This window comes from Bacillus sp. 05T22 (assembly GCF_056396765.1).
In genome coordinates, this window is the sequence record NZ_JBFTMC010000012.1 from 1 (window position 1) to 114,832 (window position 114,832).

General features: G+C 36.9%; 114 protein-coding genes, 10 pseudogenes, 1 riboswitch and 1 other annotated feature. Of the genes and pseudogenes, 77 read left to right on the plus strand and 47 right to left on the minus strand.

The genetic code is table 11. The features are described from left to right. Positions 1–114, plus strand: a 114-nt coding sequence (locus tag AC1DIT_RS06170; RefSeq protein ID WP_476998113.1) for an IS3 family transposase, incomplete at its 5' end; no start/stop codon positions are given. Positions 115–176: 62 nt separating this feature from the next. On the opposite strand, the gene AC1DIT_RS06175 is transcribed toward AC1DIT_RS06170, so the two are convergent. Continuing rightward, positions 177–1,208 (minus strand): YdcF family protein, encoded by a 1,032-nt coding sequence (locus AC1DIT_RS06175; protein ID WP_016133321.1) that lies wholly within the window; start codon positions 1,206–1,208, stop codon positions 177–179. 947 nt (positions 1,209–2,155) lie between these two features. On the opposite strand from AC1DIT_RS06175, the gene AC1DIT_RS06180 reads away from it, so the two are divergent. Then, complete coding sequence (locus tag AC1DIT_RS06180) at positions 2,156–2,389, plus strand: spore germination protein (RefSeq protein WP_088094368.1); 234 nt, start codon at positions 2,156–2,158, stop codon at positions 2,387–2,389. Positions 2,390–2,435: 46 nt separating this feature from the next. Here AC1DIT_RS06180 and cydB read toward each other — a convergent pair whose 3' ends face one another. Then, positions 2,436–3,464 carry a cytochrome d ubiquinol oxidase subunit II gene (gene cydB / locus AC1DIT_RS06185; RefSeq protein WP_016116789.1) on the minus strand — a complete coding sequence of 343 codons (1,029 nt, stop codon included), beginning with the start codon at positions 3,462–3,464 and terminating at the stop codon, positions 2,436–2,438. Next, on the minus strand, positions 3,454–4,800 hold the full coding sequence (locus tag AC1DIT_RS06190; RefSeq protein ID WP_016116788.1) for a cytochrome ubiquinol oxidase subunit I: 1,347 nt from the start codon (positions 4,798–4,800) through the stop codon (positions 3,454–3,456). Before AC1DIT_RS06190 ends, cydB begins: the two co-directional genes overlap by 11 nt. A 224-nt stretch (positions 4,801–5,024) precedes the next feature. Here AC1DIT_RS06190 and AC1DIT_RS06195 point away from each other — a divergent pair, with 224 nt between their 5' ends. After that, entirely contained in the window at positions 5,025–5,588 is a 564-nt protein-coding gene (locus AC1DIT_RS06195) for a beta-class carbonic anhydrase (protein WP_016116787.1), read from the plus strand. Here AC1DIT_RS06195 and yidD read toward each other — a convergent pair. After that, positions 5,585–5,821 carry a membrane protein insertion efficiency factor YidD gene (gene yidD, locus AC1DIT_RS06200; RefSeq protein WP_016116786.1) on the minus strand — a complete coding sequence of 79 codons (237 nt, stop codon included), beginning with the start codon at positions 5,819–5,821 and terminating at the stop codon, positions 5,585–5,587. The genes AC1DIT_RS06195 and yidD overlap by 4 nt on opposite strands. A gap of 128 nt (positions 5,822–5,949) precedes the next feature. Between yidD and luxS the strand changes: the two genes are divergently transcribed. From luxS to AC1DIT_RS06235, 7 genes and pseudogenes are all read left to right on the plus strand, one after another. Continuing rightward, positions 5,950–6,423 carry an S-ribosylhomocysteine lyase LuxS gene (luxS, locus tag AC1DIT_RS06205; protein WP_016116785.1) on the plus strand — a complete coding sequence of 158 codons (474 nt, stop codon included), beginning with the start codon at positions 5,950–5,952 and terminating at the stop codon, positions 6,421–6,423. Between the two features lie 590 nt (positions 6,424–7,013). After that, positions 7,014–8,195 (plus strand): galactokinase, encoded by a 1,182-nt coding sequence (locus AC1DIT_RS06210; RefSeq protein WP_016133320.1) that lies wholly within the window; start codon positions 7,014–7,016, stop codon positions 8,193–8,195. Between the two features lie 151 nt (positions 8,196–8,346). After that, positions 8,347–9,852 carry a UDP-glucose--hexose-1-phosphate uridylyltransferase gene (gene galT / locus AC1DIT_RS06215; RefSeq protein ID WP_016116783.1) on the plus strand — a complete coding sequence of 502 codons (1,506 nt, stop codon included), beginning with the start codon at positions 8,347–8,349 and terminating at the stop codon, positions 9,850–9,852. Further along, positions 9,849–10,895: an aldose epimerase family protein gene (locus AC1DIT_RS06220; RefSeq protein ID WP_016116782.1), complete on the plus strand. Its 1,047-nt coding sequence runs from the start codon at positions 9,849–9,851 to the stop codon at positions 10,893–10,895. Before galT ends, AC1DIT_RS06220 begins: the two co-directional genes overlap by 4 nt. A 24-nt stretch (positions 10,896–10,919) precedes the next feature. Further along, positions 10,920–11,909 carry a LacI family DNA-binding transcriptional regulator gene (locus tag AC1DIT_RS06225; protein ID WP_016116781.1) on the plus strand — a complete coding sequence of 330 codons (990 nt, stop codon included), beginning with the start codon at positions 10,920–10,922 and terminating at the stop codon, positions 11,907–11,909. A 75-nt stretch (positions 11,910–11,984) separates the two neighbouring features. After that, positions 11,985–12,068, plus strand: a pseudogene (locus AC1DIT_RS06230) (QacE family quaternary ammonium compound efflux SMR transporter); the annotation flags it as partial. Between the two features lie 125 nt (positions 12,069–12,193). Further along, a complete protein-coding gene (locus AC1DIT_RS06235) occupies positions 12,194–12,616 on the plus strand; it encodes a DUF5412 domain-containing protein (protein WP_016116780.1) in 423 nt (140 codons plus the stop codon). A gap of 91 nt (positions 12,617–12,707) precedes the next feature. On the opposite strand, the gene AC1DIT_RS06240 is transcribed toward AC1DIT_RS06235, so the two are convergent. From AC1DIT_RS06240 to ytzI, 4 genes are read right to left on the minus strand one after another with little or no spacing between them, the layout of a single operon-like run. Further along, complete coding sequence (locus AC1DIT_RS06240) at positions 12,708–12,935, minus strand: DUF3953 domain-containing protein (RefSeq protein WP_016116779.1); 228 nt, start codon at positions 12,933–12,935, stop codon at positions 12,708–12,710. 25 nt (positions 12,936–12,960) lie between these two features. Continuing rightward, positions 12,961–13,191, minus strand: a complete 231-nt coding sequence (locus AC1DIT_RS06245) for a DUF3953 domain-containing protein (protein ID WP_016116778.1) — start codon at positions 13,189–13,191, stop codon at positions 12,961–12,963. 27 nt (positions 13,192–13,218) lie between these two features. Next, positions 13,219–13,449, minus strand: coding sequence for a DUF3953 domain-containing protein (locus AC1DIT_RS06250; RefSeq protein WP_016116777.1), 231 nt, complete (start codon positions 13,447–13,449; stop codon positions 13,219–13,221). A gap of 1 nt (position 13,450) precedes the next feature. Beyond that, a complete protein-coding gene (gene ytzI, locus AC1DIT_RS06255; RefSeq protein WP_016116776.1) occupies positions 13,451–13,600 on the minus strand; it encodes a YtzI protein in 150 nt (49 codons plus the stop codon). Between the two features lie 108 nt (positions 13,601–13,708). On the opposite strand from ytzI, the gene AC1DIT_RS06260 reads away from it, so the two are divergent. From AC1DIT_RS06260 to AC1DIT_RS06270, 3 genes are all read left to right on the plus strand, one after another. After that, the gene (locus AC1DIT_RS06260; RefSeq protein WP_016133319.1) at positions 13,709–14,026 is read left to right on the plus strand and encodes an HAD family hydrolase; all 318 of its coding nucleotides are present in this window, start codon (positions 13,709–13,711) and stop codon (positions 14,024–14,026) included. An 85-nt stretch (positions 14,027–14,111) separates the two neighbouring features. After that, positions 14,112–14,591, plus strand: a complete 480-nt coding sequence (mutTA, locus tag AC1DIT_RS06265; RefSeq protein ID WP_003202680.1) for an antimutator 8-oxo-(dGTP/GTP)ase — start codon at positions 14,112–14,114, stop codon at positions 14,589–14,591. A 746-nt stretch (positions 14,592–15,337) separates the two neighbouring features. Next, positions 15,338–17,368, plus strand: a complete 2,031-nt coding sequence (locus AC1DIT_RS06270; protein ID WP_476998106.1) for an N-acetylmuramoyl-L-alanine amidase — start codon at positions 15,338–15,340, stop codon at positions 17,366–17,368. Positions 17,369–17,823: 455 nt separating this feature from the next. On the opposite strand, the gene AC1DIT_RS06275 is transcribed toward AC1DIT_RS06270, so the two are convergent. From AC1DIT_RS06275 to AC1DIT_RS06290, 4 genes are all read right to left on the minus strand, one after another. Beyond that, on the minus strand, positions 17,824–19,170 hold the full coding sequence (locus tag AC1DIT_RS06275) for a SpaA isopeptide-forming pilin-related protein (protein ID WP_476998114.1): 1,347 nt from the start codon (positions 19,168–19,170) through the stop codon (positions 17,824–17,826). 634 nt (positions 19,171–19,804) lie between these two features. After that, entirely contained in the window at positions 19,805–20,611 is an 807-nt protein-coding gene (locus AC1DIT_RS06280; protein ID WP_016116768.1) for an ABC transporter permease, read from the minus strand. Further along, a complete protein-coding gene (locus AC1DIT_RS06285; protein WP_006096294.1) occupies positions 20,604–21,368 on the minus strand; it encodes an ABC transporter ATP-binding protein in 765 nt (254 codons plus the stop codon). The genes AC1DIT_RS06280 and AC1DIT_RS06285 overlap by 8 nt, the downstream gene beginning before the upstream one ends. Before the next feature lie 11 nt (positions 21,369–21,379). Next, entirely contained in the window at positions 21,380–22,384 is a 1,005-nt protein-coding gene (locus tag AC1DIT_RS06290) for an ABC transporter substrate-binding protein (RefSeq protein ID WP_016116767.1), read from the minus strand. Between the two features lie 120 nt (positions 22,385–22,504). On the opposite strand from AC1DIT_RS06290, the gene AC1DIT_RS06295 reads away from it, so the two are divergent. The 6 genes and pseudogenes from AC1DIT_RS06295 (at position 22,505) to AC1DIT_RS06320 (ending at position 28,467) form a co-directional block, all read left to right on the plus strand. Then, complete coding sequence (locus AC1DIT_RS06295; protein ID WP_006096292.1) at positions 22,505–22,801, plus strand: DUF3986 family protein; 297 nt, start codon at positions 22,505–22,507, stop codon at positions 22,799–22,801. A 52-nt stretch (positions 22,802–22,853) separates the two neighbouring features. Then, positions 22,854–23,045, plus strand: a pseudogene (locus AC1DIT_RS06300) (metallophosphoesterase); the annotation flags it as partial. A gap of 19 nt (positions 23,046–23,064) precedes the next feature. Then, positions 23,065–23,250, plus strand: a pseudogene (locus AC1DIT_RS06305) (YwbE family protein); the annotation flags it as partial. Between the two features lie 266 nt (positions 23,251–23,516). Next, a complete protein-coding gene (locus AC1DIT_RS06310; protein ID WP_016116766.1) occupies positions 23,517–25,334 on the plus strand; it encodes an acyltransferase family protein in 1,818 nt (605 codons plus the stop codon). 376 nt (positions 25,335–25,710) lie between these two features. Beyond that, on the plus strand, positions 25,711–26,910 hold the full coding sequence (locus tag AC1DIT_RS06315) for an ATP-binding protein (RefSeq protein ID WP_016116765.1): 1,200 nt from the start codon (positions 25,711–25,713) through the stop codon (positions 26,908–26,910). A 336-nt stretch (positions 26,911–27,246) separates the two neighbouring features. Continuing rightward, positions 27,247–28,467, plus strand: a complete 1,221-nt coding sequence (locus tag AC1DIT_RS06320) for an ATP-binding protein (protein WP_016133316.1) — start codon at positions 27,247–27,249, stop codon at positions 28,465–28,467. Between the two features lie 122 nt (positions 28,468–28,589). On the opposite strand, the gene AC1DIT_RS06325 is transcribed toward AC1DIT_RS06320, so the two are convergent. Then, a complete protein-coding gene (locus tag AC1DIT_RS06325; RefSeq protein WP_016116763.1) occupies positions 28,590–28,922 on the minus strand; it encodes a hypothetical protein in 333 nt (110 codons plus the stop codon). Beyond that, positions 28,923–29,483 (minus strand): annotated as a pseudogene (locus AC1DIT_RS06330) (Nif3-like dinuclear metal center hexameric protein); the annotation flags it as partial. Positions 29,484–29,618: 135 nt separating this feature from the next. On the opposite strand from AC1DIT_RS06330, the gene AC1DIT_RS06335 reads away from it, so the two are divergent. Both AC1DIT_RS06335 and AC1DIT_RS06340 read left to right on the plus strand, forming a co-directional pair. After that, on the plus strand, positions 29,619–29,942 hold the full coding sequence (locus AC1DIT_RS06335; protein WP_016116761.1) for an iron-sulfur cluster biosynthesis family protein: 324 nt from the start codon (positions 29,619–29,621) through the stop codon (positions 29,940–29,942). Between the two features lie 114 nt (positions 29,943–30,056). Then, a complete protein-coding gene (locus AC1DIT_RS06340; protein WP_016116760.1) occupies positions 30,057–30,962 on the plus strand; it encodes a DMT family transporter in 906 nt (301 codons plus the stop codon). A 28-nt stretch (positions 30,963–30,990) separates the two neighbouring features. Here AC1DIT_RS06340 and AC1DIT_RS06345 read toward each other — a convergent pair whose 3' ends face one another. Next, a complete protein-coding gene (locus tag AC1DIT_RS06345; RefSeq protein ID WP_016116759.1) occupies positions 30,991–31,212 on the minus strand; it encodes a hypothetical protein in 222 nt (73 codons plus the stop codon). Between the two features lie 455 nt (positions 31,213–31,667). Between AC1DIT_RS06345 and AC1DIT_RS06350 the strand changes: the two genes are divergently transcribed. Further along, positions 31,668–32,039 (plus strand): ATP synthase subunit I, encoded by a 372-nt coding sequence (locus AC1DIT_RS06350; protein WP_016116757.1) that lies wholly within the window; start codon positions 31,668–31,670, stop codon positions 32,037–32,039. A gap of 347 nt (positions 32,040–32,386) precedes the next feature. Here AC1DIT_RS06350 and pckA read toward each other — a convergent pair whose 3' ends face one another. Next, positions 32,387–33,973, minus strand: coding sequence for a phosphoenolpyruvate carboxykinase (ATP) (gene pckA, locus AC1DIT_RS06355; protein WP_016116756.1), 1,587 nt, complete (start codon positions 33,971–33,973; stop codon positions 32,387–32,389). A gap of 229 nt (positions 33,974–34,202) precedes the next feature. Then, a riboswitch (SAM riboswitch) is annotated at positions 34,203–34,325 on the plus strand. Between the two features lie 164 nt (positions 34,326–34,489). On the opposite strand from pckA, the gene metK reads away from it, so the two are divergent. After that, positions 34,490–35,689: a methionine adenosyltransferase gene (gene metK, locus AC1DIT_RS06360; RefSeq protein WP_016116755.1), complete on the plus strand. Its 1,200-nt coding sequence runs from the start codon at positions 34,490–34,492 to the stop codon at positions 35,687–35,689. A gap of 326 nt (positions 35,690–36,015) precedes the next feature. Here metK and AC1DIT_RS06365 read toward each other — a convergent pair. After that, positions 36,016–36,357 (minus strand): annotated as a pseudogene (locus AC1DIT_RS06365) (GNAT family N-acetyltransferase); the annotation flags it as partial. Between the two features lie 211 nt (positions 36,358–36,568). Further along, complete coding sequence (locus tag AC1DIT_RS06370; protein ID WP_016116753.1) at positions 36,569–36,748, minus strand: hypothetical protein; 180 nt, start codon at positions 36,746–36,748, stop codon at positions 36,569–36,571. A gap of 411 nt (positions 36,749–37,159) precedes the next feature. On the opposite strand from AC1DIT_RS06370, the gene AC1DIT_RS06375 reads away from it, so the two are divergent. Both AC1DIT_RS06375 and AC1DIT_RS06380 read left to right on the plus strand, forming a co-directional pair. After that, the gene (locus tag AC1DIT_RS06375) at positions 37,160–37,669 is read left to right on the plus strand and encodes a MogA/MoaB family molybdenum cofactor biosynthesis protein (protein ID WP_016116752.1); all 510 of its coding nucleotides are present in this window, start codon (positions 37,160–37,162) and stop codon (positions 37,667–37,669) included. Further along, positions 37,666–38,274 carry a molybdenum cofactor guanylyltransferase gene (locus AC1DIT_RS06380; RefSeq protein ID WP_016116751.1) on the plus strand — a complete coding sequence of 203 codons (609 nt, stop codon included), beginning with the start codon at positions 37,666–37,668 and terminating at the stop codon, positions 38,272–38,274. Before AC1DIT_RS06375 ends, AC1DIT_RS06380 begins: the two co-directional genes overlap by 4 nt. An 81-nt stretch (positions 38,275–38,355) precedes the next feature. Here AC1DIT_RS06380 and AC1DIT_RS06385 read toward each other — a convergent pair. From AC1DIT_RS06385 to AC1DIT_RS06395, 3 genes and pseudogenes are all read right to left on the minus strand, one after another. Next, a pseudogene (locus tag AC1DIT_RS06385) lies at positions 38,356–38,982 on the minus strand (glycosyltransferase); the annotation flags it as partial. Between the two features lie 59 nt (positions 38,983–39,041). Beyond that, positions 39,042–39,584: a phosphatase PAP2 family protein gene (locus tag AC1DIT_RS06390; RefSeq protein WP_016116749.1), complete on the minus strand. Its 543-nt coding sequence runs from the start codon at positions 39,582–39,584 to the stop codon at positions 39,042–39,044. Positions 39,585–39,729: 145 nt separating this feature from the next. Continuing rightward, a complete protein-coding gene (locus AC1DIT_RS06395) occupies positions 39,730–40,242 on the minus strand; it encodes a gamma carbonic anhydrase (protein ID WP_016116748.1) in 513 nt (170 codons plus the stop codon). Between the two features lie 74 nt (positions 40,243–40,316). Between AC1DIT_RS06395 and AC1DIT_RS06400 the strand changes: the two genes are divergently transcribed. The 4 genes from AC1DIT_RS06400 (at position 40,317) to AC1DIT_RS06415 (ending at position 42,987) form a co-directional block, all read left to right on the plus strand. Then, on the plus strand, positions 40,317–41,120 hold the full coding sequence (locus AC1DIT_RS06400) for an alpha/beta hydrolase (RefSeq protein WP_016116747.1): 804 nt from the start codon (positions 40,317–40,319) through the stop codon (positions 41,118–41,120). Positions 41,121–41,156: 36 nt separating this feature from the next. Further along, complete coding sequence (locus tag AC1DIT_RS06405; RefSeq protein ID WP_016116746.1) at positions 41,157–42,218, plus strand: tetraprenyl-beta-curcumene synthase family protein; 1,062 nt, start codon at positions 41,157–41,159, stop codon at positions 42,216–42,218. Positions 42,219–42,422: 204 nt separating this feature from the next. Further along, positions 42,423–42,737, plus strand: coding sequence for a PH domain-containing protein (locus AC1DIT_RS06410; protein WP_033671570.1), 315 nt, complete (start codon positions 42,423–42,425; stop codon positions 42,735–42,737). Between the two features lie 13 nt (positions 42,738–42,750). Next, positions 42,751–42,987 carry a hypothetical protein gene (locus AC1DIT_RS06415; RefSeq protein WP_016116744.1) on the plus strand — a complete coding sequence of 79 codons (237 nt, stop codon included), beginning with the start codon at positions 42,751–42,753 and terminating at the stop codon, positions 42,985–42,987. 19 nt (positions 42,988–43,006) lie between these two features. Here AC1DIT_RS06415 and AC1DIT_RS06420 read toward each other — a convergent pair whose 3' ends face one another. From AC1DIT_RS06420 to mnmL, 6 genes and pseudogenes are all read right to left on the minus strand, one after another. Beyond that, on the minus strand, positions 43,007–44,317 hold the full coding sequence (locus tag AC1DIT_RS06420) for a PepSY-associated TM helix domain-containing protein (RefSeq protein WP_016116743.1): 1,311 nt from the start codon (positions 44,315–44,317) through the stop codon (positions 43,007–43,009). 175 nt (positions 44,318–44,492) lie between these two features. Beyond that, positions 44,493–45,035 carry a tetratricopeptide repeat protein gene (locus AC1DIT_RS06425; RefSeq protein WP_016133315.1) on the minus strand — a complete coding sequence of 181 codons (543 nt, stop codon included), beginning with the start codon at positions 45,033–45,035 and terminating at the stop codon, positions 44,493–44,495. Between the two features lie 9 nt (positions 45,036–45,044). Next, entirely contained in the window at positions 45,045–45,728 is a 684-nt protein-coding gene (locus AC1DIT_RS06430; protein WP_016116741.1) for an aspartate/glutamate racemase family protein, read from the minus strand. 75 nt (positions 45,729–45,803) lie between these two features. Further along, positions 45,804–46,130: pseudogene (locus tag AC1DIT_RS06435) on the minus strand (hypothetical protein); the annotation flags it as partial. 191 nt (positions 46,131–46,321) lie between these two features. After that, complete coding sequence (gene mnmM, locus AC1DIT_RS06440; protein WP_016116739.1) at positions 46,322–46,894, minus strand: tRNA 5-(aminomethyl)-2-thiouridylate-methyltransferase MnmM; 573 nt, start codon at positions 46,892–46,894, stop codon at positions 46,322–46,324. Next, on the minus strand, positions 46,891–47,850 hold the full coding sequence (mnmL, locus tag AC1DIT_RS06445) for a tRNA modification radical SAM protein MnmL/YtqA (protein WP_016116738.1): 960 nt from the start codon (positions 47,848–47,850) through the stop codon (positions 46,891–46,893). The genes mnmM and mnmL overlap by 4 nt, the downstream gene beginning before the upstream one ends. Positions 47,851–47,960: 110 nt before the next feature. Between mnmL and AC1DIT_RS06450 the strand changes: the two genes are divergently transcribed. The 6 genes and pseudogenes from AC1DIT_RS06450 to AC1DIT_RS06475 form a co-directional block, all read left to right on the plus strand. Further along, the gene (locus AC1DIT_RS06450; protein WP_003208776.1) at positions 47,961–48,224 is read left to right on the plus strand and encodes a YtzC family protein; all 264 of its coding nucleotides are present in this window, start codon (positions 47,961–47,963) and stop codon (positions 48,222–48,224) included. Positions 48,225–48,239: 15 nt separating this feature from the next. Beyond that, positions 48,240–48,389, plus strand: coding sequence for a hypothetical protein (locus tag AC1DIT_RS06455; RefSeq protein WP_003208774.1), 150 nt, complete (start codon positions 48,240–48,242; stop codon positions 48,387–48,389). Between the two features lie 134 nt (positions 48,390–48,523). After that, positions 48,524–49,285, plus strand: a complete 762-nt coding sequence (locus AC1DIT_RS06460; protein WP_016116737.1) for an ABC transporter ATP-binding protein — start codon at positions 48,524–48,526, stop codon at positions 49,283–49,285. Between the two features lie 16 nt (positions 49,286–49,301). After that, positions 49,302–51,155 (plus strand): FtsX-like permease family protein, encoded by a 1,854-nt coding sequence (locus AC1DIT_RS06465; protein ID WP_016116736.1) that lies wholly within the window; start codon positions 49,302–49,304, stop codon positions 51,153–51,155. 300 nt (positions 51,156–51,455) lie between these two features. Further along, entirely contained in the window at positions 51,456–51,644 is a 189-nt protein-coding gene (locus AC1DIT_RS06470; RefSeq protein ID WP_016116735.1) for a hypothetical protein, read from the plus strand. 35 nt (positions 51,645–51,679) lie between these two features. After that, a pseudogene (locus AC1DIT_RS06475) lies at positions 51,680–52,180 on the plus strand (cation:proton antiporter); the annotation flags it as partial. A 340-nt stretch (positions 52,181–52,520) separates the two neighbouring features. Here the strand turns inward: AC1DIT_RS06475 and AC1DIT_RS06480 are convergent. Further along, a pseudogene (locus tag AC1DIT_RS06480) lies at positions 52,521–52,625 on the minus strand (DUF6584 family protein); the annotation flags it as partial. A gap of 389 nt (positions 52,626–53,014) precedes the next feature. Here AC1DIT_RS06480 and AC1DIT_RS06485 point away from each other — a divergent pair. The 7 genes from AC1DIT_RS06485 (at position 53,015) to AC1DIT_RS06515 (ending at position 61,978) form a co-directional block, all read left to right on the plus strand. Beyond that, positions 53,015–53,542, plus strand: coding sequence for an RNA polymerase sigma factor SigX (locus tag AC1DIT_RS06485; RefSeq protein WP_033671567.1), 528 nt, complete (start codon positions 53,015–53,017; stop codon positions 53,540–53,542). Between the two features lie 3 nt (positions 53,543–53,545). Next, positions 53,546–54,721, plus strand: a complete 1,176-nt coding sequence (locus tag AC1DIT_RS06490; protein WP_016116732.1) for an anti-sigma factor family protein — start codon at positions 53,546–53,548, stop codon at positions 54,719–54,721. Between the two features lie 65 nt (positions 54,722–54,786). Then, positions 54,787–55,752 carry an ABC transporter ATP-binding protein gene (locus AC1DIT_RS06495; RefSeq protein ID WP_016116731.1) on the plus strand — a complete coding sequence of 322 codons (966 nt, stop codon included), beginning with the start codon at positions 54,787–54,789 and terminating at the stop codon, positions 55,750–55,752. Continuing rightward, positions 55,724–56,596: an ABC transporter permease gene (locus AC1DIT_RS06500; RefSeq protein ID WP_016116730.1), complete on the plus strand. Its 873-nt coding sequence runs from the start codon at positions 55,724–55,726 to the stop codon at positions 56,594–56,596. The genes AC1DIT_RS06495 and AC1DIT_RS06500 overlap by 29 nt, the downstream gene beginning before the upstream one ends. A 393-nt stretch (positions 56,597–56,989) precedes the next feature. Then, positions 56,990–58,183 carry an MDR family MFS transporter gene (locus AC1DIT_RS06505; protein WP_016116729.1) on the plus strand — a complete coding sequence of 398 codons (1,194 nt, stop codon included), beginning with the start codon at positions 56,990–56,992 and terminating at the stop codon, positions 58,181–58,183. Between the two features lie 52 nt (positions 58,184–58,235). Next, positions 58,236–58,523: a binding site (T-box leader), on the plus strand. Positions 58,524–58,589: 66 nt separating this feature from the next. Next, on the plus strand, positions 58,590–60,998 hold the full coding sequence (gene leuS / locus AC1DIT_RS06510; protein WP_016116728.1) for a leucine--tRNA ligase: 2,409 nt from the start codon (positions 58,590–58,592) through the stop codon (positions 60,996–60,998). A 146-nt stretch (positions 60,999–61,144) separates the two neighbouring features. Beyond that, complete coding sequence (locus tag AC1DIT_RS06515) at positions 61,145–61,978, plus strand: hypothetical protein (RefSeq protein WP_476998107.1); 834 nt, start codon at positions 61,145–61,147, stop codon at positions 61,976–61,978. Between the two features lie 484 nt (positions 61,979–62,462). Here AC1DIT_RS06515 and AC1DIT_RS06520 read toward each other — a convergent pair whose 3' ends face one another. The 5 genes and pseudogenes from AC1DIT_RS06520 to AC1DIT_RS06540 all read right to left on the minus strand — a co-directional run bounded on the left by AC1DIT_RS06520 (position 62,463) and on the right by AC1DIT_RS06540 (position 67,220). Next, complete coding sequence (locus AC1DIT_RS06520) at positions 62,463–62,891, minus strand: pyrophosphohydrolase domain-containing protein (RefSeq protein ID WP_003201351.1); 429 nt, start codon at positions 62,889–62,891, stop codon at positions 62,463–62,465. Positions 62,892–62,987: 96 nt separating this feature from the next. After that, positions 62,988–63,173: a hypothetical protein gene (locus AC1DIT_RS06525; protein ID WP_003201353.1), complete on the minus strand. Its 186-nt coding sequence runs from the start codon at positions 63,171–63,173 to the stop codon at positions 62,988–62,990. Positions 63,174–63,298: 125 nt separating this feature from the next. Further along, positions 63,299–64,378 carry a Ger(x)C family spore germination protein gene (locus AC1DIT_RS06530; RefSeq protein ID WP_016116724.1) on the minus strand — a complete coding sequence of 360 codons (1,080 nt, stop codon included), beginning with the start codon at positions 64,376–64,378 and terminating at the stop codon, positions 63,299–63,301. After that, on the minus strand, positions 64,354–65,448 hold the full coding sequence (locus tag AC1DIT_RS06535) for a spore germination protein (RefSeq protein WP_016133312.1): 1,095 nt from the start codon (positions 65,446–65,448) through the stop codon (positions 64,354–64,356). The genes AC1DIT_RS06530 and AC1DIT_RS06535 overlap by 25 nt, the downstream gene beginning before the upstream one ends. A gap of 16 nt (positions 65,449–65,464) precedes the next feature. Next, positions 65,465–67,220: pseudogene (locus AC1DIT_RS06540) on the minus strand (spore germination protein). Positions 67,221–67,422: 202 nt separating this feature from the next. On the opposite strand from AC1DIT_RS06540, the gene AC1DIT_RS06545 reads away from it, so the two are divergent. From AC1DIT_RS06545 to AC1DIT_RS06565, 5 genes are all read left to right on the plus strand, one after another. Further along, positions 67,423–68,535: a homoserine O-acetyltransferase family protein gene (locus AC1DIT_RS06545; RefSeq protein WP_016133310.1), complete on the plus strand. Its 1,113-nt coding sequence runs from the start codon at positions 67,423–67,425 to the stop codon at positions 68,533–68,535. Between the two features lie 671 nt (positions 68,536–69,206). Continuing rightward, complete coding sequence (locus AC1DIT_RS06550; RefSeq protein WP_003201171.1) at positions 69,207–69,512, plus strand: rhodanese-like domain-containing protein; 306 nt, start codon at positions 69,207–69,209, stop codon at positions 69,510–69,512. 135 nt (positions 69,513–69,647) lie between these two features. After that, positions 69,648–69,875, plus strand: coding sequence for a spore germination protein (locus AC1DIT_RS06555; RefSeq protein ID WP_003201173.1), 228 nt, complete (start codon positions 69,648–69,650; stop codon positions 69,873–69,875). An 18-nt stretch (positions 69,876–69,893) separates the two neighbouring features. Then, a complete protein-coding gene (locus AC1DIT_RS06560; protein ID WP_016116719.1) occupies positions 69,894–70,214 on the plus strand; it encodes a hypothetical protein in 321 nt (106 codons plus the stop codon). A gap of 404 nt (positions 70,215–70,618) precedes the next feature. Next, positions 70,619–71,155 carry a YHYH domain-containing protein gene (locus tag AC1DIT_RS06565; protein WP_476998108.1) on the plus strand — a complete coding sequence of 179 codons (537 nt, stop codon included), beginning with the start codon at positions 70,619–70,621 and terminating at the stop codon, positions 71,153–71,155. Between the two features lie 73 nt (positions 71,156–71,228). Here AC1DIT_RS06565 and narI read toward each other — a convergent pair whose 3' ends face one another. The 6 genes from narI to AC1DIT_RS06595 form a co-directional block, all read right to left on the minus strand. Then, a complete protein-coding gene (gene narI / locus AC1DIT_RS06570; protein WP_006096259.1) occupies positions 71,229–71,930 on the minus strand; it encodes a respiratory nitrate reductase subunit gamma in 702 nt (233 codons plus the stop codon). A 17-nt stretch (positions 71,931–71,947) separates the two neighbouring features. Further along, a complete protein-coding gene (gene narJ / locus AC1DIT_RS06575; protein WP_016133309.1) occupies positions 71,948–72,478 on the minus strand; it encodes a nitrate reductase molybdenum cofactor assembly chaperone in 531 nt (176 codons plus the stop codon). A gap of 18 nt (positions 72,479–72,496) precedes the next feature. Continuing rightward, positions 72,497–73,972, minus strand: a complete 1,476-nt coding sequence (narH, locus tag AC1DIT_RS06580; RefSeq protein ID WP_016116715.1) for a nitrate reductase subunit beta — start codon at positions 73,970–73,972, stop codon at positions 72,497–72,499. After that, a complete protein-coding gene (locus tag AC1DIT_RS06585) occupies positions 73,962–77,645 on the minus strand; it encodes a nitrate reductase subunit alpha (protein WP_016116714.1) in 3,684 nt (1,227 codons plus the stop codon). Before AC1DIT_RS06585 ends, narH begins: the two co-directional genes overlap by 11 nt. Positions 77,646–77,862: 217 nt before the next feature. Next, positions 77,863–78,555, minus strand: a complete 693-nt coding sequence (locus AC1DIT_RS06590) for a Crp/Fnr family transcriptional regulator (protein ID WP_016116713.1) — start codon at positions 78,553–78,555, stop codon at positions 77,863–77,865. Between the two features lie 319 nt (positions 78,556–78,874). Further along, positions 78,875–79,546, minus strand: a complete 672-nt coding sequence (locus AC1DIT_RS06595; protein ID WP_016116712.1) for an NAD(P)H-dependent oxidoreductase — start codon at positions 79,544–79,546, stop codon at positions 78,875–78,877. A 140-nt stretch (positions 79,547–79,686) separates the two neighbouring features. On the opposite strand from AC1DIT_RS06595, the gene AC1DIT_RS06600 reads away from it, so the two are divergent. The 3 genes from AC1DIT_RS06600 to AC1DIT_RS06610 all read left to right on the plus strand — a co-directional run bounded on the left by AC1DIT_RS06600 (position 79,687) and on the right by AC1DIT_RS06610 (position 82,348). After that, a complete protein-coding gene (locus tag AC1DIT_RS06600) occupies positions 79,687–80,013 on the plus strand; it encodes a winged helix-turn-helix transcriptional regulator (protein ID WP_016116711.1) in 327 nt (108 codons plus the stop codon). A gap of 291 nt (positions 80,014–80,304) precedes the next feature. Continuing rightward, on the plus strand, positions 80,305–81,318 hold the full coding sequence (gene moaA / locus AC1DIT_RS06605; RefSeq protein WP_016116710.1) for a GTP 3',8-cyclase MoaA: 1,014 nt from the start codon (positions 80,305–80,307) through the stop codon (positions 81,316–81,318). Positions 81,319–81,334: 16 nt separating this feature from the next. After that, on the plus strand, positions 81,335–82,348 hold the full coding sequence (locus AC1DIT_RS06610) for a molybdopterin-synthase adenylyltransferase MoeB (RefSeq protein WP_016116709.1): 1,014 nt from the start codon (positions 81,335–81,337) through the stop codon (positions 82,346–82,348). Between the two features lie 35 nt (positions 82,349–82,383). On the opposite strand, the gene moaC is transcribed toward AC1DIT_RS06610, so the two are convergent. Next, positions 82,384–82,875 carry a cyclic pyranopterin monophosphate synthase MoaC gene (gene moaC / locus AC1DIT_RS06615; RefSeq protein ID WP_016116708.1) on the minus strand — a complete coding sequence of 164 codons (492 nt, stop codon included), beginning with the start codon at positions 82,873–82,875 and terminating at the stop codon, positions 82,384–82,386. A gap of 95 nt (positions 82,876–82,970) precedes the next feature. Between moaC and AC1DIT_RS06620 the strand changes: the two genes are divergently transcribed. The 5 genes from AC1DIT_RS06620 to AC1DIT_RS06640 all read left to right on the plus strand — a co-directional run bounded on the left by AC1DIT_RS06620 (position 82,971) and on the right by AC1DIT_RS06640 (position 86,672). Further along, the gene (locus AC1DIT_RS06620; protein ID WP_016116707.1) at positions 82,971–84,260 is read left to right on the plus strand and encodes a molybdopterin molybdotransferase MoeA; all 1,290 of its coding nucleotides are present in this window, start codon (positions 82,971–82,973) and stop codon (positions 84,258–84,260) included. Then, positions 84,224–84,745, plus strand: a complete 522-nt coding sequence (gene mobB, locus AC1DIT_RS06625) for a molybdopterin-guanine dinucleotide biosynthesis protein B (RefSeq protein ID WP_016116706.1) — start codon at positions 84,224–84,226, stop codon at positions 84,743–84,745. The genes AC1DIT_RS06620 and mobB overlap by 37 nt, the downstream gene beginning before the upstream one ends. Continuing rightward, positions 84,742–85,173: a molybdenum cofactor biosynthesis protein MoaE gene (locus AC1DIT_RS06630; RefSeq protein WP_476998109.1), complete on the plus strand. Its 432-nt coding sequence runs from the start codon at positions 84,742–84,744 to the stop codon at positions 85,171–85,173. The genes mobB and AC1DIT_RS06630 overlap by 4 nt, the downstream gene beginning before the upstream one ends. 4 nt (positions 85,174–85,177) lie before the next feature. Then, positions 85,178–85,411 (plus strand): molybdopterin converting factor subunit 1, encoded by a 234-nt coding sequence (gene moaD, locus AC1DIT_RS06635; protein WP_016116704.1) that lies wholly within the window; start codon positions 85,178–85,180, stop codon positions 85,409–85,411. A 91-nt stretch (positions 85,412–85,502) separates the two neighbouring features. After that, positions 85,503–86,672, plus strand: a complete 1,170-nt coding sequence (locus AC1DIT_RS06640; RefSeq protein WP_016116703.1) for a nitrate/nitrite transporter — start codon at positions 85,503–85,505, stop codon at positions 86,670–86,672. Positions 86,673–86,933: 261 nt separating this feature from the next. Here AC1DIT_RS06640 and AC1DIT_RS06645 read toward each other — a convergent pair whose 3' ends face one another. Then, positions 86,934–87,428 (minus strand): CarD family transcriptional regulator, encoded by a 495-nt coding sequence (locus tag AC1DIT_RS06645; protein ID WP_077295330.1) that lies wholly within the window; start codon positions 87,426–87,428, stop codon positions 86,934–86,936. Positions 87,429–87,714: 286 nt separating this feature from the next. Between AC1DIT_RS06645 and AC1DIT_RS06650 the strand changes: the two genes are divergently transcribed. Continuing rightward, on the plus strand, positions 87,715–87,951 hold the full coding sequence (locus AC1DIT_RS06650) for a DUF2553 family protein (RefSeq protein WP_033671564.1): 237 nt from the start codon (positions 87,715–87,717) through the stop codon (positions 87,949–87,951). Between the two features lies 1 nt (position 87,952). Beyond that, positions 87,953–88,135, plus strand: a complete 183-nt coding sequence (locus AC1DIT_RS06655) for a sporulation protein Cse60 (protein WP_003201211.1) — start codon at positions 87,953–87,955, stop codon at positions 88,133–88,135. Positions 88,136–88,169: 34 nt separating this feature from the next. Here the strand turns inward: AC1DIT_RS06655 and AC1DIT_RS06660 are convergent, their stop codons facing one another. Further along, positions 88,170–88,388: a DUF3973 domain-containing protein gene (locus tag AC1DIT_RS06660; protein ID WP_016116700.1), complete on the minus strand. Its 219-nt coding sequence runs from the start codon at positions 88,386–88,388 to the stop codon at positions 88,170–88,172. A 360-nt stretch (positions 88,389–88,748) separates the two neighbouring features. Between AC1DIT_RS06660 and AC1DIT_RS06665 the strand changes: the two genes are divergently transcribed. Further along, positions 88,749–89,177: an SRPBCC family protein gene (locus tag AC1DIT_RS06665; RefSeq protein WP_016116699.1), complete on the plus strand. Its 429-nt coding sequence runs from the start codon at positions 88,749–88,751 to the stop codon at positions 89,175–89,177. After that, complete coding sequence (locus tag AC1DIT_RS06670) at positions 89,178–89,501, plus strand: ArsR/SmtB family transcription factor (protein ID WP_016116698.1); 324 nt, start codon at positions 89,178–89,180, stop codon at positions 89,499–89,501. A 133-nt stretch (positions 89,502–89,634) separates the two neighbouring features. Here the strand turns inward: AC1DIT_RS06670 and AC1DIT_RS06675 are convergent, their stop codons facing one another. Beyond that, positions 89,635–91,068 (minus strand): MDR family MFS transporter, encoded by a 1,434-nt coding sequence (locus AC1DIT_RS06675; RefSeq protein WP_016116697.1) that lies wholly within the window; start codon positions 91,066–91,068, stop codon positions 89,635–89,637. Between the two features lie 107 nt (positions 91,069–91,175). Continuing rightward, positions 91,176–92,447, minus strand: a complete 1,272-nt coding sequence (locus tag AC1DIT_RS06680) for a BaiN/RdsA family NAD(P)/FAD-dependent oxidoreductase (protein ID WP_016116696.1) — start codon at positions 92,445–92,447, stop codon at positions 91,176–91,178. 150 nt (positions 92,448–92,597) lie between these two features. On the opposite strand from AC1DIT_RS06680, the gene AC1DIT_RS06685 reads away from it, so the two are divergent. Together AC1DIT_RS06685 and AC1DIT_RS06690 are read left to right on the plus strand one after the other, a co-directional pair. After that, the gene (locus AC1DIT_RS06685; RefSeq protein WP_016116695.1) at positions 92,598–94,250 is read left to right on the plus strand and encodes a putative polysaccharide biosynthesis protein; all 1,653 of its coding nucleotides are present in this window, start codon (positions 92,598–92,600) and stop codon (positions 94,248–94,250) included. A 42-nt stretch (positions 94,251–94,292) separates the two neighbouring features. Next, positions 94,293–95,027, plus strand: a complete 735-nt coding sequence (locus AC1DIT_RS06690) for a pseudouridine synthase (protein WP_016116694.1) — start codon at positions 94,293–94,295, stop codon at positions 95,025–95,027. An 83-nt stretch (positions 95,028–95,110) separates the two neighbouring features. Here the strand turns inward: AC1DIT_RS06690 and AC1DIT_RS06695 are convergent, their stop codons facing one another. Then, entirely contained in the window at positions 95,111–95,332 is a 222-nt protein-coding gene (locus AC1DIT_RS06695) for a DeoR family transcriptional regulator (protein ID WP_000805512.1), read from the minus strand. Positions 95,333–95,689: 357 nt separating this feature from the next. Between AC1DIT_RS06695 and pepV the strand changes: the two genes are divergently transcribed. The 4 genes from pepV (at position 95,690) to AC1DIT_RS06715 (ending at position 101,619) form a co-directional block, all read left to right on the plus strand. After that, positions 95,690–97,096, plus strand: a complete 1,407-nt coding sequence (gene pepV / locus AC1DIT_RS06700) for a dipeptidase PepV (protein ID WP_016116693.1) — start codon at positions 95,690–95,692, stop codon at positions 97,094–97,096. Between the two features lie 113 nt (positions 97,097–97,209). After that, positions 97,210–97,764 carry an RNA 2',3'-cyclic phosphodiesterase gene (gene thpR / locus AC1DIT_RS06705; RefSeq protein WP_016116692.1) on the plus strand — a complete coding sequence of 185 codons (555 nt, stop codon included), beginning with the start codon at positions 97,210–97,212 and terminating at the stop codon, positions 97,762–97,764. A 429-nt stretch (positions 97,765–98,193) separates the two neighbouring features. Then, positions 98,194–100,335: a type I pullulanase gene (pulA, locus tag AC1DIT_RS06710; RefSeq protein WP_016116691.1), complete on the plus strand. Its 2,142-nt coding sequence runs from the start codon at positions 98,194–98,196 to the stop codon at positions 100,333–100,335. A 486-nt stretch (positions 100,336–100,821) separates the two neighbouring features. Further along, entirely contained in the window at positions 100,822–101,619 is a 798-nt protein-coding gene (locus tag AC1DIT_RS06715) for a phosphotransferase family protein (RefSeq protein ID WP_016116690.1), read from the plus strand. Positions 101,620–101,627: 8 nt separating this feature from the next. Here the strand turns inward: AC1DIT_RS06715 and AC1DIT_RS06720 are convergent, their stop codons facing one another. Further along, positions 101,628–101,906: a YtzH-like family protein gene (locus tag AC1DIT_RS06720; RefSeq protein WP_016116689.1), complete on the minus strand. Its 279-nt coding sequence runs from the start codon at positions 101,904–101,906 to the stop codon at positions 101,628–101,630. Positions 101,907–102,180: 274 nt separating this feature from the next. On the opposite strand from AC1DIT_RS06720, the gene trmB reads away from it, so the two are divergent. The 7 genes from trmB (at position 102,181) to AC1DIT_RS06755 (ending at position 110,075) form a co-directional block, all read left to right on the plus strand. Continuing rightward, positions 102,181–102,834, plus strand: a complete 654-nt coding sequence (gene trmB / locus AC1DIT_RS06725) for a tRNA (guanosine(46)-N7)-methyltransferase TrmB (protein ID WP_016133307.1) — start codon at positions 102,181–102,183, stop codon at positions 102,832–102,834. Between the two features lie 195 nt (positions 102,835–103,029). Then, entirely contained in the window at positions 103,030–103,893 is an 864-nt protein-coding gene (locus AC1DIT_RS06730) for a YtnP family quorum-quenching lactonase (RefSeq protein WP_016116688.1), read from the plus strand. 203 nt (positions 103,894–104,096) lie between these two features. After that, entirely contained in the window at positions 104,097–105,659 is a 1,563-nt protein-coding gene (locus tag AC1DIT_RS06735; protein WP_016133306.1) for a fatty acid--CoA ligase, read from the plus strand. Further along, on the plus strand, positions 105,659–106,804 hold the full coding sequence (locus AC1DIT_RS06740; protein WP_476998110.1) for an acyl-CoA dehydrogenase family protein: 1,146 nt from the start codon (positions 105,659–105,661) through the stop codon (positions 106,802–106,804). Before AC1DIT_RS06735 ends, AC1DIT_RS06740 begins: the two co-directional genes overlap by 1 nt. Beyond that, complete coding sequence (locus AC1DIT_RS06745) at positions 106,804–107,919, plus strand: CaiB/BaiF CoA transferase family protein (protein ID WP_016132124.1); 1,116 nt, start codon at positions 106,804–106,806, stop codon at positions 107,917–107,919. Before AC1DIT_RS06740 ends, AC1DIT_RS06745 begins: the two co-directional genes overlap by 1 nt. 135 nt (positions 107,920–108,054) lie before the next feature. Further along, the gene (locus AC1DIT_RS06750; RefSeq protein ID WP_016116684.1) at positions 108,055–108,927 is read left to right on the plus strand and encodes a 3-hydroxyacyl-CoA dehydrogenase family protein; all 873 of its coding nucleotides are present in this window, start codon (positions 108,055–108,057) and stop codon (positions 108,925–108,927) included. Next, a complete protein-coding gene (locus tag AC1DIT_RS06755) occupies positions 108,924–110,075 on the plus strand; it encodes a thiolase family protein (RefSeq protein ID WP_016116683.1) in 1,152 nt (383 codons plus the stop codon). Before AC1DIT_RS06750 ends, AC1DIT_RS06755 begins: the two co-directional genes overlap by 4 nt. 192 nt (positions 110,076–110,267) lie before the next feature. On the opposite strand, the gene AC1DIT_RS06760 is transcribed toward AC1DIT_RS06755, so the two are convergent. Then, on the minus strand, positions 110,268–110,579 hold the full coding sequence (locus AC1DIT_RS06760; protein ID WP_016116682.1) for a PepSY domain-containing protein: 312 nt from the start codon (positions 110,577–110,579) through the stop codon (positions 110,268–110,270). Between the two features lie 142 nt (positions 110,580–110,721). Here AC1DIT_RS06760 and AC1DIT_RS06765 point away from each other — a divergent pair, with 142 nt between their 5' ends. The 5 genes from AC1DIT_RS06765 (at position 110,722) to ytpR (ending at position 114,586) form a co-directional block, all read left to right on the plus strand. After that, positions 110,722–111,795, plus strand: a complete 1,074-nt coding sequence (locus tag AC1DIT_RS06765) for a M42 family metallopeptidase (RefSeq protein WP_016116681.1) — start codon at positions 110,722–110,724, stop codon at positions 111,793–111,795. Between the two features lie 380 nt (positions 111,796–112,175). After that, positions 112,176–112,685 (plus strand): DUF84 family protein, encoded by a 510-nt coding sequence (locus AC1DIT_RS06770; protein WP_003201255.1) that lies wholly within the window; start codon positions 112,176–112,178, stop codon positions 112,683–112,685. An 82-nt stretch (positions 112,686–112,767) separates the two neighbouring features. Then, positions 112,768–113,082, plus strand: a complete 315-nt coding sequence (locus tag AC1DIT_RS06775) for a thioredoxin family protein (protein WP_003201257.1) — start codon at positions 112,768–112,770, stop codon at positions 113,080–113,082. Between the two features lie 80 nt (positions 113,083–113,162). Next, complete coding sequence (locus tag AC1DIT_RS06780; RefSeq protein ID WP_016116680.1) at positions 113,163–113,975, plus strand: DUF1444 domain-containing protein; 813 nt, start codon at positions 113,163–113,165, stop codon at positions 113,973–113,975. Further along, on the plus strand, positions 113,972–114,586 hold the full coding sequence (gene ytpR / locus AC1DIT_RS06785) for a YtpR family tRNA-binding protein (RefSeq protein WP_016116679.1): 615 nt from the start codon (positions 113,972–113,974) through the stop codon (positions 114,584–114,586). The genes AC1DIT_RS06780 and ytpR overlap by 4 nt, the downstream gene beginning before the upstream one ends. Positions 114,587–114,832: the final 246 nt, after the last annotated feature.

The window sequence follows — 114,832 nt, forward strand, 5'->3', positions numbered from 1 at the left end:
TTTAAGCAAGAACTAGCAAAATATATAGAGTACTATAATCATAAAAGAATTAAGGCAAAACTAAAAGGCATGAGCCCGGTACAATACCGGACCCATGCCCAAAAGGTTGCCTAATGAAATAATCTGTCTAACTTTATGGGGTCACTTCATTCGTAAGGATGGCTTTTCTTTGTAAATTAATTAATTAAAAAGCTTAGGGCAGATAATAAGACAGCGAACCCTAAAATAACACCTACAACCTTAATATGACGCTTACGCCCCATAACAACAATCGCAATATATTCTCGAATCATCGCATTTGGCCAATAGTAGAAAGCAGTTTTTGAACCAATTCCTTGGCTATTGAGTCCTGCTTGTCTTGCATATAAGCCAGCACGGAATAGGTGGAAGTTGTTCGTTGTAAAGATGCTTTTATATTTATCTGGCTTTAATGAATCCATAATTTGTTTTGAAAAGAGCATGTTTTGATACGTATTTACGGAATGCTTTTCTTGTATTGTATGCTCGATAGGAATACCTTTTTCAACAGCGTACTTTTGCATTGCTTCTGCTTCAGGAAGATTTTCATCGGGTCCTTGTCCACCTGAAAAAATAATTGTGGGCGGAGAAGCGACAGCTGCTTGTTTCCAGTAAAAATCAATTGCCTTATTAATTCTGCTTGCTAAAAGCGGTGGTACTTTATCATTAATTAATCCGCTACCAAGAACGATAATGAAATCTTGATTACGTCTTGGTCTGTTGAATTGATAAAGGAAATAGGCGGTTAAGAAATTTGATAAGTGTATAAAGAAATAGAAAATAATAAGAGATATTGCACCGAAAATAGGCTGGAAATGCGGAGAGAAAAAGCTAGCCGGATTAATGATAGGTATTATTAAAAATAGTAAAATAAATATACCTAAAATTAAAGTTAAGCAATTAGAAAAGCGTCGTCCTTCTTTTCTCATTAGTGTTTTTGCATTGAGAAACAACCCGACAATTAAGGCGATTATACCAAAGGGAAGCATAAAGAGAAGTACTAATAATGGTATCGCAACAAATGGTTGGATATTCGGGTTATTTGCTTTGACAAGTAAATAAAGGCAAAAAACTAGAAGTGAGCAGAAAAACATATTAAATAAAAATCCGTTTATTATTCTTCTAGGATCTTTTATATAAAAGAATAGAAAAATAATGAGTAGAGTAAGCGTAATAAATCCAAAAAACATGACTTTTGTATACACCTCAGTTTTTATATGATTGTTATAAAGTTCCACTTATATATTACATTATCTAAAAGAATATAGTTAGAAAAATAAATGTTTAGAAATTTCTCAATAAACAATATAGATAAATATGATAAAATATATTCAAAGCGATATATTAAGTAAAGTGGTTTAAATTAGGGAAAGGCACTCTTTGGAGTGTCTTTTTTCTTTTTATCCTGCTATTCGCGGGCAGTAAGACCCCCACCCAAAAGTTCAGCGAAAGTAAAGGAGTTAGGTAGGGGATAAACTGTACGTACAAGTCTGATGGTAAGGGCAAATAATCAGTGAGGGATGAAGAAAACATCCACTGATGGAAGTTTCACTTTATGCTGTAGATCATATGTAATTATGCATATTGGTTTTATTTCAGGTGAAAAAAGGAAAGGAATCAATTACACTGTGATTTGTGGGTACATTCTATAAAGCAGAATTTTTCATATAATGGTTCATCTCGATTCTTTTGCATCTAACAATCTTGTAACAATCATGGATTCTGTTTTATAGGGTATGTTTACGTATGATGGGAATAGGGTTTCAACATATAAAGGCAATATAAACAAGTAGGGGCGCCTCTTTGGGAGGCGTTTTTTTTTTGTGGAAAGGCACTTTTTTACTATCATTATAGGGAAAAATATCTATACTAAACATTAGCAATCTTTCGTATAAATATTATCAATTTACGACACACTCGATTCATGTAAAATGAATTGTGAAAGGGTTTTCTTTTTCAAAACATTACCCCTAATAAATGTTTGAAGAAGTTAAATATCTCTTCATACTAGTCATTCATGCTTACAAAAAAACACTCATTACGGGTGTTTTTTTGTTTTGAATTGAAGGAGAGCTTTTTCTTTTTTTTTTAAACATGCTATTTTTTTAGGCTCTTTTCATAAACTGAAAATAACACAATGAAGGTGAGTGATACGATGCCTGCTGTTATTGATGGTGTAGTTATTGAAAACTGTAATGGTTCAATTAATTTAGGGGATAAATATAATGTACATCCAATCGAACAAACGAAAGCATATAACGGTTCTGGATCGTCTAATGTAGGATTTAGTGTGAGAGCTTTTAATGGAATTAGTGCTACAGATGTGTATGATAAAGATGTGAATGATCAAGGGATACAATTTACGCTATAAGCTTTAAATGAAAAAAGACGCTCCTAAGCGAGCGCCTTTTTTCATTCTAGTGATATCCTTTTGCAGAGTCTTTATGAATTTTTTCTTTGAAAATCGTGTAGCTCCATAATTGATATCCGATAACGATTGGTACCATTACCATTGCGACGAAGAACATGATTTTTAAGTTTAGTTCACTGCCTGCTGCTTGGTATAACGTTGTACTATATGCATCGTTAATGCGTGATGGCAACATTCTTGGGAACATGCCTGCAAAGCCAGTTGTCATAAACATGGCAATTGTTAAGCATACAAATGTGAATGCAAAACCAATTTTATGTTTGTAAACCATAATGATCGCTAAGACACTCATTAACATTGCTAGTAGCGGAAGAATGAACAGTACAGGATATTCCGTAAAGTTTTGGAATAAGTTTGTACGGTTTGCAGTTGCTACATAGAAGATGGCTAAAATGATCGCAGCTGCCATTGAAAATGGTTTTGCAATTTTATAAGCGCGATCTGATACTTCACCAGATGTTTTAATCATGACCCAAAGTGCACCGGATACAACAAAGATTGCAGTGAAGAAGAGACCGCCTAAAATACCGTAATGGTTTAATAAGCTGAATAATGTTCCTTCATAGCCGTCTTTTCCAATTTGCAGACCGTAATAAAGGTTTGCAAATGTAACACCGAATAAGAAGGCAATCAGGAAACTACCAATTGCAAACGCCCACTTACAAGTACTTTGCCAAATTGGTGAATCATCCTTATGCATAAATTCAAGCCCAGCTGCACGAGCGAAAAGAGCAAGTAATACTAAAAATAAAGGTGTATATAAGTAGCTAAACATATTTGCATATGTGATTGGGAAGGCAGCGAATGTTGCACCGCCTGCTGTAATTAACCATACTTCGTTACCGCCCCAGAACGGTCCAATTGCTTCTTGCATTTGATTTCGTTCTTGCCGGTCTTTGGTAACGAACGGGAAAATCATTCCGTTACCAAGTGCATAACCGTCGAGAATAAAGTAAACCGTCCAAATCACGCCCCATAAACCAAACCAAATGACTGCAAGCATATCATGAGACATGAGCTGCACCTCCTTTAGTAGGTTCTTCTAATGCTGCTGGTCCTTTCTTAGCAAATTTCAGCATGAGATATACATCGGCAATTAAAAGTAATGTATAGAACAATACTAAACTAAGTAATGAGAACCAAATTTGCGGTACAGAAATTGGTGAAACTGATTCTGCTGTTCGCATCAGTTTGTATACTGTCCATGGCTGACGTCCCGCTTCAGCAACGATCCACCCAGCGTTAATCGCAACATATGGAAGTAAGACAGACCACATTGTAATTTTTAAGAAACGTTTTGAGTTTTCTAGTTTTCCTTTGCGGCTTAAATAGAAACCAAACCATGTAAGTGCCATAAAGAATGTGCCAAGTGCAACCATTAAACGGAAGCTGTAGTAAACTAGATTTACGTTTGGACGTTCGTCCTTTGGAATATCTTTTAAACCGACGATTTTTCCATCAAATGAATTTGTATAGAAGAAGCTGCCGAGTTTTGGAATTGTTAATGCTTCGAAGTTCTTCTCATTTTTCACATCGGGAATTTGGATGATTGAAAAGCCTTGACCTTTACCAGTTTCCCAAACAGCTTCCATTGCTGCACCTTTTGCAGGTTGCATTTTCGCTGCGAAAGCACCGGATTCGTGACCGATGAAAGGTGTTGCAGTTGCGGCGAATATTCCTAATACTAACCCAAACTTAAATGATTTCTTAAAGAACTCCACGTCGTTTTTACGTAATAAATGATACGCACTAATTGCCATAACGAAGAAAGAACCCACGATATAACAACCAACAACTGTGTGGAAGAACATATGCCATGCATATGGGTTTGTAACAAGTGCCCAGAAGTTATCTAATTCAGCACGGCCATTACGCACCACGTAGCCAACAGGGTTTTGCATAAAGCCGTTCGCTGTAATAATCCAAAGTGCGGAAATATTTGTTCCAAGCGCAACCATCCACATACAAAAAGCACGGAACTTTGGTGAAATTTTATCTTTACCGAATAACCAAATTCCCATGAAGGTAGATTCTAAGAAGAAAGCAACAAGTGCTTCGATTGCAAGTGGTGATCCGAAGATGTCCCCCATATATTTCGAGTACTCAGACCAGTTTGTTCCGAATTGGAACTCCATCGTAATACCGGTTATGATTCCCATTACGAAGTTGATCGTAAATAGCTTACCCCAGAAATTCGCCATTTTTCGATACGTTGGATTTAATGTACGTGCATATTGTGTTTCCATACACGCTACTAAAATAACAAGTCCGATTGTCAAAGGTACAAACAAAAAGTGATAAAAAATAGTAATTGCAAATTGAAAACGACTCAGTAACAGAACGTCGGACATAATAAAGATTCACTCCTTTTTAACATTATCTACATTTAGTTTATAGTGGAAACGTGAGTAAAGTATGGGAGAGTTGTTACAGAGCTGTGTGTATATTATGAAAGAATTATGTCGGTTGTCTGAAAAATTATATATTTGCAATAAAGTAATATCCTTTTGGGATTTTTTAGATTTTGGTACACTTAATAAATAGTTTATATAAAGGAAAAGGGGGTCTTTTTACTATGAAGTCATTAGAAGAGATTTTGCAGTATAATGAAAAATTCGTTGAAGAGAAAAAATATAAAGAGTATGAGGCAGGAAAATTCCCGAATAAAAAAATGGTAATCATTTCTTGTATGGATACACGTCTTGTTGAATTATTGCCAAAAGCAATGAATATGCGTAATGGTGATGTGAAAATTATTAAAGTAGCGGGCGCTGTTATTTCACATCCATTTGGAAGTATTGTGCGTAGTGTATTAGTTGCTGTGTATGAACTTGGGGCAGATGAAGTATGCGTTGTTGGTCATCATGACTGCGGTATGGCAAAAATTCAGGCGAGCAGTACAATTGAAAAAATGAGAGAGCGTGGGGTAACGGAAGAAAAATTAGATACACTTCGCTATTCTGGAATTGATTTACAAAGATTTTTACAGGGGTTCTCTAGCGCCAAAGAAAGTGTAGAGCACAGCGTTTCAGTACTTCGTAACCATCCGTTACTTCCAGCAGAAGTACCTGTTCATGGTCTTGTGATTCATCCTGACACAGGAAAATTAGATTTAGTTGTAAATGGCTACGAAGTTTAAGAATTTACTTTGTCATCCTTTTTATCTGGGACAGGATCAAATCCTCCTGGATGAAAAGGATGACATTTTAATAGGCGCTTTAGTGTGAGCCAAAAGCCTTTGAAAGCACCATGTTTTTGAAATGCCTCTAATCCATAATGAGAACATGTTGGATAAAAGCGACATGTAGGTGGTGTCATCGGGGAAATAAACTTTTGATAAAAGCGTATGATGCCAATAAAAATCTGTTTCATAACGGTCTCCTTTTCAGCATATTCTTTTAGTATTATAGCACGGCTATACATAATACTTTACTAATCTAGATATCCGTTATATCATATTGGATATAACGGAATTAAAATTAAAGTGGGAGAGATGTTTTATGCCATCAGTAGAGAGCTTTGAATTAGATCATACGATTGTAAAGGCACCTTATGTAAGACATTGTGGTGTTCATAAAGTAGGTAGTGACGGTATTGTTAATAAATTCGATATTCGTTTTTGCCAACCAAATAAACAAGCGATGAAACCAGATGTCATTCATACGTTAGAACATTTATTAGCATTTAATTTACGTAAATATATTGATCGTTATCCGCATTTTGATATTATCGATATTTCACCAATGGGTTGTCAAACAGGATATTATCTTGTAGTAAGTGGTACACCAACAGTGCGTGAAGTAATTGACTTATTAGAACTCACATTAAAAGATGCGGTTCAAATTACAGAAATTCCAGCTGCAAACGAAACGCAGTGCGGTCAAGCGAAACTTCATGATTTAGAAGGAGCAAAACGCTTAATGAATTTCTGGTTAAGCCAAGATAAAGATGAGCTTGAGAAAGTATTTGGTTAATAGATGAAAAAGCTGCCTGTGAAAAGGCAGCTTTTTTAGTTTTTGTATATGGCATATGTTGTCGAAGCGCCGATATATGAGAAGGAAAAAGTTATTTTTTAAAGAACATCGGAGGCGAGCTCACAAATAAAAACTTAGCAGGTTTCTCCGTATGATTAAACCAATTATGAGAGCTTGAATCATCATATTTAACTTTTATTGTCAAATCAAATTAAGAAAATATACTTTGTTTTTACTTTAATCGAATAAAAATAAGCCTCTTTATTTACTCCAGCATCATTAATAAAATTAGCTAATGGATTAGCAGTTAAATGATCGTTTTTCTGAAAAACAGAGGGCATGGTTTTTAGTTAGATGTTCTTTCGTGGTCTCCTATGTATATTTTTCAGTCTAGTTTAAAATATAAAGTAAAAACGTGTAGTGTTTTTTACTAAAATATATAGCGATATGCTAATGTTTTTCACTAAAAATTTTTTGACTTTTTTGAATTTTTTTAGTAAAAAGATAATAGGTCTTTGTTTTTTAGTAGAATGAATTCGGAGTTAGGATGGAAAACCTTTTTAGTTCGTATTACATAAGGGGGCTTTTAGATGATATATAACCAGTTAATGGAGAGTTTTAAGAAAATATTTCATCAAGAGGAGTATCGTACTTTCTTTGCGCCTGGTCGGATTAATTTGATTGGAGAACATACTGATTATAACGGAGGAAATGTGTTTCCATGTGCCATTACTTTCGGTACTTATGCGTTAGCAAGTAAACGAGATGATACGTTAATATGTGCCTATTCATTGAACTTCCCCGAAAAGGGTGTTATTTCATTTTCTTTACATGAATTAGATTATAAGCAAGAACATGATTGGGCGAATTATCCAAAAGGTATGATTCGTTATCTCATAGAAGCTGGATATAGCATTGATTCAGGAATTAACATTATGTTTTATGGAAATATTCCCAATGGTGCGGGATTGTCATCATCTGCCTCTATTGAGCTTGTAACAGGGGTAACGATGGAAGGATTATCTCAATTCGAATTAAATCGTATAGAACTAGTTAAAATTGGTAAAAAGGTGGAGAATTATTTTATCGGTGTAAATAGTGGCATTATGGATCAATTTGCTATTGGGATGGGAAAAGCAAGATATGGGATGTTATTGAATTGTCAAACACTGAATTTCACGTATGCGCCACTGCAGTTGGATAACTACAAGATCATTATTATGAATACGAACAAGCGTCGAGAACTTACGGCTTCTAAATATAATGAGAGAAGAAAGGAATGTGAGCAGGCACTTGCAAATTTGCAAGTGATAATTGATATAAATTCCTTAGGAGAAATAACTGAAAAAATGTTTGAACAATATAAGCATGTAATTAAAGAAGATAGCTTAAGAAGAAGGGCTAAACATGTTGTGTATGAAAACTGCCGAACATTGCAATCTGTAAAAGAATTAAAAGAAAATAATATAAAAGAATTTGGAAGACTGATGAATGAATCTCACTGTTCTTTACGTGATGATTATGAAGTGACAGGACGAGAACTAGATGCATTGGTTGAATCAGCTTGGGAACAAGAAGGGGTTATAGGAGCACGTATGACAGGTGCAGGGTTTGGTGGTTGTGCGATTGCAATCGTTGGGGAAAAATATACCGATCAATTTATTTGCAACGTTGGACAAAAGTATAAAGAAATTATCGGTTACGAAGCGACATTTTATGTTGCTGATATTGGAGATGGGGCACGAGAGTTGCAGAGAGAAGAAATGCAATGAATGGCAGGTTTCGTGCTTGTATAGCAACTCGTAGAGCAAAGTTCAATGTAGTAGTTACAGCTAATGTGTAACTATTTTATTTTTTTTATAGTTTAGGATGGGTATGAAAATAATCCAAATGGATATAACGATTCAGCGGAGGGAAAGTATCATGAATGTTTATCAAGTCATTGAGCAACTTATAAAACGGGCATGTTCACTTCGGTTTATCGAAAGAGAAGATGGAATTTATATAAGAAATCAAATTCTTCACCTTCTTCATTTAGAGCGTTTTGAAAAGCAAGAAAGTAAAGCGGAAGAAAAAGAAATAACAGATTTACTAGAAGATTTAGTTCAATATGCGAGTGAACAAGGAATTATCGATGATTATTCTTATAATAGAAACATATTAGCGAGTCAAATTATGAACTGCTTCATGTCAAAACCATCGACTATTAATCAATGTTTCTATCAATATTATGAGTGCCATCCAGAACATGCGACAGATTATTTTTATGAATTAAGTCGAATAAGCAACTATATTCAAACGAAGCATGTTCAGAAAAATATTAGTTATAAAGCCAATACAGAGTATGGAGAATTGGACGTTACGATTAATGTATCTAAGCCAGAAAAAGATCCAAAAGAAATTGTAAAAGAAAATGTAATACAGAATACGGATTATCCGAAATGCTTGCTTTGCATTGAAAATGAAGGATATGTGGGTAGAATTGATCATCCGGCACGTTCTAACCATAGGATGATTCGAATGGAATTATTAGGAGAGAGATGGTACTTACAATATTCCCCTTATGTATACTATAACGAACATTGTATTGTGTTAGCAGAAACACATCGGAATATGGAAATAAATCGTCAAGCTTTTGAAAGATTACTTTCTTTTGTGAAACAGTTCCCTCATTATTTTATTGGCTCTAATGCGGATTTACCTATTGTAGGTGGATCCATTTTATCACATGATCATTATCAAGGTGGGAAATACGAATTTGCAATGGCAAAAGCAGAAGATGATTATGTATTTCAATTAGATAGATTTTCGGGGGTTCAATGTTCAGTAGTGAAATGGCCTATGTCTGTTATTCGCTTAAAAGGTAAGGATTCTAATTTATTAGTAAATGTGGCAGAGTCCATTTTGGACAAATGGAAGCAATATAGCGATTCATCTGTTCATATTTACGCAAGTACAGACGGGGTGCCACATAATACGATTACACCTATTGCTCGCAAGCGAAATAAACAGTATGAGTTAGATCTTGTACTACGCAATAATCGCACAAGTGAGAAGTATCCTTTTGGTATTTTTCATCCGCATCAAGATGTACAACACATTAAGAAGGAAAACGTCGGTTTAATTGAAGTGATGGGATTAGCTGTACTTCCAGCAAGGTTGAAATTAGAGTTACAAGAGGTAGAACGATATGTATTGTATCAAGACAATAGTGTAGCGGAATATCACAAACGATGGGCAGAACAACTGAGAGAGCGGTATAAAAAGGAAGCGAATGAAGGGGATATTCACGATATTGTTCAAAAAGAGTTAGCCGCTAAATTTTTAAGGGCATTAGAAGATGCTGGGGTTTTCAAACGAAACGATGAAGGAATAGCTGCATTTAAACGTTTTATACAAAGTTTAGAGGAGCCGAAGATAGGGATATGAAAGTCTTTCAAAATGTATTTGGTAAAGTAAATGGAGAAGATGTGTACGCTTATACATTAAAAAATGACAAGGGTATAGAAGTTACGTGTTTAAATTACGGTTGTGTAATTACGAAAATCATTACTCCTGATAGGAAAGGAAATTATGAAAATATCGTTTTAGGTTTTGAAGAATTGGAAAACTACGAGAGATATTCCACGTACTTTGGAGCGGTTGTAGGAAGAGTGGCTGGCAGAATCAAAGGTGCTCAATTTGAGTTGGATGGTAACACATATACGCTAGTGAAAAACGAGCAAGAAAATCATCTTCATGGTGGTTTTAAAGGATTTAGTTATATTGTTTGGAATGCTAAAATAATAAAAAATGAGAAGGAAACCGGGATTGAATTTACTTATACTAGCCTTGACGGAGAAGAAGGATATCCAGGAACTGTACATGTAAAAGTGATCTATACGTTAAATAACGCGAATGAATTTTTGATTCGTTATGAAGCGCAGTCAGATAAAACGACCATATTAAACGTAACGAATCATACGTATTTTAACTTAAGTGGCAATTTAAAACGGGATGTCTTACAGCATACTTTAAAAATGAATAGTGATCAGTTTCTAGAATTAAACGAGCAATTATTACCAACGGGTGAAATATTGGATGTAATAGGTACGCCCTTCGATCTCCGAGCAGGAAGACAAATAAAAGAGGGAGTATATTCTCGCTATTATCAAAATGAATTAGTAGGAAAAGGATATGATCATCCTTTTCTTTTGAATAGCAACTACGACCAGGAAATCATATTATGGGATGAAGAAAGTGGTCGTAAATTAGTTGTGGAAACAGATGAGGTTGGGGTAGTTTTGTATACAGGAAACCAATTACCAAGTGATTTTGAAATATGTGGGGTACAATCCAAAAAGTATTTAGGGCTTTGTTTAGAAACGCAAGGATTGCCTGATGCCATTCATCATCCGAATTTCCCTTCTTACATTTTAAATAAAAATCAATTATTCTCCTCCTCAACGAAATATACGTTTAGGATTGAATAATTGAGAAGAGTAGGTGAATCAGGTATGGCAACGATTAAAGATATAGCAGAGAAGGCAGGCGTATCCATTGCTACTGTTTCTCGGGTGTTAAATAATGATCCATTACTTTCTGTCAGTGATGAAACGAAGAAGAGGATATTTGAGGCAGCAGAGGAGCTTTCTTATAAGAAGCGTACAAATCGTAAAAAAGAATTACCGAAAATTGCTTTGGTTCATTGGTATACAGAAGAAGAAGAGCTTAACGATTTATATTATATGTCCATTCGTTTAGGAATAGAAAAAAGATGTGAACAGCAAGGTTTGAAAATTGTAAAACTTTTTCATAGCCAAATGGAAGAGTTGATGAAGGAAAACATTCAAGGCATGGTTGCAATAGGGAAGTTTAGTGACCGAGAAATAGGTTTATTTGAAACGATAACAAAAAACATTGTATTTGTAGATTATTCTTCAAATGAAGATATTTTTGATGCCGTTGTGGTAGATTTTGAAAAGGTAACAATGAAGGTGATCGATCATTTAATAGAAAAGGAACATCAAAAGATTGGATACATAGGAGGACGGGAAACATTTAAAGATCAGACTTCCGAAATTGAAGATCCAAGGGAACGTGCCTTTATAAAATATATGAAGGAAAAAGAATTATTTTATGAGAATTATATATACACGGGTCAGTTTTCAGTAAACGATGGTTATTTATTAATGAAGCAGGCGATAGAAGAGCAGCAGGATCAGTTACCGACGGCTTTTTTTGTTGGAAATGATGCGATGGCAATCGGATGTTTGCGGGCATTACATGAATGTGAGATTCCTGTTCCAGAAAGAGTAAATATAATTGGTGTAAATGATATCAGTATTTCTCAGTATCTTTCTCCAGCGCTCAGTACAGTGAAAGTATATACGGGGCTTATGGGAGAAACGGCAGTGGATTTATTAATGGAAAGATTTTCAGGACGGAATGTAGCTAAAAAGGTAATCTTGTCAACGAAATTAAACATTAGGAAAAGTAGTTTTTAGTAAATGAATAAATGAAAAAAGAAATTCCTGCTTATTGAAACAGGAGTTTCTTTTTATAGGGAGAATAGTATTGACTTCACCGAACCGAAAAGTGCTTTTCGTATATTTTGCATTGTTGGGATTATGGGGACGATTGCGGGGCTTAAGCTGGTGAGTTGAACGAATCGTGCTTTTACTGTCCTAAAATAGCGGGATAAGTCTTTTTTTGGGGGATATTAATTGGTTATTGTGTGGTGTAATATGGTTTTAAAAGGATTATATTCAATATTATAGGGGATGATTGAGTGGACGATGCAAAAATTCAAATCAAAAAGACAAAGAGGAAAGTAGCATTGGTATTATTTGCTGCGCTAGTAATAATCATTGGCTTCGGATATTGGAAATTTTTTAGTTTGCAAGGCGTTCCGAAAGGAGAAGTGATTCGAACTGTGAAATCCCCAGATGGAAAACATGTTATAAAAACTTATTTTCATAATGGCGGGTCATTAAGTGCAGATGCTGTTAGAGGAGAGCTGGTTAATCTTAGTTCCGCTTCCACCAAGAATATATATTGGAACTATCCAGATACAGATCCATACATTGAATGGATAGATAAAGATAGAGTTAGAATCGGAGATCAAACGTTAGATATTTCAAAGAAAGAAACCTATGATTGGCGTGACGATGATAAGCATATAAAAGAATATCCAAAACAGTTTGTTCAATAAATGGGATAGAACGATTTTGATCAAATAAAGGACAAGAGTAATGAAAAGAGCTATCTTTTCTACATTAAGTGGGAAGGTGGCTTTTATCTTTTTAGTGTAAAAGTATTGAGATTACAATAAAGAAGATAAAACCAGAAACCAAAAAAGAAGCAACCCCTAATGTTTTTCTACTCGCTTTCATTTCAGAAATGCCCATGATAATGAACATACATGCGAGTGAGAGTTGCATGTAAGGAAGTACATCAGTTTTTGTAAAATAGTAATACCCTAAAAGAACGAGTGTCAGTAGTCCGAAAAAAACACGTAATTCAGTTAGCATTGTGTCCCTCCTTCAAAAGCTAATATTAGCGGAGAAATTCTGATATAGCGATGAATAAAACGGCAGCTCCAACTAGAAAACAGATCGTTCCACTTACTTTCTTTTGTTCACGTAATTCCTCAATACTCATAATGAAAGACATTAAGCCTAAAGCAATGAACATATAAAGCATAATGCCTCTGTTATCTGTGATAAAACTATAGATAGACAAAGCTAATGCAATGAGTGCAAATGTAATTCGAGCGATTTTTAGCATATTAATCCCTCCGTAAGAAAATAGTCGTTACATAATATACTTTACTGCGAGAACAGCCCACACGAAAATTCCTGCCACCATACAGGTCAAACTTGTGCTTGGGTCTTTCTTTTGTATTTGTTCAATCGCGATTATAAATATTAAGGCTCCTAAGAAAAATTGTGAAAGAGTAAGAAATGAATCATTATGTGTAAATAGACTGTACAAGGATACGATAATGACAATGAAAGCAGTTAAGAGGCGGAGTATACGAAGCATATTATTGATCCTCCTTTTTATTTGCCAGATAAGGATTGTCCTCTGGTTTATCAACCGAATGTTTATATGAATAGCCCTTATTAATCGTTAATACAGAGAGTACCAATACGAGAATGACAATAATGACGCCGATGATTAATATTTTTAACATCCAGTTCCTCTCCTTTTCTTAATTTTACCATTAAACGAAACTTTACTTTACATAATTTTGTAATTGTTGAAAATAATAGAAAGAAAAAGGGTGAAAGAAGGGCGTTATATGGATAATAAGAAAACTTACTATATATCAGTAGGAAATGGTCAGATCTCGCAGGTGAAAACGGCAGATACATATAGCTTTGAAATCCAGGCAAATGATGAGGAAATTACCCAGCTTCGGGAATACTTCGATCAAGCGTATCATGAAGATCTTGGCTCTTTTGTACGTTCGCACGTTCCGTATGTTGAGTATCATCATGATTCGAATAATGACCGGTATGATGAACAACTGCAGAAAGCCTATGAGATGATTTATGATTTAGGGAATCATGAAACGAAAGAATTAGTCGCGCAAATGGGAATAATCAATGGATTGTAGTTGGATAACATTATGCATATGAATGAGAATTGTGCTACAATTTGTGGTAGGAAAAACTTGTAACCATCTATAGGGGAGTAATGGCATGTACAAATTTAAAGATTATTACCACAACACTGTACAATTATCGTTTGAACGTTATCCATTTTCTCCTGAGCCAAAGCATGTTTGGGTTGTATGCCGGTACGGGGATCAATGGTTATTAACGCATCATTTGCGCCGCGGTCTTGAATTTCCAGGTGGCAAGGTAGAGCTGGGGGAAACACCGGAAGAAGCAGCAGTTCGAGAGGTTCATGAAGAAACCGGTGGTATTGTTTCTGATTTAACTTACTTAGGACAATACAAAGTATCTGGAAAAGACAAAATAATCATTAAAAACATTTATTTCGCAACAATTAGTGCAGTAGAAGAACATACGCACTACGAAGAGACAAAAGGGTCTGTTCTATTAAAAGAAATCCCGGATAACATTAAAACTGATAGGAAATTTAGCTTTATTATGCGTGATGATGTATTAGCGCGTACGATGAAACATATAGAAGAACTCGGCTGTTTTACGAAGTAAAGGGGCCGGGTTCTTTTTGTTATTAAAATTATATTTGTTCTTTCGGTATATATTCCGGCGGAGTATGTGTAATGTAGTGCTACCAATATATATTCATGGAAAAACTTATATGGAGTGTTAAAAAAGATAGAAACAAATTCACGATATGTATCATAGAGTGACTTTATATAAAATGAAGACAAAATAGTTATTTAATAAAAGTAAATTAATTTTTTTCCTGACCCCCTTAAAATGGTGTACTCATTCGAATTCTATAATAGAAAAATGATTTAAGGGACCTTAACATAAAAAGAAGGTTTGTGCGTATAAGTATATGCCTTACATATATGCATTAAAAATACAAAGAGTTATAACTAATACTATTACATGCAATCAAAAACTCACTGGATTAACCGAATAATATATTGTCTTAATATTATTCAGTTAACAAAAAACTTAAAAAGGAAAAATTATCTTTTTAATTGCATTTAGAATGTTGGTATTATAACATTAGAATTAAATTGAATTATGAAAATTAGTGTATGGTAACACCTAATCCTAGTGGATTTTGAGAACTTGACTTATGGCAATCTCCAAACTAAAAGGCCCTATGTAGTCATATCGCGCTACATAGGGCCTTTTAGTTTTGGGGCTGCTTTTTTTGATTTCATATGTTTATAGAAATCAAATGTTGAGTTTTTAATTATCTTGCTAGAATTAGATCTTTATATTTTTAAATCAAGTGGATAAGGAAAGGTGAACTACACATGTTGAAGAAAACTGTAGTAGCTGTTTTAACATTAGGCTATGTGCTTAGCCCAATGCAAGCTTTGGCTGAAACAGAGAATGAACAGCTACCTTTGGAACAAAAAATTAGTACTGAGAAACAAGAACAATCTAAACAGGGCAATCAATTACTACCCGAGCAAAAGAAGCAAGAACAAGAAATTAGTACTGAGAAACAAGAACAATCTAAACAGCAAGATCAGCTATTACCTGAGCAAAAACAGCAAGAACAAAAGACAATACAGCAAGATATAACCAAGCAGCCTGGGACAGCAGGGGTAAAAAGTGAGCAACCACTAGGTACTAGTGAAATAGAAACGAATCAAACTACTGTTAAAACAGTACAGGCAGCACCTAAAACACAAGGAGGTTGGGTGAATAGAGATAATAAGTGGTATTATATTCAGCCAGATGGAAAACAGAAAACGGGTTGGCTGCAAGAAGGGACTACTTGGTACTATTTGCAACAAGATGGAGCAATGAAAACGGGCTGGTTGAAAGAAGGGACAACCTGGTATTACTTGCAAAGCAATGGAGCAATGAAAACGGGCTGGTTGCAGGAAGGGACAACCTGGTATTACCTGCAAAGTAGTGGAGCAATGAAAACGGGCTGGTTACAGGAAGGAACAACCTGGTATTACCTGCAAAGTAGTGGAGCAATGAAAACGGGCTGGTTACAGGAAGGAACAGCCTGGTATTACCTGCAAAGTAGCGGAGCAATGAAAACGGGTTGGTTACAGGAAGGAACAACTTGGTACTATTTAGAAAGCAATGGAGCAATGAAAATAGGCTGGTTGCAGCTTGAAGATAAAAAATATTACTTCGAAAGTAATGGAGTAATGAAGACAGGCTGGCTACAGCTTGGGGATAAAAAATATTATTTAGAAAGCAGCGGAGCAGCGAAAACAGGTTGGCTGCAGCTTGGGGATAAAAAATATTACTTCGAAAGCAATGGAGCAATGAAAACAGGTTGGCTGCAGCTTGGGGATAAAAAATATTACTTCGACAGTAATGGAGTAATGAAGACAGGCTGGCTACAGCTTGGGGATAAAAAATATTATTTAGAAAGCGATGGAGCAGCGAAAACGGGCTGGCTACAAGAAGGAACAACTTGGTACTACTTCCAAAATACTGGTGAGATGAAAACGGGCTGGTTGCAGGAAGGAACAACTTGGTACTATCTGCAAAGCAACGGAGCGATGCAAACAGGTTGGCTACAGGAAGGAACAACTTGGTACTACCTGCAAGGCAACGGAGCGATGCAAACAGGTTGGCTACAGGAAGGAACAACTTGGTATTACCTGCAAGGCAATGGGGCAATGCAAACAGGTTGGCTACAGGAAGGAACAACTTGGTACTACCTGCAAGGCAATGGGGCAATGAAAATCGGATGGTTAGAAGAGAATGGTAAAGTATACTATTTTGATACAAATGGTGTTTGGATTGAAAATCCAATCATATTCGGTAAAACAATTATAGTTGATCCAGGACATGGTGGATATGATTCAGGGACATTATATGAAAATATATACGAAAAAACGATTGCCCTGCAAGTAGGTTTGAAGTTAAAGAGTTTATTAGCTCAGAGTGGTTCAAATGTTGTGATGACACGAGCAACAGATATCTTTATTCCATTAGGAGATCGTGTTCATATTTCAAATGAAAACAAAGCAGATATTTTTGTTAGTGTGCATGTAAATTCAGCCGATGCGACTGCAGCAGAAGGAATTGAAACGTTATATAATTCTGAACACCCAAAAAGTAAAGAAGCACTTACTTTAGCAAATGCTGTACAGAATGCTTTAATTAAAAATACAGGTGCTAAAAATAGATTTGTAAAAGATCGACCAGAACTTCGTGTGTTAAAGGCGGATAATAGTGCACCACCTATATTGGTAGAAACAGGGTTTTTATCAAATCCTAATGAAAGAGTAAAATTGACTTCTGACAAATATCAAAAGGTGCTGGCACAATCTGTGTTTGAAGGAGTTCTAAAATATTTTTCTAATTAGAGGTAGCGTAACATCGCTAGTAAGCTAGGAAAAAGAAATACACTCTTAAAATGAAAAAACGCCATTCTTTCTCTAGAATTATAGGAAAGGATGGCGTTTTTGTCTCTGATGAATTACAACCTTAGCTTGATAGCGATGGGGCAGCACCCCACATCCATCAACTTAAGCATTTAGGCTATTCTTAAAGTTAAAAGCACGTTACTATTATCTGTGTTCTTCTTCATATATTTGCACCAGAACCCTTTGTCTTTTGTCTTATTATTATTCAAGTAAGATTTTAGACTATTTCTTGTATGCAAAAAAACGTTTAGGTATATTATATAGCTTTTTCATAATTGTATGTATTGAAAGCGTTTTCATTTATGGGAATTATTATAATCTACATTTTTCACAAAACATTTCTTAGCATATTTAACTTTAAGCATTGGTAACAAACCCCTTATTGTTTATAGTTTTTAACTATGATTTTTTCTTATTTTTAATATATAGATTCCTAAAATAACAAATCCTAGTCCTACAAACGGGTCAGTTGGAAACTTCGTTCCTGTTGATGGCAGGTGATGCTTTTCCTTACTTGCAGGATCATTTTCTATTGTGTGCTCTTTACTTTGTATATCATAAGATTGTTTAGCACTTCCATATGTAGCATGCACTTTTTTAATTTCCAGGCCACTTGTTATTTTTTGATTCTTTATTTCTATTTCTGCTATCTCGCCAGTTTTTACTTCCATTTTTTTTATTGTAGGATCAAGTACATAACCCTCTGGAGCCTGAATTTCTTTTACAACATACGTACCAATAGGAAGTTTATTTAATGTAGCAATCCCATTCTCAGTTGTAGTGATTTCTTGTCTAAAATCGCCATTTTCACTTACAACCTCAAACACTGCCCCTTTTAAAGCTTCTCTATTTTCTCCTACCTTCATAATTTTTAACGACCCTAAAAATTCCCATCTTACTACTATATCTGTACTGCTTTTTTCACTCATTCTTGGTAATAAAGCAGTTGCATTTTGAATCCTTTGTTGGCCATCAAAGGTAATTGCTTGTAAACTCTGCAATTTTGCATTTACTCTTATCTTGAAATTTCCACTTGTTGCGTTTTTGGGAATCATAACTTTAAATTTTTCCTCTATAGAGAATTCATTCTTTTTTTCACCTTGTTCATTTATAATTTTAACTCCTTCTGGTGCGCCCTCCATTTGAACTGAGTATACTCCAGATACTGCATTTGATTGAACTCTATATAAATTTGTTTCAAAAAATTCCCCATTTTGCTCTACAGTTTGTTTTCCAGTAGGTATTACGTTCAAATATGTTTCCTGAACTTCAGTACCTTTAGAAGCTTCTTCTAACAAATGTTTTACAAGGTTATATACCTGTTGGTTTTCTGGCTTTGAATCGGAAATTTCAATTTTTTCAGATGCAATCCAGATAGCTAGTTGAGTTGCATAGTAGGCTTCCTCTTTTGTAGAAACTCCTAATTCAGCCGGCGTTTTTTGAGGGTATCCATAAAGTAAGACACGATATACAAAATCATTCTCTTTTCCAATTTCAGAAAGATCATCTCCATTAGGTGAATTCAGATCAGGTGATAAACAATATGCAACATCTTTTGATGACGTTCTTAGTAAGTCTGCCTTTATCTTTACTTTAGTACCTTTGAATTTAATATAATTCCAGTTCATTTGAAACTTTTCTTGATGTATTATCTCGGCTGCTGCTTGTGGAATAGAAACCCCTAGCAATATAATGATTAAACTTATAATTCCAAACCATTTTGTTAACATCCTGCGTTTCATTTCATTCCCACCATTCATTAAATTTTCAGGAAAAACCTTACATGCTGATTGTATTTGCTGTAAAAGAATATTGGTTTGATTATTCAGAAATTTATAGGTATAAATAATGATTGTGTTATAATTTCATATTTCCTTATAATCTTTATCGTTTAACTATATTTATAATATTTGTTAAACACACTACTTACTTAACTAAATGTACGGGCGTAAATATTATTCTATACTATTAAAAACTAATTCAAAAAATCAATTTTTAGAATTTAAATCTATGTATTTAAAAATAAATACACTTAACAATCCACCTATTAAATAAATGTTTTTTCTATTCAATTTACCTTCACAAAACTCCTGTCTGTATTTTCGGAAAATTTAGCTATATTTTACATTTATTATATTAAGAGAATACATGGCTTGCAATTCTTTTTTTTATGCAATATTGCATAAAAATTATTGTTGTTTTATGTTATAATATTTCGTTTATATATATTTGTGAGAGAATATACTTCTCAAAAGTAAAATAATTTTAATCCTTTATCACTCTTTTAGCTGTTTATATACATTAATAAAAAAGCTATAATTTCTTAAAAATAATGGTATAAAAAAGAAAGAACTGACCCAAGTATTTTGTTTGGAGTCAGCTTCTTTTTTTCTTACCTATTAATAGTTTCTCGAATCCTTCAACAAACACATACATAAGAGTAGCAAGTGCACATGTCAGTAATACACTCAGCAGTACAAGCGTAAAGTTAAATACTTGGAATCCGTAGCTAATTAAATAACCGAGTCCTTGTTTGGAAACAAGAAGTTCACCGAAAATAACACCAACCCATGATAATCCAACGTTTACTTTTAAAGTTGAAATGATAGCTGGAAAGGAAGACGGTAAAATAACTTGTTTATAGCATTGCCATTTATTTGCGCCGAATGTATCCATTACTTTTATATAATTAGAATCAACTTCTTGAAATGCACTGTAAATAACAAGAATGGTGATAATGATGGAAATGATAACTCCCATTGCGACCGAAGAGGAGATGTTTGGGCCGAAAATAACGATAATAATCGGGCCAAGTGCTACTTTTGGCATTGCATTTAACACAACAAGGTATGGGTCTAATACGCGAGCTATAAGCGGTATCCACCAAAGAACGGTTGCGATAATTGTTCCGAGAACTGTACCGAGAATAAAACCAATACCTGTCTCAAGCAGTGTCGTCCACATGTGAATCCAAAGTGATCCGTCTCCCCATTTACTTACAAATAACTCCCAAATACTTGAAGGTGAGCTAAAGAGTAAAGGATCGATCCACTCCTGTTTACTGGAGATTTCCCATAATGTAAAGAAGAGAATGAGAAGTAAAAATTGTAAAGAGGCAGCTGTCCAAGTACGCTGACGCTCTTTTTTTCGAAACTGTTTGTGTAATTGTTTTATATTATCCAAGGCGCTCCAGCTCCTTCCATATGTCTTGAAAGAGGGCTGGAAAATCAGGGTGGTACCTTGCTTGTAACGGTGGTAGGGAGCGAATGCTTTTTGGTACTGAAAATATTTTTGCGATTTTCCCAGGGTTTGCTTGAAGCAAGTAAATACGATCACTCATTGCGATTGCTTCTTCAATGTCATGTGTGACGAGAAGAGATGTTTTCTTATACTTGTGTAATAAAGAAAATACGAGCTCCTCTAATTTTAATTTCGTTTGATAATCAAGAGCTGAAAATGGTTCATCAAGCAACAGGATTTTTGGATTTGTTGCAAGTGTACGAACGAGTGCTGCCCGTTGGCGCATACCACCGGATAGTTCCCGAGGGGATTGCTTTTCTACGCCTTGCAAGCCGACTTGCTTTAAAAGTTGTAAGGTATGTTCTTTCGTTTCCTCTCCATATGTTTTTGTAATGTGCAGCCCAAGCATTATATTTTCTTCAATTGTTTTCCAGGGAAACAAGTAATCTTGTTGGAGCATATATCCCATTGAAGAAGTTGATTTTGTCACTGGCTCATCTTCTACAAAGACAATACCTTCAATTGGTTTTAATAGTCCTGCAATAATAGAAAGAAGCGTTGTTTTTCCACAGCCGCTTGGGCCAAGAAAGGAAATAAATTCCCCTTCTTCTACGTGTAAGTTAATATCTTCGAGGACGAGCCGGGCATTTTCTTTTGCAAAAAAGCAGTGGGAAACATTAGATATTTGTAAGAAACTCATCGTATTCGCCTCTATTTCTTAATAATGCTTTCGGCAATTTTTGTATCGACGAGCGCCTCATGCGGAACTTCTTTTTGTAATTCTCCAGCTTCTTTCATAATTTTTTGTAGTTGTTTCCATTCTTCCGCGTCTAATAATGGATTCGTCGCATACGAATGTTGCTTTTTGTAGCGCTCGATTACTTTTACTGTAATATCTTTTGAAGTATCTTTAAAAAGTGGTGTAACAGCCTCGGCAATTTCTTCTGGACTATGCGTATCAACCCATTGTTGTGCTTTATATAATGCACGTGTGAATTTCTCCGCTGCTGCTTTGTCTTTCTTTAAAAAGCTTTCTTTTGCCATAAATGTTGTGTATGGAACAGTTCCAGATTCAGTACCAAAAGAAGCAACGATATAGCCCTTTCCTTCTTTTTCAAAAATACTCGCTGTTGGTTCAAATAACTGGACAAATTCGCCTGTACCAGACGCGAAGGCATTAGCGATATTAGCAAACTCAACATTTTGAATTAAATTTGTATCTTTGTGTGGATCAATGCCATTTTTCTTCAAAACGTATTCCCCAACCATTTGCGGCATACCACCTTTACGTTGACCAAGGAAAGTAACGCCCTTCACATCGTTCCAATTAAAAGAGTCTAATTTTTTGCGAGAAACTAAAAATGTACCATCAGTTTGCGTGAGCTGAGCAAAGTTAATGACCGGGTCTTTTGCTCCTTGCTGGTGAACATAAATGGATGTTTCAGAGCCGACAAGTGCAATGTCAATTCCACCAGATAACAGCGCAGTCATGGTTTTATCGCCACCAGCTGTCGTTTGTAGGTCGATATCTAATCCTTCGTCTTTAAAGAATCCTTTTTCAATCCCAACATATAACGGTGCGTAGAAGAGGGAATGTGTAACTTCACCAATGCGAATTTTTTGCACTTGTTGCTTCGCATCGTCTTTTTTACTACAAGCCACAAACGTAAAAACAGTAAGTACAAGTATACAAAAAACAGCTATAAATTTTTTCAAAATGTGACACCTCCTAGAAATGAATCTACTGCCATAGTATGTAGGTAAGTGCCTAGATGTGAGTGGATATAGAAGGAATTTTTTGGATGATAAAGAAGTACAAATATAAGGGGTGATAAAATGAAATATGAATATGATGATAGCATGCATTTACATCTTGATTATTTTGGAGATGAATTTGATGTGGAATCGATTGCTTATAAAAGAAAACATGAAGATGTGTGGGATGTATTTTTTAACTTTGCTTTTTATGGGATTCCGCTAGTACAGGTACAGGAAGATGAATTTATGGATGACTATTCCGGGTATCGCGTTTTTTCTGTACATGCCAATGACTTAAGCTGGGAATTTGGAAGTGCTAAGTTTGAAGAATGGCTTTTGGAACATCGTATATTAGAGAAATCAGTGCAGAAATAGAGTGATTGACTTTCTCGTTTTGTTACTGATAGTTGTAGCAGGATTTATGATATTACAGCTTCCGTTCATAGGTTCTATGATTACTACTTCACTAGCAAATAAATATGTAGAAGGGCTTTATTCATTGGAAGGAAAGAGTAAGCCATTACAGTTGTATGTGAATCGTGGTATTGGTACTACTAGAATGCCGGTACGGTTTTTAAGTAAGCCGGAACTTTCTGTTTTTTCATTAAAGAGAACAAGCACAGTCGGTACAAACAAGTGGAGACAAACCAACAAGATCACAAATCTCAGTTGGTTCTCATGTAGAGATTGTATTGGATAGTGATCGTAGTAAACGTGTTAGCGGTGTTGTAAAAGATATTTTAACAAACACGGAGACGCATACATACGGTATTAAAGTACGATTACAAGATGGGAAAATTGGTAGAGTTCAGAGTGTCGGTTAATAAGAAAGGAGGTTATCCTAGAAAGAGAATTTTTAGGATAACCTCCTTTTTTACATGAAAGTTCATAAATGAGACTATTTCATGTTAATACATAACATGGTAAAATTTTAGTTACTGTGCATGCAATCATAAAAATCGAGTGTGTTTGTTAATAGGTTTTGTAATATTTTGATTCGGTTCATATTTTTTAGAGATAATACATATTGATAGAGTTTTATATTGTAAATATTCACGTAATTTTAGAGAAATACGGGGGTGACTGGCGGATGCCCGAACCATTAAAGAAAAGTAGTCGCTATATGGTTGGATTGGACAGTCTAAGGGGTCTAGCTATACTAGGCGTCATTTTATATCATATTAATTTTAATTGGATGCCTGGAGGATTCCTAGGTGTTACTGTATTTTTTGTACTTTCGGGTTATTTAATTACAGATATTCTAGCTATAGAATGGAAAAGAAATAAGAGGATTGACTTGAAGAAATTCTGGCTCAGTAGGGCAAGGAGATTACTTCCTGGAATGCTTGTCATGCTTGTAATTGTTTTAGCATGGATTACAATTTTTCATAGTTCTTTGCTAGGAAAAATGCGTGGGGATTCGCTAGCAGCTTTATTATATTTCAGTAACTGGTGGTATATTTATCATAAATTATCGTACTTTGATAGTTTTAGCCAACTTTCTCCACTGAATCATTTTTGGTCGTTAGCTGTTGAAGAACAGTTCTATGTAATTTGGCCATTTATTATTAGCTTGGCGTTTCGTTACATAAAAAAGAAATCACATATCATTTTATTCATTGTTTTAGGGGCAGCTGCTTCTGCACTAGCAATGGCAATTCTGTATGAACCAGGAATTGACCCAAGCAGAATTTATTACGGCACTGATACGAGAGCTTTTTCCTTATTGATTGGAGCGGCACTTGCCTTAATTTGGCCGAGCAGTAGGCTTGCAAATAAAATTATTCCACAAGCACGTCTTATTCTTGACGTAGTTGGAGGAATTGCTCTTATTATTATCCTCGTTATGTTTTGGAAGACGAATCAATATGATCCGTTTCTATATCGCGGAGGAATGGTCATTTTATCAATTGCTACTGCCTTATTAGTGGCGAACCTTGCTCACCCAGCTAGCCGAATTGCTCAATTTTTAAGGTTTAGACCACTGCGTTGGATGGGAGTACGATCGTATGGGATATATCTTTGGCATTATCCGATTATCACGTTAACGACTCCGAAGGTAAATGCTGGAGAGTTTTCGCTTACAAGAGCAATTCTTCAATTTTTACTTATTATAGTAGCTGCACAAATTTCATGGAAGTTTATTGAAAATCCAATCCGACAAGGGGCATTGAAGAATATTCGCTCTAGGAATTGGGGAATAAAAAACTTAGCATTAAGTGGTAAGCTAGCCTTAGTATGCGCACTATTCGTTTCTACGACCGCTGTTTTTGGATTATCAACAGCTAGTAAAGCGAAGGATAATCCTCAAAAAGATAAGGTGGAAGCAGTACAAACGGAACAAAAAGAAAAACCGAAACATCCAGTGGCAGTTAGGGAAAAACCAGCTGATGAGCCACCTCAAAAAAAAGAACAACAAGAAGCTGCTGCGAAGCCTAAAGATCCTCAAACCGTTACAGCTGTAGGTGATTCCATTATGATTGACGTCGCCCCGTATTTGAAAAATTCATTTCCTAATATTAGGATTGATGCAAAAATTGGTCGACAACTATCTAAAGCAATTCCTGCGGTGGAACAGCTAAAGAATGAGGGGAATTTAGGGAATCATGTCATTATTGGATTAGGTACAAATGGTGCCTTTACAAAGGATCAACTCGTATCATTAATAAAAGTGATTGGGAATGAACGTAAAATTATATTAATCAATACGAGGGTACCACGTCCGTGGGAATCATTAGTGAATGAGAAGTTAAAAGAAGTAGCATCGGCTTACAAAAATATAACACTAGTCGATTGGTATTCAGCAAGTGCTGATAATAAGGCATACTTTGAGCCAGATGGTGTGCATTTAACGAAAACAGGTGCAGAAGCATATGCTGCGCTTGTAGCAAAAGCGGTGAATCAATAATTTGATTTGCATCACACTTTGACATAACTTCAAAGTGTGATGCAATAGATTGATTGAAATCAAAAAAGAACTTGTAGATACGCTACAAGTTCTTTTTGACTTATATTTAATAACGGGGTAGCCAGACAAAATAGTTCAAACACAAAGAACGGGGAGTTCTCTTTACAGTTAACCTGACAAGTTCAGTATATAACACATAATATCGTTTTTTAGTACATATTATTGAAAATTATGTGACTTATCAAATTGATAAGTCGGGGTAAACTTTTTCTACATTATTTGATATTATTTTGGTCAAACACTATTGTCGTTTATTATAATAATGTGTGTTAGTAATCATATAGAGAAAGTATATAGCTTTTGAGGAAGTGTGAAAGTGAAAAGAAACTTTATCTCATTTCAAGAAGAAAAGAAAAATGCCCGCCTCTTTTTATGGGTATTGAATATTGTATGGGTTATATATGAAATAGTTTATTCTATTATGCTAGGAGATTCTGTATCACTTATAAGATTAGATGTTCAAGTTCCAAAGTTTTTGTATGGAGCTTGCTTAATCGCAGGCAGTATGTATCTGATAAAAAGAGAACAGGCATATCGTGTTAAGTACATATGTTTAATAGCTTATATGTTTTCGGAAGGCTTTAATTTGTATTGGTATGCAATTCACAATAAGGTAGCATTTGATGATAGGAATATACTTGAATTTGTGTTTATTTTATTTGTGCCTATTTTTATGAGTAAAAGGTATTTACTGTGGCTATTTTTGATTGTTATGGGAAAGTATAGTGCATTTTTGGCCCTGGGGGAAAAAGAGGCATTTATGCGGTTAGTTATGTATAGTCTTTTATTATTTGTAACGTATCTCCTATTGAATCGATTTCTACAGTATCTTTCTACTGTAAATAATGTGATGATAGAAAAAAGAGAGTCTGAAAAGCTCGTAGTTATTGGAAAAATGGCAGCATCTGTTGGACATGAAATTAAAAATCCACTTTCATCATTAAGGGGATTTACACAATTGCAGAAAGAGAAATATGTAGATGATAAAGTGTATGAACATATGATTGATGAAATTGAGCATATAAACAATATGATAAGTGAGCTTATGGTAATGGCAACTTATAAACCCTCTACCTACAGTAGTTATTTAATAGAAGAAATTGTATCAAATGCGTTGAAAGAAATGAGTGCAGAAATCAATAGGAAACAGCTGTATCTCATTTATGATGTTGCACCTGATCAAATAAAAATAGATTGTGATCATCGTAAATTAAAAGGGGTATTTCTATACATAATAAAGAACGCAATTGAAGCGATGGAACATGGCGGAACACTTCAAATACATATAAACAAAAGAAATGAAGATGGTGCAATAGTAAGTATTGTAGATAATGGGTGCGGTGTGCAGGAAGAGAATTTGCAGCGTATAACAGAAGCTTTTTATACGACAAAGAAAAATGGCATCGGTTTAGGGCTTACTGTTGCTTGCAAGATTATTGAAGAACATGATGGGAAAATACACATTACGAGTAAAAGAAACGTAGGAACGAAAGTAGACATTATTTTACCTATATAAGAAAATTGAAAAACCGACATAAAACCTTTCTTTTTAGGTGGGAGAGAGCATCCGGCCATGGATAGAAGCGGTCAGATCCTTTTCCAGCCCCGTGCCAAGTGAAAACAAAGAGAGAAAACGAATGCAGGTCACCTTTTGTTTTTCATAGCAGCTTATATGTGAAAAATCAAAAAGGAGTTATCCCGCAAAAGCTCGACGGGTGATGGAAGTTTCACTTTATATAAATACAAATTGAAAAATCGACAGAAAACATAATTTATGTTAAAAAATCAAAATGGATTTATATAGAAGGCAAGATTCGTGAAGTATGTGTATTGTGAATAGAGGAGTTACTACATGGACAGTGTTTATAAATTAACAAGGGAAGAGATTCGAACGTTAAAGCTGTTTTTAAGTTTGTTCTTTACAACTTTTTTTATTTATGATGTTGCATATTATTATATTATGCCTAAGCTAGAAGGGGGAGGAGATGGGGGGCCAATTCTAGAAAGGGGTTTAGGGATATGGTTGTATATTCTCATGGTTATATTGGTGTTTGTGGGAATATATGTGGCGAAGCGACAGAACCCATATGCTGTGAAATATATTATTTTCATAGGATATAATATATTAGATTTCATTCATAATTTTATCATTTACTATGGAACAGATTTAGAGTTTGATGCAGGGAATATAGTGGAAGGGTTTTTCTTTCTTTTCGCACCATTATTTGTAAATAAACGCTATTTTTGGTTAGTAACGGGAGGGACAATAGTAAAGTATGTTTTAATGGGATTCATTGTGAATTCTTTTATTGTTCTCATTCCTATTGTTCTTTGTAGCTTGTTTTCCATTATAGGATGGATTATTTTATTGAGATTCCAATCTTATATACACACAATTGAAATGACACATAAGGAATTGCAACAATCGGAGAAGATGGCTGTAATTGGAAGGGTGGCAACAGTTATCGGTTTTAAAATGCGTAATCCATTGATGCTGTTGAACGGTTTTGTTAGAGGACAAAAAGAAAAGTATCCTGAGGATAAAGCCTATTGTGATATTATGGAGCAAGAAATCGAAAGAATCGATACAATTGCCACCGAACTGGTGGAGCTTGGAAATTCTAAGCCAATGGAATGCGGGAATCATAATATAAAAGACATTCTTTCATACGTGGTAAGAATTATGGGACAGTCTGCTTCGGAACGAGGAATTAAAATACATACCATTTATAAAGGTGAGTTACCAAGTATAACATGTAATGAAAAACGTTTAAAACAAGTGTTTTTAAATTTAATAAAAAATGCGATTGAATCTATGCAAGATGGTGGAATAATTATCATTGAAGTTACATTAAAAGATGCAATGATAATTCGAATCAAGGATGAGGGATGTGGCATACCGAAAGACAAAATGCCTAAACTAAGCGAAGCTTTTTATACAACGAAAGATGATGGAACTGGTTTAGGATTAATGGTTACCTATAAGATAATTGAAGAACATCAAGGAAAGATACAATTTGAGAGTGAAGTTGGAGTAGGGACTACAGTTGAGATTGTGTTACCAATTCACTGATGAATGAGAAAGAGAGGGAAGTAAATCCTCTCTTTTTATTTAAAATGATCGTTACATATACCTTATTAGATTAATTATCTATTCCTGATAATTAAAGGATCCGCAGTATTAGCCAATCTTTTTTAATCTCGTAGACCAAATCCAATTACTTTCTTTGTTTTCATATCAACAAATGCATCTACATTTCCAAGTTTGTAAGAACGATCAGATGGGAACGAAATACGAAAAACCTCTTTTCCTATATAAGAGGAATCTTTGACCGAAGATATTCCGGCTTGCAATGTTTCAGTTGTAATTGTAGCATGCTTCCAGCCATCACTTAGTTCTTCTTTCGTATGTTCAGATAATTGATCCCACACTGTTTTTCTTAATTCGTCTTCAGGGTTATTTTTACATGCACCTAATAAAAAACAGGTAAGAATGAGAAATATGAAAAAAATTTTTCGAATGCGCATTTAATACCACCATTTCTTTTGCGGAAGTAAAACAACATCCACATCAAAGTTTTCTATAAACCAATTACGCATCAATGTTTCCTTCACTAAGTATTCAGAAGCAGAATGTGACACACCGATAAGCGACATATTCGTTTCTTTCACATAGTCCATAATTAGTGAATACTTATGTTTGCCGTATTCGTTATCAATATGGCAATGAATTTCACCTGTAATATACGCCTCAGCGCCCTTTTCTTCTGCTTCTTTAAGAAGATCTATTTTATCACCGCATCCAGCGATAATTGCAATTTTTGTGATAAATTCATGTCGTTTGCCTTCAAAGTCTATATACGGAATGTGAAAGAGTTCTTTTAGTTGTTTTTCGAGTTTTCTTGTTGTTGTTTCAGGAATTTTGCAAATGAGTCCACATGGTATATCTTTACCATCATAAGCAAAACCATCTACTATATCGGCCTCTAGAGCTTTTGCAATCGCAATGCTTGTTCCATATGTTTGATGATGATCCATTGGAACATGGCATGTATAAATAGAAAGGTCTTTATCTTTGATTTCTTGTAAAGCTGGCATAATTCATCCTCCTTTATCACATACATTTTATATTAGTCTTAATTTTCTGTATACAATAAATGGATAGAATTTATAAAAAGAATGGTACAATATAAGAATTATGTACTGAGGTAGGAGGGACAATATATGTACGTTACTGTAACGGATGCAGCATATAAAAAGATTATGGATACGATTCCAAGTGAAGCGAAGTTTATAAAATTATTTTATGATAATGAAGGATGCGGCTGTGTGATGAGTGGAATTATTGATTTGGTGGCTGTATCAGAGAAAGATGAACGTGATGTAGATATTGATTCAAATAAACTACAGTTTATTGCGGATCGCACAAAGCTTGTTTTTATGGATGATAAATTGACTGTTGATTTACATGAATCAGGTGGACATTTTCAATTGAAGAGTCCGAATCAGTTTTATAATCCGAATATGAAACTTCATATTCGAGTATAACTTATGAAAAAAGGAGCAAACTGTACGCTCCTTTTTCTTATGAAATTCTTTAGTTTATAAAATGTACATTTAATTAAATTTTCTGTATAATCATCTGTGCGGAGGGGATTACGCATGAGAAGATGGGGGATTGAATTATTACTTTTAAATGTTGTTATCATTTGGGGGATAAATTATACGATCGGGAAATACGGACTTGAGGAGTTTTCAGCAGTTGAGTTTACTGCGCTCCGTATGATTGCAGCAGCACCGTTATTATTACTACTTACATTTTATATTGAAAAGTCATTGTATATGGAGAGAAGGGACATACTAAGGCTCATTGTTGTGAGTATTGTCGGTATCGTATTGTATCAAACGTTATTTATGGAAACTATTAAATATACATCCGCTACGAACGCTTCTTTACTCATTTCTATTTCACCTATTTTTACAACGATGTTTGCCATTTTGCTTAAGCAAGAGAAATTTTCTTCGCGAAAATTAGTTGGTTCTACCATAGCCTGTGGGGGAGCCGCTCTCGTTTTATTAGCTGGACATTCGCTTGTTGGGTCTTTTTACGGAAATGGAATTGGACTGATTACATCAATGTGCTGGGGGCTATATCCAGTGTTAGCAGGACCACTTATTAAAAAATATTCAGCGCTTCGTGTGACTGCATGGTCAGCAGTTGTTGGAGCGATTCCTCTTGTTATACTAAGCGGATGGCATATTTTTTCGATGCCGTTTCAAATTGAACAAGGAATGACATGGTTTGCACTATTATATTCTATTTTCTTTGTAACGGTATTCGGTTTAGTTATGTGGTATATTGGTGTTCAAAAAATTGGAGCTTCTCATACGATGGTATATATGTATATTACACCGCTTGTTGCGGTTGTATTTGCAGCGGTATGGGCGAAAGAACAGATTTCATTACAACAAATAATTGGTGGGTGTGTTATTTTTTTCGGTTTATGGTTTGTGAAATCCGAAAAACTTAGGACGCAGCCTGTCGTGTCAGAACATATATCAAAATAGGAAAACAGATCAGTCATGATCTGCTTTCCTATTTTTTTATTTTGGGTAGAAATATGAGGAACAAAATGGCAGTAATAAGTGGGATTAAGTTAAGAAAAGGTGTGCGGAACAGTGCAATGAGAATAATTCCGGAGAGAAGAACACCGAGGACAGCATAGAAGATACTATGTTTTTTTGTGTACCAATATAATGAGAGTCCTATAAGTGCAGGGATAATGAGGTGAATGAGAGCCATTAAAAAATAAATCATTATACGCCCCCTTTTTTGTGTACTTACTACATGCATGTAAATTGAAAAACTGACGTAAAACCTTTCTTTTTAGGTGGGAGAGAGGACCCGGCTATGCGTAGCAGCGGTCAGAGTCCTTTCCTACCCCATGTCAAGTTAGAACAGAGAGAGGAAAAGAGTGCAGGTGAATTTTGGTGCTTCGTGGCAGCGATTTTATATGTTGGAAAATTAAAGCGGATATATATACATCATATCCATAATCTTATAGATTGATATCACTTTTTTATAAATCTATGAAAAAATGTTTGCAAAAACGTCACAAAATGATCCTGCTTTCAAACTAGAAATCTTGTATAATGTTATTTCCGAAAAATATTTTAACAACATAAGCGTAGTGATTATGTTGTTTTTCTTTGAATGTAACAGATGAAGTCTGATGATATGTAAATAAGATGATAATGATAAAGGAGAATTGCATGATTAGTATGTCACTAAGGTCATTTAAAATCCAAATGTATTATTTGCTAGGCGCGATGCTATTAGGCTGGGCGATGACACCTTTTTCTGCTCACTTTTTAGGTGTGGGGATTGGTTTACTCGTTAGTATGTATTGTGTTTGGATTTTAGGAAGACGTATTGAAAAGCTTGGAGATAGTATTGTAAAAAAGAGTAAGGCACCAACACTTGGTATGATTAATCGCTTTGCAGCAGCGATACTCGGTGCGATTATTATGTATGAGATTGAACATCATATGGTCATGTGGGCATTTGCTGTTGGGATTATGGGTGGTTATTTTTTAATCGTTATTAATTTAGGATACTATAGCATGAAAGATGCGAGGAAATAGATAAATACAAATTGAAAAAACGGTATAAAACCTTTTCTTTTGGGGTGGAAGAGAGCGTCCGTCCATGGATAGAAGCGGTCAGTGCCTTTTTTTGCCCCATGCCGTGTGAAAACAAAAAGAGCAAGTGAGAGGGGAATCCACTTTTATTTCCGAAGCCGCGATTTATACGTTGGAAAATCAAAATATATATAGAAAGAAGCTTACGTTTTTATCGTAAGCTTCTTTTTTATTGTAAGTATGTGTAACCTATTAAGCCGCATGGGTTTTGTCGGTGAGTACGCGCACTTTTTAGGCTACAACATACTTATTCATATGAGTAAAGGGGTATTCAAACAGTAAAGGTTAAATTAAGCGATTGGACCGCCTAATTTGATCATGTTTTCAGAAACGTTCTCGAACTTCTTGAAGTTTTCTGTGAATTCACCTGCAAGTTCGATTGCTTTTGCTTTGTAAGCAGATTTATCAGCCCATGTTTGTTCAGGCATTAATACTTCATCAGGTACACCTGGTACATGAAGTGGTACTTCAAGACCGAAGATGTCATGTTTCACTGTTTCAGCGTTATCAAGCTCGCCGTTTAATGCGGCTTGCACCATTGCGCGAGTGTAACCTAAGTTCATACGTTTTCCAACGCCGTATTCGCCACCAGTCCAGCCAGTGTTTACTAGGAATACTTTTGCATCATGTTTCTCGATCTTCTCACCAAGCATTTCAGCATAGCGAGATGCATCAAGTGGTAAGAATGGAGAACCGAAGCAAGTTGAGAATGTCGCTTGTGGAGATGTTACGCCGCGCTCTGTTCCAGCTAGTTTGCTAGTGTAACCGCTTAAGAAATGGTACATAGCTTGCTCTTTATTTAATTTACTGATTGGAGGTAATACCCCAGATGCATCAGCAGTTAAGAAAATAATTGTATTTGGATGTCCAGCAACACTTGGTACGACGATATTATCAATCGCATCAATTGGGTATGCAGCACGTGTATTTTCTGTTAATGTAGTATCATTGTAATCTGCAACGCGTGTTTGATCATCAATTACAACGTTCTCAAGTACAGATCCGAATGTAATGGCATCAAAAATTTGCGGCTCTTTTTCATGAGAAAGGTTAATACATTTTGCGTAGCAACCGCCTTCAATATTGAATACACCGTTATCAGACCAACCGTGCTCATCATCACCAATTAATTTACGGTGTGGGTCAGCAGATAATGTTGTTTTACCTGTTCCAGATAAACCGAAGAATAAAGCGACATCGCCTTCTTCACCTACGTTTGCAGAGCAGTGCATAGATAAAATATCTTGTTCTGGAAGTAAGAAGTTCATAATAGAGAAGATTGATTTTTTCATTTCTCCAGCGTATTCCGTACCACCGATTAATACGATGCGTTTTTCAAATGAAACCATGATGAATGCTTCAGAGTTTGTACCGTCGATCTCTGGATCTGCTTTAAAGCTTGGTGCAGAAACAATTGTGAACTCAGCTTCATGATTTGTTAATTCTTCTTCAGTTGGACGAATAAATAATTGATGTACAAATAAATTGTGCCATGCATATTCGTTAACAACTTGTAATGGAAGACGATAGTTACGATCAGCACCAGCGAATCCTTTAAATACGAATAATTCTTCTTTTTCCTTTAAGTATTCTAATACTTTTGTATATAATTTATTAAAATGTTCTTCAGAAATCGGTTGATTTACAGATCCCCAAGCAATCTTATCGGCAACCGACGCTTCTTTCACAATGAATTTATCTTTAGGAGAACGTCCTGTATATTTTCCTGTAGAAGCAGAGACGGCACCAGTAGAAGTTAATTTTCCTTCATTTCTCATTAGTACTTTTTCCACTAATTGTGGAACGCTTAATTGAACCTGTGCATTGCTTCCGTTCAGTAATTCGTGTAATCCAATTTGGACATTCACAGTACTCATATTTATATACCATCCTTTTCATTTTAATGAAATATTTCTCGTAATCCCCATCAAGAGTATAACACAATCATATAAATAATGTATACTATTTATTTATTTTTGTTTGTGCGAATGTATTATTTTCCTATTTATATTTTGTCCGACAAATAATGCGAAAAACTTGTAGGAATATGTGAATATTAATTGACAAATGAATATCATTTCTTTAGTATAGGTTGGGACGGATACTCTCTTATCCCGAGCTGGCGGAGGGACAGGCCCGATGAAGCCCAGCAACCTCACTTGTAACGGTAATAAACAAGTGAATAGGTGCTAAAACCTGTGCGAGGCGAACGGTCTCGAACGATAAGAGCGAAGGGCAAAAAGCAGTATGCAAGTAGCAAATCAAACCTTTCCTCTATATAGGAAAGGTTTTTCTTTATACTTGTGTGGGAGAATAAATGAATGTCGCAGTTTGTGGCAAATTAAGGATGAGTTCCGTACAATATATACGATTACTGTAGGGAGGTTTACCACATGACAAAACAACGTCATCTGTTCACATCTGAGTCTGTAACTGAAGGACATCCAGATAAAATTTGTGACCAAATTTCTGATTCAATTTTAGACGCGATCTTAGCAAAAGACGCAAATGCACGTGTAGCTTGTGAAACAACAGTAACAACTGGTTTAGTATTGGTAGCGGGGGAAATTACGACTTCTACTTATGTAGATATTCCAAAAATCGTTCGTGAAACAATTCAAGGTATCGGTTACACTCGTGCAAAATATGGATTCGATGCAGAAACTTGTGCAGTTTTAACATCTATCGATGAGCAATCTGCTGACATCGCTATGGGTGTTGACCAAGCATTAGAAGCACGTGAAGGTCAAATGACTGACGCTGAGATTGAGGCAATTGGTGCAGGGGACCAAGGTTTAATGTTTGGTTTCGCATGTAATGAAACAAAAGAATTAATGCCACTTCCAATCTCACTTGCTCACAAATTAGCTCGCCGTTTAACGGAAGTTCGTAAAGATGAAACATTAGAATATTTACGTCCAGACGGTAAAACGCAAGTTACAGTTGAGTATGATGAAAATGGTAAACCAGTACGCATCGATACAATTGTAATTTCTACACAGCATCATCCAGAAGCTACATGGGAACAAATCGATCGCGACTTAAAAGAGCACGTAATCAAAGCTGTAGTACCAGCAGAATTAATGGATGAGGAAACGAAATTCTTCATTAACCCAACAGGCCGCTTCGTAATCGGTGGACCACAAGGGGATGCTGGTTTAACAGGACGTAAAATTATCGTTGATACTTACGGCGGATACGCTCGTCACGGCGGCGGTGCATTCTCTGGTAAAGATGCAACAAAAGTTGACCGTTCTGCAGCATACGCAGCTCGTTATGTTGCGAAAAACATCGTAGCAGCTGGTCTTGCTGAAAAAACAGAAGTACAACTTGCATACGCAATCGGCGTGGCACAACCAGTATCAATTTCAGTTGATACATTCGGCACTGGTAAAGTATCTGAAGAAGTACTAGTAGAACTAGTTCGTAACAACTTCGATCTTCGCCCAGCTGGTATCATCAAAATGTTAGACTTACGTCGCCCGATTTACAAACAAACAGCAGCTTACGGCCACTTCGGACGTACTGATGTAGACCTTTCATGGGAACGTACAGACAAAGCAGCAACTTTAAAAGAGCAAGCTGGTCTATAATATAAGAAGAAAAAAGCTTTGCGCGAAGGCGCAAAGCTTTTTTTTAGGCATGTTAACACATATTTGGGTAAAGTTAATCTTGAACTTTATTCAAATATATATTGGCTAATTTGATTGCACATAATTATGAAATCAAATTTAGGAAGCTAACTACTGTGAATAATTAGATGGGTGTTAATGGTTTAAAATATCCCCAAAAATATTCATCACGTGTTACATGGATAAAATAATATGAGATTATTGGAGATAATATATTGCCTATTATAAGAGTGGTTGTAGTATTCAAGCATTTACAACAAAAAGCAAGTAGTGAAGTTACAAGCAACATAATTTAATAACACTGTTAAGGCTTCTTTCCCGTATCCTTGTCCCCAGCAATTCTTTTTACCGATATCAATAATACATTCCGCATTTCGATTGTGTGGATCGATGTTAATTAAAGAAGTGAGGCCAATGGGAAGATGACTATCTTTTTGTTCAATGATATAACTTTTAGAAGTGGGAGAGTGGATGATTTGTTTGCAAAACGCTTCTGTTTCTTGAACGGAATGGACATCAAGACTAAGGATAGTGGTATTCATAACTTCTATATCGTTTCGCCAAAGGTGATAGATGGGAATATCGTCTTTTGAAAACTTTCGTAAGCGAATTCGATTTGATTCGAACAATTCGGTATATCTCCTATTTCACCTCATTATTTTGTTTCGTGAATACTCCAACACACGAACCACAATATACTTCTCCATCAAGCTCAATATATTTTTTCATATTTGTCATCCCGCTTGGAGGGAACGGCATATGAACCCATGCTTTTTCATATGTTTGAATCTCTTTTCCGCATGATCTGCAAATTGTAGGTTTTTTGCGAAATAATGGTCATCAGCCTTTCTTTTGACGCGCTTTTCCAGCACAAAATGCACTGCATAGTAAAAAGAGTGTCGCAAATCCCCAGCCGCCAATTGCTGAATATGGAACAGCATCCTTTAATGCCATCCCAGCACTGATGGAAGCGACAAATAGAAGGATAAATACCGTTGTGAGTTTTCGATAAAGTTCCATGAATGAACCTCCTAAGTATGAAAATTTATTTAGTATGTATCTGGTTATTTCGTGCGATTCCTAATCCATTGAAATAAAATAAAGCAAGAGGAACCACGGTTCTCGATAATAGCCAATAGAGTCGTCTAGCATGAATACGTATCATTTTAGAAAATTGATATCTAATCTATAGGTAATGAATTGGAAGGGAATTAGGATTATAAGAAAAGGAATTCATGGGACAGGTTGTTTAGGATTATAAAATAGAGGTATAGATAAACTCCCTTTTTATGGTTATATATACTTATATTGTATCATGATGTTTCGGTCATGTAATAGATAATTGTGGATATGTGATGTATTTCATATGTAATAAAATTTCTATACGATATGATAAAATTATGAGTAGTTCATAAGAAGGGGCGAATAAAAATGAGCGTAATAGAACATAAAAAACAAGCACCCACAGAGGTTCGTTGTAAAATTATTACGATCTCTGATACACGTACAGAAGAGACGGATAAGAGTGGTAAATTGTTAAAAGAATTATTATTAGAAGCGGGCCATATAGTAACCGCTTATGAAATTGTAAAAGATAATAAAGAAAGTATTAGGCAAGCTGTATTAAGTGGATATCATCAAGAAGATGTTGATGTTGTCTTAACAAATGGAGGGACTGGTATTACAAAGCGTGATGTTACGATTGAGGCAGTTTCGGCATTATTAGATAAAGAAATTGTTGGATTTGGTGAATTGTTTCGGATGATTAGTTATTTAGAAGATATCGGCAGCGCTGCAATGCTAAGTAGAGCAATTGGCGGAACAATTGGAAGGAAAGTTGTCTTTTCGATGCCAGGTTCTAGCGGGGCAGTTCGCCTTGCGATGAATAAATTAATTTTACCAGAGTTAGGACACATTACATTTGAGCTGCATCGTCAATGAAAAAGCTCGCTGGGATTGTATTAGCTGGTGGTATGTCGAGACGATTTGGTGAGCCGAAAGCATTGGCAAGCTGGCAAGGACATACTTTTATCGAACAGATTGTTCAAATGATGCGGGATACTATACAAGATGTAGTTGTGATTAGTCATCCTGATATAAAAGAAAGAATTGTTACCTTAGTAGACGTTCCTGTTATAGAAGATATTTCTCTCTATAAAGGAGATGGACCGCTTGCTGGAATTGTATCGGGGATGGAGCATATAGAGACGGAGTGGTATATCGTTTCGCCTTGTGATGCACCGAACCTTTCAAATGAGTGGATTACAGCATTAGTAGGACAAATAAGTGGTGAATATGAGGCAATTGTTCCGGTTATTGATGGAAGAAAGCAGCCGTTATTAGCAGCGTATCATTATCGTGTAAAAGAAAAAATATACGCATTACTAAATGAAGAAAAACGAAGTATGGAACAACTTTTATCACAGTGCAACGTAAAATATGTGATGGAAGAGGAATGGAATGTAGCGAGAGAATTATTTGTGAATGTAAATACAAAAGAGGAATATACGCGGTTACTGAATGAGAAAAAGAGCAAAAAGGTATGACGTTATAGAGTCATACCTTTTTGCTCTTTATGAATACGATGGATGAGTTCATTGCTATATGTTTTGAGGTCAATTTTTTTATTACGCAAGTAGTTCGGTATTGTTTTGGTGAAGCACCTCTTCATATTGCATGTATAAACCATGAAAAATTTCATCCCAGCTTTGTGTAGTGGCGTAGAATCTAGCGGCTATGCCCATTTGTTTACGCATTTCTTCGTTATTTAACAACTGATAAATAGATGATAAAAATGAGTTCGAGTTTTTGGGTTCGCAAAGAAAACCTGTTTTTCCATCTGTAATAATATTTTTTACTCCGCCAGAATTCGCACTAACGACTGGTGTACCACATGCGAGCGATTCAAGAACGACATTGCCAAACGTTTCTGTGGCCGATGGAAATACCATGAGATCGGAGCATGCATAAGCTTCTGCTAAATTTTCTTCTTGTAAATATCCTGTAAACGTAACGTTTGCTGGTAAAGTTTTACGTAATTCTTCAGCAAGGGGACCATCTCCTGCAATGAGCCAATGAATATTATCTTTTCGTTCTTTTATTGGTGTGTGAATCAGTGTACGCAATGTTTCGATATCTTTTTCAGGGGCAATGCGTCCGACATAGGAAAGAATGTATGGAGCAGTAATATTATATTTTTTTCGGAATAGGTCTTTATTGTAAGCCTGATGGAAGAGTGAACAATCTACGCCGCGCCATTTACTTGCGGTGTAAATGTATCAGTAAATATGGCGACTCTCATCCAATCTCTCCTTTACATGAAAAATGGAATGAATTGATAAAAAGAGATGATGCCAGAACATGTGCCAAGGCACATACCTACAAATACATCTGATGGATAATGAAGCCCGAGATAGATGCGGGAAATTCCTACAATAATTGCTAATAGAAGTAAAACGACTAATAAGTTTGGATCATAACAAATAAATGGAACAACTACCGAAAAAATAGCTGTTGTATGACCTGACGGAAAAGAATGATCTTTTAATGGATGCGATGGATATTTTGCATCTTGAATTGTTAAATAAGGCCGTTTGCGTGGATACCACCTTTTTAATATTTGCACAGGAATATGACTAATTGTTAATGAAAGAGCTGCTGCAATTGCTGCATCGTGTAGAGGACCCTGTGAAAATATAAGAAAGCATAACGTAAGCGAGATGGAAAAGATTGCACCACCGATATGTGTAATGGTACGGAAAAAGATATTTAATGTTTTTTGATCAAAGTAACGGTTAATTCCTTTAAAAATGTAACATTCTATTTTATATAAGGAGCTGACGGATTTAGCTTTCATGAAATCTCTCCCCCGCATTTACATATATATTGAGATTATATCTTCTATTTTAATAAGGTTTTATTGAGGGAATAATAAGATTTTGTAAAGAAAACGTTAGAGTTTTAACGAAAAAAGCTGCCATCATGGTGGCAGCAAGTAGAGACTATTTTTGCAGTGACTTATAGTACTGTCCTTTTTCAACATATTGTTTGCGAATGCGTTCCATATCTTTGCGATCTTCATCTGTTAATTCGCGAATGACTTTTGCCGGACGACCGAAGGCCAGTGTATTAGGTGGAATTTTCTTTCCTTGTGAAACTAAACTACCAGCACCGATGAATGCACCTTCACCAATTTCAGCACCGTCTAAAATAATAGATCCCATCCCGATTAAAGAGTCTTTTTTTAAGGTACAGCTATGTAAAATAACTTGATGTCCAACTGTTACATCATCTTCTAAAAGAAGAGGGTACTGTGGACTTTGATGAAGTGTACATTGATCTTGTACATTTACGCGGTCTCCAATTATTACTTTAGACACATCACCACGAATGACTGTATTAAACCAAATGCTTGATTCTTCACCAATTGTGACGTCGCCTGTAATCGTAACATAGTCAGCGATAAAAGCACTACTCGCAATTTTCGGATTTTTATCTTTATAAGGATATATCATGTAAAGCCTTCCTTTCCTAGAAACTAGTTTTAGTGTATCAAATTAAGGGAAAGAGTGAAATGGAGGAGTTTCGTATGTGGAATTATGAAGCGGAAGCAGCCAAAGCGGTAATCGTGATTGTGCACGGTGCGATGGAATATCACGGACGTTATGAGGCGCTAGCAGAAATGTGGAATCATTTCGGGTATCATGTTGTCATGGGAGACCTTCCAGCTCATGGAACAACTTCAAGAAATAGAGGACATATTGACTCATTTGATGAATACATAGAAGAAATAAAATTATGGGTGAAAGAAGCAAGAAAGTATCGGCTACCTATTTTTTTATTTGGACATAGTATGGGCGGTCTTATTGTCATTCGAATGATGGAAGAAACGAAGAGAGACGATATAGATGGAATTATATTAAGCTCGCCATGCTTAGGTGTATTAGCTGTACCTGCTGCTCCGCTTCGAGCTGTCTCAAAGGTGTTAAATATTCTCACGCCAAAACTTCAATTTCCCACCAAACTTACAGTAAACATGTCAACGAGAAATAAAGAAGTTCGCGATGCGATGGAAAATGATTCATTGTTCTTGCGCAAGGTATCGGTTCGTTGGTATAGTGAATTGATAAAATCTATTGAGATTGCTCATGACAAAATAGATGAGTTTCCAGACGTTCCGCTCTTGCTAATGCAGGCATGTGAGGATAAACTTGTAGATAAAACACGTGTCCGTAAATGGTTTGATAACTTAAAGATTAGTGATAAGGCATATAAAGAATGGCCAAATTGTTACCATGAGCTATTAAATGAGTATGAGCGAGATGAGATTTTGAACTATATCAAGTCATTTACTGAAATACATGTAAATAACATAATAGAAACAAATAAATAATTATTTGTACATTTAATAGAGGAGATGAAGGAAGAAGTGAACGTACCGAGTAATCCCATAACGCTCATGGCGAAAGTATACCGTGATGTGTTTCCGGTTGTACACCATGAGCTAGCGATGTGGAAAGAGCGTGCCTACCATATTCCAAATGACGAACTTCATAGTCAAGCGATTGCAAGTATTGAGCATAAAACATTTCATTGTGAAGGCGGTGGTATTTTAGCGCTGCTCGCAAATGAACAACGCGAGGAATGTATTCGTTTTATTGTGGCGTATCAGACGATTAGTGATTACTTAGATAATTTATGTGATCGTAGTACATCGCTTGATCCGAATGATTTTGCTGCACTGCATGAATCAATGCTGACTGCATTAACACCAGAGAGTGAAGGAAGCAATTACTATCGTTATCGAGATGATCAAGATGATGGTGGTTATTTAGATGAGCTTGTTGCAACATGCCAAGATGTTTTAAAGAAAACGAAGCACTATGATAAAATCGCTCCGATTCTTCACGAACTTGCTTGTTATTATTGTGATTTACAAATTCATAAGCATGTGAAACTAGAAGAAAGAGAACCGCGCTTACAAACATGGTTTGAGGCTCATAAGGAAAATGTACCCCCAATGAGCTGGTTTGAATTTTCGGCATGTGCAGGATCAACACTTGGAATCTTTTGTCTCGTGGCGTATGCGTTTCATGATGAATTACTTGATGAAGATATTGCAAAGATTAAGCAAGGTTATTTCCCGTACGTACAAGGGCTTCATATTTTGCTTGATTACTTTATTGATCAAGAAGAAGACCGACTTGGCGGGGACTTAAATTTCTGTAGTTATTATGAAAATGAACAAGTCGTATTAGAGCGAATGAAGCATTTTGTGGAAGAAGCAGAAAGAAATATTGGTGACTTACCACATGCGAAGTTTCATCGCCTTATTAGCCGCGGTCTCCTTGGGATTTATTTATCTGATCAAAAGGTATCAGAGCAAAAAAATATGCAGCAAATGGCACGGCGCATCGTGAAATATGGTGGATTCACTTCACGATTCTTCTATTGGAACGGGAAGATGTACCGAAAGAAAAGGGCGCAGTGATAGAAATAGAAAAAGATGTGCATTTGGTGCATGTCTTTTTCTATGTTGATTTTTGGCGAACGGTCGATATTCTATGTCGAATCGTCGATATGTTATTGTAGCTATTTTTTTTTGACTTTATATTTTAATCTTCGGATAATTAAAGTATAACAGTTTAAAAAGGCGGGGATTAAAGTGGAGAATATATTAAATCAAGCCAAAGAGATGCTACATGATGATGAAAACATTGTATTGTATATTCAATGTTCTTTGGAAATTTTTATATATCGGAGCGTTCCACGACCAGGCATACTCGTTTTGACTAATAAAAGACTCTTTTTCTGTGGACCCGATATTGCTGGAAATACATTATTTGAAGAATTTTTATTTGACAAAATATCCGCTATAAAGGTGAAAAAAGGTTTGTTTGGAATTAAAATTTCAATTCAACATGGTACGGAATGGATAAAAGTAAAATATATTCAAAATGCAGACCCTGGTGTATTTGTTCGAAAGTTAGAAGAGATAATGGTGGTTTGAAGGGGGAATCACAATGAAACAGTTCTTAAAAAAACTATATGAACATATAGAAATTATCTTGTTAGTATGTCTTTCGGTTTCATTCTTGCTTGGAGTGTATACGATGATAAACAGAACTGGTGATCCAACTACGATGGATTATGTAGCGCAGGCTATTATAGGGACTATTATTATTGGTGATGTTCTTTTTTTAATTCGTGAGAGAAAGAAAAAAATTGAGTCAGAAATAAAAAGCATTTGTACAAGATGAATTGTACAAATGCTTTTTTCTATACTTTTTTTACCCATATTTTAGAGAATAGATATAGTAAAAACTCAATTACAAAAATGATAAGAACAGATAAACCGAATAAAGGCATGACAATTCCTAATAAAATCATAATAAGTATAAAGGCAAATATGCTTTTTTTATCTTTTTGTTTTGATGGTGCTCCTACCTTACCTTGTGGCTTTCTTGCTAGCCACATTTTAACACCGAAATAAATGAGGAATAGTAAGGACAAGGTTGTAAGTAAGCATAGTATTTTGTTTGGCCATCCAAATAAATGTCCTTCATGAAGGGGGATACCATAAGAAAACCACTGTGCAAATAAGCCATAATCACGATAGTCAATTTTTGAAATGAGAGTGCCGCTATATTGATCAAAATAAGCAGTAATTTCTTCATTTGGTGATACGTGCATTCCTGTAATACCAGAACCGCTAGATTTTGAAATAGTGAATACTCCTTTTGGCTCATTTGGTAATGAAATGACATATGGTTTTTCAATTTGAATCGATTTCTCTAACTCATCAATTGAAAGAGCTGTCTGTTCGTTTGAATCTGATTGTGGCGGTGTTTCTTGTCTAGTCGCCCACGGTAACTCTTTAAACTTAGACTCTGGAGGAGCCATATATAATTTCGGATATCCTAGTGATTCATTGGAAGTTGCTATGTTATAAATTTGTTTTCCCATAAAAGCAGACCAAGGTAATCCTGTTAATACTAGGAGAATGAGTGGAATTGTGAATACAATACCAATTATGCTATGAAGTCGTTTGGACCTCTCTCTAGCGTTTGATACCAGGGGTTTCTTGAAGCGTTTTATACTCATATATAAACCAGTAACAATTAAAAAAATCGTCCAGCAAGCGGCTAGTTCGACTAAGTAGTTTACAACGGTACCGCCTACTAGAAGAGAGCTATGTAGTTCTCGCATAATATTTGCAAACGTTGCATCAGCATTTTGATCCCCAATAATTTGGTTATGTTTATCTAAGTAAACATACTTCTGATCACCCGTATATTCATTTGCCATTGTGAGTCTTGTATTATGATCATCTTTGAAATAGCTAATTTTCGTCACGTTATAGTGAGGATATTTCTTTTCTGTTGTTGAAATGGATTCAGACATAGAAAGAGATTCTGTTTGCCTACTATTTCCAAAATATAAATCTTTATAGATGAAATTCTCAACTTCCTCTCGAAACAAATAACCAATGCCACTGAGTGATAAAGTAATGAGTAGCGGTGCTATGAAGAGACCGGCGTAAAAATGCCATCTCCAGAAAATATAATGAAGCGATCGATTTTTTTTCATATTTTAAATCCCCCGTCCAACCTTTTATAAAATGAATGCTCATTTAATATATCGGGATAAAGTGTGATTATTTTGAAAGAATTGTGAAAAATGTTAAAAGTTTTAGGGGGCATATAAAAAAGACGTGCAGCATGCGCACGTCTTTTTAGCGATTTCTGTCGAGGGGTTGATATATTTATAGGTACGAAGAACAATGTTGGATACATAGTTTTGTCGAGCGAATCAGTTCTTCATTTCCTTTTTCTAATCGAATTTGCAGTGCTTTTTGAAAGTAAGGGAAAGCTGCTTTTAGATCCCCTTCATCTAATTTGCTTTTTCCGTAATGTTGATAGAGAAAATCCTCGTAATGCGCTAAATCATTTTGCTGTAACATGTGAAAGAGTTCAGTGAAAATCTCATTTGCTTTTTCAAAATCTTTTTCCCAGTGATATACATGTGCAAGGGGGAGTTTGTTAATAAAAATTCCTTGTATATGTTGTAAGGTTTCATATTGCTCTATAGCTTGTTGTAAGTAGTATTTACTTTCGGCAAGGTCTCCTACTATTCGTTCGTAAACGCCGATTAAACCGCATTGCTTTGCATATGATAAATCTGAATCAGGCAAGTTTATTTTTAAAAATGTGATTCCTTGCTTCATTTGCGTAAGGGATACTGGTTTTTCACGAAGGTTTTCATCGAATGTATAGTCCATTTCGAAAGGGCTGTTTTCTATTTTCATGGAATCCTCCTAACTTTTTTGAGAGGATAAATATTTATTTACAACAGCTTGCGCAAGACAAGTAGATGAATCAACCAAGTAAAAGTTATATGGCACTGTTTTCGATACGACATTTAAATCTGTGCACGCCACGATAACAGCATCTACTGCTTCAGATAATTCTATACAAAGTGTATACCATAATTCGTTTGCTTTATTTAGGTTCCCTGTTTTTATGTTAGAGATAATTTGAGTGATAGCGGTTTGCCAGCTATTTTTATGTATATAGTCCATACCACGTTTTGCAATCCCATCTTGATATATACCGGATTGAACAGTCGCATCGGTTGCTAAGAGAGCTACTTTCCTTACGTGATCGGGTATTTCTTTTATCGTCTCATCCACCATATTTAAAATGGGAACTGAAATTGAATTTTGTAGTTCATAAAAATATAAGTGCGCTGTATTACAAGGCATGGCAATAAAATCGACACCTGTGTTTTCAAGTTTTTGTGCGCCATTTATAATAGCATTTTCCATAGCTTTATGATCAATAGGTTTATCCATATAAAAAGGTGTTGGACAGGAATAAATCATCATATGTGGAAAGTCCATATCATGTTTCGCACCGTATATTTTTTGGCATTGCTCGACTACTGTATCAACGAATGGGCCTGTTGACTTTGGTCCCATTCCTGCTAATATTCCGATCATTGTTAGTTCTCCTTATGTTGGTAAATTTTAATATATGAATTTAAAACTTCTCGATTTTCATCGTATATTCCTTCTTTAAAATCGTTTTTTTTGAACGAGAAAAAGGAATAGAGTAATTAATAAGAGCGAGTATATAAGTGCCCATGCAGTAAGCCAAAGCACGTGAACAAGCAAATGATGTTCATATTGTCCAAGCATCAGAAAACTATTGATAGGCGGAAAAACCCATAATAGTTCCGGCATTTCTTTTTTGAGACGAATGGAAGCAATTGTGATAAGTAGTACAAAAGAAAGACTAAGCCAAGCTGTACTTGCTTTTTTAATGATATTTCGTGTAAATAATGTTGCGATTGAAATAACGAGTATGGATAAAGAAAAATGTGCAAGGAGACCAGTGATAAATGAATGTCTTTTAGTATCAGTTGTTTGCCATAGGCCTTTTGTATTTCCTTTAGTTCTAATAACAAAATGATTGCCTCCTTCTTTATAGATTTCGCACATCCATTATATGGCATATTTTATTCTCGGAACAATAAAAAACGTGCAGCACATGCACGTTTTTTATAACGATTCTTGTTGAATCGCCGATATATTTAGCGTTTCTCAATCGCCACAATAAATGGCGGGTTATTTTGTTGGTTGATGAAGCCGTAACGAAGTACGTGAGCTTGTTTTTGATCTAGCTCTTCGGCGAATTGCAGGACAGCATCGCGCTCTACTTGTCCTTCTGGATGTCCATGATAAATGACAAGAACGATAATTCCTTCTGGTGCCATGACTTCTAATAATTGTTCGATGGCAGCTATCGTTGAGTTTGGTTTGGTAACGATATGCTTGTCACCGCCAGGAAGGTAACCTAAGTTGAAAATGGCTCCGGTTACTTTGCCTTTTGCTTCTTCTGGTAATACAGATAACAAAGTATCGTGGCTATCATGAACGAGAACAGTTCGTTCTTCAAGTCCTCTTTCTTTTAGGTGAGTAGCCGAACTTTCAATTGCTTCACGCTGAATATCAAATCCAAATACTTTCCCGTGTTCTCCAACAATCTCCGCTAAAAAACAAGTATCGTGACCGTTGCCAAGTGTTGCGTCTACGGCATAATCACCTTCTTTGACAGCTGTTTGCAAAAGCGTGCGTGCAAACGGTAATACACGTTCTAATTTCATACGGGTTTCACCTCGTTTGCATATTTTCCTTGCCAACTTCCGCGGCGTACAAATTCCGCATCGATGGAATTTAATACTTCCCATTTATTCAAGCTCCACATTGGACCAATCATTAAGTCAGGCGGACCGTCACCTGTGATGCGGTGCACAATGACATCTGCTGGAATGATTTCAAGTTGGTCGACAACGAGACTTACGTAATCCTCAAGAGAAAGGAATTCAAGTTGTCCTTTTTCATACTGCTTCACCATTGGCGTTCCTTTTAATAAATGAAGCAAATGAATTTTAATCCCTTGCACATCAAGTGTTGCGACTTCACGAGCCGTTTCCATCATCATGTCATAATCTTCAAGAGGAAGACCGTTAATAATATGTGAACATACTTTAATACCGTGCTTACGAAGCTTGTTTACACCTTCGACATATGATGGATAGTCATGGGCACGGTTGATGAGGTTCGCTGTACGTTCATGGACAGTTTGTAACCCAAGTTCTACCCAAAGATATGTCCGTTTATTTAAATCAGCTAAATATTCAACAACATCGTCAGGTAAGCAGTCAGGACGAGTTGCGATGGAAAGACCAACAACGTCTTTTTCAGCTAAAAGTGGTTCGAATTTTTCTTTTAATACTTCAACAGGAGCGTGGGTATTCGTGTACGCTTGGAAATAAGCAATACACTTTCCATCTTTCCATTTCGAGTGCATTTTTTCTTTCATTTCATGATATTGCGTTATAACATCATCGCGGCGGTCACCAGCAAAGTCACCAGAACCAGCAGCGCTACAAAATGTACATCCGCCGTATGCGACTGTGCCATCGCGGTTGGGGCAATCAAATCCAGCATCTAATGAAACTTTAAAGATTTTTTCGCCGAACTCTTTTCGTAAGTGATAATTCCACGTATGGTAACGTTTATTGTCATTTGTATATGGAAAAGGGTTTTGAACCTTCATTACATATCCCTCCTAAAGCCTAAAATGAAACAAAATCCATTATAACATACTCATAAGGTCGATATGGAAGGGACACACTAAAGGAGAACTAAAGGCAAGGAGGCTACATCATGGCAGAGCGTCAATCACTTGAAGAATACATTACGCAAGCAGAGCAAGCAATAGAGTATGCAAAAGAGCAATTAGATATCGGAAGTAGACAAGAGCATTACAATACAATGGAGTATTCTGATGCGCAATTACAATTAGAGCAAGCCTATAATGATTTACAAATCATGCAGCAACATGCGAATGATGAACAGCGTGAGCAGCTAAACCGTGCTCGTATGGCAGTTCGTCAATTGCAGCATCAAATGATTATTACACCGCACTAATAAGGAGTGATAGGCATGGCAAAGCGTTCAGATCAAAACAACCCAGAGCAAAAAACACAAAATGGGCATAACGCAGAGTTTTCAAATGAACTCGATCCAGTGGTACAAGCAAAACAACGTAATCGTAAAAAAGGACAACCACAAAAATCGAAGCAATCAGAGTAAACCAGGTCGCAGTATGACCTGGTTTTATTTTGTCATCTTACAAAAATGTAAGGTAAATGTAATGTAAAACAATGGCAGATAACCCTGGAAAGGCGCAAAATGGGAAAAGAGAAAACAAACGTAGGAGGATATGTATGAACAGACCAGTTGTAGACGTCCAAAACGTCCAAAAAGTATACGGTAAAAAAGGTGAGAGCCAATCACACGCCTTAAAAGGTGTATCATTCTCTATTCAAGAGGGTGAATTTGTTGGAATCATGGGACCATCTGGTTCAGGGAAAACAACGTTATTAAATGTAATTTCAACACTGGATAAAGCAACGGGCGGCGTTGTTGAAATTGCAGGTACGGATATTACAAAAATGAAGCAAGGAGAACTATCTGATTTCCGCTCACAAAAGTTAGGATTCATCTTCCAAGACTTTAACTTATTAGAAAACTTATCAATCTATGAAAATATTGCTCTGCCACTTTCTCTACAAGGTGTTCCATCACGTAAAATCGGAACAAAAGTAGAAAAGGTAGCTAAAATGTTAGGGATTTCAGAAATTCTTCAAAAGTACCCATCTGAAGTATCTGGTGGACAAAAACAGCGTTCAGCAGCAGCGCGCGCACTTGTACATGAACCAGCGATCATTTTAGGAGATGAACCAACAGGAGCGCTTGATTCTAAAAATGCAGCGAGTCTTTTAGATGCGATGACAAACTTAAATGAAGAACAAGGTGTTTCTATTATGATGGTTACACATGATCCATATAGCGCAAGTTACTGTCAGCGTATTTTATTCATTCAAGACGGCGAGTTATATAAAGAGATTCACCGCGGTGGTACGCGTGAAGCGTTCTATAAAGAAATTTTAGATGTGCTTGCAGACTTAGGCACACAAAAAGCATAAGAAAGGAGGTTCAGACATGTTATTTAAGCTTTCTATGTCAGGACTGAAAAGTAAGCTGAAAGATTACATTGTCTTACTTGTTGGTCTTGTAATGTCAATTTCGATCTTTTACATGTTCCAAACGTTAGCATTGAATAAAGCATTTATTGAAGCGAATTCTGTAATCAGTAGTATTCAATTCGTCTTCCATGCTGGTGCGGTACTATTAGCCATCATTACATTCTTCTATATTTTATATGCTAATTCTTTCTTGCTATCACTTCGTCAAAAAGAATTTGGTATGTATATGATGTTAGGAGCCAAAAAGCATAAGGTGACACTGCTTATGTTTATTGAAACAATTGTATTAGGAGCAGCATCTCTTGTAGTTGGTATTGCAGTCGGTGTAGGGCTCGCGCAAGGAATTGGTAAACTACTTATGCAGCAGCTTGAATTTACTGCAGGTGGCTATCATGCATTTTATGTTCCATCTATGCTTGTTACATGTATTTTCTTCTTAATACTATTTGTTTTATCGGCAATTATGAATAGTATCAAATTATCACGTATTACGGTTCTACAACTGGTTCATGCAGATTCTAAAACGGATCGTGTTTCTAAAGCAGGAGTAAAGACTGTTATAGCTGCATTCGTTGGAATTATTCTATTAGCAATCGGCTATGCTTCTATGGTTTACATGGGTAAGTTGGCGCAAATGGGGATTATTATTGCATTAATCACTGTAACGTCCGGAACTTACATGTTATTTGGAACATTCCTTCCGCTTATTATTAAAAAGCTAAAGAGTAATAAAAAGCGTACTGAAAAAGGACTTAATGCTTTTACATTTGCCCAGTTAAATTTCCGCATCAATAGCTTAACAAAAGTACTAGCTACAGTAGCGATGTTAGTGGCGCTTGGAGCAGGTGCGATTTCAGGCGGTATGGCGTTCAAAAATAACGTTATGCTTACTGTCGATGGTTTGGCAATTTATGATGTTACGATTCATAATCCAACAGCCGAAGAGAAGAAAATTTTAGATGGTATTACATTTAAAGAGAAAAGTGAGTATCGTTACAAAACAGACGATAAATATGTCTATTATTTAAAAGAAGATTTAGAGAAAAATCGTCCTTTAGTACAAGATTTAAAAGATTTTAAAGGAATGAAAGATATTGGTAAAGTGAAACGAGCTTCTGAAGAATTGCCAGTAGGTGCGATTTTGAGTTCCGGTCAAGAAAAATCTGATAATGTGATTCCAAAAGAGTGGGATCAGGCATTAAGCACGATTCATCCAATTTATGTATCCCCTAATCAAACAATTAAAATTGTAGACCAAAAAATGTATGATGGTTTGCAAGGTAAAGAGGGCGTTGCATTACTTGGAAAAGTAGATGATTTCTTAACATATAAAAAAGAGTGGAAAAAAATTGACGAGTTGCAGCTAGTTAAATATAAAAATGTAAAAGAAAATTCCTTGCAAAGTAAGAACCAATTTTATACTGGATTTTACGGCATCGCTAGTGGAACAGTATTTATGGGGTTCTTCCTAGGAATTGCTTTCTTAGCAATGATGGCAAGTTGTTTAATGTTTAAAATTCTATCGGGTGCATCAAGCGATATTACGCGTTATCAAATGCTTCGTAAAATCGGTGTTCGCCGTGAATTATTAACGAAGTCTATCTATAAAGAATTATTCTTAGTATTCTTATTCCCAGCGATTGTGGGTATCGCTCACGTATTAGTTGGTATGAATATTTTCGGATTTATCTTAATTGACCCGTACTTCCGTATTTGGCTTCCAATTGTTATTTTCATAGTCATTTACGCGATTTATTACTTCATTACAGTTCAATTGTATAAAGGAATTGTTCTTCCGAAAGAAGACTAAGATAGGAAAATACCGAGCAGAGGGTGCTCGGTATTTTTTTGATTAAAACGTTTCATAAATCTCATAACCTATCAAAGTAAATATGTAAAGTTACCTTATAAAAAAGTCGCCTTGAACGTTTCGGGCGATTTTTTTTATAAGTATACGGACCTAATTTCAAAAAATCTATTAATAAGAAAAAACATAAAGGTGAAGAAAGGAGAGATGAACAAGTATTGTTTAGTAAAACATAAATAAGGGATAAGAATTATGAAACAACGTATTACGAAACCTATTTTTAGAAGATAGGAGGAAACAATTTTGAATACACAAAATGAATCGTTATTTCGTCTAGTTGGTACCATGCTGAAATCAAAAGATGTTATAGTGTTTTCATTCTTATCTCTTGTGATTTTTGTTATTTCAACCAATTTTTATAATGTTAAATTCCCCAATCATAAATACCCTGAGTTTTTACGGATATTAAAATCTATTGCCCCAGTTGTGTAGTGCATAAATAACTTTAGTGAAAATAGGCAACATACACGATTCGTGTTGCGGAAGCGATTGGAGCTCTTCTTTTAGGATTAGTTTTTTCTGAAACAGAACATAGTGATCGAATTGAACATCTTGTTGTTCCTTTCCGGGATTTCTTTGGAGCCATCTTCTTTTTCAGTTTCGGTTTAAGTATTGACCCTTTTTCACTTGGTGGGGCTGTATGGTTAACACTAGGAGCGGTTCTATTAACAATCTGCGGAAACTTTGTAGCTGGAATGATTGCTGGACGTAAAGCAGGGTTATCCCATAAGGCTTCTGTGAATATTGGATTAACAATTGTATCAAGAGGAGAATTTTCTATCATTTTAGCAAACATTGGGATGGCAGGTGGCTTAATGGCTACAATTAAACCATTTTCAGCTTTATATGTTTTGATATTAGCATCTGTAGGACCTTTACTAGCGAAGGAATCCAATAGGATATATGCTGTATTAGATAAGATATTTAAATGGAGTTCTAAAAAACGGCCAAAATCAAAAATAGGATGAATCTCTTATGAAAAATTTTAATATAAAGATTATTCATAAAATAACTCTATTGATGTAATTACAAAATAGAATGCAAGTTATAACAGGAAATCATGTGGGACAGGATTTGTTTTTTTAGAGATCGATTCCAATATAGAAAGGAGCTGCCCCCAAAAGACCGCTAAAAGCGGTCTTTTGAGTGTTAGCCCCTTTTTTTATTAACGAGTGATATACATAATTGCAACAAAAAAATTAGTATAGCAACAAATCCGAGATTATCACCGATATCAAAGCTTTTCTTTTTCTTCTTTTAAACTACGGACCTCATCTTTTAATTCATTGATAGATTCTTTCAATTCGTTAATTTCTTGCGCAGAGCTAATACATTGGGATAAGTCGGAATTAAACCATGTAGTCGATCTCTTGCTTTTCCTAAATCATTGTTTGTAATGTCGTTTTTTTCGATTTATATATATCCATTTTAATTTTTTAACATATAAGTCGTTGCTATGCAGAATACAACATGACTTGCACTTGCTGCCTCCTTTTGCTTTAAACCTTGTATGTGGTGGGAAAAGGCCCTGGCCGTTTCTATGCGCGGCCAGATGCTCTCGTCTCCCTAAAAAGAAAGGAGGTTTTTATGTTGGTTTTTTAACTTATATATAGATTTATACTTCTTAACAAAATCTCTTAGAGAACAAGGAATTAAAATTGGTTTCAATACACGGTTATAATAAGGATGAACCATTACAAGAAAATATTTTTTATTTTTTTGTCACAAATAGCAAGTTTGTGGTTTCTTTATAGTGAGAGTGGCTAATAAGGAGGAAGAAATTAGTGGAGGTGAAAGCTTCATTGTTAAATATATATGAACAAGATTCAGTTTCTAATATACAGTTTCAAGATGTATTTAAACAATATTATGCTCACGTTGTGAGACAAATTATGCGAATTGTGCGAGATCAAGCAATTGCTGAAGATTTAGCGCAGGAAGTATTTTTGCAATTATATCATACAGAATGGAAACAGATTGAAAGTGTATCGGCATGGCTAGCAAAAGCATCCATTTATGCAGCATATAACTATTTGCGATCTGAAAAAAGGCATCAAGCAAGAATTGAAAAAGAAGCAAATTATAAACAATCAATTAGCAGTCCGTCATCGGAAGAAAAATGTATTCAAAAAGAAGAAATTACTCGTGTACAAAGTACATTAAAAGAAATGGATGAGCGTGAACGTACCCTCTTATTAATGAAGTTTTCGGGATTTCAATATAAAGAAATCGCGGAGGCTACTCATATGGAAGTTTCCTCGGTTGGAACATTGCTAGCACGAGCGAAAGCGAAATTTCGGAAGATGTATAGAGGGATGAAGGAGGAGTGACAAATGAAATGCCAAGATATTGGATTTATACAGGCGTATTTAGATGGAGAATTAAACCGCGATGAAAGAAAGCAATATATTCAACATCTTGACCAATGTAAAGCATGTCAAAAGGCGTTAGAAGAAGTAAGTAAGCTTAATCAATGGGTAGAAGTTGTAGTGGATGATGAATTCACAAACGTTAGTGAAGAGATTGATATCGATGTTGACCAAGCTTGGAAAACCTTTGAACAAAATATACAAAATCATAAAACGGAAGAAACAAACAGTGAAGAAAGTAAAAAGAAGGGAAGATGGCATAATATGAAGAAATCATCTAAACGTTGGATTACTGCAGCAGCAGCAGCGGCAGTTGTGTGTGTGTCTTTAACAGTTCCAGAAGTACGGGCAGGAGCAAGTAACTTGTTATCGATTTTTCGAGTAAAGGATGTGCAGTTAGTTCAACTTACAGATTCTGATTTACGTGAAATTGAAGGATGGATCTCTAACATGGAAGAAGGAGAAAAGTCCATTAAAGGAATTGGGAAAATAGGAATCAAAGATAATGGAAGCAAAAAAGATGCTCATTTTCAGTCGGAACAGCAAGCAAGAGAAGCTGGATATGCTGTTCCAAAAGTGCCAGATGGATATCGTGTAACGAATGTGGATGTGAATCCGTCATTTATTATGCAATTTGAGCTCGATACAGAAAAAGCTAATAAATTATTGAAACAACTACAAAGCAATACGCAGTTTGAAAGTGCTTTGAATGGTAAGCAGTTTTCGATCACAGTTCCGGAATCAGTACGTACTCAAATAGAAGTTGAGGGCAATCGAACATCAAGCGCTTTTTCCTATAATGTAATTGATGCACCAAAAATTTCTGTTCCAGAGGGTGTAAATGTTACGAAATTACAAAAAACAGTTTTAGAGCTTCCGATTATTCCTGCGAATGTGAAAACACAACTTGCAGGTATTCAAGATTGGACACATACATTGCCGATTCCTTATGTAGCAAAAGGTGCAAAAGTATCGGAGACAAAGGTTCAAGGAGTAAGGACCGTTTTATATAGTACTGAATATGAAAACGTGCTTATTTGGGAGAAAGATGGAAAAATGCACATGATCGAGCAACATAAAGAGCAAGAGAAAGATTTGAATGCAAACGATCTTATTAAACTTGCAAATGAATTAAAATAATGATTGAACAAGAGCGGCTCCGCGAAATGGGGCGGCTCTGTTCCTGTATAGAGCGGGGGTAAAACATGAAACAAGACTGGATTATTCAAACGAAGAACTTAACAAAACAATATAACGGAAAAGGCGGTATCCGCAACATTTCATTAGATGTGCCGCGCGGTACTGTATTCGGATTTATAGGTCCTAACGGTGCAGGGAAAAGTACGTTTGTGCGAACGATGCTTGGTTTAATTCATCCGGATTCTGGAATGGCGCAAATGTTAGGACAGCCGATTGGGACAATAGAATCAAAACGGTGTATTGGCTATTTACCTGAGCTGTTTCGCTATCCTGATTGGCTGACCGGATGGCAGTTACTTGAAACGCATGCAAAACTATGCGATCTTCCTTCTCGTGAGCGGAAAGCAAAAATGAGTGAGGTTATTGAAAAAGTTGGCTTAAAGGGTAGGGAAAAAGAAAAAATTCGCGGTTATTCAAAAGGAATGCAGCAGCGTATCGGACTTGCTTGTGCTCTGCTTTCTGATCCGGAATTGATTTTTTTAGATGAGCCAACATCTGCGCTTGATCCAATCGGGCGGAAAGAAGTGCGTCATTTAATGGAAGAGCTTCGGGACCAAGGGAAGACAGTATTTTTAAACAGCCATCTATTAAATGAAATTGAACATGTATGTGATCACGTGGCGATTATTAATAAGGGAGAGTTAATCGTACAAGGAGATTGGCGCTCATTGATGATGATTCAAACGGAAGTTGAAGTAATACTTGGTGAAAAGAGCGAATTATTCTTTAAACAATTGCCTTCGTTTATTAAAAATGTACGGAAGATAGAAGAACAGCAAAATCGTAAGCGTTGGATTATCACGCTACAACAAGAAGATGACATTCCTAGATTGTTAGAAGCATTTGTAGCACTACATATTCCTGTGTATCAGTTAAATCCGGTTCACCCGCATTTGGAAGATGTGTTTATGTACTGGGTAAATAAGAAAGAGGGGACGCAGCATGTGGACAATCGCCAAATTATCATTTAAAGAAATTTTGTTAAAGCGTATTTTCACCATTACGTTATGTATGACTTTTGCCTTTTTAATATTTTATGGAGTGGCCATTCATTACGCCGTCAGTGAAATCCTTCCAGGAGAATCTAGCGGTCTTTCGGCAGCTCAAGATTTTATGAACAAAAGTTTTATTTCTACACAGCTTCTTGGAGTGGGGTTGTACTTTTCTTCGTTTATTACTGCGTTGCTAGCTATTTTAAGTAGTGTTGGCAGTATTGCAAATGAAATTGAAAGTCATCAAATTGATACATGGCTAACGAGACCGATTTCACGCTTTTCCTTTTTAATGGGAAAGTGGATCGGCTTATGTTGCTTACTGATTGCGTACGCAGCCTTCCTGTTTATAAGTATCGTACTCATCCATCAAACAATGGGAGGGAGCACGTTTCATTTAGATTTCACGGCGACGCAGATTATAAAAGCATTGGCTCTCTTCTTGATCCAGCCTGTTATTTTAATTAGCATCGCGATATTACTAAGCACGCGTATGGCAACATTAAATGCTGGCATTGTGTTAATTATTTTGTACGGAACTGGGTTTATTGGCGGATTTGTTGAACAAATCGGTACATTGGCACAAAAAACAGCACTTGTAAACATGGGCATAATTGCAAGCCTTTTATTCCCAATTGATACAATGTATCGTAAAATGACAATCTATTTATTTGATTCAGGAGACAATCCTTTATCAATAGCTTCACAAGGAGTGTTCGGGAGTGTTTCGACACCGAGTAATATGATGATTGTTTATGCTGTTTTATATGTGTTAGCAGCTATTTTTATAGCGATTCGTACATTTAAATCACGTGATTTATAAGGGGATGAAATTTCAGTGTATTCTCCCAATGCTGTAAAGCGTGAACTAAAACCCACCTCTTTATGTAGATGTGGGTTTTATATATATCCATTTTAATTTTTCGACATATAAGTCACTGCCGTGCAGAATACACCATGATCGCTACTTGCATTCTCCTTTTGTTTTAAACCTTGCATGTGGCAGGAAAGACCCTGACCGTTTCTATGCGTGACCAGATGCTCTCGCCTGCCTAAAAAAGAGGGTTTTTATATCGATTTTTTAATTTGTGTTTATATAGTCAATATCTCATTATCTGAATTTCACCAACTATTAATCAGTTGCCTTCCTATTTAAAAACGACTACAATTTTACTGTTATGTATAGAACGAAAAAAACAGAATAGGAGGGGAAACTATGCCAAGGAAAGTATGGCTATTAGTAGCTGGGATGATTATTAATGTCACGGGTGCTTCTTTTTTATGGCCATTTAATACAATTTATTTACATGATCATTTAGGGAAATCGTTATCTGTGGCCGGAATGGTATTAATGATTAACTCGTTAACAGGAGTAATTGGTAACTTACTCGGCGGTGTTTTATTTGATAAATGGGGCGGATACAAGTCGATTTTAGTAGGAATTGTGATTACACTATTAGCGATTTTAGGTCTTGTATTCTTCCATGGTTGGCCATTATATGTTGTGTGGCTTGCGTTAATTGGATTCGGTTCTGGTATGGTCTTTCCATCGATGTATGCGATGGTTGGTACGGTTTGGCCAGAAGGCGGACGGAGAGCATTTAATGCGATGTATGTTGGACAAAACGTTGGAATCGCTGTTGGTACAGCGTGCGGTGGTTTAGTTGCTTCTTATCGTTTTGATTATATTTTCTTAGCGAACTTTATTTTATACTTTATTTTCTTCTTAATTGCTTTTATCGGATTCCGTGGTATGGAGGACAAAAATGAACAAAGTATACAAACAGCGGTCAAAGCGGAAAAAGGTTGGTCTCTTACACCAGGATTCAAGGCACTTCTTATCGTATGTGTAGCATATGCTTTATGCTGGGTTACATATGTACAATGGCAAGGTGCGATTGCGACACATATGCAGGAATTAAATATTAGCCTTCGTCATTACAGCCTGTTATGGACGATAAACGGGGCGATGATTGTTTGTGCGCAGCCATTAGTAAGTATGATTATTCGTGCGATGAAGCGTTCTTTGAAACAACAAATTATGATCGGAATCGGCATTTTTGCAGTGTCATTTATTGTACTTAGTCAAGCGCAGCAATTTACCATGTTCCTTGTCGCGATGGTGACATTAACAATTGGTGAATTATTTGTTTGGCCAGCTGTTCCAACGATTGCGAATATCCTTGCACCAAATGATAAGATCGGTTTTTATCAAGGTGTTGTAAATAGCGCAGCGACTGTTGGGAAAATGTTTGGACCAGTTGTTGGCGGAGCAATTGTTGACTTATACAATATGGAAGTATTGTTTATAGTAATCATGGTAATGCTTGTAGTAGCGCTTATCGCAACGAGTGTTTATGATAAACGAGTGAAAGTGGAAGAAACAGTAGAAGAAAAAATTGCAGTTTAGTTTGACGGAACATGTAACATGTTTTAGAATATATTTAAATTAACTCATACTTGTAATAACAGTGAGAAGGAGTAGTAGTAATAGAAGCTGGTTTAGAGAGTTGACGGTTGGTGCAAGTCAATCCACGTTTCGTTATGAACTCGCCTTTGAGTTGCAGTTGTGAACCAAAGTAGCAATTGCCGTCTATCCACGTTACGGATCTAAGCGAATGTATATATTAGTGCTTGTTCAAAAGGAAGATAAAGAAATGCGACAGCTATCTTTACCGGACGTTTTGAACATCCTTTATTACATTAATTTAGGGTGGTACCGCGGGAATCTATAACCTCTCGTCCCTTTCTAGGGATGAGAGGTTTTTTGTATTTTAGGCGGTGAAAATAAATACAATTTGAATGGAGGATATCTCATGAGTTTTAATCATCAAGAAATTGAGAAGAAGTGGCAAGCGTATTGGGAAGAGAATAAAACATTCCGCACGCCAGATGAGACAGAAAAACCAAAATTTTATGCACTAGATATGTTCCCATATCCATCAGGAGCTGGGCTACACGTAGGACATCCAGAAGGATATACAGCAACGGATATTTTATCTCGTATGAAACGTATGCAAGGATATAACGTTCTTCATCCAATGGGATGGGATGCATTTGGTCTTCCAGCAGAGCAATATGCACTTGATACTGGAAATAGCCCAGCAGAATTTACAGAGAAAAACATTAACACGTTCCGTAACCAAATTAAAGCACTTGGCTTCTCTTATGATTGGGACCGTGAAGTAAATACAACAGATCCAAACTACTACAAATGGACACAATGGATCTTCTTACAGCTATTTGAAAAAGGATTAGCTTACGTAGATGAAATACCTGTAAACTGGTGCCCAGCACTTGGTACAGTACTTGCGAACGAAGAAGTTATCGACGGTAAGAGTGAGCGCGGTGGACATCCTGTTGAGCGTCGTCCGATGAAACAATGGATGTTAAAAATCACTGCATATGCAGATCGTCTACTTGAAGATTTAGATGATCTTGATTGGCCGGAAAGCTTAAAAGATATGCAACGTAACTGGATCGGTCGTTCTGAAGGTGCAGAAGTACACTTTAACATCGATGGTACAGATGAGAAGTTTACAGTCTTCACAACGCGTCCTGATACACTATTTGGTGCAACTTACTGTGTACTTGCTCCAGAGCATGCGCTTGTTACAGAAATTACAACTGCGGATCAAAAAGAAGCAGTAGAAGCGTACATTGATTCTGTAAAAGCGAAAAGTGATTTAGAGCGTACAGAACTTGCGAAAGAAAAAACAGGCGTATTCACTGGTGCTTATGCAATTAACCCAGTAAACGGTGAGAAATTACCAATCTGGATTGCTGACTATGTACTTGCAACTTACGGAACAGGTGCTGTAATGGCAGTTCCAGCTCACGATGAGCGTGATTATGAGTTTGCACAAGTATTTAGCCTTCCAATGAAAGAAGTTGTAAAAGGCGGAGATATCACGAAAGAAGTATATACAGGTGATGGTCCACACGTAAACTCAGCATTTCTTGATGGTCTAAATAAAGAAGAAGCAATTGCTAAAATGATTGAATGGCTTGAAGTAACAAGTGCAGGAAATCAAAAAGTAACATATCGTCTTCGTGATTGGTTATTCAGTCGTCAACGTTACTGGGGTGAGCCGATTCCAGTTATCCATTGGGAAGATGGCACAATGACAGCTGTGAAAGAAGAAGAATTACCATTAGTTCTTCCAAAAACAGAAAACATTCGTCCATCTGGTACAGGTGAATCACCACTTGCAAACATCGAAGAGTGGGTAAATGTTGTCGATCCTGAGACTGGTAAAAAAGGTCGTCGTGAAACAAATACAATGCCGCAATGGGCTGGTAGCTGCTGGTACTACCTACGTTACATCGATCCAAACAACAGCGAAGCACCTGTAGATCCTGAAAAAGTAAAACAATGGCTTCCAGTTGATATTTATATCGGCGGTGCAGAGCACGCTGTACTTCACTTACTATATGCTCGTTTCTGGCATAAAGTATTATATGATATCGGTGTGGTTCCAACGAAAGAGCCATTCCAACAATTATTTAACCAAGGTATGATTCTAGGTGAAAATAACGAGAAAATGAGTAAATCAAAAGGGAACGTTGTAAATCCTGATGATATCGTAGCAAGCCATGGTGCAGATACACTTCGTCTTTACGAAATGTTCATGGGACCATTAGATGCTTCAATTGCTTGGTCTGAAAATGGTCTTGACGGAGCTCGTCGTTTCTTAGATCGTGTATGGCGTCTATTTGTTCAAGATAATGGTGAACTAAGTGAGAAAATCACAGATGCCTCTAATCAAGAACTTGAGAAAGCATACCATCAAACAGTGAAGAAAGTTACAGAAGACTATGCAGAGCTTCGCTTTAACACTGCAATTTCTCAAATGATGATGTTCATTAACGATGCATATAAAACAGAAGTACTTCCGAAAGAATATGTAGAAGGTTTCGTGAAAATGATTGCACCAGTTGCACCGCACGTTGCGGAAGAACTTTGGAGCAAGCTTGGACACAGTGAAACAATCACATATGCAAGCTGGCCAACATTTGATGAGTCTAAACTTGTAGAAGATGAAGTTGAAATCGTTGTTCAAGTTATGGGTAAAGTTCGTGCGAAACTGAAAACGAAAAAAGACGCATCAAAAGAAGAAATGGAACAACTTGCTATCGAAGTAGTGAAAGAACAAATTGAAGGGAAAACAGTTCGTAAAGTAATTGTTGTTCCTGGAAAACTTGTTAATATCGTTGCAAATTAATAGGAAAGAGCAGTCCTTATGAGAGGGCTGCTCTTTTTTTGAGACAACTGAAAAATGAGTGGAATTCCCTTATAGACAAACACCTATTCTTGTATGCGAAATATGATAACAAAGGCAGGTTAAATTGAGAGAAAGAGGTGAAAGAAATGAAAGGGATGGATAATAACGCATCGCACGGCTTTATGATAGGTGAGGATGGCTATGCACAAATGCTAATGGGAGGAGCCGGACAACAAGGATATGGCGGGAACCCAACATGGATGGGCGGATCATCAGAAGGAGTTCCTACATCTGTAGCTGGAGCGCAAACAGGAATGCCAACATTCGTGGGAGGAGCGCAAGGAGGAGTTCCTATAGGAGCGCCAACTACATTTCCGGCATTTGTAGGAGGAGGAGTTCCTGTAGGGGCATCAACTACATTTCCAACATTTGTAGGCGGGGCACAATCTGGCTTCCCTGCACCAGTTGGTCCGCAACCAGGATTTGGTGGTGTTGCTCCTATTCTAGTAGGAGGAGTAGGTCCACAAATGATTCATGGTCATCACGTCCATCACGGTCATCACCAACATCACGGTCATTACCAACATCACGGTCATTACCAACATCACGGTCACCACCAACATCATGGTCATCATCAGCAACAAGTACATCATCATGGTCACCATCAAATTCATCCACAGGCTGTTTTATATCAAACACAACACCATGGCCAGCATCAACACCATGGTCAGCATCAACACCATGGTCAACAACATCAACACCATGGCCAGCATCAACACCATGGCCAGCATCAACACCATGGCCAGCATCAACACCATGGCCAGCATCAACACCATGGTCAACAACATCAACACCATGGCCAGCATCAACACCATGGTCAACAACATCAACAACAGCAAATATGGTATGGCGGAGCGGGAAGTGCAGGAAGTACTGCAGGAACAGCGGGCGCGGCAGGGCATGCTGGACACGGACACTAATAGAGTAAATAAAAAACATAAAAAAATTCTCTTGTGCGCAAGGGGATTTTTTATTTTGGGAATAGTAAGGAGGAGAGGAGGTGCATTACATATGGGAAAAGGTAGAAGTAATAATGGTGGTAAAAAGCAACCGAATTTCGATGATTCATCTAATTTCGCTAAACAAAGTCAACCGACAGAAAAGAAGAAAAAATAAAGTGAAACTTTAATCAGTGGGGGTTCTCTTCATCCCCCACTGATTAAAAGCCCTCACCAATCGGGCTTTTACGGGCAGTTTATCTCTCACCTAACTTATTTGCTTTCACCGAATTTTGAGGTGGGGGTATTACTGCCCGTTAATGCGGGATAAACAAAAAGGAGCTCTCTTCATAAAGAGAGCTCCTTTTTCAGATATATCGGCGTTTCGACACGACATATCATTCGCTCGAAAAAATAAGACATAAGTGCGGGGCTTAACTTCCCGCGAATGGTAGCCTATTCAATCTTATTTCCCTGCTTTTGCTAATGCTTCTTGGCGTTGACGCTCAATTTCAGCACGTAACTGTGGTTCTGGTGCTTGCCAGCCTTCTGGTTTTAAAATTTTGCCATCGCCTTCGCGGAAACGTGGTTTTCCGTCAGGGAATAGTTTTGCCATATTTGCATTGTTTACAATTTCAAAGCCTTTATCGGGACGAACTCCCATTTCTGCAAATGTTCCAAATGCGAAATAGATAAGGTCAATTAACGCATCATATTGATCTTCTACAGTATTAGCTTCTAAAAATTCCTCTAACTCTTCTTGCATAAAGCTTGCGCGAATTTTTGCGCGTTCTTCTGTTAATTTTGTTGGTACATCTGTAACAGGGTGTCCAAATACCTCGTGCATTTTTGCAACAAGTTCATATCCTTTATCTAAACCTTTTTCGTTAGCCATGTTGTTTCATCCTTTCACGTTTTGTGCCGAACTTTATTGTAACATAAGGAGATTGTTTAATAAAAAAAACACCTTATAAAATAAGATGTTCTTTCCCTACTCTTCTTTCTTTATTAAAAATGATAAAGCGAGATCAATCCCGAACATCCCAACAAGTAGTGTCGGTACGACAACAAGTAAATAACGTGTAAATGAAACATTTTTTAAGTATGTATGAGCAAATAAAAAGACGCCGAGAAACAGAATACCATTTAAAATAGGTTTTACTAACTTTTTAGACATAAGCTCCCCCGTAAATATCTTTTTTCTTTATGTAAGTATTATCAAAAAACTCCTCTCTCCGTTGTATCATGCCCGGAAGAGGAGTTCAATCATTATCTGACATTTTGAGGAAACTATATTTCATATTATTCGATTACACCGGAGTTTGTAATATCAACTTCATATTTTACTGTGATAGGAACGTCTTTGTACATTTTTTTCCATTCTGCTAATTTAAATGGTCGATAGTGTTGTCTAAATTTAGCTCCTAGCCCAAGAGGATCAACATTTAAAGATTTAAATTTTTTGATGAGTTTTGTGGCTTTAGTATTTAAGCTTTTTTCAACTTCTTGTGATATTTTTTTTGTGTTCTGTTTATTTTCTAGGTTTACTTGTTTCGAAAGTTCTAAGATGCGTGCATCTATTTTTACTTTAATTAAAAAGGAAGGCTTTCCAGCTTTTATATTTACAGTATACGTTGGCTTGGAGCGTATATTATTGATCATTACATATCCATTATTACTTTTAAATTCGTGTGAATCTAACCGATGTTTTTCCAATAACCCCTTAAATACGAACATATCTTGTCGATCAATTTTTCCGACATACTTATCCTTTTTTAAAAGTCCAATGCCAGTGATTTTGATTTTGTCTTTACTCTTTTTTAGGATAGGCATATAAGAGTCTTGGCCTTCACGATAATAACGAAATGCACCTAAATGTAAATTATCAGTTGGTACGGGGCCAGTTTGCATGTTATGCTCTAGCATTTTTTTTATATAGATAGCCACATTAGAAGAAGTTGTATATTTTCCTTTTAACAGCTCAGGTCCATTTCCTTCTAATAATCCAACATACACTGAGTTTCCGATGCTGACATCACGAACCAATGTGTCAAAGGAGGTCGACAATCCTTTTTTGGCAATTCTTGTAGTAAACAAAGCAATGCGCATTTGTCCGCTTGCAAATGGTTGAGAAGATTCCAAAGAAGTATCAGCTTTTACTTGTTTAACGGCATTTCCTACTCCTTCGTAGACCTGTACTTTATTTCCTTTTCGCTGCACCGGACAAACCGATGTCACCTGTACTTTATTGTTTTTTGCTGTATCAAAAACAACCCCTTGAATTAACTGAACATCATCAACAATATTTTTTTGCAAACAGCCTGTTATGGTGAATAAACAAATACATGAAAGAAGAATTAGTTTTTTCTTGATTTTTTCCATTTTCTTTTCACCCACACGATAAGAAATAAGATTGGGATGTAAACATATATAAGCCAAAGACTAACTTTGGAAGTATAACTAATAAAATCGTTGATATCATGCCTGTTTGTTAAAAGTTGTGACACAATAATTGTAATGAACATGAAAGAAAGTAAAATGTATTTTTGCTTTACATGAAAGATTTCATGTGTTCCTCTTGTAGCAGCCCATAATGGAAGAATAAAACTTGTAAGAATTACAAGTGCATAGCCGGAGATGGCAATGTACTCTAGTCGTTCGATAAAGGGTAATTGAATAACTTGTGTCATTGAAAGCTGAGACCAAATTGTTTTTGATAACTGTTTTTCGCTAAAAAAAGCGAATGCCAAAATCGTGCTAAATAAATATAAAATGTTAGAGAATAATACACCATATTGTGCAAATTTATGAGATTTCTCGGGATTCTTCACAAATGGGTATACCATAAGAAAAATTTCAAAGCCTGTCATAGTATAAATTGACAATTGAGATGCTTTTAAAATACGTCCCAAAGAATGCGTAAAAACAGGAAGTAAATTTTCCCAATGTGCGTACTTGAACATAAACAGGCTAAGAAAAATATAACCTAGTATCCCACTAATTGAAACGACACAGATGCCAGTGATGATGCGGAATCCTGATGAGATGACGTAGTAACTTAATAAACATAAAAAGGCGGTGAACATCCAAGTGGACCCGGTAGGAAACATCCATACTTGAACAATCTCGACATACGTTCGAACAACGGATATACTCGCAACCAAAAAATACAGCATGAATACAATATTAACGCCATTACCGAGCAACTTTCCAAAGGTTTGTTGATGAAGATCTATTAGGTTGCCTTCTGTATTTTTTAATAAGTAATACATCATCCAAACGAGAATGTGAATGATGATTCCAGTTATAACAACTCCTATCCAGGCATCATATCCAGCCGCTTTTGCGATAATGCGTGCAAATCCGAGAACTCCAGCGCCGAACTGTGCACTATGAATCAAGAAGAAAACAAAGATAGGAGATATTTGATATTTTGTTTTGACTTTACTCATAAATGCACCTCATTTCTTATTCGTCAAAGTCAGATGTATGTTTTGTTGAAATCCCCTTTGCTGATTTTTTTACGTGTTGCGGCCTTGCTTGAATATCTCTTGTATCAATCATAGATAATGGAAACCGAATCCAAGAGTCTTTTAGTGATTGTCGCCTTGCTGGATAAAAGAGCGCGAATGGTTTCTGTAAAGAAGAAAGCCTGAATAGATGAGTAAATAAAAAGATAAAACCTAGTGAAATTCCGAATAGTCCACCTAATTCTGCAAATAAAAGGAATGGGAATCGTAGTAAGCGAACTGCGTTCCCCATCTTATAAATCGGTGTGATAAAGGAAGCTAACGCGGATAAGGCGACAATGATTAACAAAATATTACTTGTTAGTCCTGCTTGTACAGATGCTTGTCCGATTACGATACCGCCTACAATACCAAGTGTTTGGCCTACTTTCATTGGTAGTCTAGCCCCAGCCTCTCTAAGTAAATCAATAACCAGTTCTAGAAAGAGTGCTTCTATTAAAGGTGGGAAAGGAACTTGTGCTCTTGATAAAATTAATGTTTCGAGTAAATCGCTTGGAATTAATTCGTAATGATAACTTAAAATGGCAACATATAATGGTGCTGCGCAGATGGAAAACAGAACAGCAATGAGTCTTAAAAATCTTGAAAACGTAGCGTAAAGCCAAGATACGTTGTAATCCTCTGGCGAAACAAAAAAATCAAAGTATGAAACAGGAGTGAGTAAGACGCTCGGTGAACCATCTACAAAAATAGCGATTTTTCCATCAATTAATGCGGTCGTTACTCGGTCTGTACGTTCTGTATTAATAAATAGTGGGAAGATTGATTTTTCTCCCATCAATTCTTGAATATAGGAACTGTCGTTGATTTGATCGTATTCAATTGTACGAAGTGACTCTTCTAAATAATCAACACTGTCTTTTTCAGCAAGGTTCTCTAAATACATCATGACAACTTTTGTTTTAGAGAATGTCCCAATGATAACCTCTTTTGTTTGTAGTGCTAACACTGGAAGGCGTTTACGTACTAAGTTAAGATTCGTATCAATATCCTCTACAAATCCCTCTTGTGGACCAATAACTGTAGATTCATTTAATGGAATAGATGGCGCCCGATAATTATCAATTGTGATATTTGCTAAGATACATTTTTGATCTTGTTCATGTAACTGTACGATAGCGTGACCTTTTAAAACCATATCTTCAATTTTTTGAAGATCATTTGTAATTGTAATCCCGCTCATTGGAATATGTTCTTTTAATTCTTCTAATGTAGAACATCTATGCTCTAATAAAGCTGGCATTAAATACTTTTGTAATTTTTCACCATCAAGCGATGGCCGGTAATAAGAAATCCAATACGGCATTGTTTCATCATCTGATGTGTGATAACTTACAAAATCACTAGATGTTTTTAGGTTTTCTAATAAATCTTGAAGAGAGTGAACCTTTTCTTTCTCGGGTTTACTGAAATCATAAATGCTATTGCTACTATTATTTTGCTGCTTGCCTGGTGTTTGCGCGTCTTGTTTAGTACCTTGAGCAGATTGATGCTGTTTGTTTTGTGTTTGCTGGTCTTGTTTAGTAGCTTGGGCAGATTGATGTTGTTTGTTTTGTGTTTGCTGGTCTTGTTTAGTAGCTTGGGCAGATTGATGTTGTTTGTTTTGTGTTTGCTGCTTGTTCAGTAGTTTGATTTTGCTCTTTTGAATCTGTTTTACTTGATTTTTTTTTCTTTCGAAACCATTTCCATATCATACGTATTCCCTCTTTAACTCATGTAAGATAATGTTAGTTTATGGCGTATTTTGTATATTATGCACATGTTTAGGGAGAAGCGAAAATTCTCTGTGTTTAAAGAAGGGTTTCTTTTGGAGACGTATAATAGTTTTTGTAAGCGAAATAGATTTGTTATGAAAGATTGATATATAATGACGAATTCACAATGAAGGAGAGAATTATGCTACAAGTGAAAAAAGAAAGCTTTCATTTAAAAGAGTTTACATTTGAAAATGGCATAAAGATCCCTGTTCAGATTGGATATGAGACGTACGGTAAATTAAACCGGGATAAATCAAATGCGATTTTAGTCTGTCATTATTTTAGTGCAACAAGCCATGCGGCAGGAAAATATACGGAGCAAGATCTCATTCCTGGTTGGTGGGACGGACTGATTGGACCGGGTAAAGCAATTGATACCGATCGCTATTTTGTGATATGTACTGATAATCTTTGTAATGTCCAAGTGAAAAATCCTTACGTGATTACAACGGGGCCAAAATCAGTTAATCCAATAACGGGATCTGAATATGGGATGGGGTTTCCGGTATTTACATTTTTAGATGTAGCACGTGTGCAATATGAATTAGTGAATGCAATGGGAATTACAAGGTTACATGCGGTAATCGGACCATCAGCTGGTGGAATGATTGCGCAGCAATGGGCTGTTCGTTATCCCCATATGGTAGAGCGAATGATTGGTGTCATTACGAACCCGCAAAATCCGGTTGTGACATCGGTTAATGTTCTGCAAAATGCAATTGAAGCTATTCAGTTAGATTCGAAATGGAATGATGGAAATTATGGGGATGAACAGCCAACGAAAGGGCTGCATTTAGCAGGGAAAATGATGTTTATAAATGGGTTTGATGCTCACTATTATGAAACGACATTTCCGCGTAATAGTGCGGAAACGCTACCTTATGAGAATTTCTCAGCACGAACTTCATTTGAACAAAATATAAATGCATTGACACTTCAAAATATTACTTTTGTGGATGCGAATTCATGGATGTATACAGCGAAAGCAACGTTATTACATGATCTTGCACACGGTTTTTCCTCTTTAGAAGGGGCACTTTCTCAAATAGAGGCAGATGTGCTTATGATTCCGTGTAAACAAGATTTACTGCAACCTTCTCGTTATAATTATAAAATGGTAGAGCTGCTCCAGAAACAAGGGAAATACGCAGAGGTTTATGAGATTGAAAGTATGAATGGCCATATGGCTGGTGTATTTGATGTTCATTTATTTGAAAAGAAAGTGGATGAGTTTTTAAAGAGACAAGTGTAAGTGAAAATTGAAATAAAAAACCTAATCTTTAAGGGGTGGGAGAGAGCGTCCGGCCGTGGATAGAAGCGGTCAGTGCCTGTTTTAGCCCCATGCCGAGTGAAACCAAAAGGAGAAAACGAGTGCAGGTGGGTACCGGTAAACCAAAGTGGATATATAGAAATGTGTAAAAGAAAAGGTGCAAGTCGCTAAGCAGGCACCTTTTTTTAGATGATTTTTAAACGGAAGACGTATGTAGCAATGCACAATCCAAGGCAAGCGATACTAAGTAATAAATAAAAGAATGCTCGTTCTTGAGAGGATCGTGTGGTTCTTCTTTTGTTAAATATACCGAGTGAAATGATAGCGAGAATTAAAAAAATGAGACCTATAATGAAAAGAAAAAGTGTCATGTCGATCGACTCCTTTCGTAAAACAAGTATATTGAGGATACAATGTGAGAGGTAGATTTGTAAATGTAATAAATTTACAATTAAGTTGAGGAATAATGCAAATGAGGGAAGTTTCACTTCTTTGCGTTCGTAATTTTCCATGCTAAAATTGGTGATGAATAGATGAGTAGAGAAAAAATTTACTACGTCAACTACCCCTCACTTAAATACGAACACGTTTTGAAGTGGGGACTTCTTTCGGAAATACGTTAAAGTTTTAATTATATTAAGGAGGAACGACATATGACAGAAGTAAAAACAATTACAACAGAAGAAGTGCAAGAGCGCTTAGAAAACGGGGAAACGTTATTTTTAGTAGATGTACGTGAAGATGAGGAAGTAGCACAAGGGAAAATTCCAGAAGCTGTACATATTAAAATGGGTGATATTCCAAATAAAGTGGAATTCTTTGATAAAGAAAATGAGTATATTTTTATTTGTCGATCAGGAATGCGCAGTGAAAATGTATGTCATTATTTAAATGAACAAGGGTTTAAAACAGTGAATATGGTCGGCGGTATGCTGCAATATGAAGGTGAAATTCAATAATTCATTTTTAAAACTTGAAACGCGTCTGTTTCAAGTTTTTTTCTTTTGCATACAGTGTATACAAGAATTGTTTTTCGCATATGAGTGAGCAACAATTCCTGCGATTATAATCGATTTATATAGAAAGGAGGGAGGATGGTGAGTGCGCGAATTCGTAAAATAAAGATTGTTAATAACACAGGAGCTGTTAATGTAGGTGATTGTTATACTATTGAACCATTTGCTGCTTTGAAAATATATGCTGGTTCTGGTGGATCGAGCATCGCTACTTTTTTGAATGGAAAACGGATGCCGTCAGTTACTCCTAGGACGCCAGAATTCCTTCCACCACTAGAAACAAGTGAATTAACATTAGGTTCATAACAGAAAGGTTGACTGGTCATGCCGGCAAATATTAAAGAGTTTGTGATTGTAAATAACTATGGGAATTTATTTACGGGGGATAACTTGCGGGATACTTCATTTGTTGCATCAAAGACATATAGTGGAGCAACAGGGCCAACTTGTATTGATGTTGTGACTGTAATAGGAACGGCAACAAATCTTTGCTTGAACCCAGGGGATGTAGTGACAACGACGTATACGAAAGGTTCAGCGATTGGAACAAGTATGAGCACGAATACCTCTCCAAGTGCCAACACGTCAGGTACTATGCAAGCTGTTCCGAATGCGGATAGCTTGGATTCTGTACCAGGTTTATAGAAAGAGTCCTCTACTAAAAGTAGGGGATTTTCTTATTTTTTCATTGTTTACGTCTTTTTCGTACATATGGTTGTCAAGGAGAACAAGGAGAGGGAAAAGGTGGGGGCTTGCTGCCTGCAGATAGCGGGATAAATTGGATGTTCAATACCTTTGTTGTAATAGAAACAAGAGGTTCACCTAGTAATAATATAAAATCACTATTTATTTGGGTTAGTGCCAGATACTGCCGTAGTAAAACGATTTATAAAAGGAAGCGCATTATTTTAGTAGATAGAGAATATTAGAAGTCTAGGAATTTATATTTTTATAATATGTAAAAAACACAATTCTTTATTAATATCATTCGGTTATCATATAATAATGCTTGGTAGATAAATAGATAAAGAGAAGGGGAAAGTGAATCTATGAAAAAGAATATGAAAGTTTTAGCGATGGCAGTTGGTCTAACAATTATGGGATCAACGACAGCTGCTTATGCAAGCCCTGGTGGATTGGATAAAAACGGTGGACATACTTGCCGAACAAACTGTGGGAAATATGGGCTTGAAACAGGAGAATACCATTATCATAACAATTGGAAACAAGAAAATGGAAAGTGGTATTTCTATGATCAAAATGGAACGAAAGCGAAAGGTTGGCAACAAGTAGGTACGACATGGTATTACTTTAACGGAAATGGAGCAATGCAAACAGGCTGGCAAGCAATTAGCGGCACATGGTACTACTTCAACGGAAGCGGAGCAATGCAAACAGGCTGGCAAGCAATTAGCGGCACATGGTACTACTTCAACGGAAGCGGAGCAATGCAAACAGGTTGGCAAGCAATTGATGGAAAATGGTACTACTTCAACGGAAGTGGGGCAATGCAAACAGGTTGGCAACTCATTAAAGGAGTAAAGTACTATTTCGAAAGTAATGGTGCTTGGAATCCGAATAAATAGTAAATTGAATATGGAAGATTAACGGAAAAATAAAATAGCACCTATCTTATTTTTATAAGATAGGTGCTATTTTTTATTGGATTTTTGCTTTTTCAGATTCAATAGGTTGTCTTTTTCGATAAATAACATAGCTACGGCGTAAATATTTCACTGGAACGCTAAAGACATGTACAAGTCTTGTAAATGGCCATGTTGCAAAGAGCCCCATCGCTGCAATGATATGGATTTTAAACCAAATAGGTACTTCTGCCATATATTCTGCTTTCGGCTGGAAAACAAAGAGGCTGCGGAACCATGGGCCAATTGTTGTTCGATAATCAAATCCTTTTGCATCAATATTGAAAAATGTAGAGGATAGACCTGCTAACATTACAATGAACAAGAGGACGAGGGCGACATAATCTCCTTTTGTACTTGTTGCGATAATGCGTTTTACTGTAAAGCGACGATACATTAAAATCACTAAACCAACAATTGAAGCAATTCCTGCAGGAAGACCGAAGCCGATAGCGACCATATGATACATATGCTCAGAAATACCGAAAGAGGTATATACAGATTCTGGTATTAATATTCCCATGATGTGTCCACCGATTACGAACATAATGCCAAAGTGAAAGAGTAAACTTCCGATTCGGAGCATTTTTTTCTCTAATAGTTCGCTAGATTTTGATGTCCAGCCAAATTGATCATAGTTGTATCTGAAAATGTGTCCACCGATAAAGATTGCGAAAATGATATAGGGGAACAGCACCCATAAAAATTGATCCATCATTTTGACGACACTCCTTTCTAATTCGTTTGTACTCCCCAGGCATCGATGGCGAGGAGAATGGTAGCAAGAATTGGTTGGTACATACAATTTGCTTCTTTTAACTGTCCGTGCAATGCTTGTATATCTTTCGTGTATCTACTCATAATTGGTTCGCTATCTTCTTCATTTGCGTTTGCGAGAAACTCAAGTAGAAGCGGTAGATAATCAGGTAGTTCTTTATCGGTTACCGCAAAGCCAGCTTTTTGATAGTGTTGTTTTAGCTCTAATAATTCAATTCCACGCTCTCTTTGTTCACCTGTGTTCATGTAAGTGAGATACATATTTGTTTTCTTTCCAAAGTCGAATGTATATACGTAAGAATCAATGAGTTGATCGTTTGTTTTTTCTTGAGCTTGTTTGATGAAAGCTGTAAGCAACGTGTGAATTTCTTCATGCGTAATCGTATCAATTGTTTCTTGTAGTTCTGGTAAAGCTTCTCTCCATCCTGTTTCAGGATAGGAGAGAAGGAAGGAAGCACAAGAAAAAGCAGTTTGTAAACCTTGTTTCATAGCTATTACCTCCTTAGTTTAAGAGAGTGTCATACAAGAACCTGGGCCGCCTGCGAAGGAAAGGCCGCAGCTTCCTTGTTCACTATATAAATCTGCAACTTGTTCACGGTGAGATGTAGGGATAACGAAACGGTCTTTATATTTTGCAATCGCAAGAAGGCGATACATATCTTCTACATCTTCTTTCGTTAAACCGAGTTCGTTTAATACAGCTTCATCTGGTTCTTTATTAATTTGCAGTGCTCTCATATGAGTTCGCATAACAGCCATTTTTTTCAATGTAAGACGAATATGTGATTCATCTCCTGCAGTAAGTAAGTTAGCTAAATATTGAATTGGAATACGCATATTATCAATAGCAGGGAAAATTTCTTCTGCTTGCCAGTTGCTTCCTTTCCCTTCCACCATATTCATAATCGGGCTAAGCGGTGGAATATACCAAACCATCGGCATTGTCCGGTACTCTGGGTGAAGAGGAAGGGCGATTTTCCAATCAATAATCATTTTATAAATTGGTGATTCTTGAGCCGCTTTAATCCATTCTTCAGGAATACCTTGTTTTTTTGCTTCCGCAGCTACTTCTGGATCATTTGGATCTAAGAAGACAGTAAGCTGAGATTCATATAAATCTTTTTCGTTTGGTGCAGAAGCGGCTTCCTTTACTTTGTCAGCGTCATATAACATTACCCCAATATAACGAATACGTCCTACGCATGTTTCAGAGCAAATCGTTGGCATACCAGCTTCGATACGCGGGAAGCACATTGTACATTTTTCTGCTTTATTTGTTTGCCAGTTAAAATATACTTTTTTATATGGACAAGAAGAAACGCAGAATCGCCAAGCGCGGCATGCATTTTGATCAACAAGGACAATCCCGTCTTCTTCACGTTTATACATCGCTCCAGATGGGCAAGAAGAAACGCAAGATGGATTCATACAATGTTCGCAAATGCGAGGCAGATACATCATAAAGACATTCTCGAAATCTGTTTTAATATCTTCTTCCATTTTCTTGACGTTCGGATCTTGCAAGCCTGTTATATGTCCGCCTGCTAAATCGTCTTCCCAGTTTGGGCCCCATTCAATTTTGTCGATAAACTCTCCAGTAATTGCTGATTTTGGGCGAGCTACCGGTTGATGTTTTCGCTGCGGACTATTTGTTAATGTTTCATAATCATAGTTCCAAGGTTCAAAGTAATCATCGATTGTAGGTTGATCTGGGTTATGAAAAATGTTCATGAGACGTTTCATTTTCGAACCGGATTTTAGCTGGATTTCACCGTTTTTTAATTCCCAGCCGCCTTTATATTTTTCTTGATCTTCCCACTGTTTTGGATAACCAATCCCAGGTTTTGTTTCCACGTTGTTGAAATACATATATTCAGCACCTGGACGATTCGTCCAGGTGTTTTTGCACGTTACGCTACAAGTATGGCAGCCGATGCATTTATCTAGGTTCATTACCATTCCGACTTGCGCTTTAATCTTCAAGCCAATCTACCTCCTTCAGTTTGCGGATCACGACGTTTAAGTCACGCTGGTTACCAGTTGGACCGTAGTAGTTAAATCCATAGCTTAATTGACCGTATCCACCAATCATATGTGTTGGTTTTACATGAATGCGGGTTGGGCTATTATGCGTTCCTCCGCGGTTGCTCGTTAATTTTGTACCAGGCACGTTAATATGACGGTCTTGTGCGTGGTGCATAAAGGCCATTCCTCTTGGTATGCGGTGCGTTACAACGGCACGTGCTACGACAACGCCGTTACGGTTAAAGCATTCGATCCAGTCATTATCACTAACACCAGCTTCGGCGGCGTCATCTTTGTTCATCCAAACAGTTGGACCACCACGGAACAGCGTTAACATCGGTAAGGAATCAAAGTACATACTATGAATCGACCACTTATTATGCGGTGTTAAATAGTTTAGTGTAATTTCTTTTCCTTCTACCTCAGGGCGTGATTTACGGAACGGTTTATGTTGCAAGATTGGCTTGAATGTTGCCATTGTTTCACCGAATTCCTTCATCATATCGTGATCTAAGTAGAACGATTGTCGTCCAGTTATCGTTCTCCAAGGGATAAGGCGCTCAACATTTGTTGTAAATGGTGAGTAACGGCGTCCCCCTTTTTCAGAACCAGTAAAGGCAGGGGAAGTAATCACCGTTTTTGGCTGCGCAGTAATTTGTTCGAATGTAAAGCATTCTTCTTCGCGTTCTTCTGCTAAATCGCGCAGATGTAAATCTGTTTGTTTTTCAAGAGCTTCCCATGCTTTTACAGCCATATGACCGTTCGTTGTAGAAGAAAGGGTTAACACCGCTTCAGCAGCATTGATTGCTTCTGTTATATCAGGGCATCCTTTGGCGATAGAGTCAGTGCGAATAACGCCTAATCGACTCTTTAATTGTTCATATTCTTTTTCTGCAGACCAAGAAATCCCTTTCGTACCAATTGGCTGCTTCCCAGTGTTTGGTCCAAGCGCTGTCATCTTGTCATAAATTGTTTTATAATCTCGTTCTACAACATGAATTTGCGGCATTGTCTTTCCTGGTATTGGTTCACACTCACCTTTGCTCCAATCTTTAATCTTGCCAAGCGGCTGTGCTAATTCTTGCGGTGTATCATGAAGAAGTGGTGTTGCCACAACTTCTTTCATCGGATCAAGATGAAGTTCTGTTGCTAAATCAGAGACTGCTTTAGAAAGGGAACAGAAAATATCCCAGTCAGAGCGTGCTTCCCACGGTGAACCGATTGCCGGATTAAATGGATGTACGAACGGATGCATATCTGTACTACTTAAATCGTGTTTTTCATACCAAGTTGAGGCAGGAAGGACGATATCAGAATAAAGTGCTGTTCCAGCCATACGGAAATCTAAGTTGATCAGTAGATCAAGCTTTCCTTCAGGTGCTTCTTCATGCCACTTTATTTCTTCTGGTCGTAATGAATCGCTATCGTCATTCATTAATCCGTTTGTTGTACCTAATAAATGTTTTAAGAAATACTCGTGCCCTTTACCAGAACTTGAGATTAAGTTTGCGCGCCATACGAATAAATTGCGCGGGAAGTTATTTTTGTTATCTGGGTCTTCAATTGCAAATTTAAGTTCTTTTTCTTTTAGCTTTTGCGCAACATATTTTCCGATTTCTTCTCCCGTTGTTGCGCCACTAGCGACAGCTTCTTTATATAGTTCAATTCCATTCTTCTCGAATGTTGGATAAGAAGGTAACCAACCAAGACGAGCAGCTAACACATTGTAATCACCGTGATGTTGATAGCGTGAGTTGCCGACAACTGGCGATGCTAAATGGCCAACTGGTGTATCTTCATAGCGCCACTGATCTGTTACAAAATAGAAGAAGGATGTACCGTTTTGTAATTTCGGCGGACCTTGCCAGTCTTTTGCCATTGCAATTGTTTGCCAGCCTTCTGCCGGACGTAATTTTTCTTGCCCAACATAATGCGCCCAACCGCCACCGTTTACACCTTGTGCACCAACGAGAAGAACAAGATTTAGAACCGCGCGATAAATCGTATCAGAGTTAAACCAATGGTTAATACCAGCGCCGACAATAATCATCGAGCGTCCATTTGTATCAACAGCATTTTGAGCAAACTCACGAGCGATTTGAATAATCAGTTCTCGTTTTACTCCGGTCACTTTTTCTTGCCATGCTGGTGTAAATGGAACATCAGCATTGAAGTCTTTCGGTTCTTGCCCGCCAAGCCCGCGGTTGACACCGTAGTTTGCTAACGTTAAGTCGTACACAGTTGTAACGAAAATGTCGCCTTTTTTTGTTGCAATTTTTTTCACTGGAATTGTTCGTTCTAATATTTTGTTTCCGTCATCGGAGAAGTATGGAATTTGTACAGTTTCAACTGCATCTTCCATGCCAAGTAAAGAAAGGCGTGGATCAATTTTTTCGCCTGTTTGCTCGTCTTCTAAACGTAAGTTCCATTTCTTTTCGTTATCCCAGCGTGACCCCATTGTGCCATGAGGCGTTGCAAAATTATTGGTGTTTTCGTTCCAAAGAACAGGTTTCCATTCGCCAAGCTTTGTTTCACGACCAATATCATTCGCGTTTAAGAAACGATCTGCAACAAATTGGTCTCCTTGTTGTTTTAATGTGACAAAGAACGGAAAATCAGTATATTGTTTTGCATAATTTGTGAAGTATTCCACTTGGTTGTCTACGTAAAACTCTTGTAAGATGACGTGTCCCATTGCCATCGCAAGCGCACCGTCTGTACCTTGTTTTACGCTAATCCAATCATCAGCAAATTTTGTGGATTCAGCAAAGTCAGGACTTACGGAAACGACTTTCGTTCCTTTATAACGTACCTCCGCTAAGAAATGGGCATCTGGTGTTCTTGTCATTGGTACGTTTGAACCCCATGTCATAATGTAACCAGAGTTGTACCAATCACTACTTTCAGGTACATCTGTTTGATCACCCCAAATTTGCGGAGAAGCTGGTGGTAAGTCAGCGTACCAATCGTAGAAGCTAAGCATAGGTCCACCCATGAGCTGCATAAAGCGGCTACCAGCAGCGTGACTTAACATCGACATAGCTGGAATTGGTGAGAAACCAACATTTCGGTCTGGACCATATTTGATCACTGTGTATAGTAAGGAAGCAGCGACTAGTTGTAATACTTCATCCCAACTAGCACGAATGAATCCGCCTTTACCACGCGCCTCTTTATAAGTACGTGCTTTTTCAGGGTTTTCCACAATGCTTTTCCAAGCGTCTAGCGGTGATTTGTGATTTTGAAGTTCCTCTTGCCACATATTCCAAAGGACACCACGTACATATGGATATTTCACGCGAAGTGGACTATAAATGTACCAAGAAAAACTTGCTCCACGCGGACATCCACGCGGTTCAAAATCTGGCATATCAGGGCCGGTAGAAGGATAGTTCAGTTCTTGACCTTCCCAAGTTACAATTCCATCTTTCACATAAATATTCCAGCTGCAAGAACCAGTGCAGTTAACGCCGTGTGTAGAGCGGATTACTTTATCGTGTTGCCATCGTTTTCTATACACGTTTTCCCATTCACGGTCTTCATATGTTTCTTGTGTATGATTGTCGTTATAGCGATCTATCGGAGAAAAATATTTTAAACGTTTCATTAATGCTGAAGGTTTCTTTTTCATACTGTTCACTCCTTTATTGCGTCTCTCTTGCTTATTTTCACTATAAGAGAGCATGCAAAATAGAGATGTGATATCTATCACAGTTCAACAGATTGTCAAAAATCAGATTGATATTAAAAAAAATTCCGAAAAGTTGTGACATTTTGCACAGTACAGAGAGAGTTTTTTATGTAGAGTAAAGGAGAAAGAAAAAAGAGTAGCATCTCAAATAGAGAGGCTACTCAATGCTACAAATAGAGGTAGGGCAATCTTCACAAGCAATTTCACATTTTAAAAATTGTAAATTATGAATGGTAATCTTTCCTTTATGGATAGAAATAATTCCTTGTTTTTTTAAATCGTTTAACATACGGTTTACACTTTCACGTGAGGTTGCACAGAAATTCGCAAGCTCTTGATTTGTTAAAGGTAGATCGATAAGAATACCATTCTCTTTTAATATGCCATAACTGTTTGTCATGCGAATGAGCGTGGAATAAAGAGCTCCTTTTTTTCCATGTAACACTAAATCACGGAATTTTGTTTGCATTCTTCGTAAATGTTCACTAATCCATTTCATAAATTCAAATGCAAGAGCAGGTTTTTCAAGCAATGCCTTTTCTAAAGCATCTCGTTTAATGACTCCAACTTCAACATCTTCCAGGCATTTCGAATTTAATAAATATTTTGCATTGTCCGTAAATAATGTCAACTCCCCGATAATATCGTGTTTTGAACAAATGCGAAGTGTTAACTCTTGTCCGTCAGCACTAATTTTACTAATCTGTACTTTTCCAGAGCGGACGATATAGAGTTCTTTTGCCTCCACACCTTCTTGGAAAATATAACTTCCTTTATTAATCTGCATTTTATATTCAACAGATGCAAGTAATTCCTTTAAGTCTTCCGATAATGCCGTACGGTTTGTCACAGCAATCACCTTTCTTTTTAAAGCAGTCTATTTCCTATTTTGGATGTAAACATGGTAAAAATGCAAGAAATATCTTTTTATTATAAGTAATAAGTTTATTTTCAGCTGTGAACAAGCGCACTTTTCACAATGAAAAAAAGAGTGTCCTTTGTAGTAGGCCATTGAAAAAGTCCACTTCATAAGAAAAAGGAGTTCATCACCTACTATATATAGGTAATGGACTCCTTTCTCTTTTTAACATATTGATAAAATGCGTGTTATTTTTTCAAAGTAAACACTTTTTCAGTGCCTTCCTTTGTAGACACTCTTTTCTTTTACATTACTTAATCCATTCAACAACCATATCCATTGTTTGACGAGTTTTATCACGTTTTGGTTCTTCCGCGCGATAACCAAAAGCAACTAAAGCAGACACACCAAATGTATCACCTGAAACAATTCCCTCTTCTTTTAAAATCGCTTCTACTTTTTCTTGATGGAACCCTTCAATTGGGCAAGAATCAATGCCGATTTGGGCGGCTGCAGTCATCATATTACCAAGAGCGATGTATGTTTGTTTAGAAGCCCAATCAAACATGGCACGGTCGCTTTCTAATAATTGAAAATCAGTTTCTTGAAACGCCTTATAAAAACCACGCTTCATTGTTACGACTTCGTCGGGAAGCTGCTGAATATTTTTCATGAAGTTAGAAATATAGGAAGAGTCATAAATCATATCTTCTTTTTTACGAGCTAATATAGCGACAAAATGGCTCGCTGTTGGTAATTGTTTTTGAGCTCCCCAAGCCACAGGGAGAAGTTTGTTGCGAATATCTTGATTTTGAATCACAACAAATTTCCAAGGTTCAAAACCAAATGAACTTGGAGAAAGTCGACCAGTTTCTAAAATAAAATGAAAATCTTCATCAGAGACTTTTTTATTTACATCAAATTCTTTACATGCATGTCTAAATTGATAAGCTTTTAAAATTTCTTCTTTTGTATGTTCCATTTAAATAACCACCTTTTAATTATTTACTTTTTTATAGTAAGTTGATTACAAAATCGATTCTACAATAGTACAATGAATGATGTAAGTACGCACATTTTTAGCATATAGTATCAATTTGTATACTAATGGAGAGTGACAAAATGGAACAGAAAGATATAAATCGTTGTTCAGTCGAAGTAACGTTAGATGTAATTGGTGGGAAATGGAAGGGAGTTATCTTATTTCATTTAATGAATGCCAAAGAGATTCGCTTTAATCAATTTGTACGATTGATGCCCGGTATTACACAACGCATGCTAACGAGGCAGCTAAGAGAACTTGAGGCCGCTGGAGTAATCCACAGAGAAGTATATAAAGAAGTTCCGCCAAAAGTGGAGTATTCTTTAACGGAATTCGGAAGGTCTCTTACACCAATTATTACACTTATGCGTGAGTGGGGAAATGAGTATCGTACACAAATAAAGTGAAACTTTACTATCAGTGGGGGCTTCAGTCCCACTGATAGTAGCCCCACCAATAGTGTGATACAGTGATTTTAACTGAAATGTGAACAAAATTCGAACGGATTTGTGAAGAATTTTTGAATGGCAGGTACGATGTGAGAAATATCACAACGTATATCCTGCTTCTTTTTTATGATGGAGGCAACTAAAAAACATAGAAAGTGAATAAAGAAATTGAGCAATAACATCGCAGTTTGAAAATATATTATAATAGAATGAAGACAGATAGAATTTAGCAGAAAAGGAGGGATGACGATGCGCGAGAAGATTACAGATTCTTTGCAGCGTCCGCTTCAAGATTTACGCATCTCTGTCATTGATCGTTGTAACTTTCGGTGCACATATTGTATGCCAGCTGAAGTATTCGGACCTGATTATGCATTTTTGCAAGAAGAATTTTTGCTTACATTTGATGAAATTGAACGATTAGCAAAATTGTTTGTAGGCATGGGTGTAAAGAAAATTAGGCTTACAGGCGGTGAACCTTTACTACGTAAAGACCTGCCAAAGCTTATTGCAAGACTTGCGAAGCTAGAGGGCTTAACAGATATTGGACTTACAACAAATGGAATTCATTTAACAAAGCAAGCAAAGGCGTTAAAGGATGCTGGATTACACCGAGTGAATGTTAGTTTAGATGCGATAGAGGACGAGGTATTTCGCAAAATTAACGGCCGGAATATTAGTACAAAACCTGTGCTGAAAGGGATTGCCGCAGCAAAAGCAGCTGGACTCGATGTGAAAGTAAATATGGTCGTGAAAAAGGGAATGAACGATAGTCAAATTCTTCCGATGGCCGCTTATTTCAAAGAACAGGGAATCTCGCTCCGCTATATTGAGTTTATGGACGTTGGCAGTACGAATGGATGGAATTTTGAGCAGGTCATTACGAAACAAGAATTGATTGAGAAAATCAGTCTGGTATATCCAATTGAGCCTGTAGATCCTCATTATTTTGGAGAAGTTGCGAAGCGTTATCGTTACGTGGGCAGTGATACGGAAGTTGGATTTATCACTTCAGTTTCTGAATCTTTCTGTTCTTCTTGTACAAGAGCACGGATTTCGGCAGATGGTAAATTTTATACGTGTTTGTTTGCGACGAAAGGAACGGATTTACGGAAGCTCCTTCGAGAAGGTATTTCTGATCCCGATTTATTAAAGGTAGTGCAAGATGTATGGGAATATCGAGAAGACCGGTATTCTGATGAGCGGACTGAAGAAAGCGCAAATAACCGTCCGAAAATTGAAATGTCTTATATCGGAGGGTAAGAAAGGGGGATGCCGCGTGCAAGAGCGTTATTCAAGACAAATGTTATTTTCCGGGGTTAGCGAAGCAGGCCAAAGGAAAATAAGAGAAAAGCATGTACTCATTATAGGTGCCGGTGCACTAGGAGCAGCAAGTGCAGAGGCGATTGTCAGAGCGGGAATTGGAAAACTGACGATTGCTGACCGTGATTATGTCGAGTGGAGTAACTTACAGCGGCAGCAGTTATATACAGAAGAAGATGCAAAGCAGTATAAGCCGAAAGCAGTCGCAGCATTTGAGCGTTTAAGGCAGATTAATTCTGAAGTAGAAATTGTACCAGTTGTAACAGATGTAGCGGTGCAAGAAATGGAAGAGTTAATTAAGAATGTGGATTTAATATTAGATGCGACTGACAATTTTGAAGCGCGTCTTCTTATTAATGACATTTCGCAAAAATACAATATTCCTTGGATATATGGAGGATGCGTTGGAAGCTATGGCGTCACATATACAATTCTTCCGGGAAAAACACCATGTTTTCGCTGTTTGATGGAGCATCCATCTAGTGGTGCAACGTGTGATACGGCAGGAATTATACAGCCAGCTGTACAATTGGTCGTTGCGCATCAAGTGACAGAAGCACTTAAAATATTGGTAGAAGATTTTGGAGCGCTTCGTGAAACGATGCTGTCATTTGATCTTTGGAACAATCAGCACATGGCGTTTAAAGTGAATAGACAGAAAAAAGACAAATGTCCATCTTGCGGAAAACTGCGCACGTACCCAAGTTTAACGTTTGAATCACAGATGAAAACAGAGGTTCTATGTGGGCGAAATACAGTTCAAATCCGTCCAGGGGCGCCGCAACTTCTTAATTTAGAAGAAATTAAAAAGCGCTTACAAAAAAGTGTGGATGTGCAAACAACACCATATTTACTATCGTTTCGTGTTGATGAATATCGCTTCGTGTTATTTACAGATGGCAGGGCATTTATTCATGGGACAAATGATATGAAAGTGGCGAAGCGATTATATGCAAGATATATAGGCTGAACCTAAAGGTTGTCCTTTAGGTTCAGGGGACTAAATTAGGATTGTGAATTTCTAATATAATCTCCACTTTTTCCGCCTGTTTTTTCAAGTAAATATGTTTCGCCGATAATCATACCTTTGTCAACAGCTTTACACATATCATACACGGTAAGAGCGGTCGCAGAAGCTGCTGTTAAGGCTTCCATTTCAACGCCAGTGCTACCTTCTGTTTTTACTTTTACTTCAATTCGTAAACGGTATTTCCCTTTCGCCGTTTCCCAATCGAATGAAACATCTACTCCTTTTAGAAGTAAAGGGTGGCACATCGGAATAATATCAGAAGTGCGTTTGGCAGCCATAATACCGGCGATTTGTGCGACGGCTAATACACCGCCTTTCCCAATTTCATTATGAGAGATTTTATCATAAATTTCTTTCGTAACAAGGATGCTAGAGCAAGCAATTGCTGTTCGCACTGTCACTTTTTTATCGCTAATGTCGACCATTTTGGCACGGCCTTGGTCGTTAAAGTGAGTGAATGAAGACATGGAATTCCTCCTTGAAGTAATTGCTATTATAATTAGCATTGTACAATATAAAGTGTAATCAAGATGTGATATTTTGCAAATATGGGGTGAAAACAATGTTAGAAAAACGAGTACCAATTCCAGTTGCTGAAGCAGTAGCGCGAGTTATGACATATGCACACCAAGGTGAAATAGAAAAAGTTTCTATTACCGAAAGCTACGGAAGAATTCTTGGAGAAGATGTTGCGGCAGATCACGATGTTCCGCATTTTGACCGCTCTCCATATGACGGATTTGCGATTCGGGCAGAAGATACGAAAGAGGCGGGGAACGAGCATCCAATTGAATTTGAAGTGATAGGAGAAATAGGAGCTGGTTCTGTTTTTACAGACGATGTAAAGGCCTTCGAAGCGGTTCGAATTATGACAGGAGCAGCGATTCCAAAAGATTGTGATGCGGTAGTTATGTTAGAGCTTACGGAGGGATTTGAAAGAAACGGAAGAACGTATATGAAGCTAAAGCGTTCTTTTCAAGTAGGTGATAATGTTTCATTCAAAGGTGAAGATGTAAAACAAAATCAAATACTTGTGAAAAAAGGTACGAAGATTAATCCAGGTGTAGCAGCACTTTTGGCGACATTTGGCTACAGTTCAGTAAACGTTATGAAACAGCCTGTTGTCGGGATTGTAACGACGGGAAGTGAGTTGTTAGAAGTACATGAACCACTTGAACCAGGAAAAATTAGAAATAGTAATTCCTATATGATCGCAGCTCAAATTGTTAAAGCTGGCGGGAAAGTACGATATTATGGACAACTTGCTGACGATTTAGAAGCTTGCTATGAGGCAGTGAAAGCCGCGGTGGATGAAGTAGACATTTTAATCACAACTGGTGGTGTTTCGGTAGGTGATTACGATTATTTGCCTGCTATTTATAAAAAATTAAATGCCAATGTTCTTTTTAATAAAATAGCGATGCGACCAGGTAGTGTCACAACTGTAGCTGAAGTAAACGGGAAGCTGTTGTTTGGGTTATCTGGTAACCCGTCTGCTTGTTATGTCGGATTTGAATTACTCGTTTATCCAGTTATTCAAGCATTCCTTCATACGAAAGAACCACATGCATATCGTACAGATGCTATATTGCAGAAAGATTTTCCAAAGGCAAACCCATTTACACGATTTGTAAGGGGGAAAGCAACGTTTATCAATGGTCAGCTGCAAGTTATACCAGTAGGGCTCGATAAATCAAGTGCGATTTCTTCTCTTGCAGATAGCAATGCTTTGATTGTATTGCCAGGAGGAACAAGAGGATTTGAAGCAGGAATGAAAGTTTCGGTGTTATTACTAGAATCAAGCCAAGGAAGTGAGTGGCCGTGGGCAGAACCGCTCCAATCTTACAAATAGTTGGCTATCAAAATAGCGGAAAAACGACGCTCACGGAGAAAATGATTCAAGCTTTTTCGGATGAAGGTATGAAAGTTGCCACAATTAAGCATCACGGACATGGTGGCTACCCGGAAGTACCTCAAAAGGATAGTGAACGTCATAGGCGAGCAGGCGCTGCCGTAAGTGCTGTAGAAGGAGCAGGATTATTATCACTTTCTTCTCTTCGGGATGAATGGTCTTTACAGGAAATTATTCGACTATATGAATTTTTTGAAGTAGATCTCATTTTGATTGAAGGATATAAAAAAGAAAACTATCCAAAAGTGGTTTTGCTTCGGAGGAATGAAGATATTGCTTTACTAGATAAAATGGAGAATGTAATAGCGGTCATTATATGGAAAGAGGTTACACAAAGTTTACCAAAAGCGTATAAAACATTTCATATAACAGAGGAAGACGCATACATGGATTGGTTTACACAAACGATGAGAGGTGCACGATGACAATTTCACATTATGAAGTAGTAGATACACCAATTTCGATTGAAGAGGTTACAAATAAAGTGATTCGCCGTGAATGTGGTGCTGTGACAACTTTCACTGGTACTGTAAGAGAATTTACGAAAGGGCGTCGCACGTTATATTTAGAGTACGCAGCCTATAAGACAATGGCTGGAAAAATGCTTGCGAAAATTGGAGATGAAGTGAAAGAGAAGTGGCCTGGGACACACGTTGCGATTACACATCGCATCGGTACACTTCAAATTTCTGATATTGCCGTTGTTGTTGCTGTATCAACACCACACCGAAAAGCGGCATATGAAGCAAATGAATATATTATGGAGCGCATCAAACAAATTGTTCCGATTTGGAAAAAAGAGTTTTGGGAAGATGGTGACTCTATCCAGACGGGGAGCCTGGAAAGGAGATGAAAAAATGATTCGGGTGTTATTATTTGCACATTTACAAGAAGATGCGGGGACAAACGAGTTAGAAGTAGATTGTGAAAATATTACTGTTGCAGAATTAAAAAATATTATTACGAAAGAACATCATATCGCAGTTTCAGAGCAGATTATGGTCGCTATCAATGAAGAATATGCGAATGAAGATGACAAAATAAAATCTGGTGATATTGTTGCATTGATTCCCCCAGTGAGCGGTGGTTGATTTTTTCCAGTCTAATCACGGAAGTACGTGATTAGACTGGAGGGAATTAATATACATTGTGAAAAAATGAGCAAAATAGGAGGCGAAAAGGATGAAAAGTCCGAATTTTCAGTTAGGTTTACAAACTTCTAATCTTATTATTGGTTTTATGGTGTGGGTGATTTTATCTTCATTAATGCCATTTATTAAAGTAGACATTGCGTTAACAGCAGGACAAATTTCCCTTGTCACAGCAGTACCTGTTATTTTAGGGTCGGTGCTTCGAATACCAATTGGTTATTGGACCAATCGTTACGGAGCGAGAAAATTATTCTTTATAAGCTTTATTATGCTATTATTCCCTGTCTTTTATATTAGTATTGCGAATTCGATGATGGATTTAATTATCGGCGGTTTATTTGCAGGGATTGGCGGAGCTGTATTCTCTGTAGGTGTAACGTCTCTGCCGAAATATTATCCGAAAGAGCGTCACGGTTTTGTAAATGGTATTTACGGTGTAGGTAATGCAGGAACAGCAGTTACATCTTTCTTAGCACCTGTCATTGCGACTTCATTTGGATGGAGAGCAACTGTGCAATCCTTTTTAATCTTACTTGCTATTTTTGCACTTCTGAACTTTTTATTAGGTGATCGGAGTGAGCGAAAAGTAAATACACCATTAATGGAACAGTTAAAAGGTGTATACAAAAATGAAAAACTTTGGTTCTTATGTATTTTCTATTTCTTAACTTTTGGGTCATTTGTTGCATTTACAGTATACTTACCAAACTTCTTAGTATCTCACTTTGGATTAGAGAAAGTAGATGCAGGTATGCGGACAGCTGGATTCATCGTATTGGCAACAGCCATGCGCCCAATTGGTGGTTGGCTCGGTGATAAGTTTAACCCATTTAAAATTTTAATCTTTGTATTCATCGGTTTAACACTATCTGGTATTATTTTATCGTTTATGCCAAGTATGAACGTATATACATTTGGTTGCTTGCTCGTCGCATTTTGCGCAGGAATTGGAAATGGAACAATTTTCAAACTTGTACCAATGTACTTTTCTGCGCAAGCAGGGGTTGTAAACGGACTTGTTGCAGCTTTAGGCGGCTTAGGGGGCTTTTTCCCACCGTTAATTTTAACGTTACTATTCCAACTAACTGGTCATTATGCAATTGGATTTATGGCACTTTCAGAAGTAGCGCTTGCTTGTTTAATTATTACAGTGTGGATGTATAGTCAAGAAAAGTTGTTAGTGATGTTAAATAACAAATAGAGGGAACAATTACACTGTTTCTTAAAAAAATCGAAAAATAAAGCAGCATGATTCTAGTTCTTGTACTGGAGTCATGCTGCTATTTGTATTGGTTTGAAGGGAAGAGTACAAGGTGACCGTTACTTGTTTTCTCCTTTTGTTTTTATTTGGCATGGGGCAGGAAGAGGGTCTGACCGCTTCTATGCATGGCCCCGGATGCTTTCTCTCACCAAAAAAGAAAGGTTGTATATCAGTTTTTCAATTTGAATATATATTTTTAGATTAATGACTGATGGTATCTTGTAGGATATAAGTTGCTTGATTTTCTGAAACATTTTGCACAAGTGCAACTTCACTAATTAAAATTCTGCGCGCGTTGTCTAGCATCTGTTTTTCACTCGCATTTAATGCTCTTTCTTTATTGCGGCGAATTAAATCGCGAACAACTTCAGCACCGTCTAGAAGCTTCCCGTTTTTCATTTTCTCCATGTTCATGGTATATCTTTGTTTCCATGAGAGTGAGTGGTCAGCTTCACCATTATGAATGTCAACTAATACATCGTTTAATGTATTTTTGTCAACAACATAACGTATGCCTGAATTTTCTACTTTATCCATAGGAATCATCACTTGCATATCGCTAATAACCATGTGTATTACACAATACTGACGTATTTTTCCTAACACTTCTTTATCCTCAATCGCTTCGATTATTCCTGCTCCGTGCATAGGGTAAACAATTTTATCACCAATTTGAAACAAATCATCCACCTCCATATGTGGTAACTATATGTAATGATAACACATATGGATAAAAATATCAAATTTATTATATTACCATATGTTATCTATCCGTGTCAATGGTTTTAGTTCGTTTTTTAAATCTTGTTTTTAGATAAAAAATCACAACATTTTTTTTGAAAGAACTGCAAGTGAAAAGGAATGATATTCTGAGGAACTCTCACAGAAAAATACAAGGCATATCCACTCTTTTTTAATCATAAAATACAAAATCGTTAATACAATATACCTAAATCCGTTCTTTTTAAAGGAGGGAGAGATGGTGGGGCGCACAATTAAAATTGATATTACGAATAAGGTAGTAGCAAGATTTAAATCAAATTATTTAGAATTATATACAAATAAATTTATGATAGGTAAGTTTTATGTCTATACTGAAGATAAGCAATATGTGTTAGAAGACGGATATGTATATGAAGATGGTAAGTTTTATCGCATCATAGATACGCACCGTGGCAATAATCGAGCGGCGGAGAGCTGTGATCTAGGATGGTGTTAACATGATTCGCGTTAAGGTGTTTGATGAAAGTCATGAAAAGGACTTGGAAGACTCCGTAAATGTGTTTCTAAAGAAGCTGAATGACGAACAGCTTGTAGATATTAAATATCAAGTTGGTGTATCCATTAATGACGATGAAAATCAAATTTATTGTTTTTCGGCAATGGTTATCTATAAAACATAAAAAAGAGCTGGGGAACCAGCTCTTTTTTATGTTTTTAAGTAGAAATTATATGGGTTGGTAAAGCATTCATAATGGATTGTGGTGCCAGGTTTTCTTTTGTAGATAGAACTTTTTCACCAATGGTAGCATCTTTACACATACCGAGATGGTAGCGTTCACCTAGGAATGGATCAATATAAAAACCATTTTTGAAGACTCGATCAGTCAAACCTCTTTCATGATGAATTTCAGAGCAATGAATGCAGTAATACATATCTTTCATCTCCTTTTATTGTTAAAAATTTTTAAAGAAAAAGAGTGAGTAGGTAGTCAGTTTATTGTTTTTGAAAATCGCCACCTGCTCAAATTACATTGCGTATACATATCTCGTTTATATCAATGTGTTTTCTAAATAAATCCCAAGGGAAGGAGGGAGGCTAAGGATTGAGATGTGTTTGCTTTTGTGAGTATATTATGACGAAATGTTGCACTGGTGTTTGTCCTGTTGAAAAAATGTTGATAATTTCTCAACAGGCAAATGGAGGTTTCTTGACGTGAAACCAAAAGGTGTTATATTATCAAGAGGTAAAACCAAAAGGTGTTATATTTTGATGCCTCGTAAAGGAGATATAATATGGAAGAGCAAAATACATTACAAGATATTAAACAAACAGTTATTTTTGAAGCGCCTATTCAAAAAGTATGGAATACAGTATCGACTTCAGAAGGGATTGCATCTTGGTTTATGCCAAATGACTTTGAACCTAAGGTAGGGCATGAGTTTCATGTGCAATCACCTTTTGGACCATCTCCGTGTAAAGTGTTAGAAATTGATGAGCCTCATCGTTTATCTTTTTCATGGGATACAGATGGTTGGGTCGTTTCATTTGTTTTGAAAGATTTAGGAGATAAAACGGAGTTTACTCTTATTCATGGTGGATGGAAGCAGGCTGATACAATTCTTCCGAAAGCAAACGAGAAAAGTTCTGTTATTCGCGATAGAATGGCAGGTGGCTGGGTAACAATTGTAAATGAAAAACTGAAAAAGGTTGTTGAAGGATAAGTGTCCTCATCAGCAGCGAAATACGATGTCTTTCAAGCAATTGCTGATCCAACACGCCGCGAAGTACTCCGGTTATTAACTGAAAAAGAATTGCCGATTTCTAAAATAACAGATCATTTTCCAATGAGTCGTACAGCTGTAGCGAAACATCTTCACATTCTTTCAGAAGCGAAATTAGTAAGTAGAAGAAAAGTTGGGAGAGAAAAGATATATCGGTTGCAGCCTGAGCCGTTGGCCGAATTACAGCAGTGGCTTTCCTATTATGAACAGTTTTGGAATAATAAATTGTCTATGCTCAAATATGTGGTGGAACATGAAGAGTAAGTGTTGTCACGTATTGTCGAATGGTCGATATTCTGTGTCGAATCGCCGATATATCGTGAGAAACGGTGGATATATTTAAAAAATCGCCGATATATAGAAAGAGGATGATCGCTATGAACGATCATCCTCTTTTTTACTGTTCAGTTGTTTGCGTAGCTGGCTTTAATAGAAGCCACCCGATAAATAGTGTAAGTAGTGCAAGTGCAAATGTACTCATATAAATGATGTGTACGCTCGAAGCTAATACTTCTTGTGATTTTGTTACTACATTTGTTGTACCGCCATGTCCACCTGAGACAAGATCAACATTTTGCATGCCTTGTGCATGAATCATCGTATTAAAGATTGTTCCGAAGATAGCGGCACCTAATGTTTGGCTAAATGTATTAACAAATGTGTTTAAACCAATTGCTGTTCCGCGTGTATGTGCAGGGACAGCTGCTTGAATGGTTACCATATAAATTGGTGTAATAAGTCCCATTCCTAAGCCGAATAGTCCGACCGCAACATAAATTAGAAATGCTGGTGAATGAGTTGATAATATGAATAATAAGAAGGTAGCGACTGATAAAATGCTAGCTCCAAGTAAAATAATTTGTTTTGTTTGCAACTTACCAACTAAATTCCCGGAAAGAATCGCACCAAATGTCCACATAACGGGAACTGGCATGAGAATAATTCCAGCTTCGGTAGCATTTTTTCCTAATACACCTTGACTCCAAATTGGAAGGTACATTGTAATACTAATGATCATTACGCCAGCAATAAGCGTTAGTACATTTATTGTTGATAATGTACGGTTTGAGAAAAGTGCTAACGGGATTAATGGTTCCGGAGATTTTTTCTCAACGAATAAGAAAATAATGAATGAAACAGCTGCAAAGATTAGGAGGCCGATAATTGTAATGTCGCCCCAGTTTTGCTTACTGCTTCCTGTTAAGAGTGCGTAAAGTAAAGCGATTGTACTTAGTGAGAAGATAATCGCACCAGGATAATCGATATGATGTTTCGCTGGTTTGATCGACTCTTTATAAGAAGTGGCAATCATCACACAAGCAAGGATTCCAAATGGAACGTTTAAGAAGAAGATGTAGCGCCAAGAAAGAGAGTCAACTAAAAATCCGCCTACTAACGGTCCTACAACACCTGAAACGCCCCAAACAGCACTCATCCAGCCTTGTGCTTTTGCACGGTCTTTTGCTTCGCTATATAAGTCTCCGATAATCGTCATTGTAATTGGCATAACAGCGCCGGCACCTATACCTTGAAGAGCGCGAAAGACGATTAATTGTTCCATCGATGTCACGACTCCGCATAATGCAGAACCGATTAAAAAGATGGCTGCACCGATGAGCAGTACTTTTTTACGTCCGAATAAATCTGCTAGTTTTCCGTAGATTGGAGTCGAGACAGCAGTTGCGAGCATATAAATTGCATACACCCAACTAACAAGTTCAACGCCAGATAAATCACTCGTTATACGAGGGATTGCCGTACTAACAATCGTTCCTTCCACAGCGGAAAGAAACGTCATTAACATTAAAGATATCATGACTTTTTTTCTCATATGTTTTCCCCTTTATAATATTCAACAATATAAAATATAAAGCTACTAAGCTATATAAGGCAACAAAAAAGAAACAGGAGGGGGAAGAATCCACCCGTGTTTCTTTTTTAGTACCGCACTTTTGCGTTTTGTCCTGCAGTTGTTCCGGCGATTCGCCCTGTGACAAGAGCGGAAGTGATATTGTAGCCGCCTGTATAGCCATGAATATCAAGAACTTCTCCGCAGAAGTATAGACCATTCATTAATTTAGAAGCCATTTCTTTCGGATGAATTTCTTTAACAGAAACGCCGCCGCCTGTAACGAATGCTTTTTCAAGTGGCTGTGTGCCGTTTACTGTTACTTTAAACTCTTTGAAGTCTTTCACAAGTGCACGGATTTTTTCATGTGAAACTTGCCCAGCTTGTTCGCTACCGTCAATTCCGTTTCTTTCTAATAAGAATAGGAAATAACGTTCAGGAACATATCCTTTTAACACATTTTTGATTCCTTTTTTGGGTTCTTCTTTCATTTGTTTCATCATGCGTTGGAAGAGCTGTTCGCTATTTTCTTCTGGCAGTGCATCGATGCTCATTTCTACTGCGCGCATTTTAAATTTTTTCATCGTTTTTACAACGAATTGGCTACAGCGAAGAGCGGCTGGGCCAGAAATACCAAAGTGGGTAAAGAGCATGTCCATTTTATGAGAAATGACAGCTTTTCCTTTTGGATTTAATACGCTTAAGTTTACATCGCGTAAAGCAAGACCTTGCAATGTACGGTCACGAATAAATGGTTCGTTTGAAGTAATTGGGACTTCCGTTGGGAAAAGTTCTGTAATTGTATGTCCCGCTTTTTCAGCCCAAGCGTAGCCATCCCCAGTTGAACCAGTGTGAGGGACAGATTTTCCGCCAACAGCAATTACAACATGATTTGTTTCAAGAACCTCGCCTGTCTGGAGAACAACGGCTTTTGTTTGACCGTTTTCATATTCGATCGTTTCAACAGGTGTGTTCGTACGCATTTTAACGCCTAGTTCTTCTAGTCTTGTTAATAAAGCGTCGACAACTGATTGCGCTTTATTTGAGACAGGGAACATGCGCCCATGATCCTCTTCTTTTAGCTTTACACCAAGCTTTTCGAAGAACGTAATAATATCTTCATTATTAAAGATAGAAAAGGCACTGTATAAAAAGCGACCGTTTCCTGGTATATGTTTCACAATTTCATCAAGCGGTAAGCGGTTTGTTACGTTGCAGCGTCCACCGCCAGAAATCGCAAGCTTACGTCCTAGTTTATTTCCTTTATCAAGAAGCAAGACGCGTGCGCCTTCTTCAGCAGCACCGATTGCGGCCATTAATCCTGAAGGGCCTCCTCCGATGACAATCACATCATAATGCATAGTATATCGACCTCATTTTCTACATTTCCTGCCTAAAAGAATAGCATGTTTTCGTAGAAAAGAAAAATTCAGTGATATACTGTTTCGCTGAAGAATTGTGGTACAATACAAAGGTTAGAGTTCAGCGTTATATATGTAGGAGGATCATCTATGTCCGATTCAAAATTTCTGCGCGGAACGCTTATTGTGACGTTAGGAACTTTTTTAGTTAAGTTTCTAGGCATGATTTATGTCTTTCCATTTCATGCCTTAGTTGGCACAGAAGGCGGAACGCTCTATACGTATGGATATATTCCATATACGATCTTTTTAAGTATTGCAACGGCGGGAGTGCCGCTTGCTGTTTCAAAGTTTGTTTCTAAATATAATGCGCTTGGAGATTATAAGACGAGCCGGAGAATGTTCCGCTCGGGAATGGTTATGATGATTGCAACAGGAATCCTTTCCTTCTTAGTTCTTTACATGTCTGCGCCATTATTTGCTGAGGCAATGCTTGGTAAACAACGTGTACACAATAGTATAGAAGATGTTACGATGATTATTCGCCTCGTAAGTTTTGCGCTTATTGTTGTACCAGCAGCAAGTTTAATTCGTGGTTATTTCCAAGGTCATCAATCGATGGGACCGACTACGGTATCGCAAATTATTGAACAAATTATTCGCATTATCTTTTTATTAGTGGGTAGTTTTATTGTCATTAAAGTAATAGGTGGATCAGTAGCGGCAGCAGTTGGAGTGGCAACTTTCGCAGCGTTTGTTTCAGCTGTGGGAGCGCTTGGTGTATTAATATGGTACTGGTTAAAACGCAAAAAGCATCTCGATCAATATTTAATTGAACAAACTGTACCAGAATCAACAGTAAGTACAATTCAATTATTTAAAGAATTATTTGCATATGCAATTCCTTATGTTGTTATTGGATTAACAATTCCTTTATATCAACAAATTGATACATTAACATTCAACTCTATTATGCAAGCGATTGGACAAGGTGATATTGCAGAGCGAGCACTTGGTATTTTTACGATGTGGACGCATAAATTAATTATGATTCCTGTGTCACTTGCAACGGCGTTTAGTTTAACTCTTGTTCCAGCAATTACAAAATCATTTACAGAAAAACAATTTCGCTATTTAAAACTACAAATTACACAAACATTCCAGGCAAATATGTTCTTGACATTACCAGCGGTAGTTGGTATTTCGACGCTTGCGTATCCGATTTATACAGCGTTTTATGAAAAGGATCCATTAGGTGGACAAGTATTGATGTGGTATGCGCCAGTTGCGTTATTATTCGCGTTATTTACAGTGACTGCAGCGATATTGCAAGGGATTAATCAGCAGAAGCATGCGGTTATTGCGCTTGGCATGGGCGTTATTTTGAAGTTTTTATGTAATGTGATTTTAATTCGTTACTTCGGTACAGTTGGAGCTGTTTTAGCAACAGGTATTGGATTCCTAGCTTCCATTTGGTATACGAATAAACAAATTCGAAAACATGCACACTATTCATTCGGTGTTGTATATAAACGAACATTCCAAATTGCAATATTAACAATTGTGATGGTCATTGTCGTAAAACTATCACAAGGAATTTTATCCTTTGTGATTTCGCCTGAGGGCCGATTTGGTGCACTGATTACAGTTGCGGTTTGTGCAGGTATTGGTGGCCTTACTTACGGATTGTTAGCGATTCGCACAGGTGTACTTGAAAGAGTATTTAGCGGAGAAGCTTTAGAGAAGATTCAGCGTAAGCTTGGCGGTAAGCTGAAAATAAAGATGAAATCAAAAGGGGCGTAATACACGTCCCCTTTTCTATGATAAATACAAGAAGGTGAAAAAATGAGATTAGATAAATTATTAGCAAATATGGGATACGGAAGTAGAAAAGAAGTAAAGAAGTTATTAAAGGATGGCGTTGTAAAAATTGATGGAATTTCAGTAAAAGATGCGAAGTTTCATGTGAATGTAGAAGAACAAGAGGTTACGATTCACGGTGAGATTGTTGAATATAAGGAATTTGTATATTTAATGATGCATAAACCACAAGGGGTCATTTCGGCAACAGAAGATGATAATCATGAAACAGTTGTTGATTTATTGGAATTAGAAGATGCAATCTTTGATCCGTTTCCAGTTGGAAGACTTGATATTGATACAGAAGGCTTCCTATTATTAACAAATGATGGGAAGCTTACGCATCAGTTATTATCTCCGAAAAAGCACGTTCCGAAAAAGTACTATGCACACGTAGCTGGAGTTGTAACAGAAAAAGATGTAGAAGAATTTGCAAAAGGTGTTATTTTAGATGATGGCTATGAAACGAAGCCAGGTGAACTTACAATTTTGAAAAGCGATGATGTGTCTGAAATCGAGCTTGTCATTACAGAAGGAAAATTCCATCAAGTAAAGCGCATGTTTGAAGCGGTAGGGAAAAAGGTTGTCTACTTAAAGAGAACGGAGATGGGACCTTTAGTGTTAGATGGAGAATTAGAACTTGGTCAATACCGTGAATTAACAGATGAAGAAGTGGAAATGTTAAAAACGTATCAAGTTCAAACAGAGAGTCAAGATTGAGACCGATTCTAAAAAATAGAAAGAACCCCTTTCTGATTTTACAGAAAGGGGTATGTATTATATTTTAGATACAATTGTTTTCGTTATGAGGTCATTCTCACTTTCTTTCCTGTTGTTGTCCACTTACCGCGGCAAGGGCTATACACGAGTTCATTAAATTGCAACACATTCAGATCACGTTGTATTGTTCGCGGTGTGATCCCGAACTCATCTACAAGGTCTTTCGTCGTTACCGTACCATTCTCATTGATGTACATATAAATTGATTTAATGCGTGTTAGCATACGAGTAGTCGTAGGTTTCAAGAGAAAACCACTCCTCTACTAGTTTTTTTGACCCCATTCAGGAAAGAAGGTCCTTACTTCCATTGTACTCCACTTGACAAATTTCATGCTTTAACCTAGTTAAATTTTACAAAAGTTTAACAAATAATAAAATATAAAAATATTGGTAGTTGACATTCTATGTCTCTTCTATCAACTACCACATAAATTTCTACGTAAAACGCCAAATTCCTGCAAATTTTTTTAGAAAAATAAAAGAAAAACTAATATGAAGTGTCTGAAAAATTAAAATTGTTCATTATTGGATGTTCTCCTGTTGTCATATCGGATTTTCGTTTGCTATGATGAAAGAGAGAATATAGAAGAGGTGAATGAGTTATGTCAGCAATTAATTGGACAGAAGAAGTTGAGAAAAGAAAAGATGAATTAATTCATGACGCGCAGCAATTCCTGCAAATTAAAAGTGTATGGGAAGAAGAAACGGAAAAAGAAGGTGCACCGTTTGGAGAAGGTGTAGCAAAGGCATTATCCTTCATGTTACATAAAGGGGAAGTAGAAGGATTTACTTCTAAAAATTTAGAAGGGTATGCAGGGCATCTTGAAATGGGACAAGGAGAAGAGTTAGTTGGCATTCTTTGTCACGTTGATGTTGTACCAGAAGGAGATGGTTGGACAACTCCTGCATACAGCGCTGATATTCGTGACGGAAAGATTTTTGCACGCGGTGCAATTGATGATAAAGGGCCAACAATGGCTGCTTACTATGCAATGAAAATTGTAAAAGAATTAGGATTGCCGCTTTCAAAACGCGTACGCATGATTTTAGGAACGGATGAAGAAAGCAACTGGAAATGTGTCGATCATTATTTCAAAAATGAAGAAATGCCAACAATGGGGTTCGCGCCAGATGCAGATTTTCCTATTATTAATGCGGAAAAAGGGATTTCTGATATACAAGTTGTGCAAAAGAATAGCGAAACAGAAGGCGGGGAATATGAGCTTGTTTCATTTGCTTCAGGTCGCCGTTTAAATATGGTTCCTGATTTTGCGGAAGCAGTGATTACGACTGAAAAAGCAGAGGAACTCAGCAATGCTTATGAACAATACTTACAAACTGTGAAGAAGACAGGTAAAGCAAATGTAGCAGGAAATACCGTGACACTACAATTAGAAGGAGTTTCAGCTCACGGTTCTACTCCTGAAAAAGGTGAAAATGCAGGACTCTTATTAGCGAACTTTTTAACAACGATTGCTCTTGACGGTAAAGGCGCTTCATTTGCGGCGTTTGTTACAGAAACATTTACGAATGATACGCTTGGAGAAAAAGCAGGAATCGCTTATAAAGATGAAATTAGCGGACCGTTAACAGTCAATGTAGGTCGCCTTTCTTATACGAAAGAAGAAGGCGGAAACTTAGGTTTAAATGTGCGCTATCCAGTAACAACGAATTTTGAAGAGACGGTGCAGAAATTAAAAGACTATGTCGGCAACAAAGGCTTCCAAGTAGCTGATTATTCTAACTCACGTCCGCATCACGTTGATAAAGATCATGTTTTAATTCGTACATTACAACGTGTGTATGAAGAACAAACAGGAGAGAAAGCGGAGCTATTAGCAATTGGTGGCGGTACATATGCTCGTTCATTAAAAGCTGGTGTAGCATTCGGTCCGCTTTTCCCTGGAAAAGAAGAACTTGCTCATCAAAAAGATGAGTATATTGAAATAGAAGATTTACTAAAAGCAACAGCAATTTATGCACAGGCAATTTATGAATTAGCGAAATAGGTTGATTTTCCTGTGATATATGACCGCTCCCTATTTTAGGGAGCGGATTCTTTTTATCCAATTGAATGAGATACAAAAGAAAAGCAACAATAACAAGAAAGGAGAAGATACAAATGGTACCACATTATTTTTTAGCAGTTACCCTGCCGGATCATATAAAAGAAATACTTGGAAATTACAAAGAAGAAATGAAGGATAAGTTGCCATTTCGCTCATGGGTATATAAGGAAGACTATCATATTACACTTGCTTTTTTAGGGAGTGCGGCGCAGGAACAATTGAAAGGAATAGAGAAAGGATTACAACTCCTTACAAATAAAACGGAATTAGATCTCACGCTGCAAAATTTTTCTACATTTGGCCTAGTAGAGAGCCCACGTATATTTTGGGCTGGATTAAAAGAAAATCAAGCGTTATTTGATATGCAAAAACAGGTGCATGCTATTTGTGAAAGAAACGGTTTTTCGCTTGAAACACGTCCCTATCATCCGCATATTACTGTTGCTCGTAAGTGGATGGGAGAAGAAACATTTAATCTTAAAGATCTGAAGCAATTAGATGCGATATTGTTTCAGGCTGATACGATTACATTGTATGAGTCTCACATCCATCAAACTCCAAAGTATGAGTCAATTTATGAAATAAAGTTACAGAATCTTAAAGTGTGAAAACGTTTCTTATGAATGTGAATATACTATAGAAAATAGTAAGTTTGTGTAACGTCCCATTTATCCTGTTATTTTCGGGCAGTAAGACCCCCCACCTCAATATTCAGAGAGAAACAAGGGAGATGGGTGGAAGATGAAGAAAACCCCCACTGATGGAAGTTTCACTTTATCTTTAGGGGATACCTATTTCTTACAGATATATAAATCTATTTTGATTTTTCAACATAAAATCCCCTGTTATGTAAAGCAAAAAGTGATCGCTACTTGTTTTCTCTCTTTGTTTTAGCGTTGCACGGGGCAGGAAGAGGTTCTGACCGCTTCTATGAATGGCCAGTTGCTCTCTCCCACCTAAAGATTGGGTTTTATGTCGGTTTTTCAAATTGTATTCATATAGTTTCATTTTAATTTCGAGAATGATGGTGATTTTTTATGCTGAAAGTAAAGCGTCCATTTGAAGCTTATTTAGATGAAATGAATAAAATTACAATTTTGCTCCCGCATACGTATGGAACAAGCCGGACATTTTTTATGCAGGAAGGAAATCATGTATGGGAGCTTAAGGTTGCTCAAATTATTTCCCTTGCAGATGTAACAAAGTATGAATGTTATATAGAATATCCACTTGATGTGGGGAAGTATTATACAGTGCGGGATGAGCGGAATGAAGAAACAGATTTACAAATTGGAGCGGTTATTCGAACGGCTGTATTTGATGAAAAATATTATTATGATGGTAGCGATTTAGGAGCTTGTTATAGAAAGGAAAAAACAACTTTTAAAATGTGGGCACCAACTGCAAGACTTGCGAAAGTAAGAATTTATAAAAATGATAAAGAGTATACGGATTATGAGATGCAAAGAGAAGAGAATGGTGTTTGGTCTCGTATTTTACAAGGAGACTTTGAATTAGCAAGGTATACATTTCTCGTTTGTATTAATTTAATATGGAATGAAGTTGTAGATCCATATGCAAAATCGGTATCGGTGAATGGTAAGTATGGAATTGTAATTGATCTTGCGAAGACATATGTAAAAGAACAAAATTCATTACCTAAACTTGAATCTTTTACGGATGCAATCCTTTATGAATTGCATATTCGTGATGCCACTATGCATCCAAATAGTGGTGTGGAAAAAAAGGGGACATATACTGGATTAACAGAAGAGAATACGAAGGGGAGACTTGGGACAGAGACGGCCTTTTCTTATATAAAAGGATTAGGAGTTACACATGTTGAGCTTTTACCTCTTCATCATTTTGCTGGAGTAGATGAAACGACCCCTTTTGTAACGTATAACTGGGGCTATAATCCATTATATTACAACGTTCCAACGGGAGTGTATGCAAGTGATCCTACCGACCCTTATAACCGAATCAAGGAATGTAAACAACTTATTGAAAAGTTTCATGAGCATGGACTCCGCGTTATTTTGGATGTTGTATACAACCATGTATATGAAAGAGAAACATCATCTTTTGAAAAGCTTGTACCAGGATACTATTTCAGACATGATGAAAATGGTATGCCATCAAATGGAACTGGAGTTGGGAATGATCTAGCATCAGAGCGAAAAATGATGCGGAAATTTATTATTAATTCTGTTTTATATTGGCTTACTGAATATAACGTGGATGGTTTTCGATTTGATTTAATGGGAATTTTAGATGTAGAAACGATGAATGAATTAGAAAAGGAAATAAGGAAAAGAAAAAAGGATGCACTGTTATTAGGGGAAGGCTGGGATTTACAAACACCGCTTCCGGCAGAAGAGAAGGCAACGCTTAACAATGCAAACAAAATGCCACAAATCGCGCAGTTCAACGATCAATTTCGTGATGGAATAAAAGGTAGCACGTTTGATGTAAGTAAACGTGGTTTTGCATTTGGAGGAAGTGTAGACCCCGCGCATTTGCAATATGTGTTAACAGGAAGTCTTGTAAATGAAAAAGGAGACGGGTTATTTTTAGAACCCATTCAAAGTATTAACTATGTGGAATGTCATGACAATATGACGATGTGGGATAAACTCGTGCGTAGCAATCAGGAAACGGAAGAAGTGCAAAAAAGGCGTCATCGTTTAGCGACAGCGATGACATTACTCTCACAAGGAATTCCATTTTTACATGCAGGACAAGAGTTTTATCGTTCTAAGAAAGGAAATGAAAATAGTTATAATGCGCTTGACGAAATTAATCAACTCGATTGGGATCAAAAAGAGAAAGAAATAGAAACAATTGCTTATATACAAGGCTTGATTGCGATTCGTAAGGCACATAGAGCGTTTCGCTTACAGTCAGCGAATCTTATAAAGAAGCATATGACATTTTTACAAACATCTCCTACTGTTGTTGCTTATCATTTACAAAATATAGGAAAGTTCGGTCCTTGGAAGGAAATTGTGGTGTTGTTTCATAATGGTGTGCAATTAGAAACGATTTCACTGCCGAAACACGAAATGTGGTACGTATTAGCAGACAGTACAAAAGCGAAAGTACATCCGATTTCTTCATTTCAAGGAAGTGAACTTCAAATGGTTCCGATTAGCTCGTATATATTGGCGATAATGTGACAAATCGCTACTTGACGATGAGAATATAATAAATGTAGAATTGACAAAGGTGACGATTTCGATAAGTTGTCATTGTATTATTGGTTTTGTAAAATATAAAAGAATAGACGGTTAGTTTGTTTTGATTTCTTGGCCCATGCCAAGTTTTCTTTTATCAAAAAAAGTAAGAAAACTCCACTTTCAAGGAATATGCTTAGTATAGTCTTTGAGGATGAAGATGAATTGCTAGTAACTGTCTTTATACAATATATTAAAAAATTAGTTCCAGGGGCGTTTGCCAATGGAATAGAGGGGTTGTGCATCAGGCAGCTGTGTCAACTCTACTCGTGTTAATCATCTGTTAGAGATGATTAACACGAGAAACCCCTACTTTAAGAGCCAAAGGAGCTAAGTGGCGGGAGTTTTCATATGAATCCACAACATCTTCAAAAGGTGTTGCGGTTTTTCTTTTCATAACTATAAAAGATAAGGATTTGTTAACGGGTAATGAATATGGAATGGTTGGAACAATTATTAGGAGAAGAGTGGAGTCTTATACCAGCTGGTGGGGCAACAGGCGATGCATATATTGCGCAAAATGGACAACAAAAGCTATTTTTAAAGCGGAATACATCGCCTTTTTTAGCGGTATTGTCAGCAGAAGGAATTGTTCCAAAATTACTTTGGACAAGAAGAGTGACGAACGGTGATGTGATTTCAGCTCAAAAGTGGCTTCCAGGGCAAAAGCTAGAGCCAGAGGATATGAAACTTGAGCGTGTTGCAAAGCTTTTAAAAAAAATACATTCATCTAAAGCGCTTGTGCAGATGATACAAAGGCTTGGAAAACAGCCGCTCTATGCGCAGGAGTTATTGCAACAATTGTATTTTGTTTTAAGAGGAGATTTAAGAACGGATGAAACGATTCAGACAGGGCTACGATATTTAAAAACCACACTGAAAGATGTTGAACATGATGAGTTTGTCGTGTGCCACTGTGACGTCAATCATAACAATTGGTTATTATCGAACGAAGATGAATTATTTTTAATTGATTGGGATGGAGCGCTTATTGCGGATCCTGCTCTTGATCTTGGTATGTTATTATATTGGTATGTTCCGCGTCACGAATGGGACGAATGGTTAGCGTATTATGGAATTGAAATGAATGAATCATTGGTTCATCGTATGAAGTGGTATGTAGTGGCACAAACTATTTTATCTGTTCAATGGCATACAACAAAAAAACAGCAAGCAGAAGCTGAATATTGGCATCAATATTTACAGCAACTACTTGCTTCAGAGTAATAAATAATTTAAGAGAAATTGTCCATTCCAGAAATCCATTGCGTGAGTTGCTCTTGATTATTGGAAATATGATTGTCTAAATCAGGAGAATATTTACCCGATTGACTATAGTAATATACATCGTTTAGCATTGCTTTTACATCGCTGTTCACACTATCGTTTGCAAGCAATGATTGAATGAGCCGTTCTAATTGTTCGCACTCAGAAACCGTTCCACAGCAATCGCTTTGGTGATTGACTAGAATATCTTTTAAAATTTCTAATTGATGTTGTTGATTAATCGGCATGATTGGATCATCCTTTCGATTGTTGTTCAATTTGAACAAGTAAGAGAAATTTTCTATTTCGTCATGGAGTAGCTAATCATTGGCTAACGAAACGTTTCTACAGGAGAGTTTCGTTCTATGCTCTTTGTAGTTTGTATCAAAATGGAACACCTTATACTTGAAAGAAACGGACCGAGTGCTCGTACGTACTTGGTTTTTTGTTTGATAGATTGATTAAAAAAGAAAGAAGGAATAAACCTTCTAAAAATAGTCTGGTAAAGAGAGGAAGACATCTATGCGTTTAAGACATAAACCATATGCAATGGATCGAATTAATGAGTATTCACAGTTTGTAATTGGAAACCCAGAGGAGCGTTGTGGCAATTGGAAAGAAGTGTTTGGAAATGACCATCCGATCCATATTGAAGTAGGAACAGGTCGTGGTCGTTTCGTTTATGAGATGGCAAAAGCGAATCCGCATATTAACTATATCGGAATTGAAAAATTCACAAGTGTTATCGTAGATGCGCTTGATAGGTTAATTGAAGAAGAAGTACCAAACTTAAAATTAATTAATAAAGATGCTGAAGATTTAACAGTTTTCTTTGCGGAAGGCGAAATTGACCGTGTGTATTTAAACTTCTCAGATCCATGGCCAAAAAATCGTCACGAGAAGCGTCGTTTAACGTATAAAACATTTTTACGCAATTATGAAGAAGTGTTAGTAACAGGCGGAGAGATTCATTTTAAAACGGATAACCAAAGTTTATTTGAATACTCTCTTATGAGTATGGCTGAATATGGCATGCTACTCACATTCCTTAGCTTAGATCTTCATAACAGTGATTTCGAAGGTAACATTATGACGGAATACGAAGAGAAGTTTTCTAGTAAAGGACATCGTATTTATCGTGTTGAAGCGAAATATAGAACAAAACCTGCGCAGTAATGCGCAGGTTTTTTTGTTGTAAAAAAACATTCTGAATTTTGTGTTAGAATAAAGAGGAACTTTAATCAGCCCGCACCAATCGGGCTTTTACGGGCAGTTGATTCCCCGACTAACTTCTTTGCATTTGCTGCATTTTGAGGTGGGAGTCTTACTGCACACGAATAGCGGGGTAAAATGGAAAAGGGGGAATGTGGAATGGAATCTTTAAAAATCGGAGAAATAAAAGTGACATGGCTCCGCGGAGGGAACACTCATTTAGATGGGGGAGCGATGTTTGGTGTCGTACCAAAAATCTTATGGTCACGCAAATATAAACATAATGATACAAATCATATTTATTTAAGAACAGATCCGTTGCTTGTACAAACGAAAGAAGGAAATATGCTCATTGATTCAGGAATTGGAAATAATAAAATGAATGAAAAAATGAAGCGGAATCAAGGGGTAACAGAAGAATCGTCAGTTGAACATTCTCTAGTGGAGCGCGGTCTAACAGCTGAAGATATTCATTATGTATTAATGACACACCTTCATTTTGATCATGCATCAGGATTAACAAAATCGGAAGATGGTGAGCTTGTTCCGACGTTTCCAAATGCAAAAGTGTATGTATCAGAAATAGAATGGAATGAAATGAAAAACCCTAATATCCGCTCTCGTAATACATATTGGAAAGAAAATTGGGAGCCAATTGTAGAGCAAATTGTCACTTTCAAAGACGAAATACAAATTTCAGATGAAATCAGAATGGTACATACAGGAGGGCATAGTGATGGTCATGCTGTAATTGTTCTTGAAAGTAAAGGAGAAACGATGCTTCATTTAGCGGATCTCTTGCCAACGCATGCTCATCAAAACGTATTATGGGTGATGGCATATGATGATTATCCAATGACTTCAATTGAACATAAGCAAAAATGGATGAAGTATGGCACAGAAAAGAAAGCATGGTTCACTTTTTATCATGATGCCTATTATCGCGCTGTGAAGTGGGATGAGGAAGGGAATATGGTTGAGAAGGTAGAACGAAAAGAGGAAAATGTATTAAGTGAAGTGTAAGAAAGATAGAAGTATGGAGTGGAGGGTCACCCCCTCCACTAAAAAGTAAATTTTTTATGTTCTTGTTCACCTACAAACACATGGCAAGGATTTGTCGAAAGAAATACTGTTAAAATATTCTGAAAATTGTTATAATATCTCTGAGTTACTGCATTGTGACATGCTCTATATGAGAAACTTTTTATTCGAAAGGGGGAAACGTATTGTATATAACGATTGGAAATTTGCTTGAACTGACTACTGGAAATTATCCAAATAAAGAAGCGATTGTTGAACCGAAAAAAAATATTCGCTGGACGTATACAGAATGGAATGAACAGGTGAATAAGCTAGCTTATGCGCTCCAAAAAAGTGGTATACAAAAAGGTGACCGTGTCTCGACATTTCTCTTTAATAGTAGTGAACTAGCAACTACATGTTTCGCTTGTGCAAAAATTGGCGCCATATTTAACCCAATCAATTTCAGATTAAAACCACAAGAACTCATTTATATATTAGAAGATGCCTCTCCAAAAATCGTACTTTTTGAACAGCAATTATCCTCTCAAGTACAAAGCATTTATAAACAATTTCCTCATATTCAGTTCTGGTACATTGACCAAAATCATCCATCGTTTTCTATTTCATATGAAGAAAAATTATTCAATGCATTACCGGATTTTGAAACAGTAGAAGTAAAAGAAGATGATATTTGTTCCATTATGTATACAAGTGGAACAACCGGTTATCCGAAGGGAGTACTTCACCGTCACCAAGAAATTATCGATCAAAGCTTGATAGGAATCGCATATTTACATTATACCGAGAATAGTCGCGGTCTTGTAACAGCACCGATGTTTCATTGTGCTGAGCTGCATTGTTGCTTCGTTCCAAGGGTACATAGCGGCGGGGCGAATATTATTCTACACCATTTCGATGCAAAGAATGTGCTCGAAACGATTGAAAAAGAGAAGGTTACTGTTATGTTTGCGGCACCTACAATGTGGAATATGATGTTGCAGGAAGATTTAATGCAGTATGATTTATCTTCTCTTAGGTACGGTTTATATGGAGCAGCTTCAATGGCACCGGCACTTGTAAAAGCTTGTGATGAAAAATTGAATGTTTCATTAGTACAAGCTTATGGTATGACGGAAATGGGACCGGCAGTTACTTTTTTACGAGAGAATGAGCAACTTACTAAAGTAGGTTCTGCAGGAAAAGCTGCTTATAATCATGAAATTCGTGTTGTCCGTCCAAATGAAGAAGGACCATCTGAGCCGAATGATATATTACGACCGTATGAAATTGGAGAAATTATTGTGCGAGGTTCCTGTTTGATGAAAGGGTATTACAACAATGAAGAGGCAACAGCAAAAGCATTATATAAAGGATGGTACCATTCAGGAGATTTGGGGTATGTAGATACAGATGGTTATTTATACGTTGCGGATCGCGTTGACGATATGGTTGTTAGTGGTGGAGAAAACATTTACCCACGTGAGGTCGAGGATTTTTTGTATACACATGAAAGTGTTTTAGATGTTGCGGTGCTTGGAGAGAAAGATGAGCTTTGGGGAGAAAGTGTTCTAGCATACATCGTTTCAAAAGATCAGTCTCTTACCGAAGAGATATTAGATGAGTATTGCAAAGCAAGTGATAAGCTTGCTGATTATAAACGTCCACGTCGCTATGTGTTTGTTGAACAACTGCCAAGAAATGCAAGCGGTAAAATTCAAAAGTTTATTTTGCGTAATGCAGAAACGGAAGCTAAGGGGAGGATATGATGAGGCATAAATATTTACAGGAGGAGCATCACATTTTTCGTCATGCTTTTCATAAATTTTTAGAAAAGGAAGCATATCCATACTATAACGAATGGGAAAAAGAAGGAATAATTCCTCGTGCTTTTTGGACAAGAATGGGGAGTAAAGGTTTTCTTTGTCCAATGGTAGATGAGCGGTATGGTGGAGCAGGTGCTGATTTTGGATATTCGGTTGTCATTAACGAGGAACTTGAAAAGGTTGGATCAAGTTTAATCGGAATTGGTTTGCACAATGACATTGTCGTTCCATACTTCATGCAGTATGGAACAGAAGAACAAAAGAAACGTTGGTTACCAAAATGTGTAAGCGGTGAATGTATAACTGCAATTGCGATGACGGAGCCAGGAGCAGGTTCGGACTTAGCGAGTATTCGAACAACTGCAAGAAAAGAAGGTGATTATTATGTCGTGAATGGAGAAAAAACATTTATTACAAATGGTATTCATGCAGATTTAGTTATCGTTGTTTGTAAGACAGATACAAATATTAAACCGGCTCATAAAGGCATTAGTCTACTTTTTTTAGAAAGAGGAATGGAGGGATTTAAAAGAGGAAAAAAACTAAAAAAAATCGGCTTACATAGTCAAGATACAGCAGAACTTATTTTTGAAGATGTAAAAGTGCCTGCTTCGAATTTGTTAGGGGAAGAAGGAAAAGGTTTTTATTATCTCATGGAAAAGTTGCAGCAAGAACGTCTCATTGTTGCAATTGCAGCTAAAACAGCCGCGGAAGTGATGCTACATATAACGAAAAACTATGTCCAAGAGCGAAAAGCATTTGGGAAAAGTATAAGCGATTTTCAAACAGTACAGTTTCGATTAGCAGAGATGTATACGGAAATTGAAATTGGCAGAACATTTGTCGATGACTGTATTGCCAATCACATGAATGGTGAGAACATCGTAACGAAAGTATCGATGGCGAAGTGGTGGCTGACAGATCTTGCAAAAAAAGTGTCAGCAGAGTGCATACAATTGCACGGTGGATATGGATATATGGAAGAATACGAGATTGCGCGGCGTTATCGTGATATTCCAGTAAGCGCGATTTATGCTGGTACGAATGAGATTATGAAAAACATAATTGCGAAGGGTATGGGCTTATGATGTTGAAAGGAATAACAGTTGTTGATTTTTCTCACTACTTACCAGGTCCGTATGCAGCACTTCGCCTTGCTGATTTAGGTGCAGAAGTGATAAAGGTAGAACCGCTTTATGGTGATTTAGCAAGAGGGTTGGAATCTGGTAATCAGGCGTTTTTTTATGCGAATAATCGTAACAAGAAAAGTATTGCAATAAACGTAAAGCATCCAGAAGGAGTAGCGGTAGTGAAAAAACTTCTTCAAAAATCTGATGTTTTAATAGAAAGCTTTCGGCCTAACGTAATGAACCGTCTTGGTCTTGGATATGAAGAAGTTAAACGGATAAATAAAAGTATCATTTATACTTCATTAACTGGATATGGACAAAATAAAGAACATTCGAATCTTGCAAGCCACGACATAAATTTTATGGCAGTAAGCGGCGTATTAGCACAGTTGAAAGATCAAGAAGGAATTCCGGTTCATCCCAAAATTACCCTTGGGGATGAGATAGGCGGAATGATGGCTTCAGAAAAAATTATGGCAGCATTGTTTCAAAGAGAGCGAACTGGGGAAGGGAGTTATCACGATATTTCCCTCACAGATAGCTTAATGATGTTAATGAACAATCATATCATGCTTGAAAAAATGTATAACAAACGTCATGGGCTAGATTTGCTTAGCGGTAAGATTGTATGTTATTCCCTCTACGAAACGAGCGATGAAAGGTTTGTTGCGCTCGGAGCAGTTGAACAGAAATTTTGGCATTCCTTTTGTGAAGCGGTAGGAAGAGTAGAATGGGGGGATAAGCAATATGAACTAACTCAAGATGGTCAAATCATTTATGAGCAAATGAAAGCACTCTTTGCTAGTAAGCCATTGGCGTACTGGACGAAATTTGCGATGGAAGTGGATTGTTGTTTAGCGCCTGTTTTGGAGACAAATGAATTATCGTCGTCACCATTTACAAGGCATCTAGTAAATGAGAAAGGATATGTATTTACACATACGAGTCATGCATTTGCGAATCCACCGAAGCTTGGTGAGCATACCGAAGAAGTGTTGCAAAAGCTTGGATTATCGAAGTTAGAGATTGAGAGATTGGAACAATTAGATGTAATTGAGCGAGTTCGTGTATGAATAATTAGAGAGAAGATAGAGAATCAAGGGGACATTTATTTCTCGTGAATATGCAAGACTATTTCGAAAAGTATTGATTCGTTGTTGAAATGTATGTTGTGGAAATGAAAAGAAAATAATTAAAGGAGGAAAATAATGATTCAAAATATCGCAGTAATTGGTGCAGGAATTATGGGAAGTGGAATTGTCCAAGCGTTAGCGATGGGCGATAAACATGTGAAAATGTATGATATATCAGAAGAAAGTTTACAAAAAGCTTATGGAACTATCACCAAAAGCTTGAGTCGTTTCGTGAACGCAGGACGTATGACAGAGGAAGAAAAAAATGGCATTCTAGCTCATATTACTTCTACAGTTATATTGGAAGAAGCTTGCCAAAATGTAGAGCTTGTTATTGAAGCAGTACCAGAAATATTACAGTTAAAGAAGGAGATTTTTCAAAAGCTAGATTTGTATACATCGCAATCTACTATTCTAGCAACGAATACGTCTGAATTAAGTGTAACTGCAATTGCAAGTGTAACAAGTCGTCCAGAAAAAGTAGTGGGGATGCATTGGTTTAATCCCGCTCCTGTTATGAAGCTCGTTGAAATTGTACGAGGAGTGGTTACAGCAGAAAGTACGATACAAGCAGTAAGAACAGTCTCAGAAGGAATTGGGAAAGAAACGGTTGTTGTGAAAGATATGCAAGGATTTGTGACGTCGCGGGCAATTGCTATTCATATGTTAGAGTGCATGCGTATGTATGAAGAAGGAATTACAAGTAAAGAGGACATTGATAAGGCAATTAAGCTTGGTTTGAACTATCCAATGGGACCATTTGAATTAGCGGATTATGTAGGGCTAGATACGATGCTATTTGCGAGTACAGGACTAATGGAAGCATTTGGCGATAGGTTTAGAGCGCCGCAAACACTTGTGAAACTTGTAGAGGCAGGACATCTTGGAAGAAAGACTGGGAAAGGTTTTTATGATTATTCAAAAGGGAAAGTAGGCGAGAAAATATGAAGCGGGACGTTGTTATTGTTGAAGCTGTACGTACGCCAGTTGGTAAAAGAAATGGGGCATTTCGTTTACTTCACCCCATACAACTTGCGGCAGTTGCACTGAGTGAAGTAACAAAACGGGGGAATATAGAAAAAGGACTTATAGAAGATATAGTTATGGGGTGTGTAACGCCAATTAACGAACAAGGTTTTAATATTGGAAGACTTTCGGCACTTGAAGCAGATTTTCCTATAACGGTTCCAGCAGTAACGATTAATAGGCTCTGTGGTTCAGGGCAACAGGCTATTCACTTTGCTGCGCAAGAAATTAAATCAGGGGATATGGACATTACGATTGCAGCTGGTGTTGAGCATATGACAAAAGTTCCTATTTTAAGTGATGGAAATGAGCAGACGATCCCGAGTAGTCTTCGCGAAAAGTATCAAATTGTGCATCAAGGTGTATCTGCTGAGATGATTGCAGAAAAATATGGTATTACACGTGAACAGTTAGATGCTTACGCGCTAGAAAGTCATAGACGCGCACTTCAAGCTATTGAATCTGGACACTTTCAGCGAGAGATTGTACCACTGCGTGGTGTAGATAAAGAAGGCAATGAAATATTAGTTGAAAATGATGAAGGTCCGAGAAGGGATACTTCTTATGAAGCGTTATCAAATTTAAAAACAGTGTTTAAAGAAAATGGAGTGATTACAGCAGGGAATGCAAGTCAAATTAGTGATGGTGCTGCAGCAATCTTGCTGATGGATAGTGAAAAGGCTAAAGAGCTAGGTTGTAAAGCACGTGCTCGTATTGTTAATCAAGTGGTTGTTGGTTCTGACCCGACAACAATGCTTGATGGCGTTATCCCTGCAACAAAAAAAGTGCTACAAAAATCAAATTTAACAATTCGTGATATGGATGTTGTAGAAATCAATGAAGCATTTGCATCGGTTGTTTTAGCATGGCAAAAGGAAATGGAAGCGGATTTACAAAAGGTGAATGTTAATGGTGGTGCGATTGCGCTAGGTCATCCACTTGGGGCAACTGGTGCGAAATTAATGACTTCTCTTCTTCATGAATTGGAGCGGAGGCAGGGAAGGTACGGCCTACTGACAATTTGCATCGGACATGGGATGTCGACAGCGATGATAATTGAAAGAATGTGAAAAAGTGTGCAGAAATTCATCTGCACACTTTAATCTCACTACTCATGAGTGGTAGCCCTCACCTCAAAGTTATGCAAGCGGAGTATTATTGTCCGTAACAATCTAATTGGCCGGGAGTGAATAATCAATGTGGGAATGAGGCCCTCCACTGATCAAAATTTCACTTTATGCTTTTTGATTTTCTAAGTTATTTTAAGCAGCCGTTACTTCTAAAACGGTACCTGTTTTTGCATCTACTAAAAATTCAAATCGTTCTTGTATATCATTTAAAATTGTTGTAAGACCGCCGCGGTATACTTCGTACGCGACATCATATTTTTCAAACGTCTCTGGAACCATATGTACCCAAGAGCCAGTAATTTCGCCTTTATGACTTAATGCTTGTTTCACCATTTTTAATGCTTTCTCTGAAGAAATATGGGATTGTTCTTGAACTTTGTTTGCAACAAGATAACCAGCTGCAAAACCAACACCAACACCAGCTAGTAAACCTTTCCAGCTCATATATTCACCTCAATTCTATAAAGTAGTGTATTGATGATAATTATAATGCAATTTTAACGAAAAAAGAAGAAACTAGAAACATTTCGAAAATTTCGTTACAATAAAAGAGGTATTCTACTAAGGTTTGAAAGAAGGGAACTTCGTGAATAAAGAGACATTAGAATTATTTCGTACGTTAACAGAATTACAAGGTACATCAGGATTTGAACATGATGTGCGCCGTTTTATGAAAGAGGAGTTAAGTAAATATGCAGATGAAATCGTCCAAGACGGTTTAGGTAGCGTGTTCGGTCTGAAAAAAGGGGATGAAAATGGCCCACGTGTACTTGTAGCTGGTCATATGGATGAAGTTGGTTTTATGGTTACGCAAATTACGAAAAACGGGATGATTCGTTTTCAAACGCTAGGTGGCTGGTGGAGTCAAGTATTGCTGGCGCAGCGTGTACAAATTATGACGAAAAACGGCCCGGTTGTTGGGGTTGTTGGTTCGATTCCACCTCATTTATTAAGTGATGCACAACGTGCGAAACCAATGGATATAAAAAATATGTTAATTGATATAGGTGCAGATAGTTATGAACAAGCGCTTGAGATTGGTGTGAAACCAGGCCAACAAATTGTTCCAATTTGTCCGTTTACACCAATGGCAAACGAAAAGAAAATTATGGCGAAAGCTTGGGATAATCGCTACGGCTGTGGTCTTGCGATTGAATTGTTAAAAGAATTAAAAGATGAAACATTACCAAACACGTTATACTCTGGTGCGACTGTACAAGAAGAAGTTGGTCTTCGCGGCGCACAAACAGCAGCTAATATGATTCAGCCAGATATTTTCTATGCGCTTGATGCGAGTCCAGCAAATGATGCATCTGGGGATAAAACGCAGTTCGGTCAATTAGGAAAAGGAGCACTTCTTCGCATTTATGACCGTACAATGGTAACACATAGAGGAATGCGTGAATTTATTTTAGATACAGCAGAAACACATAACATTCCGTACCAGTACTTTATTTCACAAGGTGGTACAGATGCAGGTCGTGTACATACGAGTAACTCAGGTATTCCGTCAGCAGTAATTGGTGTTTGCGCTCGTTACATTCATACACATGCTTCTATTTTACATGTTGATGATTATGCAGCAGCGAAAGAATTGATTACAAAACTTGTGAAAGCAACAGATAAAACAACATTAGAAACAATTAAGAACAATGCTTAAAAGAAAGGGCCGAATTCGGCCTTTTCTTTTCGTATATGAAAAGAAATAAAAACACTCTTTTTAGATGGGAGAGAGCGTCCGCTCATGCATAGAAGCGGTCAGTGCTCTTTTTAGCCCCATACCATGTGAAACCAAAAAGAGACAATGAGTGGAGGTCTTTTTTGGGTCTCATAGCCGTAATGTATATGTTGGGAAATGGAAGAGGACATATGATGAAGAACTGAACAAAACACTCTTTTTTAGATAGGAGAGAGCGTCCGCTCATGTATAGCAAAGTTCAGACTTTTTCCTATCCCATATAGAGTTAAAAACAAAGAAAGAACAAGAGTGTCAATTACCTTTTGTTCTTTGTAGCAATGACTTATATAGAGGTGAACAATATGAAAGTAGCAGTCGGCTCAAAAAATCAAACAAAAGTAGGAGCCGTACAAGAAGTATGGAAAGAGGTAAGTATTACTTCAGTTTCTGTTCCTTCAGGAGTTGCAGCACAGCCATTTTCTGATGAGGAAACGATGCAAGGCGCAATCAATAGAGCGAAGCGAGCACTAGAAGAAAAACAAGCTGACATCGGTATCGGACTAGAAGGCGGCGTAATGAAAACAGAGCACGGTTTGTTTATGTGCAATTGGGGTGCTTTGGCGACAAGCGCGGGGAAAGTATTTGTCGCAGGCGGGGCACGGATTATGCTTCCTGATGATTTTCTTTCTCCTCTTGAAGATGGAAAAGAGTTAAGTGAAGTAATGGAGGCATTTGTAAAACGAAAAGACATTCGTAGCCATGAAGGTGCAATCGGAATCTTTACAGATCATTATGTGGATCGTACACAATTATTTGTACATGTTGTAAAGCTGTTAATTGGGCAATATAAGTATGACGAAAAACAAGCATAAACCTTGCACCATACGTGATGTATGGTAGTATAAAAGAAGATTAGAGATGAAAAGATACACTTCGTTAGAGGAGGAAATATAGATGAAATCATTAGAAAGCATGGAACAATTTCAAGAATTAAAAAATGAAGAGAACGTCATTTTTATGTTCTCAGCAGAATGGTGCCCAGACTGCCGTTTTATTGATCCATTTATGCCAGAAGTAGAAGAGAAATATAGCGATTTCTCATTTTACTATGTAGATCGTGACGAATTTATTGACCTTTGCGTGAAATTAGACGTATTTGGCATTCCGAGCTTTGTAGCGTACAATAAAGGTGAAGAAACTGGACGCTATGTAAACAAAGATCGTAAAACACAAGAACAAATCGAAGCGTTTATTGAAGGGTTAAAATAAGGCGATCTCGCCAATTAAATTGTAAAAACAACCTCTACCTTCGCGGGGGAGGTTATTTTTTTGGAAGGGAGGCAAACGAAATGAAAATGACAAGCAAAAAGATGAAAGACGAGTTAATGACTAGATTAGCTCGTCCAGAGTGGGAATTTCATTATGATAGCGAGAAGGATACGCTCCGTATTGAACAAAAAGATACGAAAAAGGGAATTAATGTTTCGCTTCCAGGAGTTGTGGCGAAATGGGAAGTGAAGAAGGAAGCAGCGATTGAAGATGTTGTGTATTACGTACAAGAGGCGCTACTTGCGATGCATAAAGAAGAAAGCGGCGCGGCAAAAATTTTACCGGTTATTCGATCCACTTCTTTTCCAAAGCAAGCTGAAGAAGGAAACCCTTTCGTAATGACAGATCATACAGCAGAAACGCGCATTTATTATGCATTAGATTCCAATAAAACATATCGATTAATTGATAAACGTTTGTTACAAAAACTAGGACTTACAGAGCAGCAAGTACGTGAAATGGCATTGTTTAATGTACGTTCCTTAAGTCATTCATTTAAACAAGATGAAGTGGCGGGGAATACATTTTATTTCTTAAACACAAATGATGGCTATGATGCGAGTCGTATTTTGAATGAATCATTATTACAATCGATGCGTGAAAAGATTTCAGGTGACATGGTTGTAGCTGTTCCACACCAAGATGTATTAATTATTGCTGATATCGTGAACGAAATCGGTTATGATATTATTGCACAAATGACAATGAAGTTTTTTGCCGAAGGTCATGTTCCGATTACATCACTTTCATTCGTATATGAAGATGGGGACTTTGAGCCAATCTTTATTTTAGCGAAGAATCGGAAGAAGACAAATGGAAAAGAGAAAGGATGAACAAAGTGAACGTTTTTTACAACCTTGAAGGAATTGGCGACACATTAATCGTTGCCTTACAAGATATCACATTAGAAAACCGTACATTTGACCGCAAAGGAGATGTTGCACGCGTTTATGATCGTGAAAGCAACGTAACAGGAGGATTCAACATCTTTAATGCGTCTTCTTATGTAGAAGTAAAGGAAACAGGAAACATTACTTTAACAAAAGAGCTTGTTGAAAAAATCAATGACATTTTAGCAAAGAATGGCTTTGAAGAAAAAGTAGAAGCAGACCTCACGCCGAAATTTGTCGTTGGCTACGTAGCTGAAAAAGAAAAGCATCCAAATGCAGATAAACTAAACATTTGTAAAGTAGAAATCGGTACAGATACACTACAAATCGTATGTGGTGCACCAAACATTGATGCAGGACAAAAAGTTGTTGTCGCAAAAATCGGTGCTGTAATGCCAAGTGGTATGTTAATTAAACCAGCTGAGCTTCGCGGCGTTCCATCTTCTGGAATGATTTGTTCTGCACGTGAATTAGAGCTTCCGGATGCTCCTCAGGAAAAAGGTATTCTTGTATTAGAAGACAGCTATGAGGTTGGACAAGAGTTCAAATTTTAATTGATATATAATTACAAATTGAAAACCCGACATAAAACCCAATCTTTAGGTGAGAGAGAGCATCCGGCCATACATAGAAGTGGTCAGATCCTTTTCCTGCCCCATGCCAAGTGAAAACAAAGGGAAAAAACAAGTAGCGATCATCTTTTGTTCTTCGTAGCAGCGAACGATATGCCGGAAAATTAAAATAGAATTATATAGAAAAAATAGTCTCATGATAAAATGAGGCTATTTTTTTATTTACAT

What these genes read in the sequence shown, in the direction of transcription:
- AC1DIT_RS06175 (WP_016133321.1), bottom strand. Translation starts at nt 1,208, where the DNA reads ATGTTTTTTGGATTTATTACGCTTACTCTACTCATTATTTTTCTATTC.
- AC1DIT_RS06180 (WP_088094368.1), top strand. Translation starts at nt 2,156, where the DNA reads ATGAAGGTGAGTGATACGATGCCTGCTGTTATTGATGGTGTAGTTATT.
- cydB (WP_016116789.1), bottom strand. Translation starts at nt 3,464, where the DNA reads ATGTCTCATGATATGCTTGCAGTCATTTGGTTTGGTTTATGGGGCGTG.
- AC1DIT_RS06190 (WP_016116788.1), bottom strand. Translation starts at nt 4,800, where the DNA reads ATGTCCGACGTTCTGTTACTGAGTCGTTTTCAATTTGCAATTACTATT.
- AC1DIT_RS06195 (WP_016116787.1), top strand. Translation starts at nt 5,025, where the DNA reads ATGAAGTCATTAGAAGAGATTTTGCAGTATAATGAAAAATTCGTTGAA.
- yidD (WP_016116786.1), bottom strand. Translation starts at nt 5,821, where the DNA reads ATGAAACAGATTTTTATTGGCATCATACGCTTTTATCAAAAGTTTATT.
- luxS (WP_016116785.1), top strand. Translation starts at nt 5,950, where the DNA reads ATGCCATCAGTAGAGAGCTTTGAATTAGATCATACGATTGTAAAGGCA.
- AC1DIT_RS06210 (WP_016133320.1), top strand. Translation starts at nt 7,014, where the DNA reads ATGATATATAACCAGTTAATGGAGAGTTTTAAGAAAATATTTCATCAA.
- galT (WP_016116783.1), top strand. Translation starts at nt 8,347, where the DNA reads ATGAATGTTTATCAAGTCATTGAGCAACTTATAAAACGGGCATGTTCA.
- AC1DIT_RS06220 (WP_016116782.1), top strand. Translation starts at nt 9,849, where the DNA reads ATGAAAGTCTTTCAAAATGTATTTGGTAAAGTAAATGGAGAAGATGTG.
- AC1DIT_RS06225 (WP_016116781.1), top strand. Translation starts at nt 10,920, where the DNA reads ATGGCAACGATTAAAGATATAGCAGAGAAGGCAGGCGTATCCATTGCT.
- AC1DIT_RS06240 (WP_016116779.1), bottom strand. Translation starts at nt 12,935, where the DNA reads ATGCTAACTGAATTACGTGTTTTTTTCGGACTACTGACACTCGTTCTT.
- AC1DIT_RS06245 (WP_016116778.1), bottom strand. Translation starts at nt 13,191, where the DNA reads ATGCTAAAAATCGCTCGAATTACATTTGCACTCATTGCATTAGCTTTG.
- AC1DIT_RS06250 (WP_016116777.1), bottom strand. Translation starts at nt 13,449, where the DNA reads ATGCTTCGTATACTCCGCCTCTTAACTGCTTTCATTGTCATTATCGTA.
- ytzI (WP_016116776.1), bottom strand. Translation starts at nt 13,600, where the DNA reads ATGTTAAAAATATTAATCATCGGCGTCATTATTGTCATTCTCGTATTG.
- AC1DIT_RS06260 (WP_016133319.1), top strand. Translation starts at nt 13,709, where the DNA reads ATGGATAATAAGAAAACTTACTATATATCAGTAGGAAATGGTCAGATC.
- mutTA (WP_003202680.1), top strand. Translation starts at nt 14,112, where the DNA reads ATGTACAAATTTAAAGATTATTACCACAACACTGTACAATTATCGTTT.
- AC1DIT_RS06270 (WP_476998106.1), top strand. Translation starts at nt 15,338, where the DNA reads ATGTTGAAGAAAACTGTAGTAGCTGTTTTAACATTAGGCTATGTGCTT.
- AC1DIT_RS06275 (WP_476998114.1), bottom strand. Translation starts at nt 19,170, where the DNA reads ATGAAACGCAGGATGTTAACAAAATGGTTTGGAATTATAAGTTTAATC.
- AC1DIT_RS06285 (WP_006096294.1), bottom strand. Translation starts at nt 21,368, where the DNA reads ATGAGTTTCTTACAAATATCTAATGTTTCCCACTGCTTTTTTGCAAAA.
- AC1DIT_RS06295 (WP_006096292.1), top strand. Translation starts at nt 22,505, where the DNA reads ATGAAATATGAATATGATGATAGCATGCATTTACATCTTGATTATTTT.
- AC1DIT_RS06310 (WP_016116766.1), top strand. Translation starts at nt 23,517, where the DNA reads ATGCCCGAACCATTAAAGAAAAGTAGTCGCTATATGGTTGGATTGGAC.
- AC1DIT_RS06320 (WP_016133316.1), top strand. Translation starts at nt 27,247, where the DNA reads ATGGACAGTGTTTATAAATTAACAAGGGAAGAGATTCGAACGTTAAAG.
- AC1DIT_RS06325 (WP_016116763.1), bottom strand. Translation starts at nt 28,922, where the DNA reads ATGCGCATTCGAAAAATTTTTTTCATATTTCTCATTCTTACCTGTTTT.
- AC1DIT_RS06335 (WP_016116761.1), top strand. Translation starts at nt 29,619, where the DNA reads ATGTACGTTACTGTAACGGATGCAGCATATAAAAAGATTATGGATACG.
- AC1DIT_RS06340 (WP_016116760.1), top strand. Translation starts at nt 30,057, where the DNA reads ATGAGAAGATGGGGGATTGAATTATTACTTTTAAATGTTGTTATCATT.
- AC1DIT_RS06345 (WP_016116759.1), bottom strand. Translation starts at nt 31,212, where the DNA reads ATGATTTATTTTTTAATGGCTCTCATTCACCTCATTATCCCTGCACTT.
- AC1DIT_RS06350 (WP_016116757.1), top strand. Translation starts at nt 31,668, where the DNA reads ATGATTAGTATGTCACTAAGGTCATTTAAAATCCAAATGTATTATTTG.
- pckA (WP_016116756.1), bottom strand. Translation starts at nt 33,973, where the DNA reads ATGAGTACTGTGAATGTCCAAATTGGATTACACGAATTACTGAACGGA.
- metK (WP_016116755.1), top strand. Translation starts at nt 34,490, where the DNA reads ATGACAAAACAACGTCATCTGTTCACATCTGAGTCTGTAACTGAAGGA.
- AC1DIT_RS06370 (WP_016116753.1), bottom strand. Translation starts at nt 36,748, where the DNA reads ATGGAACTTTATCGAAAACTCACAACGGTATTTATCCTTCTATTTGTC.
- AC1DIT_RS06375 (WP_016116752.1), top strand. Translation starts at nt 37,160, where the DNA reads ATGAGCGTAATAGAACATAAAAAACAAGCACCCACAGAGGTTCGTTGT.
- AC1DIT_RS06380 (WP_016116751.1), top strand. Translation starts at nt 37,666, where the DNA reads ATGAAAAAGCTCGCTGGGATTGTATTAGCTGGTGGTATGTCGAGACGA.
- AC1DIT_RS06390 (WP_016116749.1), bottom strand. Translation starts at nt 39,584, where the DNA reads ATGAAAGCTAAATCCGTCAGCTCCTTATATAAAATAGAATGTTACATT.
- AC1DIT_RS06395 (WP_016116748.1), bottom strand. Translation starts at nt 40,242, where the DNA reads ATGATATATCCTTATAAAGATAAAAATCCGAAAATTGCGAGTAGTGCT.
- AC1DIT_RS06400 (WP_016116747.1), top strand. Translation starts at nt 40,317, where the DNA reads ATGTGGAATTATGAAGCGGAAGCAGCCAAAGCGGTAATCGTGATTGTG.
- AC1DIT_RS06410 (WP_033671570.1), top strand. Translation starts at nt 42,423, where the DNA reads ATGCTACATGATGATGAAAACATTGTATTGTATATTCAATGTTCTTTG.
- AC1DIT_RS06415 (WP_016116744.1), top strand. Translation starts at nt 42,751, where the DNA reads ATGAAACAGTTCTTAAAAAAACTATATGAACATATAGAAATTATCTTG.
- AC1DIT_RS06420 (WP_016116743.1), bottom strand. Translation starts at nt 44,317, where the DNA reads ATGAAAAAAAATCGATCGCTTCATTATATTTTCTGGAGATGGCATTTT.
- AC1DIT_RS06425 (WP_016133315.1), bottom strand. Translation starts at nt 45,035, where the DNA reads ATGAAAATAGAAAACAGCCCTTTCGAAATGGACTATACATTCGATGAA.
- AC1DIT_RS06430 (WP_016116741.1), bottom strand. Translation starts at nt 45,728, where the DNA reads ATGATCGGAATATTAGCAGGAATGGGACCAAAGTCAACAGGCCCATTC.
- mnmM (WP_016116739.1), bottom strand. Translation starts at nt 46,894, where the DNA reads ATGAAATTAGAACGTGTATTACCGTTTGCACGCACGCTTTTGCAAACA.
- mnmL (WP_016116738.1), bottom strand. Translation starts at nt 47,850, where the DNA reads ATGAAGGTTCAAAACCCTTTTCCATATACAAATGACAATAAACGTTAC.
- AC1DIT_RS06450 (WP_003208776.1), top strand. Translation starts at nt 47,961, where the DNA reads ATGGCAGAGCGTCAATCACTTGAAGAATACATTACGCAAGCAGAGCAA.
- AC1DIT_RS06455 (WP_003208774.1), top strand. Translation starts at nt 48,240, where the DNA reads ATGGCAAAGCGTTCAGATCAAAACAACCCAGAGCAAAAAACACAAAAT.
- AC1DIT_RS06460 (WP_016116737.1), top strand. Translation starts at nt 48,524, where the DNA reads ATGAACAGACCAGTTGTAGACGTCCAAAACGTCCAAAAAGTATACGGT.
- AC1DIT_RS06465 (WP_016116736.1), top strand. Translation starts at nt 49,302, where the DNA reads ATGTTATTTAAGCTTTCTATGTCAGGACTGAAAAGTAAGCTGAAAGAT.
- AC1DIT_RS06490 (WP_016116732.1), top strand. Translation starts at nt 53,546, where the DNA reads ATGAAATGCCAAGATATTGGATTTATACAGGCGTATTTAGATGGAGAA.
- AC1DIT_RS06495 (WP_016116731.1), top strand. Translation starts at nt 54,787, where the DNA reads ATGAAACAAGACTGGATTATTCAAACGAAGAACTTAACAAAACAATAT.
- AC1DIT_RS06500 (WP_016116730.1), top strand. Translation starts at nt 55,724, where the DNA reads ATGTGGACAATCGCCAAATTATCATTTAAAGAAATTTTGTTAAAGCGT.
- AC1DIT_RS06505 (WP_016116729.1), top strand. Translation starts at nt 56,990, where the DNA reads ATGCCAAGGAAAGTATGGCTATTAGTAGCTGGGATGATTATTAATGTC.
- leuS (WP_016116728.1), top strand. Translation starts at nt 58,590, where the DNA reads ATGAGTTTTAATCATCAAGAAATTGAGAAGAAGTGGCAAGCGTATTGG.
- AC1DIT_RS06515 (WP_476998107.1), top strand. Translation starts at nt 61,145, where the DNA reads ATGAAAGGGATGGATAATAACGCATCGCACGGCTTTATGATAGGTGAG.
- AC1DIT_RS06520 (WP_003201351.1), bottom strand. Translation starts at nt 62,891, where the DNA reads ATGGCTAACGAAAAAGGTTTAGATAAAGGATATGAACTTGTTGCAAAA.
- AC1DIT_RS06525 (WP_003201353.1), bottom strand. Translation starts at nt 63,173, where the DNA reads ATGTCTAAAAAGTTAGTAAAACCTATTTTAAATGGTATTCTGTTTCTC.
- AC1DIT_RS06530 (WP_016116724.1), bottom strand. Translation starts at nt 64,378, where the DNA reads ATGGAAAAAATCAAGAAAAAACTAATTCTTCTTTCATGTATTTGTTTA.
- AC1DIT_RS06535 (WP_016133312.1), bottom strand. Translation starts at nt 65,448, where the DNA reads ATGAGTAAAGTCAAAACAAAATATCAAATATCTCCTATCTTTGTTTTC.
- AC1DIT_RS06545 (WP_016133310.1), top strand. Translation starts at nt 67,423, where the DNA reads ATGCTACAAGTGAAAAAAGAAAGCTTTCATTTAAAAGAGTTTACATTT.
- AC1DIT_RS06550 (WP_003201171.1), top strand. Translation starts at nt 69,207, where the DNA reads ATGACAGAAGTAAAAACAATTACAACAGAAGAAGTGCAAGAGCGCTTA.
- AC1DIT_RS06555 (WP_003201173.1), top strand. Translation starts at nt 69,648, where the DNA reads ATGGTGAGTGCGCGAATTCGTAAAATAAAGATTGTTAATAACACAGGA.
- AC1DIT_RS06560 (WP_016116719.1), top strand. Translation starts at nt 69,894, where the DNA reads ATGCCGGCAAATATTAAAGAGTTTGTGATTGTAAATAACTATGGGAAT.
- AC1DIT_RS06565 (WP_476998108.1), top strand. Translation starts at nt 70,619, where the DNA reads ATGAAAAAGAATATGAAAGTTTTAGCGATGGCAGTTGGTCTAACAATT.
- narI (WP_006096259.1), bottom strand. Translation starts at nt 71,930, where the DNA reads ATGATGGATCAATTTTTATGGGTGCTGTTCCCCTATATCATTTTCGCA.
- narJ (WP_016133309.1), bottom strand. Translation starts at nt 72,478, where the DNA reads ATGAAACAAGGTTTACAAACTGCTTTTTCTTGTGCTTCCTTCCTTCTC.
- AC1DIT_RS06585 (WP_016116714.1), bottom strand. Translation starts at nt 77,645, where the DNA reads ATGAAAAAGAAACCTTCAGCATTAATGAAACGTTTAAAATATTTTTCT.
- AC1DIT_RS06595 (WP_016116712.1), bottom strand. Translation starts at nt 79,546, where the DNA reads ATGGAACATACAAAAGAAGAAATTTTAAAAGCTTATCAATTTAGACAT.
- AC1DIT_RS06600 (WP_016116711.1), top strand. Translation starts at nt 79,687, where the DNA reads ATGGAACAGAAAGATATAAATCGTTGTTCAGTCGAAGTAACGTTAGAT.
- moaA (WP_016116710.1), top strand. Translation starts at nt 80,305, where the DNA reads ATGCGCGAGAAGATTACAGATTCTTTGCAGCGTCCGCTTCAAGATTTA.
- moaC (WP_016116708.1), bottom strand. Translation starts at nt 82,875, where the DNA reads ATGTCTTCATTCACTCACTTTAACGACCAAGGCCGTGCCAAAATGGTC.
- AC1DIT_RS06620 (WP_016116707.1), top strand. Translation starts at nt 82,971, where the DNA reads ATGTTAGAAAAACGAGTACCAATTCCAGTTGCTGAAGCAGTAGCGCGA.
- AC1DIT_RS06630 (WP_476998109.1), top strand. Translation starts at nt 84,742, where the DNA reads ATGACAATTTCACATTATGAAGTAGTAGATACACCAATTTCGATTGAA.
- moaD (WP_016116704.1), top strand. Translation starts at nt 85,178, where the DNA reads ATGATTCGGGTGTTATTATTTGCACATTTACAAGAAGATGCGGGGACA.
- AC1DIT_RS06640 (WP_016116703.1), top strand. Translation starts at nt 85,503, where the DNA reads ATGAAAAGTCCGAATTTTCAGTTAGGTTTACAAACTTCTAATCTTATT.
- AC1DIT_RS06645 (WP_077295330.1), bottom strand. Translation starts at nt 87,428, where the DNA reads ATGGAGGTGGATGATTTGTTTCAAATTGGTGATAAAATTGTTTACCCT.
- AC1DIT_RS06655 (WP_003201211.1), top strand. Translation starts at nt 87,953, where the DNA reads ATGATTCGCGTTAAGGTGTTTGATGAAAGTCATGAAAAGGACTTGGAA.
- AC1DIT_RS06660 (WP_016116700.1), bottom strand. Translation starts at nt 88,388, where the DNA reads ATGTATTACTGCATTCATTGCTCTGAAATTCATCATGAAAGAGGTTTG.
- AC1DIT_RS06665 (WP_016116699.1), top strand. Translation starts at nt 88,749, where the DNA reads ATGGAAGAGCAAAATACATTACAAGATATTAAACAAACAGTTATTTTT.
- AC1DIT_RS06675 (WP_016116697.1), bottom strand. Translation starts at nt 91,068, where the DNA reads ATGAGAAAAAAAGTCATGATATCTTTAATGTTAATGACGTTTCTTTCC.
- AC1DIT_RS06680 (WP_016116696.1), bottom strand. Translation starts at nt 92,447, where the DNA reads ATGCATTATGATGTGATTGTCATCGGAGGAGGCCCTTCAGGATTAATG.
- AC1DIT_RS06685 (WP_016116695.1), top strand. Translation starts at nt 92,598, where the DNA reads ATGTCCGATTCAAAATTTCTGCGCGGAACGCTTATTGTGACGTTAGGA.
- AC1DIT_RS06690 (WP_016116694.1), top strand. Translation starts at nt 94,293, where the DNA reads ATGAGATTAGATAAATTATTAGCAAATATGGGATACGGAAGTAGAAAA.
- pepV (WP_016116693.1), top strand. Translation starts at nt 95,690, where the DNA reads ATGTCAGCAATTAATTGGACAGAAGAAGTTGAGAAAAGAAAAGATGAA.
- thpR (WP_016116692.1), top strand. Translation starts at nt 97,210, where the DNA reads ATGGTACCACATTATTTTTTAGCAGTTACCCTGCCGGATCATATAAAA.
- pulA (WP_016116691.1), top strand. Translation starts at nt 98,194, where the DNA reads ATGCTGAAAGTAAAGCGTCCATTTGAAGCTTATTTAGATGAAATGAAT.
- AC1DIT_RS06715 (WP_016116690.1), top strand. Translation starts at nt 100,822, where the DNA reads ATGAATATGGAATGGTTGGAACAATTATTAGGAGAAGAGTGGAGTCTT.
- AC1DIT_RS06720 (WP_016116689.1), bottom strand. Translation starts at nt 101,906, where the DNA reads ATGCCGATTAATCAACAACATCAATTAGAAATTTTAAAAGATATTCTA.
- trmB (WP_016133307.1), top strand. Translation starts at nt 102,181, where the DNA reads ATGCGTTTAAGACATAAACCATATGCAATGGATCGAATTAATGAGTAT.
- AC1DIT_RS06730 (WP_016116688.1), top strand. Translation starts at nt 103,030, where the DNA reads ATGGAATCTTTAAAAATCGGAGAAATAAAAGTGACATGGCTCCGCGGA.
- AC1DIT_RS06740 (WP_476998110.1), top strand. Translation starts at nt 105,659, where the DNA reads ATGAGGCATAAATATTTACAGGAGGAGCATCACATTTTTCGTCATGCT.
- AC1DIT_RS06745 (WP_016132124.1), top strand. Translation starts at nt 106,804, where the DNA reads ATGTTGAAAGGAATAACAGTTGTTGATTTTTCTCACTACTTACCAGGT.
- AC1DIT_RS06750 (WP_016116684.1), top strand. Translation starts at nt 108,055, where the DNA reads ATGATTCAAAATATCGCAGTAATTGGTGCAGGAATTATGGGAAGTGGA.
- AC1DIT_RS06755 (WP_016116683.1), top strand. Translation starts at nt 108,924, where the DNA reads ATGAAGCGGGACGTTGTTATTGTTGAAGCTGTACGTACGCCAGTTGGT.
- AC1DIT_RS06760 (WP_016116682.1), bottom strand. Translation starts at nt 110,579, where the DNA reads ATGAGCTGGAAAGGTTTACTAGCTGGTGTTGGTGTTGGTTTTGCAGCT.
- AC1DIT_RS06770 (WP_003201255.1), top strand. Translation starts at nt 112,176, where the DNA reads ATGAAAGTAGCAGTCGGCTCAAAAAATCAAACAAAAGTAGGAGCCGTA.
- AC1DIT_RS06775 (WP_003201257.1), top strand. Translation starts at nt 112,768, where the DNA reads ATGAAATCATTAGAAAGCATGGAACAATTTCAAGAATTAAAAAATGAA.
- AC1DIT_RS06780 (WP_016116680.1), top strand. Translation starts at nt 113,163, where the DNA reads ATGAAAATGACAAGCAAAAAGATGAAAGACGAGTTAATGACTAGATTA.
- ytpR (WP_016116679.1), top strand. Translation starts at nt 113,972, where the DNA reads ATGAACAAAGTGAACGTTTTTTACAACCTTGAAGGAATTGGCGACACA.